Raw genomic sequence first — 113,100 nt, 5'->3', positions numbered from 1 at the left:
CCGCCGATGATGATCAGCTTTTTCTTCTTGGACCCACCGGCTTCGCCTTCGCCGGCCTCGTCCTCGGACCCTTCGGTCTGTGGCTTCTTGGCCATTACTGCCGCGCTTCTTTCCTCGATCGGCTGCCCAAACCGACTCAAATCTCACTGTGAGCAGAGTCCGCGATCGACTTTGCCGGGGCAACGATTCTTTCCCGCTGTCCCAAGCTTGATGCTGAGTTCATATTAGTTAACGAAAGGTTGACGATTGGTTAACGCGTCGGCAGATTTTGCCGGCCAATCCTGCCTAGCGGCAAATTCGGCAGTCCGGATCACCCCGCCATTAATCATCTATCTATATGTTTTAATTGTCTTTTCCATGTTGGCACGCCCCGTGCAGTTAATGTTCCAGATTGCGCCGCTGGGGAGCGTAGCGCGATCGAACAGGACTTGGGGAATACCGCCATGGAGAATTCGACTCTTGTGGCGTTGTCGGGACAGATTGCGCTCCGTCGCAAGCTGGACGTCATCGCCAACAACGTGGCCAACATCAACACCGACGGCTTCAAGAAAGTCTCCGTCGATTTTGAAGAAACCACGATGCCCAAGGCGTCGGGAACGATGTTCCCGGCGAACTACAGGGCTAACTCCTACGTGCGCGAACTGGGCACGGTGAACGACTTCTCGGCTGGCAACATCGAGATGACCGGCCGCGAGCTGGACGTCGCTCTCAATGATGACCAGGCTTTCTTCACGGTCCAGACGCCCAACGGCGAACGCTATACCCGCGCCGGCAACTTCCAGCTCGACGTCAACGGCCGCCTGATCACGCCGGACGGCAACCCCGTGCTCGGACAGGGTGGCGAGATCATCTTCGCCGGCAGCGAGACCAACATCACCATCTCCGCTGATGGCGCCGTCTCCTCGAGCGCTGGCTCCAAGGGCAAGCTCAAGCTCGCCGAATTCAACGATCCCTCCGTCCTCTCCAAGGTCGGCATCAATCTCTACGACAGCTCCCTGCCCCCGACCGTTCCCACCTTCCCTGGCATCGCCCAGGGCGCGATCGAGCGGTCGAACGTCTCCGGCGTGCGCGAGATGACCAACATGATCGAGGTGCAACGCGCCTACGAGCAGATCGCCTCGCTGATGAAGCAGCAGAACGAACTCAAATCCAAGGCCGTCGACCGCCTTGGCACCGTAACCGCCTGACCGGCTGAGGATCTTCGACCATGAAAGCGCTCAACATTGCCGCCACCGGCATGATGGCCCAGGAGACCAACGTCGCGGTCATCTCCCACAACATCGCCAACATGCGCACCACCGGCTACAAGGAGATGCGCGCCGACTTCCAGGATCTGCTCTACCAGACTCTGCGCCGGCAGGGCTCGTCCACGTCGGAAAGCGGCACCCAGGTGCCGGCCGGCGTGCAGATCGGCTCGGGTGTGCGCATCGTTTCCACGCCGCGCATGATGAGCCAGGGCGACCCGACGGCCACCGGCAAGGACACCGACGTCGCCATCCGCGGCGAGGGCTTCTTCCAGGTGCTGATGCCCGACGGCCGCACCGCCTATACCCGTGACGGCTCCTTCGAGATCGACAGCACCGGCACGCTGGTCACCGAGGATGGCTACACGGTGCAGCCCGCCATCACCATCCCGCAGAACGCGTCCGACATCACCATCTCGAACACCGGCACGGTGCAGGCCAAGGTCGGCAACGCCACCACCACCACCACGCTCGGACAGATCAACCTCGCCCGCTTCATGAACAAGACCGGCCTCGAAGCCATCGGCGACAACCTGTTCCTTGAAACCTCGTCGAGCGGCCCGGCCCAGACCGGCAACCCCGGCGACGAAGGCTACGGCACGGTGCTGCAGAACTACCTTGAAGCCTCCAACGTCGAAGCCGTTTCCGAGCTGTCATCCCTCATCGAAGCTCAGCGCGCCTATGAGATGAACTCCCGCATCATCAAGGCCGCCGACGAGATGAGTCAGACCACCGCCAACCTGAGTTGAGGAGGCCCATGATGACCCGTCTCTTCCTCATCCGCTTCGCAATCGCCGTCGTGCTGGCGCTCGCCGCCGCCGGGCTGATCGCGCAGTCTTCGGCCAATGCCGCCACCTTGCGCCAGTCGGTGCTGGTGAACGCAGACATCGTGACGCTGGGCGACCTGTTCTTCGACGCCGGCGACCTGGCCGCCCAGCCCGTCTTCCGCGCCCCGCCGGTCGGCGTCAACGGCGCCCTGCCTGCTGCCCAGGCGCTCGCAGCGGCGCGCAATGCCGGCCTGGCGATCGACGCAGAGCCCAACTTCGCCAGCGTCTCGGTCGTTCGCCAGTCCGTCATCGTCGACATGGACCGCATGACCAACCTCCTGCGCGACGCCCTCGGCAGTCGCATGGGTGTTGCGACCGACAACGTGTCGCTGACCTTCGACGGCGACATCAAGCCGATCAATGCCGACGCCTCGTCCTCCGCGCCCGTGGTCGTCTCCGAGCTTATCTACCAGAACGGCAGCGGCCGCTTCGACGCTGAGCTCGACATCGACATCGGTGCCGGCGACACTCGCATCCGCGTCCAGGGCCGCGCGATCGAGACCATCGAGATCCCCACGCTGGCCCGCCCGGTCGACCGCCGCGACGTCATCCACGCGTCCGACATCCGCATGTCCCGCATCGAGCGCCGTCGCCTGTCGCCCATGGCCATCCTGGACCCGCATGAACTCTACGAGATGGCCGCCAAGCGCGCCCTGCGCGCCGGTGAGCAGATCGCCACCTCCGACGTGGAACCGCCCCGTCTGATCGAACGCGGACAGCTCGTCACCATCATCTTCCGCAAGCCCGGCCTCACTCTGAGTGCCCGTGGGCGAGCCCTCGGCGACGGCGGCAAGGGCGACCTCGTGTCGATCCTCAACGAACAGTCCCGCCGGACCATCCAGGGCGTCGTCACCGAGAACGGCACGGTCGAAGTGAGCGGTTCCGGCCCGGTAAGTGAAGTGGCTTCGGCCATCAATTGAAGAGACCCGACATGATGCGCATCTCCCCCTCCCTCCTCCTGGCGCTGGCCGTGACGGCCACGGGTCTTGCCGGCTGCGGATCGACCATCGATCGCCTTTCGGCAGTGGGCAAGACGCCCGCCCTCTCGGCCATCGAGAACCCCACTACCCAACCCGGCTACCGCCCCGTCCAGATGCCCATGCCGACGGTTCAGCCCGTCGCCTACAGCTCCAACTCCCTGTGGCAGTCCGGCTCGCGCACCTTCTTCAAGGACCAGCGTGCCCGCAACGTCGGTGACATCCTCACCGTCCAGGTCGACATCGCCGACAAGGCCGCCATCGACAACTCCACCGAACGCACCCGCGCCGGCAGCGACAGCCAGGGCATTGGCGGCGCGCTCGGCACCGCCATCGATACCATCGCCCTGCCCGCCGGCATGGCCGCCAGCAATCTGGCCAGCGACACCAGCGCCTCCAGCTACAAGGGCACCGGCGCCATCGACCGCAGCGAGGCGGTGAAGACCAACGTCGCCGCCGTCGTCACCCAGGCGCTGCCCAACGGCAACCTGGTGATCGAGGGCCGCCAGGAAGTGCGCGTCAACATGGAAGTGCGCGAGCTGATCATCGCCGGCGTCGTCCGCCCCGAGGATATCGCCGCCGACAACACCATCGACAGCGCCAAGATCGCCGAAGCCCGCATTTCCTACGGCGGACGTGGCCAGATCAGCGACGTGCAGCAGCCGCGCACTGGCCAGCAGGTGCTCGACATCCTGCTCCCCTTCTGATCCTGAGCCGCCCCGGCATCCAGCCCGGGGCGCCCCCCCAATCCAATTCGGTCCGCCGCTCCCCAAGCATCCCGCGGACCGGACACTGCCTTGAGGCCGCTCCCCAATTGGCCGCAGGCAGTTCAAGCGACCCGGTCCCTTCCCCAAGTCCGGACACGGGTCCATCCCCAAAGGCGCGGTCTCCCCTTCCCCAAGTCATCAGGGAGACCGCGCCGGAGGTGGAATCATCTTCAGATATCAGCGCAACAAAAAAGGCGCCCGCTGGCCGCGTGGCGCCTTCAAATTCATCCGTCGAGATCCAGGCGATCACTCGTCGCGATAGACCTTCTCGCGGCGCTCGTGCCGTTCCTGCGCTTCGATCGACAGCGTGGCGATCGGGCGGGCGTCGAGGCGCTTCAGCGAGATCGGCTCGCCGGTTTCCTCGCAATAGCCGTAGGACCCGTCGTCCAGCCGCTTGATCGCCGCTTCGATCTTGGAGATCAGCTTGCGCTGCCGGTCGCGCGCGCGCAACTCGATGGCCCGATCGGTCTCCGACGAGGCCCGGTCAGCAATGTCCGGCAGGTTGATGTTCTCATTCTGAAGATTCTGGAGCGTTTCCTTGCTCTCGCGAAGGATGTCATCCTTCCACTGCAGGAGCTTTCTGCGGAAATACTCACGCTGGCGATCGTTCATAAACGGCTCGTCGTCTGACGGCCGGTAATCTTCCGCAAGTTCGATCGACATCGACTGTCCTCTCACACCACGAACGCGGGCGGAATATAGCTATCAAGGGCGCGCGGGACAACGGCCAAGTCGATAAAATGTTCAATCGTCTACAACGACGATAAACCATAAAAGAATCAGAGCGTTACCAGTGATTTTCGTCAGTTGCGGTAGCGGCCGAGCTTGGCAAGCTCCACTTCGGCCCTGAGCATGATGTCCGCAATCAGCCCGTCGAGGCGTTCGTCGCCCGTCGTCTCCACATCGTCGAGAAGTCCAAGAACCCGCTCGATGGCGTCCCCTGAAAGCGTGCCCGAGAGCAATCCGACCTTGATCTCGTCCAGCTTGTCAAGAATGTCATGCCCCTTGCGAACCGCCTTGCGGCGCTTGCGCGGCGCGTCCGCATCGATGGCCTGCAGGGCGATCAGCGCATCGAGACTGGTGAGGCTGTGGGCTGCGGCCGGCGCGGACGCCTTGGGCGTCTCTTCCGAAACACCCAGCGAAAACGTGGCTCCGGACGCGTCGCTGCGACGGGTCGGACCACTGGTCGTCACCCCACCTGTGCGCGTCGGCCCCTGAATACGCATCGCGTCCCTTCCCTCAAGTCCATGCCCGGCAATATCGACCGACCAAGGTTAACGCTTCGTTAACAGCCCGGCAACTCTTGCCGCCCACCGGGCTTCTCCACAAGTGGCTTCCAGACGCGACTTTGAAAAACCGTCGCGAATTCAAGAACTTTCCCGCGAGGCAGCTCCCGCTGACACTCTGGCACGCCCCTTGCGATATCCCTCAACGGGAAGCCGTGTCGGGAAACACGGGGATGATGACAATGAAGAAATGCATTCTGGGCGTCCTCGGCGCCCTCGTCATGATGCTATGGACCGACGCGGCCTTCGCGGCTTCGCGCATAAAGGATATCGTCGACGTCGAAGGCGTCCGCGAGAACCAGTTGATCGGCTATGGCCTTGTCGTCGGCCTGCAAGGCACCGGTGACAGTCTCAACAACTCGCCCTTCACCAAGCAGAGCCTGCAGGCCATGCTGGAACGGCTGGGCGTGAACGTGCGCAATGCCAACATGCGCACCGCCAACACCGCCGCGGTCATGGTCACCGCCAGGCTGCCGGCCTTTGCCGCCCAGGGCTCGGCGATCGACGTGTCGGTCAGCGCGCTCGGCGACGCCAAGAACCTCCAGGGCGGCCAACTGCTGGTCACCCCGCTGATGGGCGCCGACGGCGAGGTCTACGCCATCGCGCAGGGCGCCATTGCGGTCGGCGGCTTCGACATCCAGGGCGACGCGGCAAAAATTTCCCGTGGCGTGCCCACCCAGGGCCGCATCTCCAACGGCGCCACCATCGAACGCGAAGTCGCCTTCAAGCTCGCCGAACTCACCACGGTCCGCCTGTCGCTGCGCAACCCCGACTTCACCACCTCGCGTCGCATCGCGCTGGCCATCAACGATCTCTACGGCGAGCCCATCGCCGAGCCGACTGATCCGGCCACCGTCAAGCTGTCGCTGCCCAAGCGCTTCAACGGCAACATCGTCGACCTGTTGACCGACGTCGAACAGCTGATCGTCGAGCCCGACCTGCCGGCCAAGGTGGTCGTCGACGAAGCCACCGGCATCATCGTCATGGGCCAGGAAGTGCGCGTCTCCACCGTGGCCGTCGCCCAGGGCAACCTGACGGTGATGATCACCGAGGACCCGCTGGTCTCACAGCCCGCCCCTCTCAGCAACGGCCAGACCACCGTCGTGCCGCGCACCAAGCTGGCCATCACCGACGGCGGCGAGCGCCAGCTGGCCGTGGTCAAGTCGGGCGTCACGCTGCAGGAACTGGTCGACGGCCTCAACGCTCTGGGTCTCGGTCCGCGCGACCTCATCTCGATCCTTCAGGCGATCAAGGCCGCCGGTGCGCTGCAAGCCGATGTGGAGGTGATCTGATCATGGCCGACGCTTCGCTCTCCGGCCTCACGGCCGCCTTCGCCTCCAAGGCTTATTCCAACCTCAGCGCTTCGGACTTGCACAAGCGCGCCATGGGCGCCGCGCAGGACTTCGAGGCCGTCTATGTCGCCGATGCCTTCAAGGACATGTTCAAGAACGTCTCGGTCGATCCCCTGTCGGATACCTCCAACAGCTCCAACGAGACCTGGCGCGACATGATGATCGACGGTTACGCCAAGGACCTGGTCAAGCGCGGCGGCATCGGCATCGCCGACAGCATCGCCCGAGAACTCATTGCGATCCAGGAAGGACGGCAGCACTCATGAACACCGCGCGCAAGCCCCTCCACCGTCCTCCGGTGGTCACCTCTCGCGAGATCGCCGTCAAGCTGGTCGCCAAGCTCGACGAGGCCATGGGCGAGCTTCTCGCCGTGTTGCAGGAAGAGACCGCGCTGGTGCGCAAGGGCTACCTCAAGGCAGCCTCCGATCTGGCCGAAACCAAGGACGACAAGGCAACCCTCTATACGCGCCTCATGCTGGCCGCCCGCGACGAGATCGATGCCCTGAAGCAGTTCGCGCCGACCGAGACCGTCGCCCTGATCGCGCGTCACGAATTCTTCCGCTCCGAGGTGCAGGTCAACCTCGCCGTTCTCGGCACCGCCAAGGATGTGGCCGAGGATCTGTTCCGCACGGTGGCACAGGAAGTCGGGCGCACTGAAATGGCCTCCACCTACGCCCGCCCCGGCGCTGCCCCCCGTCCGGCCGAGACCAGTGCCCGCGGCATCGCCGTCAACCTGAACATCTGACGGTCGGCGCCCACACCGACCGATTTCTACCGTTCCGCTTTCCCGATAGGTTTCAGGAAAGCCGGCTCACACAAAACAGATACAAAATTGCCTGAAAAGACGATGCCGGCATTCGGTCTTCGTTAACACTCGACGGGCTAAAAGATTTCCGCTGCACCGGCACACCCAGACGCCCTGCAAGCGGGTCGGAAATCGCTCGAAAATCCGGCCTAACCAATCGAAACCAATGGAAAAATGGATTTCGATAAAATTTTAATGAAATTCTGAACTGGGTCTTTATCTCCTGCTGCTAGCGTCCTTGCCAAGCCATGCCCATGCATGGTGATCAACCGAGGACAACAACAATGGATATCGGCAATGTAAGACCGGTGATGACCGGCATTACGACGCCGGTGCCACGAGCGCCGGCGCAAAGCGTCCAGACGGTACAAACCGATCTGCCCGCGCGTTCGGCTGTGACCGAGACCGGCAAGTCCGACAGCAACAACGTCGGGACCTCCACCAGCGACGAATCGGCTCAGGCCACCATCAGCCATCAGCGGCACATGAAGCGTGCCCGCGACAGCGAACGCACGCTCGATGACCGTGTGGAGATGGATAGCCAGACCAACAGGCTCGTCTTCCAGAAGGTCGACGTTCAGTCGGGCGATGTCGTACGCCAGGTTCCCGAGGAATCCGCACTTCGCATGCATGCCATGATCGTGGCATGGGAGGGCGGCACGGCCAAGGGGCACACCCAGGCCTACGACCAATCGGTCTGACAGTCACACTGCAGTCCCCGGCCTTGTCGGGGACATGGCAGAGGCACCGTCATCACGTTGCGGCCAGCCCGAACAGCTGGGCATTTTCCTTTGCCTGAGCGAGATCTTCCGCCGTGTCGATCTCGAAGGAGACGACTTCGCCCGACGTCATGGGCAAGTAGCGCCTCAAGTGCTCATAGACAGCGGTCATGCCGATGTCGGTGAAATATTTGACCGGGAGCCACGAGATGTTCGACCACTCGAAGGCTGTCGGGTTTTCGCGTCTGAACCCCGTCACCGCTTCCCCGTCCAGCTCGGCGTAAACCGCGTCCTTGGTCTTTGACGCCGTCAGCGCCAGCCGCGCCTCGCCCGGTCGGCAACCCTCCAGAAACGTGTGAAACGTCTCCGGCACGATCAGCAGATCGGCGTCCATGAACAGACAGTCGCCGGTGAGGTGCTGCGCGCCGAGGGCGTAACTGTGCAGCGTCGTCGTCGTCCGGAACGACGGATTGCGCACCACGATCGCGTCGGGGCGCACCCGCTGCAACTCGGCGATGACCGCCGCTTCCATGAAGCCCACGACCACGCGCACGTCCGGCACGTCCTTCAGCAGCGACATGATATGCGCAAGCACACTCACGCCGCCGAATTCGACGAGGCATTTGGGCTTGCCATGGCCCAGTCGGGAGCCGAGGCCGGCGGCCGCGACTACAGCGTGCTCAACAATCGACATAGCCCTTTTCCGTTCATCGTCACATAATCGGCCACCGAGATCAGCGCGTCGGGACTGGCGTGCACGCCGTTATAGGCGACACCCACGTCGGCAACGTCGAACAGCGGCAGGTCATTGTAGCCATCGCCCACCGCCACCACGCGATCGAAGCGTTCCTTGAGCTCCAGCCCCGGCACATTCTTGCGCATGATATGCTTGAGCTGCACGTCGCCATTGGCGCTCATCTGGCTCGTCGAGGTGTAGAACGTGCAGCCGAGCTTCTGCATCAGCGGCTCCACCCACACATCCAGATTGCCCGTGACGATGAAGCAGCGATCCCTGTTGTCCGCGATGAAGGCGGCAATGTCGGGATCCAGTTCCACTTCCGCCACCACGGAGCGGATGCGCTCGAGCCCGGCGGACCGCAGGATGGCAAAGCGCAGGCGGAAGCTGTCCTCGAAGGGAATGAGCCCATCCATGGTCAGCCGCGTCAGCAGCGACATTTCCTGCTCGAGATTGATCTCCGAGGCGATCATCGGCAACAGCTCGGCCCGCGTGACCGTCCCGTCGAGATCGAAGCAGAAGCAGGTGCCGGCCATCACATCGCCTCCCCGCGGCGGCGGACGATGCAGAACTGCTGCTGCGTCTCGACGCGGTTGTTGAGCGCCGCATTGTCATAGAGCGGCTGAAACGACCCGATCTCGAAGTCGGGACCGGGAAAGGCCGAAGCCATCACGCTCTCCAGTTCCTTGGGCTCCCGATAGATGGCGTTGTAGCTGGCCTTGAGCTCGTCCGACCAGTGATCGAGCAGCGACAGGCGCCCCATCACGCCCATCGGCTCGCGCAGGTACAGAAGGCCGCCCGGCGCCAGATGCCGGCCGAGAAGGTGCAGCAGGCGCGACACCTGGGTATCGTTGAGATAGATGAGGATGCCCGAGAGGATGACGCGATCGAACGGCCCCTTGGCCGTCAGAAGCGCGTCGTCGAGATCGTCGACGCCATAGGCGTCAAAGGCCAGATTGGCCTGCGGGCACAACTTGCGGGCCAGCTCGATCAGCGATGGGCTCGCATCGACGCCATAGGCAAAGGCAAGCTGGTCGCTGAGCGCCTGCGCCCAGCGGCCGATGCCGCAGCCCACGTCAAGCAAACGCTCCTTGCCGGTCAGCTTGAGCAGCGGCGTGATCTTGTCGCGCTCGATCCTGTCGCGCTCGCGGGCGATCTCCGGGTGATCGTCCTGATAGAGCACCGCCGACAGGGGCTTGGCCGGATCGAAGGCTTGCGCCCGCTTCTCGAAGAAGTCCGAGACGGCTTCCGCAGACAACTCAACCTGTTCGCCCTTGATGCGTCCCATCAGCCTGCTCCGATGCCATTGGCAATTTCGTCGAGCACCAGTTCCGTCGCCGGCCGTTCCGCCGGGAAGAGCACCTTGCGCAAGCGCGCCCGCGCCTCTTCGTAGCCCCAGGGAGCGCCCGCGGCATAGGCTTCCACCGCCGCCCGCATCGCCTCGAAATCATGGGCCACATGCGCCGCTTCCACCGCCAGATTTCCCAGCGCGTTGAAGGGCACGTGATGGCGCGAATCCTGGAAGATCAGCGGCTTGTCGAAGATCTGATATTCGGTCAGGAAGGACAAGCCGTCCGTGATCATCAGGTCCGACGCCGCGAACAGCCCGCCATAGCGCCCCGTCTCGACGCAGCAATTGGGCAGACCGTTCCACCGGTTCAGGAACCGGTCGAGCTCGTCGGCGCGCAGGATGTTCTTGCTCACCAGCTGCGAGAACAGGCTCGGATGCGGCTTCAGCACGAACTCGATGTCCGGCCGCTCCACCGCCCAGTTGAGAAACTGCAGGTAGACCTTGTGGAACACCGCAAAGCCCAGCCATTCCTTCAGCACCGAATGATGCGGCGCCCAGATCACCCGATAGCCGCGCTTGCCCTCGCGCCGGATCGGCCAGGCGTCCGTCTCCTCGCGCCCCTTGAGCAAGCGAAAGAGTTTCGGATAGCCGGTCACCACGAACTTGTCCGGTGCGCCATGCTGGAACGACGCCAGGAAGTCTCGCGTCTGCTCGGTCTCGCAGAAGATGCGCCAGGCCAGACGATGATAGGGCAGATCGAAGGACTGCTCCGACACGCCATTGACCGGCTGCTCGTTGGGCGAAAAGCGCTCGACGATCGACGTGCCATAGGGCACCGAACAGATCCGCGCGAAATTGAGCCGCGACGCATGGAAGGCCGGCGGCAGGTCGTTGCACCATTGCGACTGGCGGAAGATCACGTCCGGCGCCAGCGCCCGCAGAATATCCAGCGCCTGGAAGGAGTTGGCCATGCCAAGCCGGATATGCGGCACACCGGCGCGCTCCAGCTCTTCGTGGATGCGATCCTCACCGGCAAAGCCGGCATCGCCTGGGAAATGCCGGTTGATGCTGGCGACGATCGGATCGAAGCGTGCGTCGTCGCGCATCGCCTCGTAGAGATCGACCTGCGCGTCCCAGCTTTCGATGGCATGCACCAGGAAGACGCAGCGGATGCGCTGCCCTGCCGGAACGGGGCGGGTGCGCGCCAGAAGGTTCGCCGTCTGCCGCAGATCGGCGGCTTCGTTGCGCACGTCCTGCTGGATGCGCGGCACCACCTCCTGCAGCACCGACGACACCGTCTCGATTACGCCGCCCATCTGCCCGACCAGCGAGCGCACCATCTCGTCGGATCGGTCGAGCCGCTGCGCCAGGAAGGCGATGGTCTTCAGCACATCCGACTTGAACGCCTCGAAGCGCTGCGCATCGGCAGCCTCCGCAGCTTTGGACGGCGGTTGCAACTTTGTCGAAAGGTCGAGCAGGTCGAGCCGCGTCCGCGCCAGCTCATCGGACTGCGCATCGAACATGGGCTTCAGGGCAGAAGAAAGCGCGGTGACCGCAGCCTCCAGGGCAGCAGGTTCAGTCATCGAAGACGAAGACTCACCGGTGGTCATGACGCAGGATCTCCCCTGACCCTGCATCCTGCTGCAGAATCGCTGAGACGCTAGCGGGTGTGGATAGTCTTTTCAAGTTGGGGCACACCGCAAAAACTCTGAAGTGAACAGTATTTACGAAGCTTCTTCAAACCGTTATCGTTTTCTACGATACGCGCGAATCAGTCTTCTGCTGACATTCGCCCCTCTTGCTTTGCGAATTTCAGGCGTATCACCAAATTGAGTTCGCTCCGCCTGATGTCGGGAGACGGCTCGCAAGGGGCTTTCATGACCAGCCAACCGCTTCTCTCCATTTGCGTGCCGACCTACAACCGCCGCGACCTGCTCCAGCGCAACATCGACTTTCACCTCGAGCGTTTCGGCGCCCTCGGCATCTCCTTCGAGATCGTCGTCGCCAACGATTGCTCCACCGACGGCACCGCCGACTATCTCGCCTCCATCGCCGACCCGCGTGTGCGCGCCTTCACCCGCGCCCGCAACTCCGGCTTTCTCGACAACTACGCCTTCGTGATGCGCCGCGCCCAGGGCAAATATGCTGTCTTCCTCGGCGACGACGACCTGCTCATCCCCGAAAAGGTGCTCGCCTATATCGCCCGCATGGAAGACGAGCCGCTGATCGGCATGGTCCAGGCGCCCTGGCTGCTGATCGACGAGCGCCCCGGCGGCGGCGAGATCGGCCCCTTCTATCGCATTCCCGGCGAGTTCCGCTTTGCGCGCGGCGACCTGCCGCGCCTGATGGGCTTCGTGCTCGGCTATCACATCTTCCCCGAATTCATGATCGTCCGGCATGACGTGCTGGCTCGCGCCATTTCCAGCCCCTGCCCCTTCATCTTCTGGGCTTTCCTCTACACCGGCCGCGCGCTCGCCCAGGCCGACATCCTCTTCCTGCCCGAGCCCTTTGCCCGCGTCACCGGCGTCTCCGCCGATCCGCGCCTGCAGCAGGGCAACAACGAGACCATGTTCCAGTGGGATCGCTACCGTGGCGGCGTCGAGTATCTCGTCTCGCTCGCCCGCATCGTCGCCGGCGACTCCCTGCCGGAACAGTCCGTGCTCAACGAGCATATCGACCAGTTCATGACCACGCGCATGCAGGTGGCGCTGAAGCTCAACGTCGGCGCCAAGAACTGGGCCGAGGCCTATATCATGCACCACCGCATGGCCGCCTATGGTCGGTCGCCCCTTCAGCCGGCCGCCGTGACCAACATGTGCCGCGCGGCCGGCATTGCCACGGCCGTGCAGGAAGCCATTTCCTACGGCCCCGGCCCCGCCATCCTCGATCCGTCCTTCGACGAGAGCATCTTCGACGTCCTCAAGCCCGAGGCCGTCGCCCGCACCACCCGGACGCTGCCCGCCGTCGACCCGGACGTGCCGCGCGCCTATGTGCGCATCAACCCATCCTTCCCCAAGACGATCGGGCCGAAGGACGCCGTCTTCGACGTCTCCGAATATATCGCCCAGTTCGTCTGATCCGGACCGCGATCGCAAGAAAGCCGACCCCTTCGATTCGCCCCGTCCGCCCCGCCCATTGCTGCGAGGTCGACGGGGAGAACCCCGCCGTGGCGACATCGGCTCCTCTGCTCGAACCTGTTCAAAACAGGCCCGGAAGCGCCGGCAAACGGCAAAATCGTTACCGATCGATACGCCTCCTTAACCTCCCGTTAACCCTGTCGCTTCATTGATTGTTAAACAGTTTCTGGAGCGCGAAACATGAAGATTCTGGTAGGTATCCCGGCCTATCGCCAAGCCGTGAGCACGATTTGCCTGCAGTCGCTGGTCAATCTCTTCACCACTTTCGGCAAGACCTACGACCATATCTCGCTCGATCTGAAGATTGCCCAGGCCACCGTCGTGCACCGGGCTCGCAACGCTTTCGCCTCGCTGGTCTATCGCGATCCCAGCTACACCCACCTGCTGCTGGTCGACCCCGACATCGGCTTCCGCCCGAGCCTGATCGAGCGCATGCTCGACTTCAACGAGCCCGTGGTCGGCGCCACCTACCCTGTCAGCGCGCTCGATCGCAACAGCTTCATGGCCTTCGCCAAGGAAATGGAAACCGGCGCCGACGCCGAAGTCTGCGCTCTTGAGTACGCCGGCGGCGGCGCCTCGGTCGTCACCGTCGACAGCGACGCCGGGGATGGCTCCAAGGACCTGGTCCTGCGCGACGCCTTCCTGCGCGTCAACGAAGTCGGCAACGACCTCCTGCTGATCCGCCGCGACGCCTTCGAGCGCATGGCCGAGGATCTGCCCACCATCGTCCTGCCCGACAGCGCCGATCCCTATCGCCAGTTCGGCCTCACCGGCCCGGTGATCCAGTGCTTCGATCCGCTGCCGCTCTCCGGCGAAGGCCTGTTCTCCGACCAGAACGGCTTCTCCCGTCGCTGGGCCGATTCCTGCGGCGGCGAACTCTGGGCCTGCTTCGTCGAGCCCATGCAGCGCCGCGTCGAAGACACCGTCGCCGGCCATTTCCTGACCAAGCTTCAGCACGGCCAGATCTGAGCCGGAGGAACGCCCATGCGCATTCTGATCGGCTCCCCCTGTGCCGACGGCGACGTCGAAGGCGGCTTTGCCCAGAGCATTCTGGGCCTGGTCGGCCATATGCTGGCCAACCACCCGGACTGGCACTTCGACATCGAGCTGCCGATCGGTCGCGACGTCGGCTTTGCCCGCGACATTCTCGCCAACCGCGTCCTGCAGAACCAGGAGTACACACACCTCCTGTTCATCGACACCGACATGGGCTTCCGCCCCGATGTCATCGAACAACTGTTCGCGGTAGGTCTGCCGGTTGTCGGCACCATTGCCCCGCAGCGCGTGCGCAATCTCGACCTCTGGCGCGAGGAGATCCTGCGCCTGCCCATTCCCGGCGTCGCCGAACTCACCGCTTCGAGCTACACGCCCGGCATCGCCGACATCGACCTGGAAGCCATGGACACCGACGACCCCAAGGTCGCCAACGGCTTCCTGAAGGCACACCAGACAGGCGCCGGCATCCTGCTGATCCGCCGCGACGTCTTCGAGACCATGCAGCTCTACTGCTCCGAGCTCGCGGAGACCGAAGTGCGGCCCAAGCTGGCCGCCATCGGCCTGACCGCTCCGCTCGTCCGCTTCTTCGCCCATCGGCGCGGTTCGGAAGGCGTCCTGCTCGGCGAGGACCTGTCCTTCACCTCGCGCTGGACCCAGCGTTGCGGCGGTGAAATCTGGGTCTATGGCGAGGGCCTGATTACCCACATGGGCAGCCGCATCGTTACCGGCAACTTCAAGCGCAAGCTTGAGCTGACCGGCCAGCCCTGAACCTGATCCACGTCAGCCAACCGGCACCAAGGCAAGCGCAATGTCCATCCTCGTCGGCACGCCCAACAACCGGGGCCTCATCTCCACCATCCATTTCCAGATGGTCCTGAACCTCCTGGATCACTTCCGCGCCAAGCGCCCCAAGATGGAGATCCTGCACCGCGTTTCGTCCTGCGCCATCATCGGCTTCGGCCGCAACGCGCTGGCAAGCCAGGTGCTGGACGAGCCGTCCATCTCTCACCTGCTCCTGATCGATCCGGACATTTCGATCCCCGCGCATTTCGTCACCGAAATGCTGGACTTCGACAAGCCCGTCGTCGCCTGCCCCTATCCCACCCGCGACTGGGACCGCCAGGCCTTCGTCGACGCGGCGCGCAAATACAACGACGCGGCCGTTGCCGAAGCCTGCGCCGCCACCTATGTCGGCGGCGACGATGCCCTGATCATGCGCCACGGCCCCAATGGCCCGATGCCCATCAGCGACGGTTCCTTTGCCCGCGTCAGCACCTGTGGCGCCGGCCTCGTCCTGATCAAGCGCCAGGTGTTCGAGAAGATCGCGGCCACCTGCCCGCATCTGCTCATCGACAACACCTCCGGCGACTATTCCAAGCTCGGCTTCAAGGGCGATCGCGTCCTCGAATGTTTCGAGCATGCCACCGATCTGCCCTCGCACATGGTCGCCGAGGGCGCCTTCTTCGGCAAGACCTGGGTGGACCAGTGTGGCGGCGAGATCTGGACGCACATGGAAGCCACCATCATGCGCCAGACCGAGTATCGCTTCGTCGGCCATTTCGCCAGCAAGCTGAAGCTCGGCATGATCTGACGCGCCGGCGCGCCACGCTCCGAGCGATCCGCCTGCATCAAGGGGACTATTCGATGAAACCGGCCAAGGTCCTGATCGCCACGCCGACCGCCTATGGCGACCTCTGCGCCGAATATTGCGAGGCGATCTTCGATCTCAAGGCGTCTTTCGCCAAGCGTTATCCGCAAGTGACCTTCGAGGTGAGGTTCTTCGAAACCTTCGACCTGCGCCTCGTCCGCAACGCCTATGCCTCGATCGTCCTCAACGATCCGAGCTTCACCCATCTGTTCTTCTTCGATTCCGACATGGGCTTCTTCCCCTCCCTCATGGAGAAGATGCTGCTGGCCGACAAGCCTGTCGTCGGCGTCGTCTCGCCCAAGCGCGCGCTCGACACTGGCGAAGTCTACAACATGGCGCGCCAGTTCAACGACATCCGCATCGCCGAGATCGCCGCCAACGGCTACATCCCGGAAAAGACGGCCTACACCGTTGCCTACGCCGAAGACGGGGTCACACCGATCCGCATCAAGTATGACGGCTCGCTGCTCCCCGTGAACCGCTGCGGCACCGGCATCATGCTGATCCACCGCAGCGTCTTCGAGACCTTCCGCGACAAGATTCCGGAAGACTATTACGAGGAAGCGCCGGAAGCGGTTCACCCCTATGGCGTGACGCGCGGCTATCTCGGCTGCTTCGACGCCGTGGCCCTCAGTACCGGTGCCACGCTGGGGGAAGACTTCGCGTTCTCCCGCCGCTGGTCGATCCGCCTCGGCAATCCGATCCACCTGGTGTTCGACGAGGTCATCTTCCACGTCGGCGATCGCAACACCATCGGCAACGCCGCGATCCGCTACGGCAACAGCCGCCGCCGCTGACGCCGCCGCCCCCTCTTCCATCCTGCACTTGCCTCCCTCACATCGAGCGGAGGCTTTTTGCATTTTGCAAATATCCAATTGCAAAAATCATAGTTTATTCCAAGTAAATTATCAGGGTTAACATTAACTATACAAGATTTTTGTGCACCATCTATTAATCGTAACACCCGTTAACCGTCTTACTTTACGTTTGATTTGCAGTTGTCCGATGGAATGATAGCGCCTACTCAGAAAGAGAGGCGTCAAAATTGATCCAGAAAGGACAATAAAATGGCTGGAATTACTATCAGCTCTGGCGTTCGCAACAACCTGCTCGCCCTGCAGCAGACCGCGTCCCTCATGTCGCAGACCCAGAACCGTCTGGCCACCGGCAAGAAGGTGAACTCCGCGCTGGATAATGCGAATTCCTTCTTCACCGCTTCGTCGCTGAACTCTCGCGCCGACGACCTGTCGACCCTGCTCGACGATCAGAGCCAGGCCGTGCAGACCCTCAAGGCTGCCGACCAGGGCATCTCCGGCATCAAGAAGCTCGTCGAAGCCGCCAAGGCCAAGGCCAACCAGGCTCTGTCCAGCTCCAGCACCACCGACCGCGGCGCGTTTGCGTCCGAATACAACAACCTGCTGGGCCAGATCGAAGACCTCGCCAAGGACTCCGGCTACAACGGCAAGAACCTGCTCAGTGGCGATGACGTCAAGGTGGTGTTCAACGAAAAGACCGGCAGCGAGCAGGCGTCCCTGTCGATCACCGGCGTTGACTACAGCAACACGTCCAGCGCCCTGTCGCTTTCCGACCTGACCGCCGGCGACTGGGCTTCCGGCACCACCGGCGACAACAACATCAATGGCGCTATCGACAAGCTGAACAACGCGCTGACCACGCTTCGCAACCAGGCCTCGACCTTCGGCACCAACCTCACCGTTGTGCAGAATCGTCAGGACTTCACGAAGAACATGATCAATACGTTGCAGGAAGGCGCCGACAACCTGACCAACGCCGACACCAACGAGGAAGGCGCCAAGCTGCTGGCGCTGCAGACCCGACAGTCTCTGTCGTCCACTGCCCTCTCGATGGCATCCAGTGCAGATCAGGCCGTGCTGCGTCTCTTCTGATACGTAGTCACACTGCAAATCCTTCAAGGCGGCGGGGTTTCCCGCCGCCTTTTTATTTTTTTTACCATGCTTTTCGGACGTTTACCCGTCGTTAAGGTTAAGAAGACATCATGACCTCAACCCGCCGCAGAAGAGGCGGACTGATTTGCCTAGAACGGGATGTCCAAGATGTCTGAAGTAACTCTCGCAGCCGGCGTACGTACTAACCTCCTTGCTCTGCAGCGGACCTCGTCCATGCAAGAAGTCGTGCAGGGTCGCCTTGCTACCGGCAAGAAGGTGAACTCGGCACTCGACAATCCGAACTCCTACTTCACCGCCGCGGCGCTGAGCGACCGCGCCAGCGACCTGTCGACCCTTCTGGACGACATGGGCCAGGGCGTGCAGCAGCTCAAGGCCGCCGACGAAGGCATCAAGGCCATCGTCAAGCTGGTCGACGCCGCCAAGGCCAAGGCAACTCAGGCGCTGTCCTCTGCGTCCAGCACGGACCGCGGCACCTTCGCCTCCGAGTACAACAAGCTGCTCGGCCAGATCTCGGATATCGCTCAGGACTCCACCTACAAGGGCAAGAACCTGCTCGGTGGCGACGATCTGCGCGTCATCTTCAACGAACGTACCCAGGGCGACGCCACCTGGGGTCAGAACTTCATGACGATCTCCGGTGTGAACTACACCAACGTCCAGAGCTCTCTGTCCCTCAGCACCATCGGCGGCGGCGACTGGGCGATCGGCACCACCGGTAACAACAACATCGGTACCGCTCTCGACAAGCTGAACCACGCTCTGACCTCGCTGCGTACTCAGGCCTCCACCTTCGGTACCAACCTGTCGTCGGTTCAGATCCGTCAGGACTACACCACGTCCTTCATCAACACGCTGACCACCGGTTCCGACAAGCTGACGCTGGCCGATCAGAACGAGGAAGGTGCGAAGTTGCTGGCCCTCAACACCCGCCAGCAGCTGTCGTCCACCGCCCTCTCCTTCGCTTCGCAGGCCGACCAGAACGTCCTCCGCCTGCTCGGCTGATCCGGCGGCAGACCTGGAAATCACGATCGTCGAAGGCGGAGCGCGGCAACGCGCTCCGCTTTCTGTTTTCATTTCCAGCGCCCCACGGTATCCTGTGGAAAGAAGGCTGCAGGCAGGACGATTCTTGCCGACTTGTCGCAACTTGCCGATGGGCTGGCGGAGGCGACAAGGGGCTTTGAGGTATCGGCTGCGATAAGACCGGCGCGCGTCGCGATGCAGGATCGAAGATCCCGGCATTGCTGAACGCAGGCCAGCCAAGCGCACCCAAGAGGACGGCGGCATAGAAGATGACCACCACCATACCCTTGACCCGCGCAACCCGCGACACGGTAACCACCCTTCGCAATGCCGTGCAGGAGGCCGCCGTCAGCAGTGAGCGGCTCAGCACCGGCAAGGCCGTGAACTCGGCTCTGGACGATCCCAACAACTATTTCACGTCCAAATCGCTGTCCGACAATGCGGCCCAGCTCGGACGCATCGTTGAACAGCTGGGTCAGGGCATTCAGGTCATCAAGGCGGCCGACAACGGCATCGCCTCCATCGTCAAGCTGGTGGACTCGGCCAACTCTGTCGCCCGCAAGGCCTCCGACAGCGACAATGCCTTCGAGCGCGCCCAGTTCGCGAAGGACTACAACGAAGTCCTCAAGCAGGTGGTCGGCGTCGCCAACGACAGCAGCTATCGCGGCAAGAACCTGCTCCTGGGCAATGGCCACGACCTGAAGCTCTATTTCGGCGACAGCATGAACGAGGCCGTCACCGTCTCGGCCATCGACTTCACCAACACCGAGCAGTCGCTCGGCCTGTCCAAACTGAACGAAGGCCAGTTCGGCCAGGCTGAAATCCAGCTGACCGATGGCACCAACCCGTTGAAGCCGGAGAGCAAGCTCACCGACAGCAGCAGTTTCTCGGTGGGCGACACCATCACCGTCACCAATGGCAGCGGCAAGACCGTGTCCACGCTGAACGTGACGGACAAGACCACCGTTTCGGATCTGGTCCGGACCTTCGATCAGCAGGGCCAGGGCATCCGCGCCAACCTCGATGGATCCGGCACGCTGAAGATCGAGACCGCCACCGACATGACGATCGCGGGCGGAACGGCTGGCGGGGCCTTCGAGAACCTTGTCCTGGACGCGACCGAATCCACCTGGTTCAAGCCCTCCGGCGCCGATGCCTCCATCGAAGATCTGAAGGGTGCGCGCGACACCGTGCGCCTGCAGGAAACCACGATCGGCACCAATCTGACCATGCTGCAGAACCGGTCCGACTTCATGAAGTCTTTCTCGGGCTCGCTGCTGACGAGTTCGGAAAAGCTTGTGGCCGCCGACCCCAACGAGGAAGGCGCCAAGCTCCTGGCCCTCAACACGCGCCAGCAACTGGCAGCCACCAGCCTCAGTTTCTCAAGCGAAGCCGATCAGGGCATTTTGCGCTTGCTTGGCGGCTGATGATATCGGCAGCCGCACCCAGACAAATTGACGTCCGCCTCAGCCGCTAGGCAGGATCGGGCACAGGGGAGATGGACCATCATGGCACTGAAAGTCGAGCTCAAGCCCGGCGAACGCATCGTCATCGGCGAGTCCGTCATTACCAACGACAATCAGCGCACACGCCTGTTCATCGAGGGTAGCGCACCGATCCTGCGCGAGAAGGATATCCTCACCGTCAAGACCGCAAACAGCCCTGCAAAACGCATCTATCTCGCGGTCCAGATGATGTACCTGTCAAAGCAAGTTAACAAGTTTCAGGACGATTTCTTTAAACTTGTCAACGACATAATCGACGCCGCGCCCAGCTCGATCGGCTACGTAACCAAGATCAGTAACCATATTTTAAACAATTCCCTTTACAAAGCTCTCAAGGAAGCCCGGAACCTAATTGAGTACGAACAGAAGCTGATAAGCCATGTACAATCAGGGAGCGCAAGCCTACCTCCGGACCCAGCAGAAGACGGCGAGCCCTCGTGAGCTTGAAGCGTCTCTCCTGATCAAGGCCGCTGCCAAGTTGCAGAGTGTCCGTGACGATTGGGAAATGGGCAGTCGGGAACTGGACGAGGCTATCACCTACAATCGCAAGCTCTGGACCATTCTCTCCACCTCGGCGACCCGCCCGGAGAATCCCTTGCCGCAGAGCGTCAAGGACAATGTGGCCCAGCTGGCAATCTTCATCTTCAGCCATTCCATGCGCGTCCTTGCCGATCCCAAACCGGAAAAGCTCAGCACGCTGATTTCGATCAACGCTGACATCGCCGCCGGTCTGCGCGGATCGCCAGGCTGACCACCAGAACAAGCGAATACGAAAAAGGCGCGGAACCCATCCGCGCCTTTCGCTTTTCTGGCAGCTCTTGTGCCAGCACGCCCCGCAGGGCGCACCGCGCTGCCCTTGATCTCACATGAAGTTCAGCAGCGACAGCGAGTTCAGGATCGACGTCGTCTGATAGCTCGCCTGCATGCGGTTCTGCAGCGTCAGGATCTGCGCCGCCACCTCTTCCTTGTCGATCCCCTCGACCCCGTCAAGAAGCTCTTGCATCGCGCTCTTGTTGGCCTCGAGCCGCTTGGCGGAATCCTCGGCCACCTTGCCGGCCACGGCCACTTCCGCATGAATGTCGGATGGGCTCTGGTTGCCGTTGTCAAAGGCCAGTGCATCGCGGGCGCGTTCCGTCAGCGCCGCATAGCGATCCTCGTCCGTGGGCACCGTGCTGTCGAATTTCGCCGTCGCCATCACCGACAAGGACTGCACCATCAGCCGCAGGCCCTGTTCGTTGGCCCGCACGCCGTAATTGACCGTCACGCCACTGTCGACCGTGGCGCCGATGTCATTGCGGGGCAAGGTCGAGTAGTCGGCCGTCGTCGGGTCATTGTCGGCGTCACCGACCGTGCCATTGTCAATCTTGCCGTTGTAGCCGAGATACCATTGCACGGTGTCGGCCGAAGTGGCGTCCCTGAGATCGGTCGCGGTGGCGAGATCGCCGCCGGTTGAACTGGTATCCACCCTCTGGGGCATCTTGCCGCCGAAAGTGTCGAAGAAATTCTCGCCGGCCCGCGTCGCAGAGGCCGCCGTGAACTCGGACGCCACCTTCTTGCCCAGCGACTTCTGCAGCGCCGTCTCGAAATTCGTCGCCGTGGCCGTGGTATCGGCCCCAACCGTGAAATAGCCATCTTCAGGCGGGTTGGAGAGCGTTGCCGTCAGCGTCAGCGAGCTGGCAGACCCGTCCGGATTGGTCAGCTCGAACTTCACCGTGTCGCCCGCCGCCGGCAGGCCCGTGAAGCTCACGCTGGCGCTTTCCACCGGCGAGGTCCCCGTCGTCCCCACGGTCACGTTTGAACTCGTCGTCTCCACATCGGCGATCTTGTAGCCGAACTCGCTCGACAGCGGCGTCTGACGGTTCAGCGATACCGTATCGCCCGCTGTGGCAATCTCGAGCCGACCCAGCTTGCCGGTGCCCAGATCGGCCTTGAGCCGATCGGCCGTCACCTGCTTGAGCCCGTCCTTGGCACCGGTGCCGTTCAGCATTTCGTCCACGGTCACCACCGGCTTGGTGTCGGTCGATTTGCCCGAGAACAGATACCGACCGTCCGCCGTCGAGTTCAGCAGACCAACCACTTCGTCGAGCGCGATCAGCGACGACTTTTGCGCGTCCGTCTTGCCGTCGAGCCGGACCTGGTAGTTGTTGGGATCGAGGGCGGCGCGCACATCGGTGGGAATGGTGCCAAGGCGCGTCAGCGAGGTATCCAGAAGCTGGATGCGCAGGTTCACCTGCTTGGTGGCGCCCATGTAAGCGTCGATCTTGGTGATCTTGGAGCGGAAGGTAATGGACTGCGAGCGCTCCGTGCCGAGCTGGCCATAGGTCTCCGCCTTCTGGCCCGTGCCCAGCTGGCGCTGAAGGTCTTCCAGCGAGGTCCGCATGTCCGACAGACGCATCATCATCGGATTGCGCATGATTGAGTTGATGGCCATCGCGGCGCCCTCGACCTTCCTTGAATTACGCTGTGCGCTTTATGGTTAACGCTCAGTTAAACGTGTTCATCAGCGTATCGAGCATATCCTTGGCCACCGTCATCACGCGCGCATTTGCCGAATAGGCCGTCTGCAGCTTGATGAGGGAAGCCAGTTCCGTGTCCATGTCCACCTTGCGGCTGTCGTCATAGCGCTTCTGCAGGTTGGAAGTGACCACCTCCTGCCCGTCATGAAGCTGCTTGGCCATTTCCTGCTGGGCACCCTGCGTGCTCACCACCTGGGACAGGAAGTCCTCCACCGAGCCGCTGAAGGGCGCTGAAGGCGATCCGATGCCAGTCTCGGCAGAGAAATGGTAGGTGATGTTCGACAGTGAATCCAGAATGCCCTGGGGACGCGAGTTATCGCCCTTCTGGGTGTTGGACGAGTAGTTCACCAGGTGCGCCGGATCGGCGACCACCTTGGTATTGACGGAGATGCGCTGGGCAAAGCCGCGCACATTGACGACGTTGCCCGAGAGCCCCGTGTAGGGCGTTTCCGAGGCACCGTCGAGGAACAGGGGCAAGGCCGTGAAGCCCGACTGCAGGCCGTTCGCCGTGATGGCGCCATTGACGCTTGTGACCGACGTGACGCCGCTGCCGTCGTCCAGAATGCGCACCACGTTGCTGCCCTGGTCGGACACCTGGAACGACGGTCCCAGCGCCGCACCGATCTGTGCCATCACGTCGCCGGTGAGGTCGATGCCCACCACGGTGTCTTCAGGATCTGCCGTGAAGCTGTCGTTCAGGGTCGCCGTGCCGTCATGCGCCACCAGGCTTACGGTGTGATCGCCGGAACTGTCGGCGTATTTCACCGTGATCGTGTTGCCTTGCGTCAGGTTGGTCAGGTCGAGATCGTAACCCGACGCCGTGCCGTCCTGCACATAGGTGCCGGGATCATTGCGGTTGGAGACCGTCATGGCCATCTGCGCGGCCAGATGATCGAGCTGGGTCTGCGCCTCGACGAGGGTGTTGTCGCGGAGATCCTTGTAGGCCGCAATCTTGCCCGAACGGAAGCCGCCGGCGGCGAAGAGATCGTTGCCCGTCCCGTTGCCCGATGCGATCTTGATCGTCCCGACCCCACGGTCGTGCTCGTTGCTCGAATAGACGTCGGTGGCCGTCAGCGTTGCATGCTGGTCGAAGCTGAGCTTGACCGGACTGTCGTCGTAGAGCAGCACGCCCGATGTGGTATAGAGAGCAACAGCCCCATAGTCCTGCGGCTGGACCGTGATGTCCATCAGCTGCGACAGCGAATCGATCGCCTCGTCGCGCTGGTCTTCCAGCCCTGCCGTACTGGCCCCGCTGGCGCCGATCGACACGATCTGCCGATCCAGCTTGGAGATCTTGTCGAGCAGCGTGTTGGTGGTGTCGACCGCGCTGGAAATGTTGGATTCGGCTTCCTGTCTCAGGTTCTGGATGTTCTGTGACAGGGTCTTGAAGCGAGAGGTCAATGTCTCGGCCGCCGCCACCGCCGAAATGCGGTTCGAGCTGCTGTCCGGCGTCGTCGCCAGCGTCTGCATGGCGTCGGTGAACTTGCCGTAGATCGCCGATAGCGAACTGGAATCGCTCGGTCCGCCGAAATAGGAGTCCAGCGCCGAGAGGGTGTCGAGACGCACCTTGGCATAGGACGAGTCGGCCGCCGCCGTCCGCCACTGCTTCTGCACGAGGACGTTGATGTCGCGGGTGACCGTCTGCGCGTAGACGCCGAAGGTGTTCGACCCCGTCGTCAGCGCAGTCGTGGTCATGGTGCGACGGCTGTAGCCCGTCGCATCCGCGTTGGCGATGTTGCTCGACGTGATGTCGAGCTGCTTCTGTGTCGTCCGGATGCCGCTGAGCGACACCGCGAGCGATGTGCCGATACCCATGCGCGCGTCCTTGTCCTGTCCGCGAGGACAAACCTGCGGATTTCAAGGCGAGCGAAGACTACGGACGCCTTGCCGGTGCCCGCACCACCACCCTTGTTGGTTCAGAACCCGACCAGACCTTCGCCAGTCCCTGGAAATGGCTAAGGCCTCCATTCCCGGCGCCTTGCAAGCCTCAAGGGCGTGCACACTGGAAACGCGGAAGTCGAAGCCAGATGCCCGGACCGTTGAAACGACTGGTCAGGCTAGTAATCAGCCGCCGTCAGCGGATGATGTTCAGGATGTCCGACATCATCTGATCGGCCGTCGTGATCACCTTGGAGTTGGCCGAGAAGGCCTGCTGGGTCACGATCAGCTTGGTGAACTCTTCGGAGATGTCCACGTTGGACGATTCCAGAGCCGAACCGACGATCTTTCCGTCATCAAACACCGATGGCGAACCCGATTCCATGGTCTCCGAATAGGCGCCACCGTCCATGGGCTTCAACGCCGACTGCCCCCGGAAGGTGACGAGCGGAATGTCCCACTTCTCTTCGGTCTTGCCGTTGGTATAGGCGTAGACGATCTTGCCGGCATCATTGATCGACATGCTGTCGAAATAACCGACCGGCGAACCGTCCTGCGTGAAAGTCTTCTGCGTAATCTTGCCATTGCTGTCGGCGAACTGCGTCGCCGTGATGGCCATATCGATCGTGCCGAGCGAGACGCCATTCACGGTCACACCGGTCACGGCAAGCGCCGAGGCATCCTCAACCATGGTGCCATTCGGATTGAAATGGAAAGAGTCAGGGAAAGTGGAGGAAGCAGAAGTTCCCGACGGAATCTGCGTCCAGATCGGATCAGTCGTGCTGGTGGACGGGGCGCTCTGATAGTAGAGCGCCCACTCGTTGGTGCCGGTCTTGGCCCAGCGAAGCGACAGATTGACCGCGGTACCCTGCGAGTCATAGCTGGTGATACTGCCGCCGCTGACCGAGTTGGCAATGAACTCATCGAGTTCGGTATTCGTGACTGCAGCAACAGGGCCGGTACGCGTATCACCGGTGATGCCTGACGAACCGCCGGCCTGCCAGATGTCCGACACCGTGGAACCCTTGCCCAGCGTCGAGGTCGAGAAGGCCGTCTGCGGTGTGGTCGGCAAGTTCAGGGCGTAGACGACATTCTTGGTCGCCTCGGCGTTGATCGAATCCTTGTTGATCCGGATGCGCTGGAGCGCATTCACCGAGCCATCGGCCACCGGCAGGCTGTAACCCAGCAGCGAGTAGCCGGAGCCGTTCACGAGGTAACCGTCGGCATCAAGCGCAAAGTCGCCGCGGCGCGTGTAGAGGTTCGGCTCGCTGCCGACATCGCCCGTATTCACCTGGAAAAAGCCGGTGCCACGGATCGCCATATGCGTATCCACGTCATCCGTCTGCGTGTCGCCATCAAGACCGATGGTTGAACGCGAGCTGGCCATCACGTTGCCGGCGGTCATGCGCTGAACGTTGCTGGTGCTTGACTGAACCAGATCGGAGAAGCTCGTGTCCGTCCGCTTGTAGGCAGTCGTCTGCGAGTTGGCGATGTTGCCGGAGATATTCTCGAGCGCAAAGGATTGCGCAGCGATACCGCCGACGGAATTGTTCATTGCGGAAAGGATGCCCATGCCAGTCCCCTCGATAATCCAACGCTTTCGGCCACATCGGCCGCTAATGCGTTAAGGGCAAGGGACATGCCAAGCGGGAGAAATGAATTATCCGTTCTATTTCAATTCACTACCAAAGACCCATTGATTGACGAATCATTAACACGAAGGCAAGCCCTGTTAACAGCCGGCAATTAATGCCGGGACAGCCCGGCAGGAATGGCCCTGAGGCACCACGCCTCGGACCACTCCGCCGCCGCCGTCAACCACCCTTGCCCATCACGCCCTGCATCACCTCCGACACGCCCGGCCGGTCCCGCTCGATGAACGGCAGCGGACGACAGACCTCGATGGCGGCAATGCCGACACGGGCGGTCAGCAAACCATTGATCACGCCCTCGCCGAGGCGGGCCGACAACTTGGCGGCCAGGCCATGACCGATCAGCTGCTGCACCAGACTGTCCCCAACCGCGATCGAACCGGTCACTGCCAGATGCGAAATCACATGCCGGGTCAGCCGAAGGAAACCGAGGAGACCCGGTCGTCCGCCATAGAGATTGGCGATGCGCCGGATCAGCGCCAGCGTCGCAATGGCCACGAACAGCACGTCCACGGCCGCCCTCGGCGAGATGGCGGTCACCACCGACACCCGCCTGGCCGCGTCCGCCACCAGCCGCGTGGCCGTAACGTCCAATCCGGCAAGCACGTCTGCTTCCAGCAGCACCAGCCGGTCACGCCCGTCGATGATCTCATCGCGATGCGCCGCATTGGCCGTGCGCGCGTGCGCAAGATCCGGCCGGTCGGCATAGAGCCGCATCACCTCGTCCACCACCCCGTCAGCGGCGCGGCGATCATCGAGCCGGATCGCCGTGTCGGCCTTGAGGCGCAAGCGGTCGATCCGCTTCAGCCAGATAAGTCCCGCAATCTCTTTCAGAACGATGGCCAGCGCCGCAACGCCGGTCAGCGCCAGCAGCCCCAGCGCCGTCCAGCCCAGCCAGTCGTCGCGGGCAAACAGGTCCCGCACCAATCCGTCGAGATAGATGCCGACACCCAGCGAGATCAGCCCCGCCAGGCCCGACCAGAACATCCGCCCCCAGCGAACGCCGCGCCGCGTCGGCACGACGACCAGCGGCGCCTCTTCAACCGCGTCGCCGGTTTCCTCCACGACGACACGCGCCGCAGCCGGCACATGCTCGCCGGCCCTGACGACGGCGACTTCCTCGTCGGCCAGATCGAAGGCGGTGGGTTTGCGATGTCCGGTCATGCGAGGCGGTCTCCGATCAGGAAGTCCAGGGCGCGGTCGAGGCGGATATGCGGCAGCGACAGCTGCAGGCCCTCCGCCGTCACCTCAAGCGGCGGCGGCCGGAAACGCAGGAAGCGCATCTCGGAAATCAGCGATGTTTCGGGCGCGAGCCCCGCAGCCGGATCGGCGAACAGCCCTTGCGGGCTTTCCGGCAGGTCGCCGGGAAACAGGGCGATCTCCTCGTTGCCGGCGAAGATGCGCCCGTCCAGCTGCTCACCCGCCTGCGGCACGCCCATGATGCAGGGCAGCGTATCGCCGTTGCGCTTCACATTGGCCTCGCGCGTCGCCCGCACGGCGGCGATGGCGCGCACCTCCACCTCGGCACCCGAGAAGGAGGCCTTGGCGATCGCCCCATCGAGAAGCCGCCGCAGGATGCGTTCCAGCCGATCATGACTGACGTGGTTGAGCTGGTCGGCCTTGGTCGCCGCAAACAGGATGCGATCGACCCGCCGCGTCAGCACCTGCGACAGCCAGGACGATTTGCCCGGCCGAAAGCAGGTCAGGATCTCCTGCAACGCCGCTTCCAGATCCAGGAGCGCCGCCCGGCCGCCGTTCAGTGCGTTGAGCACGTCCACCAGCACCACCTGCCGGTCGAGACGGGCAAAATGATTGCGGAAGAACGGCCTGACCACCACGTCCTTGTAGGCCTCGTAGCGGCTTTCCATCATCTGCCACAGGCTGCCCTCGCCGGGGCGCCCGCCGTCTGGCAGGTCTAGCGGCGCGAAGGTCAGCGCCGGCGAGCCCGCCAGATCTCCCGGCATCAGGAAGCGTCCCGGCGGCAGCATCGACAGCGCGTGCTCGTCCGCCCGCGCAGCAGAGAGATAGCCGCTGAACAGCTCATGCGCCCGCCCGGCCGCTTCCTCGTCGGCGAGACCGTCCGCCGCCAGCCCGTTGGTATAGCCGAGCCAGTCGCTGGCAATGGCCGCACGGCGCGGATCGCGCGCCCGTTCGAGCGCCTCGCGTGAAAAGGCGCGGAAGTCCTTGGAGAGCAACGGCAGATCCAGCAGCCACTCGCCTGGATAGTCGACGATGTCGAGATCGAGCCGCCCACGCCCCACGTTGCGCCCCCAGAAGGTGGAGCTCTCATAGGCGATGGAGAGCCGCATCTCAGAAATCGCCCGCGTCGACTCCGGCCAGGCCCGCGCGTCGATCAACCGCCGCACATGGCCGCGGTAATCGAAGGTCGGCACGTCCTGATGCAGCTGCGGCCTGAGATCGGCCCCCATCAGCCGCCCCTCGCGCCAGGGCGCCAACACCGGCAACCGCCCGCCGTGGATCAGGTTGTGCACCAGCGCGGTGATGAACACCGTCTTGCCCGCCCGCGCCAGCCCGGTCACGCCGAGCCGCACCGGCGGCGCGCCCAGGCTCAGCGCATAATCGGAGAGATTGTCAAAGGCGATCCGCGCCCCATCGGTGATATCTGTGAGCTTCAAGTCGAAGGATCCGGCAAGGCACCACGCCTCAAGACCCCTCATGTAGGCACGCCCCCGATCTTTGACGAGACCCTGCACCAACATGTGCAGCAAATCCTCGCCATCACGGGTGCCTGGTCAGCGCGCAAGCTCCCCGATGTCATTGAGGAAAGCGGCCATTTCATCGGCCACCCAAGCCTTGAAAGCCAACGCCTGAGGCCGGAGCTTGCGTCCGGGGGGAGTAAGAAAATAATAGCCGATACGGGGCCTCACCCGAATGGGCAGCGGCACCACAAGCTGACCATTGGCGATGGCATGGCCTGCAATGGTCGGCCAAGCCAGCATCACGCCTTGCCCGGCAACGGCGGCGCCCAGACAGATCGACGTTTCATTGAAGACATGGTGGGGAACCACCTCCCCTTCCAGCCCCGCGGCGTCAAGCCAAAGGCGCCACGGATAGCTGCTGCTGCTGTCACACAGCACTGGAACATTGAATATGTCGGCCGGACTATTCAGTCTGCGAGCAATGTCTGGCACGCAAACGACAAACAGCTCCTTCTGCTTCAGGAGTTCAGCCTTGGCGGTCGCAAAGGGCGGCGTTCCCACGTGGATGCCCAGATCTATGTCGCCGCTGTCCCCCGCCAAAGGAGCCATCGTGGCTTCGATCCGCAGGCGGATATCCGGATATCGCTCCGTGAAGAACTTGAGGCGCGGCACCAGCCAATAGGTTGCCAGCACCGGAGCAACCGAGACCGTCAACACACACTCGTCGCGCATTTGTGCGTTTGCGACGGCGCGCGACAGGAGCTCGAACCCTTCCGTCAGCTGCGCGAGAACGGCTCGCCCCAACTCGGTTGGCACAAGCCCTTTCGGTTCGCGATCGAACAACCTGCGACCAAGCTGCGCCTCGACCTTGATGATCTGCTGACTGACAGCGCCGGATGTGACGCCGAGTTCATCCGCCGCCAGCGCAAGCGACCCCAGCCGCCCCACAGATTCCAGCGCCTTGAGACCGTTCAAATGGACCAGGTTCAGATTTTTCATATAGTTTTTCTATATCATCATCCTGATCATATCAATTGGATTCATGGCCTTGCACTGCTAGCCCATTCCGGAGGTTGACGCCATATTCCGCGTGAAAGTCAATCGACAGCACAAGCTCCTCCCCGTTCGAATCTCCGACACCGAGGGCAGACCGATGAAGAAACTCTATACCATCTTGAGATGGCTCAACACCTTGGACGCTCCAGAAGGCTGCAAGCAGGACCCCTTGCTCCATCCGGATCTGAAAGGCATGACGCAGCGCCATCTCGCAGATCTGCCTCTGGATGCGAGCGCGCAGCCTTCGCCCCAAGCCGTCGCATGCAGGCGCACACCCCTTGATTCCCAGGCAAGGCCGATCTGCGCTCAACGCCCCTGAGCCTGCGCCTCCGGCTCGCGCAGTTGAAAGACGCCCTCAATGCAAAATGGGAGGCAAGTTGCCCCCCATCGCGTTCTTCATCTAACCAGGACCGCTCACCCGCGATCACAGGTTCGGATCAGTACCGTCACCGGTGCCATCGCCCGTACCGTCACCGGTACCGTCGCCCGTGCCATCGCCCGTACCGTCGCCCGTGCCATCACCCGTGCCATTGTCGGCGGCGAACTCAGACAGCGTGATCCAGCCGGACGAGTGGAAGCTGAAGGGCGACAGGCCCTCAGCTGTATAGACCTGCGCACACGGGCCAACCGCCCAGTCGCCTGAGGGGATTTCGCCGCCCGGGAAGATCGACAGGTTGACGGCCTTGTCCTTGCTGACCGTATCGGCAAACGAAGCCGATGCGCTGCCGCCGATGAACTCCGGAGCCGCTGTATCATCCGCCATGTCACGGGCGCACAGGCCAATCTTGCCGCCGAAGGACATCGGGTCCGTGGCCTCGCTGCTGTCATCGAAGATCAGGCTGAACGAACCGCCGCCGAACACCGTCCCGCCGACATCGGTCTGCACTTCAACCGTGTCGCCGACAAAGGTCAGCTGGGTGTCGCTGAGCGTCAGCCCGGTGCCTTCGCTGTTCCAGAACAACGGCGTGATCGACGCACCGGCGCCACCGGTGCCGGCATCGCCCGGGTCACCCTGCGGCCCCTGCTCGCCCGGATCGCCCTGCGGCCCCTGTTCGCCCTGCGGGCCTTCAGGACCTTCCGGACCCTCGGGACCTTCAGGACCCTCCGGCCCCTGCGGACCGGCCGCGCCCTTGGCGACATACTTGTCCCAGAAGGCCGTGCCATTGGTCGGATTCTTGTTCTGGTTCTTGCCGTCGGTGTCCTTGGCCACGTAGGCGGCGCCCTGGAAGGTCACCATGTCGCCCGCGTCGTAGATCACGGCACTGGACCAGGCGCCCATGGGGTTGAGACCACGCGGGCCGCAATTGGCAACGACGGCCTGTGCGACCGACTTGCCATTGTCCGTCGCCAGATTGACGACGCAAGACGACGGCAGATAGATCAGCGAGAAGCTGAAGTTCTTGCCCGAAATCGGGGTCTGGAACTTGCCGTCCAGCGACATCGTCTTGCCGCTGCTGCTGGTACCGGTCACCACCAGCTTGCCCTGCGAAATCTCGCTCTTGGTAACGGTGATGCTGCCGGCCTGCGCCGCACCGACAACCAATGTCAGAGCCGCGGTCGTTGCCAGATACTTGGCCGAATTGATCAGAATGTTTCCCATCTATGCCCCCGCATTTAGAAACCTGGGAGCACGATATCGAGCGATTATTGAATGTTGATTATGAAACTATATTAAGAGCACGAAAGGTTAATGCAAGACAACTTTCCGATTCACCATGTGATTTAATCAGATGCGCGCAGAACCCTAAAATGCACCCGAAATCATATTCCGAAAATTAACTTAGTCTGGCGGCATCAGTCGCCAGACAGTCCCAAATCTCTGGGGCAGACATAATCAACCAGCGTCCCGATCCGCCGCCTGATATCGGCAAAATCCGAGATCGGCAGGTCGAGCACCGCCAGGGCGGCGGTCGGATACTTCAGCGTCACGCTCGCCACCATCTCCGCCTCCCCATCGCCGGCGAGATCCAGGGCCGTCATCTGCATGGTCGGATTGTGCCCGATCAGCAGCAGGTTCTTGGCCGATCCGCCAAGGCGTCGCAGCGCCGGAATGTAGCTGTCGTCAGTCGGTTCATAGAGCGCCTCGAGAAAGCGCACCTCGAAATCATGCGACAGGAACGGCAGCAATCCGGCAAACGTCTCGCGCGTCCGCTGTGCCGAAGAGCACAACACCAGATCCGGCTGGAAATCATGTTCCGCCATGTAGCGCGCGATCAGCGGCACCGAGGCGACACCTCGCCCGTTGAGCGGCCGATCGAAATCCTCCATCCCCGGATTGGCCCAGGACGACTTGGCGTGGCGCAGCAGAAACAGACGAGGCATCGGGGATGGAAACTCCAGCCAAAGGGTATAGCCTCGCGAATATACAGGTTGATTCCAGCGCTTCCATCCAGATGTCGCCGTATTGAGCCTTTTACATTTGCCGCAGACCCACTTTCCGGAGCCTCCATGCCCACCGCCGCCGATATTGCCCCCCGCTTCGACACCCAGGCCGACGCCATTCACTGGCTGCGCGACCGTCGGATCAGCGAGGTCGAATGCCTCATCCCTGACATGAACGGAATCATGCGCGGCAAGATCGTCCCGCGCGAGGATTTCATCCGCGTGCTGGACGCCGGCATCCGGCTGCCCGAGTTCATCTTCTTCCAGGCGGTCACCGGCGACAGCGCCGAGGACAGCAAGATCGTCAACCCGCTCGACCGCGACGTGATGTGCGTGCCCGACATCACCACGCTGCGCCTCGTTCCCTGGTATGACGAGCCCACCGCCCAGGTGATCTGCGACTGCTATTTCGCCGACGGTCGCCTCGTGGATTTCGCGCCCCGCTCGGTGCTCCGCCGCATCCTCGGCCTCTATGCCGAAAAGGGTCTGAAGCCGGTTGTCGCGCCGGAAGTCGAGTTCTATCTCACGGGCAAGAACGACGACCCCGACCTGCCGCTCGAAGTCCCCATCGGTCTCTCCGGCCGCAAGGAAAGCGGTCGTCAGGCCTATGGCATCGAGCATGCCAACGACTATGACCACGTCGTCAACCTGATGTACGACTATTGCGAGGCCTCGCGCATCGAGATCGCCACCATGGCCCACGAGGCAGGCCCGGCGCAGCTCGAGATGAACTTCCGCCACGGCGACCCCATCGAGCTCGCCGATCAGACCTTCCTGTTCAAGCGCACTGCCCGCCTCGCCGCCCGCAAATACGGCATGGTCGCCACCTTCATGGCCATGCCGCATCAGGAAATGCCGGGCTCGGCCACCCATATCCACCAGTCGATCGTGCGCACCTCCGACAAGGCGAACATCTTCGCCAATGCCGACGGCACCGACGCCGCCGCCCTCATGCACTATATCGCCGGCCTGCAGCACTATGTGCCCAAGGCCATGAGCCTGTTCTGCCCCAATGTGAACAGCTACCGCCGCATCCGTCTCGAAAGCGACGCGCCGATCAACGTCCACTGGGGCCGCGACAACCGCACCTGCGGCCTGCGCGTCCCCGATTCCGGACCGGAGTCGCGCCGTGTCGAAAACCGCGTCATCGGCGCCGACAGCAACCCCTATGTTGCCATGGCCACCACGCTCGCCTGCGGTCTGATCGGTCTTGAAGAGCAGCGCATGCCCGCCCCCGTGGTCGAGGTCGACGCCAAGACCCTCGGCGTCGAGTTGCCCGAACACCTGTCCGACGCGCTCTATGAACTGGGCGAATGCGAGCCGCTGGCCCGCGTGCTCGGCCCCCGCTTCGTCGAGGCCTATATCGACGTCAAGAAGCTGGAGCTGCGCCTCTACAATCGCGTCATCTCCAGCTGGGAACGCGAGTATCTGCTGCTGAACGTCTGATGCAAGAAGCCCTCTGTCGCGTCGCGGCAGAGGGCTTCATAACTCAGCAGGTTTGGGCGCAGTCCTCGATATCAAGACCCAGCTTGCGCAAGCCAAAGCCTTGGCTCTCCAGCCTGTTCCCGGCAGGATCTCAGGCCTGGCGCTCGGGGATATGCACCACGATGCCGTCCAGCTCGGCCGACATCTTGATCTGGCAGGAGAGGCGCGAGGTCGGGCGCACATCCGCCGCAAAGTCGAGCATGTCCTCTTCCATCGCCTCCGGCTCGCCCGCCTTGGCAGCCCAGGCCTCGTCCACATAGACATGGCAGGTGGCACAGGAGCAGGCGCCGCCGCATTCGGCTTCGATCCCTGACACGAGATTCTTGATGGCGGCTTCCATCACGGTGGTGCCGGCGGCGGTTTCCACGTCACGGGAGGAACCGTCGTGAGAAATGAATGTGATCTTGGGCATGAAGCGACGCAAACCGTAACAAGGGGCCGACTGGGAGGGCCCGCCCGAGCGAAATCGGCCGGAAAGCACGCGGGCAGGACGTCCTCGAAATATACGCTTGCCGGCCCGCGTCAAGCCTTTGCTTTAGCCAGTCAGGCCGAAACCCGTTCAGTTCAGACGAAGTCGAACTGACCCGAACAGCTATAAGGCAAGAAAATCAGGCGGCGAACACCAGCGAGCGGATGAAACGGTTGGCCGTCTCGATCTCGACGCGCAGGGCCTCGATCTCGGCATTGCCCGCCGTCGGGTCGGCCAGCGCGGCGCGCTCCAGCGCTTCGGCGGCCCTGGCAACCTTGTGGGCGCCGATTCCACGGGCCGAACCCAGGAGCGTATGGGCGGCTTCCGCCCGGCGTGCATAGGTCGAATCGCCAAGGCGGCTCATGCACTTCTCCGACTGAGTCAGGAAGAGATGCAGCACCTCGCGTTCAAGGTCGTGGTTGCCCATGGTCTGGCGCGCCAGATGCACCAGATCGACCGGACGCTCATCGGCAGCGGTGGATTTGCGCGGCGTCGGCTGATGATGATGGAGTGAGGTCATGACGGCAATCCCTGCGGTCCGGGGCTTCTGCGCGGCCAATTCCACGTGGCCCCGGTAAGCCTTGAGGGTGCCACTGCCCCATTTATGACGATTTAAATCGGACCGCCGATCGGCCCCCACATGGTAAAATTCTAAAAACATGGTTAATGGGCGAAAACCGCTTTGCCTGCAATTTTACCGGTCGGCCGGTCCACCCTTGCTTGCGGGCAGACCACCCGCGCAGATCGTCGCATCGTCCCGATCCGCTTTGGGAGACTCGTTTGACGAGCAGATCCGGATCGACATGAAAATCAATTGTTTATCAACAAATTGTTGCGAATAGTCCTTCCCCGGCACGAGCCTTCCAAGGCTGGAATTGACCTGGCACATACGGGACCAGCAACCTTTGATTGCGACACAAGCGCGATCTCCAATGCCCTTTTGGGGCCTTTCAAAGCCGCAGACGGTTTTTAACCGGCTGTTAACAATCTCGCTGCGCCGCCCTGCCTTCCTTGTCCCGGGGGGACCATTGTGCCATTAGATTTTGATAGGCGCATGCTGACCTGAGTAGCCCTAGGGATTGGAAGATCCCGAAGGCGGTGCTGCGCTGGGATCCGTGATCGACCGCCGGGCCGGGTGGAAGACGCGGGACTCGGTTCAAGGCCGGAGAACTTCTTCGGTTCACGAACCTCCAAAGTATGCGGACGTGAGGCGACCATGGCAAAGAACACCAAGGCATCGGATGCGGCGGCAGAAGCCGCATTGTCGGCCGTCGAGGAGGCCCTGAAGATCGAGTTCGGTGCTGGCGCCGACGATCCGGCTGCGGAATCCGGCTTGTTCGCCGAACCTGCTTCAGCCGAGGCCAAGCCTGTCGCCGAGCCGAGCAAGGCTTCGGTGCGTCCCCGCACGCCTGCCGCCAACGACGACCGTCGCACGGTCGCCACCATGCTTTACCAGATGCAGCGCCGGCCTTCGGCCACGCCTTTCTGGATCGCCCTGATTCTCTCTCTGGCCTGGGTGGCCGCTGGCCTCTACGTCGCCCGCCTCGCCCTTGGGGATCTCAGCCTCTTCGCCGATCCCTCGGCCCTGCTGCGCCGGCCTGACGGCTTCGCGCTGGTCGGCGGCATCGTTGCTCCGGTCATGCTGATCTGGGCCATGGCCCTGATGATCTGGCGCGCCCAGGACATGCGCCTTGCCGCCCGCTCGCTGACGGAAGTCGCCGTCCGCCTTGCCGAGCCGGAAGCCTCCGCCAAGGAAAACATCGTCTCCGTCGGACAGGCCATCCGCCGCGAAGTCGCCGCCATGGGCGACGGCATCGAGCGCGCCCTCGCCCGCGCGTCTGAGCTTGAAGTGCTCGTTCACAACGAAGTCGCCTCGCTCGAACGCTCCTACAGCGACAACGAAATCCGCATCCGCGGCATGATCGAGGAGCTGGTCAACCAGCGCGAATCCGTCCTCGCCAATGCCGAAAAGGCGCGCTCCGCCATTTCCGGCGCCCACGAGAGCCTGTCGGAAGAGCTGCGCACCGCCGGCGACCTGCTCGCCAACCGCATCGACGAAACCGGTCGCACCGTCACGCGCACCTTCGGCTCCAAGGCCGAGGAACTGGCGCTCGCCTTCGAGGCCGCCGGTCGCTCGCTCAGCGAAACCGTGTCGGCGCGCGGCGTCGAATATGTGGCGCGCCTTGAGTCCACCGCCAAGGACGTCTCCGAGCGCCTGTCAACCGAGACCGTCGGCTTCCATGAGAAGTTCGCTTCTGCCAGCACCAATCTGACCGACACGCTGTCGCTGCGCGGTGCCGAGCTGGTCTCCAGCCTCGACGCCCAGAGCAACACCATTGCCGAGCGTCTGGCCGAAACCGGCACCAGCGTCACCGCTGCCCTGTCGAGCCGTGCCGACGAACTCAACAAGGTCCTCGCCGATCAGGGCGATCGCCTCGTCGTCGCGCTGGCCACCCACACCTCCACCTTCGGCGAGGAAATCGCCCGCCGGTCGGACGAACTGGCCACCACGCTCAAGAGCCGTACCGAGGATCTGTCCTCCGCCCTCTCCGGCGGCACCGGCGATCTCGCCTTCACGCTGGCCTCGCGCACCGAGGAACTGGTTTCGACCCTGTCGGCCCGCTCCGACGAGCTGTCGACCGCCATCGCCGACCGCACCGGCGACCTCGCCTTCACGCTCTCGGCCCGTACCGAAGAGCTGGTGTCCACCGTCGCCGCGCGCTCCGACGAGCTGTCGTCCACCCTGTCGATCCGTACCTTCGAGCTCGGTCGCACCCTTGGTGAACGCGCCCAGGAGATCGCCACCACGCTCGGCAGCCGCACCGAGGAACTGTCCTCGGTCCTCTCCGAACGCTCCGACGCGCTGGAAGCCACCCTTGCCTTGCGCTCGGGCCAGCTCGGCAGCCTGATCGAAACCCGCACCAGCGCCCTCAGCGACACGCTCCTGAGCCGCACCGACCTGCTCAGCGACACCCTGGCCAGCAAGACCGAACTGCTCACCGATGCGCTGGCCAACAAGACCGACCAGCTCAGCGACGCCCTGTCGAGCAAGACCGATCTGCTCAGCGAGACCCTCGCTGTTCGCACCAACGAGCTGGGTGCCGCCATCGCCGGCCGTGCCGACGAACTGGCCATCACCATCGCCGAGCAGAAGGCCGCCTTCGAGCAGGCCATCGGCCACCGCACCCAGGAAATGGAAGCGACCATCGCCACCAGCGCCTCCGTGCTGGAAACCGCTCTGCTCACCCGCACCGACTCCCTTGAGAAGGTGCTGACCGAGCGCGTCCAGGACTTGTCCGAAACCCTCGAGTCGCGCACTGCCAGCCTCGACAGCACGCTCGCCGAGCGCGCCGAGGCCCTGTCGACCGCCCTCTCGGGCAAGTCCGGCCAGCTGGAGCGCCTGCTGCGCGACCAGACCGACGCCATCATCTTCACCCTCGACACCCGTTCGGCCGCCCTCGACGAGAACCTCGCCATCCGCACCCGCGAGATCGACGAAACCTTCGCCCGCACCGGCAAGGACTTCGCCGACGAGCTGGCCCTGCGCACCCGCGAAGTCACCGAGAGCGTCTCCCGTTCGTCCGAGGAGATGAGCTCCGCCATCGCCGAGCGCATTGGCACCATCAACGACACCTTGCGCTCCACCTCCGAGACCGTGCTGCTCGACCTGTCGATCCGCGGCAGCGAGATCACCGACCGCCTCGACGAGACCGGCACCCGCATCACCTCGGAGATCGCCGAGCGCGGCACCGAGCTGGTCAACCGCCTCGCCGTCACCGGCGAGACCGTGCACACCGCCATCACCGTCAACGGCGCCGATCTGGCCGACCGTCTTGCCGAAACCGGCAACGACATCGCTCGTCTCATGGACGACCGCACCACGTCGATCCGCGGACTCATCGACGGCGCCTCCGCCTCCGTCGAGAGCATTCTGGCCGCCTCCGGCAGCGCCTTCTCCGAGCGCCTGTCCACCATCGGCGCCGAGATTGCCCGCGCCATCAACGCCCGTGGCGAGCGCGCCGCCGAGACCATCCTGGTCGCCGGCAACCAGATCGCCAGCCTGCTGGACGACCGTCAGGACATCATGTCCTCGAGCTTCGGCGAGCGCCTCAAGGCCCTCGACGAGATCATCAACGGCCGCGCCGCCGAGCTGGTCGACAGCCTCGTCTCGCGCACCTCGGCCCTCGACGGCTCGCTCGAAGAGCAGATCGCCCGCATCGAAACGGCACTCACCGCCCGCACGGCCACCATCCAGACCGCGCTGGCCCAGGGCACCGACGCCCTCGAAGCAGCCCTCATCGGCCGCGCCGACAGCCTCACCGGCCTGCTGGACGAGCGTCTCGCCCGTCTCGGCAGCGAGTTCGACACCCGTTCGGGCTCCATCATGGAGACGCTGGACAGCCGCACCTCGGGCATCCTCGAAGCCCTCGACAGCCGCTCCAACAGCTTCTCCGGCGTGCTCGGCACCCAGCTGGCCGCTTTCGACACCACCGTCGGCCAGAAGCTCGACGACGCCACCGCCGTCATCGCCACCAAGGCCGACTCGCTCACCGATACGCTCGACACCCGCATCGCCACCATCGACCAGGCGCTGGACGGCCGCGCCCGCCAGATCACCGAAACTCTCATGGCCCGCACCCGCGATCTGGCCCAGGCCTTCTCGTCCGGTCAGTCCGAGATGGTCGACGCCATCGAAGGCCGCCTCGAGGCCGTGGGTCGCTCGCTGCAGCGCAAGACCGAAGAGTTCACCGAGACCCTCGCCGACAAGGTCGCCGAGATCAACGTCTCGCTCGGCTCCAAGGTGTTCGAGGTCGCCGAAACACTCGACAGCCGCGCCAACTCGCTCGAAATCTCGCTTACCCAGCGCCTTTCGGCGATCGTCGACACGCTCGGCAGCCAGACCGAGACCGCCCGCGAGGAACTGGCCCGCGCGCTCATCAACGCCGCTTCCGTGCTCCAGCGCGAAAGCGCCCGGGCTCGCGAAGAACTGCTCGGCTCGGTCACCACGGCCGCCGAGAAGCTGCATGAGCAGGCCGCTCTGGCTCGCGACATCGTCACCGAGACCATGCAGGGCGCCACCGTCGAGCTCGAAGGCAGCTCGAGCCGGGCTCGCGACATCCTCTCGGGCCTCTTGGACGGCGTCTCCGAACGCCTGGCCAACGAGAGCGAAAGCGTGCGCTCGGTGGTGATCTCCGCCATCGACGGCGCGGCCGAGCGCCTGTCGTCGGAAGGCCTGCGCACCAGTGAGGCCGTCTCCGGCTCGCTGTCCGGCGCCGAAGACCGCATCGCCCGTCTGCGCGACGAAGCGCGCGGCGCCCTCGAAGAACTGTCGTCCACCATCACCGAGGTGCTCAGCACCGAGAGCCAGAAGGCCCGCGAGAACGTCTACGAGGCGATCACCGCCGTCGAAGGCCGCCTGATCGACGAAAGCCAGCGCGTCCGCGACGCCGTCATCGGCTCGGTCGACGAAGTGGCCGGTCGCATGTCCATGGAGAGCGAGAAGGCGCGCGTCAATCTGGTCGGCGCCGTCGACGAAGTTACCGATCGCCTGGCCGGCGAGACCGCCCGCCTGCGCTCGAACCTCATCGGCTCGGTCGAGGACATCACCACGCGCCTCTCCGGCGAGACCGACAAGGCCGCCGAACTGCTCGCCGCCGCCATCACCAGCGCCACCGAGCGTCTGGCCGATGCCACGCGCGAACTGGAAGCCGTCCTGTCCGAGCGGACCACTGCCGCCACCGACGGCCTCAACGGCCGCGCCGAGCAGGTCGTCGACCTCGTGTCGAGCCGCATGGCCGAACTGGCCGAGCTGCTGGACGGCCGCGGCGCCGAACTCGCCACCGCCTTCCTCGAAGGCACCGCCGCCCTCAACAACACCGTTGGCGGCCGGGGCGAGGAAATCGCCGCCCAGGTCCGCGGCGCTGCCACCGACGTGCTGGCCGCCCTCGCCGAGAATGGCGACAACGTCAGCCGTGCCATCGCCGAACGTGGCCAGGAAGCTGCCCGCAGCCTCACCACGGTCACCCGGTCGCTGGTCGCCACGCTGGAGCAGCAGAGCGGCGACGTCATGCAGTCGCTCGACGCCACCGCCGCGCGCGTCCAGTCCGACGTGACCGGCACGCTCGAACAGATCGACGTGGCCAACCGCTCCCTGCAGGGCATCCTCGATCAGGCCAGCGTCAACCTCTCGCGTCTGGAACGCAACCTCAGCGCCCAGACCGGCGACCTGCGCACCGTCGTTGACCGCGTGGTCGAAGACACCGCCGCGTCCAGCCGCTCGATCGCCGACAATGCCGCCGCGCTGCAGGGCGTCTCGGACAGCGTGCTGACGGAGATCAGCCGCATTGCCGACACCTTCGCCCGCCAGACGCAGGATCTGCAGAGCGCTACCCGCGCCCTGTCCAACGTCGGCGCGTCCATGGACGGCGTCATCGGCGAGCGTCAGGCGGCCCTCGAACAGATCGCCGCCGTGCTGCAGGAGAAGTCCGGCGAACTCGCCGAGAACCTCCAGGGCATCTCGGGCATGATCCACGAGACGCTCAGCAACGCCGAGCGCCGCGCCCGCGACGTCGGCTACCAGATCACGCGCAACATGGAATCCACCACCGGCGCACTCACCGATCAGCTGCAGTCGCTGAGCGGCACCGCCGAACAGGAAGGTCGCAAGACCCAGGAAACCATCGAGACCGTGCGCGACCAGCTCGTCGCCGAGATCAACAGCTCCATCGGTTCGGCGGTCAATCGCTTCGCCGAAACGGCTGAGGAAATGCGCAAGGCCACCCGTGCGGTCAACCGCGAACTCGAGGAAATCCGCGCCGACATCAGCCGCGGCATCCTCGATCTGCCGGAAGAAACCACCCAGCACGCCGCCGCCATGCGCCGCGTCGTCAGCGAGCAGATCCGCGCGCTCAACGAACTGAGCGAGATCGTGTCGCGCCAGGCTCCGGTCAGCAAGCCGGTCGCCGCCGCTGCGGTCAGTGCGCCGGCCCCTGCCCCGCGCTCGATCGCCGCGTCGCTGCCGGCTGCGCCGGAACCGGTTCGTACCGCTCCGCGGGCAACGATCCAGCCGAGCCGCACCACCGGCTTCGACTTCCCCGACGACCGTCGTGCGGAAGCCAAGGCCGCCCCGTCGGGCGAACGCACCGGCTGGATTTCCGACCTCCTGCGCCGCGTGTCTGACGACGCCGATCGTCCGGCACCCAGCTCGCGGGCTTCGGAACCTGCCCGCAAGGCATCGAGCACCATCGAGAGCCTGAACTCGCTCTCGGTCGACATCGCGCGCGCCATCGACAATGACGCCTTCGTCGACCTCTGGAACCGCTATCGCAAGGGCGAGACGCACGTCTTCACCCGCCGGCTCTACACCCTGCAGGGCCAGCAGACCTTCGACGAAATCCGTCGCAAGTATCAGCGCGACAGCGAGTTCCGCGTGGCCGTCGATCGCTACATCGACCACTTCAGCGCCCTCTACGAGGACGCCGCCGCCAAGGATCCGGACGGCGGGCTGGCAGCCAGCTACCTCAACTCGGACACCGGCAAGGTCTACACCATGCTGGCCCACGCCAGCGGCAAGCTCGGCTGATCCGCCAGCACGCATCAATCACTCGCCGGGGCCGAATGGCTCGGGCGAGTGAGATCACCGGAAGCCACAACGAAAAACGCAGCCCGCTCAAACTGAACGGGCTGCGTTTTTTATTGTCTGTCACGCGGGAAAGCGCTCCAGACGGTAGCCGGCAAAAGGCTTGAGGCAGCTATCTCACAAGCGGCCCGTCACTTGGCAATCACGTGCCATTTGCCCTCAACGCCATCCCCCTTGGCGTCGCCGGCCGCCTTGTCAGCCATGTAGGTGTAGGTCGGCTTGCCGTCATAGGCCCACTGTTGAGCGCCGTCCGTCCGGGGAACGAGCGTCCAGCCCTTGGCAGCCTTTTCGTCGGCCTTCCCGACATAAGGCGGCCAGTTGGTGGCGCAAGTATCATAGCAGGTGGACTGGCCGTCCTTGTCCGCATCAAACGTGTAGAGGGTCATGCCGCCCTTGTCCTTGACCATCTCCGCGGCCAGGACCGGTGACGAGAAAGCGGCAAGTCCAAGAGCCGCGGCACAGAGAGAGCGACCGAAATAGGAAAAGTTCATTTTTACCTCCCAAATACAAGGTATGGATACACCTTGTATTAGAGAGATTATCCGCAAATACGGCTGCAATTTTGTTCCAAAGGGAACAGTCTCGCGCACTGTTGTATCACAACCCGTCACAAAGGCGGCAACAGTCTAATTTGGAAATTGCTTCACGGACCAAGTATAACAGAGAGGACGCATCGCCGATCGAGGCCATCCCGGCGACGGAGACGGCAGCAAAGCCATGCCAGTCAAGCTTAACCGGCCTTGGCCAACCGTCGTCCCTCAGAGCACCTCGACCGTCCAGGCCACCACTTGCCGCACCGCCTCTTCCGAGGCCTTGTTGAGTGCCGCAATCGCGGGCTTGGCCGCATCCGTCGTTGCAGGAACCGACACGTCGAATACCTTGGTTGCCCGCACCTTGCCGTTCCGGTCGTCGAGCAGCTTGACCCCCAGCACCACATGGCCCACCGGCGCCTGGCTCACATCCAGCTCAAAGGCGCGGACATCAACGATCACCTGGTCGTCGATCGCCAGACTCTCGCCCGGCCGCCCCACCGCCTTCACCGCGCCGGAATTCTCGAAAGCGCGCGTCAGCGTCGTCTGGATCAGCGAGGGCACCTCGTCGCTCCAGGTCACCCCGGGGAAATAGGCGATCTCCGCCCCACCCTGCCGCACCGCCACGCGCGATGACGCCAATGCGTCGCTGACGCTCGGCTTGGGGACGAGCAGTTGCACCGCCGCCTTGCCCTTCAGCCCGCCGAAATCCGTGGGGGCATCCAGATCGAAGATCGACGGGGCAGCGCCGCCGCCGCTCAGGGTCGAACAGCCGCTCAAGCCCGCCAGCGCGAGACCCGCAAGACCCAGAACTCCCAGTCGAATCCACCTGAACGTCACGCCTGCCCCCTGCTATTTGCGCCGGCCGCCATATTCGGGAACGCTGTCCCCGCCAAAGATGAACTGCTGCGGATTCTGCTCGACACTGGCGAGCACCCGTTCGAGCCGCGCCAGCGCCTGCCGTCCTTCTTCCGACAGTTGCGTCACGCTGTCGAGCCCGCGGCCGGAGAAGCGCGCCACATTGTCGGTGATCGGCCCGATCTTGGCGTTCAGCGTATCGGCGATCTCGCGGATCGACTTGGCCGCCTCGGTCGCCTCCTTGACGAGGCCCTGCCCGTCGCCGTCCACATACTTGTCGACCTTCGCAACAACCCCATCGGTCCGCTCGGCAATGCCGTTGAGCTGTTCCACCAGATGCTTGGCATTGGTGATCGTCACGTCCACATCACCCTGATGCGCCTTGATGGTATTGCCCAGATCGGCAAGGCTCGCCGACGCCGTCTTCACATCGGCCAGGATCGCGTCGATGCGCGGCGTATAATCCTTGAGCGATCCGGCGAAGGCCGACACGTCGTCCACCGTCGACCGCACCTTGGTCGGATCAACCGCGCCGACCACCTCGCCGATCGAGGCCACCGCCTCGCGCGTCCGGTCCACCACGCCGCCCAGCGTCGACGACACGTCGGCGATGTTCTTGGTCGCAGTGTCAACCGATCCCATGATCGACTGCACCTTGCTCTGGTCCACCGCCGCCATGAGGTCCGATGCCCGCTTGGCTGTGTCCTTGATCGATTGCGCCGTCTCGGTCAGGCTGGCAACCAGCCCATCGACGTCCTTGGGATCGAGCGCCGCCAGCACGTCATGCGCCTTTGCCACCGTCGTGTCCAACGTCTTGGCGGCATCGGAAATGTTGGCCATCACGTCGTTGACCGCCTTGGGGTCGATGCCCCCCGCGACCGTGTTGGCCCGGTCCAGCACCGCGTTCAGCTTCTCCGACGATTGCTTCAGCTGGTCGACGATCTCCGCCACCTTGGCCGGATCAACCGCGTTCAGCAGTTCTTCCGCCCGCTGGGTGCTGCCCTTCAGGTTGACGGCAATGTCGTGGATCGAGGTCGCCGCCTCCGACACGCTGGCCAGCGCCTGCCCGATGCCGTCCGAATTGTCCGCCAGCGCCGCCGTGAACTTCTCGGCGTTGTTGACCATGTGATTGAAGGCCGGCCCGTTCTCGGAGATGAAGTCGTCGATCGCCCCCATGGCATTGTCGGCGCGGTTCAGCACATTGCGCGCGCTCTCCAGAATGTCCTGGAAGGGCGAGATCTCCGCCTGGATGGTCGGAATGCGCCCCTCAACCGAATCGAACAGCAGCGGCGCATTGCGCGATCCGCCTTCGAGCTGCAGGTTGGCCGCGCCCGTCAGCCCCTGATAGGACAGGATGGCGCGCGTGTCGGTCTTGAGCGGGATGGCCCGGTCGACGCGAATGACGCCCACCACCGTGCGCGGGTCCTTCGGGTCGAGGCTGAGATCCTGCACCTCGCCGATCTTGATGCCGTTGAACAGCACCGAAGAGCCGACGCTGAGGCCCGTCACCGATCCGGCGAAGACAACGCGAACCGGCGCCTGGTCGGAACTCTTGCCCGCATTGGCCAGCCAGGCGAGCATGCCGATGCCGACAGCCAGCATGGCCAGCACAAAGGCGCCGATTGCCGCGTAATTCGCCCGGGACTCCATGGATCTCCCCTATTTCAGGATCAGATGTTCGGCGCGCGGGCCGTTGAAATACGCGTCCACCCAAGGATGGTCGACCGACTTGAGTTCCTTGAACGTACCATCCACCAGCACTTTCTTGTTGCCCAATACGGCGATCCGGTCCGTTATCTCCACAAGACTGTCGAGGTCGTGTGTCACCATGAACACGGTCAGGCCGAGGGTCTCGCGCAGCTTCAGGATCAACTGGTCGAACTCCGCCGCGCCGATCGGGTCCAGCCCCGCCGTCGGCTCGTCGAGAAACACCACGTCCGGGTCGAGCGCCAGCGCCCGCGCCAGCGACGCGCGCTTGATCATGCCGCCCGAAAGCTCCGACGGATATTTGCCGCAAGCATCGGACGGCAGGCCCGCCAGCTCGATCTTCAGCCGCGCCAGCTCGTCCACCAGCTCACTCGGCAGATGCAGATGTTCGCGCATCGGCACCGCCACATTTTCCAGCACCGTCAGCGAGGAGAACAGCGCGCCCTGCTGGAACAACACGCCGAGACGGCGGCCGATCTGCACCCGCTCCTGCTGGCTCGCCGCGTCGATGTCCTGCCCAAACAGCGCCACTGTCCCGCCCTGCCGGTGATTGAGCCCGATGATGGTCCGCAGCAGCACCGATTTGCCCGTGCCGGAACCACCGACAACGCCGAGGATCTCGCCACGCCAGACGTCGATATCAAGGCCATCGAGGATGAACTTGCCGCCGAACCCCACCTGCAGTCCGCGCGCCGAGATCACCGCATCCCGTCCGTTCCCCGCCTGCTGCGCTGCCGGATCGCTCATGCTCATATCCCCAGCGTCGCAAAGGCGATGGCGAACACGCCGTCGGTGACCACCACCATGAAGATCGCCTTCACCACCGAGGCCGTGGTGTGTTCGCCCAGCGATTCCGCCGAGCCCTTCACCTTCATGCCCTCCGAACAGGCCACCAGACCGATGATCGCCGCCATGAACGGCGCCTTGGTGAAACCGATCATCACCTGCGTCACCGTCAGCGACACATGCAGCCGTTCGATGAACACGTCGGTGGGGATGCCGATATAGAACAGCGCCACCACCCAGGCGCCGGCCATGGCGCTCAGGTCAGCCACCAGCGTCAGGATCGGCAGCGCAATCGCCAGCGCCGTCAGGCGCGGCAGCACCAGCACATCCACCGGCGACAGGCCGAGCACGCTCATGGCGTCGATCTCTTCGCGCATCTTCATCGAGCCGATTTCAGCCGTGAAGGCCGAGCCGGACCGGCCCGCCACCATGATCGCCGTCAGCAGCACGCCGATCTCGCGGCAGGTCAGCACGCCCACCAGATCCACCACCAGCACATCGGCGCCATAGGTATGCAGATAGAAGCCGCCCTGCTGGGAAATGATCATGCCGATCAGGAAGCTCATCAGCCCGATGATCGGCACCGCCTGCATCGAGGTCCGCCCCACATGGCTGAACAGCGCCGGCCAGCGCATCCGCCGCCGGAAGGTCAGCATGCCCGCGAAGGAGACGATCACCTCGCCAAGCATGGCGAGAATGGCCACGGCATCGACCACCAGTTCCGCGGTTTCCTGGCCAACCCGGCTCAGCAGCCACTTGAGCGGCAGCTCCTTGGCCGGCACCGGCAAGGGCTTCTCGGCCAGCGGCTCCACCGCCGCCAGCAGCGTGCGCGCCGATGGCGGAAAGCCTTCGAAACGCACCGTCACACCCGATGCCACGAACTGCCGCCGGGCCTTCTCGACCACCCAGGCGCCGGCCGTATCCAGGCGGCCGATCGACGCCCCGTCAATCACCAGCACACCGCCTTGCGGCAGATAGGCCTTGGCCAGCATGTCCGCCGCCGAACCCACGGTATCCAGCGTCCAGTCGCCCGTCAGGGAAATGGCATGCCCATCGGCATCGGCGCGTTCTCCGATGCCGGCATGCTCGCCACTGACAGACGCCGCCCCCATGTCCACTCCTTGGAATCTCTCACAGCCATTGAAGGGCGTTGCAGCATGAAATCAAGGCTAGAAATTGTCCCCGTGCCCAGTGGATCCGCCTTGACGCGCCACGCGTCGCAAGCCGGTAGCGTCGCAGCGCCCGGCAAGCTATGTCTTGCGCAGATCAAGTTGAGGAGCCGCCCTTGCGCCGCCTGTCCTGCACCGTCGAACGCTTTCCCATCGCCGGCTCTTTCACCATCTCTCGCGGGTCGAAAACCGAGGCGGTCGTCGTGGTCGCCACCATCGCGTCCGGTGGCCATTCCGGCCGCGGCGAATGCGTGCCCTATGCCCGCTATGGCGAGACGGTCGAGGGGGTCGTCGCTGCCATCGAGGCCATGACCACCTTCGTCGAGAGCGGCGGGGATCGTCACGCCCTGCGCGCGGCCATGCCCGCCGGCGCGGCCCGCAATGCCCTCGATTGCGCGCTGATCGATCTCGAAGCCAAGAGCCTCGGCCTCAGCGCCGCCGCCCTTCTCAACCTGCCACCGCCCAAGCCGGTCACCACCGCCTTCACCCTGTCGCTCGGCACACCCGAGAGCATGCGGCAGGCCGCGCGCGCCGCCGCGGAACGCCCGCTCCTCAAGATCAAGCTCGGGGGCGAAGGCGATCGCGATCGCCTGTTCGCCGTCCGCGAAGGCGCGCCCGCGAGCCGCATCATCGTCGATGCCAACGAAGGCTGGACGCTGGAAACCTTCGCCCCGATGATGGCTGCCTGCCTCGAAGCCGGTGTCGCGCTGATCGAGCAGCCCCTGCCCGCCGGAGCCGACGACGGCCTCGCCGGCCTGCCCCGCCCGGTTCCCATCTGTGCCGACGAAAGCGCCCATACCAGCGCCGAGATCCCGCGCCTCGCCGCGCGCTATGACGCCGTCAATGTCAAGCTGGACAAGACCGGCGGCCTCACCGAGGCGCTCGCCATGGTCGACGCCGCGCACGCGGCCGGTCTGCAAGTGATGGTGGGCTGCATGGTGGCCACGTCGCTGGCCATGGCGCCCGCCCTGCTCGCCGCCCAAGGCGCCGCCTTCACCGATCTCGACGGTCCGCTGCTGTTGGCGCGCGACCGCACGCCGGGCCTCGTCTATGTCGGCTCGCTCGCCCACCCGCCCGAGCCGGATCTGTGGGGCTGACCCTACCCGTCAGGCAGCACAATCCCGTCAGGCGAGAACGGCGTTCGGCGTCACCACCGGCAGCCGGCTGATGCCCGAACGGCTGATCATCAGGATCACCAGACCGGCCAGGCAGAAGGCCGACATGGCATAGAAGCAGTCCTCGCCGATCACCGGCCACAGCCGCCCGGCGATCGCCGTCGCCAGCGCCATGCCGAGACCGTTGAAGATCATGTATGTGCCCTGCGCCGACGACGCCCGCTGCTCCGGCACCACCTCGCGGATGAAGCGCATCAGGCCGATATGGGCCAGCGCAAAGGAGCCCGCGTGCAGGATCTGCAGCGCGCCCGTCACCGTGGTGCCCGTATCCAGCGTGAACAGCACCCAGCGCCCGAAACCGATGACCCCGCCAAGCGCCATAAGCGTCAACGGCGGCACCGAACTCAGCATCCGCCCCGCAACCGAAAACAGCATGATCTCCGCGATCACGCCGATGGCCCAGAACACGCCGATCGACATGTCGTCATAGCCGCGCTGCTGCCAGACCAGCGTCGCAAAGCCGTAGAGCGCCGCATGTCCCGACTGGATCAGTCCATGGCCGAGCAGCACGCCCAGAAACGCCGGCCGCCGCAGGATGGTGAGCGCGGCCACCGAAGCTTCCGCCTTCTGCGCCTGCGCCGGCGGAATGAGGAAGGACGTGGAAGCCGACAGCACAAAGCCGAAGATGATCAGTAGATAGACCGACGGCACGCCGGAATGCTCCATCACCACGCCGCCCACCAGGTTGCCCATGATGAAGGACGCCGAGCCCCACAGGCGCATCTTGCCGTAGTCGCCAAGCCCGTTGCGCTCCATCAGGATGGCGATGGTGTCGGCCAGCGGCCCGACGCAATAGGACAGGATCAGCAGCAGCGAGCCCATCGCCATCACGGCCCAGCGCTGTGTCACGTAGCCCATCAGCAGCGTCGCCGCCAGCGTGATGGCGACCAGCCAGAACATCACCAGCCTCCGGTCGGATGACCGGTCAGCCAGCCCCGACAGGATCGGCATCGAGAAAAGCCGCATGACATGCGGTGTTGCAATAATGAAGGCAATCTCCTGTCCCGTCAGGCCCTTGGCCGAAAGAACCACCGGAAAGAAGGGCAGGATGACGCCATTCACGAAGAAAGCTGTGCCAAAGAAGACACTCATCAGCTGCGCCGGGGATAGGCGCCCGAATTTTCTTGTCACGGGAGGAGCTCGTAATAAACTCGATGTGAAGGATTCGCTATGAAGATAAGGGCGAATCGTGCGTCGGTATTGTACACCGGTGGGTGGAACTTAGCCTTCGCACATTAATAAAATAGCTATCACGGGGTCTGCGGCAAAAATATGGACAATCCGCAAGCACTCACTCCTCTGCGTGAATCCGATTACGAAGCGATCGAATCCGCCGTCATGGAAACGGAAAAGGGCCGTTGGTTCCTTGCCGAATATGCGCGGCGCAATCGCTCGGCCAACACCGATCAGGTGCTTGGTGCCATCGGTCGCCTGGAGACGTTGCTGAAGCGCGAGCGCCGCCCTGACGCCGATCGCATTCGCCTGGACATCGGCGAGATGAAGGACGCCATCGAGCGCACCAAGCTCGAGATCGCCCAGATCAAGTCCGACGGCAACTCGCACCTCAGCCGCTTCGAGCGCGCCTCCAGCGAGCTGGACGCCATCGTCGAGCAGACCGAGGCGGCCACCTCCGAAATTCTCGGTGCCGCCGAAAAGATCCAGGAATATGCCTGGACCATGCGCGAAGCCGGCGTCGACGAAGCGCTCTGCGACGACGTGGAGAACCTCACCACCACCATCTACATGGCCTGTTCCTTCCAGGATCTCACCGGCCAGCGGACGCAGAAGGTGGTGCACGTGCTGCGCTATCTCGAAAATCGCATCAATGCGATGATCGAGATCTGGGGCATGGAAGACGAGGAAGTGTCCAAGTCGCCGGCCCCCGTGGCGACCGGGTCCAACCCGCACGACACACGGCCCGACGCGCATCTGCTCAATGGCCCGGCGCTTGCCGGCGAAGGCATCGAGCAGAACCGCATCGACGACCTTCTCGGCGAAGACGAAGCCGCCGACGCTGCCGCGCTGCAGGCCGTTGCCAACGACGCCATCGATGCCATGGATTTCGACCGCATCGATGCCATGGCCGACATCGACAATCCCGTCACCGCCGACATGCTCTTCCCGACGCATGCTCCCGTCGAACTGGTCGAACCCGTCCACGACGTCGAGTTTGCCGAGGTCGATCCCGATGACGCCGCCGTTGCCGTCTCCGGCGATGTCGCGCTCGACCAGTCCGCCATCGACGAAATCCACTTCGACGCCATCGACGAGGAAACTGCGGTCGAAGACGTCACCGATCTCGAAGCGCCCGCAGACGCGGCCACCGAACCGGCCATCTCCGACGCCGACCTCGCCGCCGCCGTCACCGCCATGGATGACGCCATCGAAACCCTGAAGGGCGTCACCGAGGCCACGCGCAGCAAGAAGGACGCCATCGTCGACGACCCCTTCGAGAAGATGACCAAGACCGAGCGTCAGGCCCTCTTCTCCTGACCACGTGCCGGGCACACGCCCATGGCCATAGGCCGCCTCCGATCACAGGTGGCGGCCGACCTGCAGGCAGTCCATCGTCTCCCCCAAAAGGAGCGCGCCCGCTCTCGGCCGCAACACCCGAAACTGGTCATGCGCCTGCCCAGCGCGCGATAACCGCTGCGCACAAGCGATCCTGTCGCCGCCCGCCCTTGTCAGGCAAGCCGCGCGATCGCTTTGTTCGATCTTTCAATGAGTTGGGCCGGGAACCAAGGCGAAAGGCCCCGTCAGTTCTGCCGGCCGGCGTCCCGCCGTTCGGTTCCGCGCCGAACCGCCTGCTTCCGTCCCGTCCGGACGACAGCAACGCCCTCAGACATCCTCGCCGTTGGCACGACGCACATTGGTCAGGAACTGCTCGGCCGCGCGCCGCCAGGAGAACCGCAGCGCCAGCGCCCGGGCATCTTCCGCCTTGAGTTCCGCGGCCCGAAGGCAAGCCGATCGCAGATCCTCGTCCAGCACGCCGGCGTTGGTCCCGCCGATGATGTCGAGCGGCCCCATCACCGGATAGGCCGCCACGGGCAGTCCGCAAGCCAGCGCCTCGAGGATCACATTGCCGAAGGTATCGGTACGCGAGGGAAACACGAACACATCCGCCGACGCATAGGCGCGCGCCAGATCCTCACCGAACTTCGCACCGGTGAACAGCACGTTGGGATAGCGCTTCTCAAGGCTCTCCCGCTGCGGCCCGTCGCCGACGATCACCTTCGATCCCGGCAGGTCCAGCGACAGGAAGGCATCGAGGTTCTTCTCCACCGCCACCCGGCCCACATTGATGAAGATCGGTCGCGGCAGATCGAACAGGCTCTCCGAGCGATCGCGCAGGCGGAACAGATCCGCGTCGATGCCGCGCGACCAGCGCATCAGGTTGTGGAAGCCGCGTGCGGTCAGATCGCTGGCCAGCGTGTCCGTTGCCACCATACAGCCCGAGCCGCCATTGTGGAACCGGCGAACCCAGGCATAGAGCCAGGACTCCGGCACCGGCAGGCGCGCCGACACATATTCGGGAAAGCGCGTGTGGTAGCTGGTGGTATAGGGCATGCCGTTGCGCCGGCACCATTTGCGCGCCTTGAAGCCCAGAGGCCCTTCGGTCGCAATGTGCACATAGGACGGCTGTCCCTTTTCGATCTCGCGCGCCACCGTCCGATAGGTCGCAATGGCGACGCGGATCTCCGGATAGCTCGGCAGCGGCACCGTGCGGAACCGGTCCGGCGTCACCATGGTGACCTCGGCCCCAAGCCCGACGAGCTCTTCATTCGTGCGTTCGATCGAGCGAACCACGCCATTGACCTGCGGATGCCAGGCGTCCGTCACCACCGTGATGCGCGTCATTCCGCGGCCTCGGCGCGCGGCAGCAGGGCCACCTTGCCGGTCTGCTCGTGTTCAAGCATGGTCCAGCGGATGATTTCCAGGCGCCCGTCGTGATGCTCGGCAATCGCCGTGCAGCTCTCCACCCAGTCGCCGGTGTTGATGTATTCGATGCCATTCATGTCGCGCATCACCGCGTGATGGATATGGCCGCAGACGACGCCGTCCGCCCCGACGCGCCGCGCTTCATGGCTCAGCGCTTCCTCGAAGGCCCCGATGAAGTTCACCGCATTCTTGACCTTCAGCTTCGCCCAGGCCGACAGGGACCAGTAGGGCAAGCCGACGGCGCGGCGCAGCTTGTTCAGCCGCGTGTTCAGCCAGAGCGCCGTCTCATAGGCCCAGTCGCCGAAATAGGCGAGCCAGCGGGCATGCCGCACCACCACATCGAACTGATCGCCATGGATCACCAGCAGTCGGCGTCCGTCAGCCGTCTCGTGGATCGCGCGATCCATCACCTCGACACCGCCGAAATGCGTGCCCAGATAATCACGCAGGAACTCGTCGTGATTGCCGGGAATGTAGACGATGCGCGCGCCCTTGCGGCCCTTGCGCAGGAGCTTCTGCACCACGTCGTTATGCGCCTGCGTCCAGAACCAGGCACGGCGCATGCGCCAGCCGTCCACGATGTCGCCGACAAGATAAATCGTCTCGGCTTCGTGCACGCGCATGAAATCAAGCAGAAGCTCCGCCTGGCAGTCGCGGGTGCCCAGATGAACATCGGACAGGAACAGAGAACGCAGATGACGGGACGCGGTTTGCTCGGACATTCCGGATACCGAAGGCCTCCGCCTCCGCTCCAATTCTTGACTGTCGTCAACTTCGACTTGGCCTGCCAACCCGTATCTTTTGGATTCGTTCTGGAGCCTTCAGGAGGTATGTGCCTGAATCCGATCTCAGTTTTATGACAGGCCCTGGTTTTCCGCCCCCGGCGCAACCTCCTCCCCCTGGCGCACAAGGCGGCAACACCGATCAACACGGTTTATTTCGTATTAATCGCGTCCGCATTTCAGGCAAATGATGTAATTATCTGAAAATGACAAGTTGAATGCGAAATATACCAATCAATTGGCCGGACATATATTTACATTTTATTCTTTGCTGAAGAGGATACTGCACAGGTTGCAAGCAGGTATCGAGGTTGAAAATGTCCGGGTCTACCGAGGCCGATCACAAGGCATCCCAGTCAGCCCAATCGGCAGTCGTCCCTGTCCTCACCATGGGCGAGATCTGGCGCACGGCCCGGCATCTGTCCACAGCGCTGGCGCTGATTCTCTTCGCCTTCCTCTGGGGCGGCACCTATCTTTACCTCAACCTTGACCGGGAAAAGTCGCTGCAGGGTGCCGCCATCAACACCGGCAACATGGCCCGCGTCTTCGAGGAACACGTCGCCCGCTCCATCAAGGACATCGATCAGACTCTGCTGTTCCTGCGCCAGTCCTACGAAACCGGCCCCGAGAACTTCGACCTGCCCTCCTGGACCGCCAGCGGATACCTCCTGCATGATCTCGTTCTGCAGATCTCCCTGATCGGCCCGGACGGCATGCTGCTCACCACCAACATGGTCCGCAACCCCGACCATGTGGACCTCTCGGACCGCGAGCATTTCAAGGTCCACGCCCTCACCACTGCCGACAACCTGTTCATCTCCAAGCCCGTGCTCGGTCGCGCTTCCGGCAAGTGGTCGGTGCAGCTCACGCGCCGCGTCTCCAAACCCGACGGCAGCTTTGGCGGCGTACTCGTGGCTTCGCTGGATCCCTTCTATCTGTCCCGCTTCTTCCAGCAGATCGATCTGGGCAATGGCGGCGCCATCACGCTCGTCGGGGACGACGGACTGATCCGCGCCCGTGGCGGCCTCGACACCGATCTGCTCGGCAAGTCCATCAAGGACACCCCCTTGTTCGCAGCCGCCACCAAGGCGGGCGTGGGCACCTTCACCGACCGGACCCAGGGCTCCGATGGCAGCCAGCTCGTCAGCTTCCGCCACATGCCCGACTTCCCGCTGATCGTCATGGTCTCCATGGCCGAGAGTGAGATCCTTGCCGGCTATGACCGCACGCGCACCATGTTCCTGTCCATCGCCGGCGCCCTATCGGCCTTGCTGGCGCTGGTCATGGTGATCGGCATCGTCCACCAAATCCGCCTCGCCCGCGCCCAGTCGGCCCAGCAGCAGAGCGAAGCGCGCGTCGCCTCCAAGTCGCAGGAACTCGAAGCCACCCTCGCGCACATGAGCCAGGGCATCGTCATGCTGGACGCCGACCGTCGCATCCGCATCCTCAACCGCAGCGCCGGCGCCTTGCTCGGCCTGTCCGCCAACACCCCCGCCGGAACCCGGCTTCCGACCGACATCTGCGCCTTCCTCAAGTGCCAGGACACGGCCGACAACGCCGTACGCGAGGAAACCCTCGCCGACGGGACGGAACTCGAGATCCTCTCAACCCCGATGCCCGACGGCGGCGTGCTTCACACGCTCACCGACATCACGGCCCGCAAGCGCAACGAAAAGCATCTCGCCGAGGCCCGCGACCGCGCCGAAGCCGCCTCGCGCGCCAAGACCGCTTTCCTCGCCACCATGAGCCACGAGATCCGCACGCCCCTCAATGGCGTGATCGGCATGACCGAACTGCTGAAGGACGCCACCGACCCGGCCGAGCGCGCCGACTATGCCCGCATGATGTGCCAGTCCGCCGCCCATCTGCAGCAGATCATCGAGGACGTGCTGGACGTCTCGCGTCTGGAAGCCGACCGGATCACCTTCGAATCCATCGACTTCGACTTGCGCGCCACCGTGCAATCCGCCGCCGACATCGTTGCCCCGCGAGCACGCGAAAAGCAGCTGGTTCTCGGGGTCGAGATCGCCGCCGACGTGCCGCACATGGTCAAGGGCGACCCGCGCCGCCTGCGCCAGATCGTGCTCAATCTGGTCGGCAACGCCGTCAAGTTCACCGAGTTCGGCATGGTCCGCATCCGCGTCGACCGCGACCAGCGGCGTCCCGGCGACACCGGCGACCGCCTGCGCATCCGCGTGCAGGACACCGGCATCGGCATTGCGACGGAGAGCCTGGGCGACCTCTTCAAGGAGTTCTCCCAGCTCGACGGCTCCATCACCCGCCGCTTCGGTGGCACCGGCCTCGGCCTTGCCATCACCGCCAAGCTGCTCGAACACATGGGCGGCGACATCTTCGTCGACAGCTGCCTGGGCGAAGGCAGCACCTTCACCATCTCCCTGCCGATCACCGCTGCCTCGGCCGCAATCGCCGACGTAGCCGAAGCTGTCGACCAGATCCTCCCGCCCGCGCCCGCTGACGGCACCGGCCCGCGCCTTCTGCTGGTCGAGGACGACAAGACCAACACCTTGGTTGCCAGCCGCCTGCTGACCCGTCTCGGCTACGTCGTCACCTGCGCCGGCGACGGCATCGAGGCCCTCGAGGCGCTCGACCACCAGCGCTTCGACATCGTGTTGATGGATCTGATGATGCCGCGCATGGACGGCCTGTCGGCCATCCGCGAGATCCGCACCGGCGGCCGCGACTACGCGAAGGTGCCCATCGTCGTCCTCACCGCCGACGCCCTCAGCGACGACCGGGAACGGGCCATAGCCCTCGGCGTCGATGGCTTCGCCACCAAGCCCGTCGATACACACTCCCTGCGCGATATCCTCGCCGAAGCCCTGCGGCGCGACGCCGAGCCGATCCAGCCCACCCCCATGACCATGCCGGAGGACGCCGCCGGCAACCCGGTCCTCGACCGCACCATTCTCGACCGCCTCTGTCAGGACATCGGTGCCGAAGACACCCGCGTCGTCGCCCGCATCTTCCTCACCGAAACCGACAACCGCATCAACCTGCTGAAGACGCGCTTCCTCGACGCCGAGGACGCCACGCGCGAGTTCCACAGCATCAAATCCTCCTCCGCCTCCTTCGGTCTCCTGCAGCTCTCCTCCCTGGCCGCCACCTTGCAAAAGCAGGGCAAGGCCATGGACCGCCAGCAACTCGCCGAAGCCATCGAAACCCTCTCCCTCGCCTTCACCGCCGCCCGCGAACAGCTGGAGGCCAGCGAAACGCTGGCAGCGTGAGAAGAGAGTGACGGCTTTCAAGGGACATTGGAGTTGGCTGCCCCAAACGGGTGGTCAGCCACTCAAATGAGGCGACCTCCTCACCCGAACACGCTCGCGCCGTCTTCCGCTGCGCCCACCACCTTGCGGAAGCTGGCGAAGAGTTCGCGGCCCATGCCCCATTCGTTGTCGGAGAGGTCTTCCGTCACAGCGGTGCGGGCCGCCCATTCCACGTCCGAGACCAGCACTTCCAGCGTGCCGGCGTTGGCGTCGAGGCGGATGATGTCGCCCTCGCGCACCTTGGCGATCGGCCCGCCGTCCTTGGCTTCCGGCGTTACGTGGATGGCGGCCGGCACCTTGCCCGAGGCGCCGGACATGCGGCCGTCGGTCACCAGCGCCACCTTGAAGCCGCGATCCTGCAGCACGCCCAGCGGCGGCGTCAGCTTGTGCAGCTCCGGCATGCCGTTGGCCTGCGGCCCCTGGAAGCGGATCACCGCCACGAAGTCCTGATCCAGCTCGCCGGCCTTGAAGGCCTTCTGCAGCGCCTCCTGGCTGTGGAAGATCTTGGCCGGCGCCTCGATCACATGGCGATCGGCCTTCACGGCGGAGATCTTGATCACCGAACGGCCGAGATTGCCCTTCAGCACCTTCAGCCCGCCCGTCGGCTGGAACGGATCGGAGGCCGGCCGCAGCACCTTGTCGTCATGCGAGGTCCTGGTCGCCTCCACCCAGCGCAGCGAGCCGTCGTCGTTGAGCTTGGGCTCGACGCGATAGCCGTTGAGGCCGGTGCCCCACACGGTCGACACGTCCTCATGCAGCAGCCCCGCATCCAGAAGCGCGCCGATCAGGAAGCCCATGCCGCCGGCGGCGTGGAAGTGGTTCACGTCGGCAAGGCCGTTGGGATAGACGCGCGCGATCAGTGGCACCACGTCCGACAGATCGGAGAAATCGTCCCAGGTCAGCTTGATGCCCGCCGCCTTGGCCATGGCGATCAGGTGCATGGTGTGGTTGGTCGAACCGCCCGTGGCGTTGAGGCCGACGACGCCGTTGACGATCGCCTTCTCGTCCAGCACCCGCCCGATCGGCGTGAAGGCGTTGCCCTCGGCCGAAATCGCCAGCGCCCGCTTGGCCGCTTCCCGCGTCAACGCGTCGCGCAGCGGCGTGTTGGGGTTGACGAAGGTCGAGCCCGGCAGATGCAGGCCCATGATCTCCATCAGCATCTGGTTGGAGTTGGCCGTGCCGTAGAAGGTGCAGGTGCCCGGCCCGTGATAGGCGGCGCTCTCCGAAGCGAGTAACTCGGCCCGGCCCACCTTGCCCTCGGCATAGAGCTGGCGAACCTTGCTCTTCTCGTCATTGCCGATGCCCGTGGTCATCGGCCCGCCCGGAATGAACACCGCCGGGATATGCCCGAAAGTGGCGGCCGCAATGGCCAGGCCGGGAATGATCTTGTCGCAGACACCCAGATAGACGGCCGCGTCGAACATGTCATGGCTGAGGCCCACCGCCGCCGCCATGGCGATCACGTCGCGCGAGAACAGGCTCATTTCCATGCCGAGCGCGCCTTGCGTGACGCCGTCGCACATGGCCGGCACGCCACCGGCCACCTGCGCCACCGCGCCCACCTCGCGCGCCGCGGCGCGGATGAGATCGGGGAAGCGCTCATAGGGCTGATGGGCCGAGAGCATGTCGTTATAGGCGGTGATGATGCCCAGATTCGGCACCACGTCATCGGCCAGCTGCGCCTTGTCGGAGGGACCGCAGGCGGCAAAGCCGTGCGCGAGATTGGCGCAGCCCATCTTGGCCCGGCGTGGCCCCTTCTCGATCTGCTTTTCCATGCGCTCGATATAGCGGGCGCGGCTGTCGGCGGAACGACGGACGATGCGTTCGGTGACTTCACCGATGCGGGCGTGAACGGTCATGGCAAGGTCTCCGACAGCGGAACGTCTTGATCAACGCTCCGGGCAACACAATGGCTTCGTGTTTATCACTACAGTTGCAGATTTGTCAGGCCGTGGCGAAGGCGTGATTTTCGAGCATCGGAGCGAAACGTACATTTGGGTACGTGAGCACCGAAGCGCAGAATTTGCCTCTTGCAGACCGGCATCACCTCTATTGCAGCTGTCGTGTCATCCTAACACCTTCAAGGGAAGGTCGACTTCACAATCACGGGCACCAGACGACGTCGACGGCGCGGCCCGAATGCAGCACCGATCGCACGGGCATCTCGCCGACATCCCGTCCGGCCAGGGCCGCGTCGAACACGCCCTTCTTGCCCTGCCCTTCCATATGCAGGAACAGCCGGTCAGCGGCCAGCAGCACCGGCAGCGTCAGCGTGATGCGCGGCTCGCCGGCCGCCGGGGCCCGCATGCTGTCCACCAGCCGCGCGCCCGCCGGGTCGGTCGCAGCCGCCAGACGATCGCCGCCGGGGAAGAACGAGGCCGTATGCCCGTCGTCGCCCATGCCCAGCACCACCGCCGAGAACGGCAGCGGCAGGTCGGCGACGGCCGCCTCCACCGCGTCGAGCCCGTCTTCAGGCGTCGGCAGCGGCCGCCACAGCGGCAGGAACTCCGCCGCCGAAGCGGCGCCTTTCAGTAGATGCTGCCGCAGCAGCGCCGCGTTGGAGCGCTCGCTCGTCTCCGGCACCCAGCGCTCATCCACCAAGGTCACGATCACGTCGGCCCAGGGCAGACGCCTGGCGCTCAGCTTGTCGAAGAACAAGGCCGGCGTGCGCCCGCCCGACAGCGCGATCGCCGCCTTGCCGTGCTTGAGAAGCGACGCATCGATGGCATCCACCACCGCCTGCGCCAGACCTTCGGCCAGCGCCTCACGCGTCTCGAAAGACTTGAAGTCGATTGTGCTCACGGCAAGCCCTCAGATCAGCGTGTCTTCGTGCCAGTTGCGGCCGTCGCGCTCGATCAGGGCGATGGCGGCCGACGGTCCCCAGGTGCCCGCCGTATAGCCCTTGGGCGCTTCGCTCATCTCGCCCCAAGCCTCGAGGATCGGGTCGATCCACGCCCAGGCCGCTTCCACCTCGTCGCGCCGCATGAACAGCGTGGCATTGCCTCGCACCACGTCCAGCAGCAGCCGCTCATAGGCGTCCGGATTGCGCATGCCGAAGGCGTCGGCAAAGCTCATGTCCAGTGGCACCGGACGCAGGCGCATGCCGCCCGGCCCCGGATCCTTGATCATCAGCTGCAGCTTGACGCCCTCGTCGGGCTGCAGGCGGATCACCAGTTCGTTGGCGGCCAGCGCCCCCACGCTGTCGTCGAAGATCGAATGCGGCACCGGCTTGAAGCGCACCACGATTTCAGACACGCGCTTGGCCAGCCGCTTGCCGGTCCTGAGGTAGAAGGGCACGCCGGCCCAGCGCCAGTTCTGCACTTCCGCCTTGATGGCGACGAAGGTCTCCGTCCGGCTCGCCTTGTCGGTCACCTCGTCGAGATAGCCCGGCACGGCACCCGTCGTCGAGGCCCCGGCGCGATACTGGCCGCGCACCGTCACATGGGTGGCGGACGGGCCGCTGATCGCCTTCAACCCCTTCAGGACCTTCAGCTTTTCACCGCGCACCGAATCGGCATCCATGGTCGCCGGCGGCTCCATGGCCACAAGGCAGAGCAACTGCAGGATATGGTTCTGCACCATGTCGCGGATGGCGCCGGAATGATCGTAATAATCGCCGCGGCCTTCCACGCCCACCGTCTCGGCCACGGTGATCTGCACATGGTCGATATGCGCCGCGTTCCACAGCGGCTCGAACAGCGCATTGGCAAAGCGCAGCGCCATCAGGTTCTGCACCGTCTCTTTGCCCAGATAGTGGTCGATGCGGTAGATCTGGTCTTCGTGGAAGATGCGGCCGATCTCGTCGTTGATCGCCTTGGCCGAAGCCCCGTCCTTGCCGAGCGGCTTTTCCACGACGACGCGCGTCTTGTCGGTGATCAGGCCATGTGCCGCGATCCGCTCGGAGATCGGGCCGAACAGGTCCGGACCGGTTGCCAGATAGAAGCAGCGCACCTTGTCTTCGCCCGGCTTCAGCGTCGCCGCCAGCTGGTCCCAGCCGCTGTCCGACGTGGCGTCGGTCGCCACATAGAACAGGCGCTTCAGAAACACCTCGACCACGTCGGCCTTGAGCTCGCTCGCCTTCACATGCTCGGTCAGCGCCGCCCGGATGCTCTCGCGATAGTCGGCGTCGCTGCTCGCCTTGCGCGATACGCCGATAATGCGGGCGTCCTCGGGCAGCTGCCCGTCGGCCTCGCGTTGATAGAGCGCCGGCAGCAGCTTGCGCCGCGCCAGATCGCCCGTCCCCCCGAAGACGACATAATCAAACGGGTCAACGACGATGATGCGGCTGGTCATGCGGCCTGTCCTTTCGGCGAGCAAGCGGGATCGAGCCCGGATGGTCCGATCCCTACGACTTTAGTCTATGCGCTTTTACTGATCCGACATCAATTAAGCAAGGCAAAGACATCCGCCAGGCCATCCACCTGACGCAGGCCTCGCAACAAATTCAGCTTCCGATATGCATCAGATGCACAAGAAGTCCCAACTTGGGGCGGCACTGTCCGTTGCGATCTTCAGACGCCTTGCAACGGCAGGCAGGCCGCCGGACTGGCTGGCGCACGGCAGGATCAAGCCAAATGCCGCCGCCAGCGCAATCCGAAATCGTCCCTCAGCCCTGCAGCGCCTTGATGGCGCCCACCAGACCCTTGGTCGAGGCGTCCTGCGTGGCGGAGGCTTCCGCCTCGCCCTTCAGGATCGGCAGCAGACGGTTGGCCAGCTCCTTGCCGAGCTCGACGCCCCACTGGTCGTAGGAGTTGACGCCCCAGATCGTGCCCTGCACGAACACCTTGTGCTCATAGAGCGCGATCAGGCGGCCGAGCGTGCGCGGGTCCAGCGTCTTGTAGAGGATGGTGTTGGTCGGCCGGTTGCCCGGGAACACCTTGTGCGGCGCAAGCGCGGCAATGTCGGCGTCCGACTTGCCGGCCTTCTTGAGCTCGGCCGTCGCCTCGTCCAGCGTCTTGCCCAGCATCAGCGCTTCGGTCTGCGCCAGCGCGTTGGACAGCAGCTTGGCGTGATGATCGGCGATCTCTTCATGCGGCACCGCCGCCACCAGGAAGTCGGCCGGAATCACGTCCGTGCCCTGATGGATCAGCTGGTAGAAGGCATGCTGGCCGTTGGTGCCCGGCTCGCCCCAGACGATCGGACCGGACGCGCGCGCCACGGACGAGCCGTCCACCGTCACGCCCTTGCCGTTCGATTCCATGTCCAGCTGCTGCAGATAGGCGGCAAAGCGGCTCAAGCGCTGGTCATAGGGCAGCACCGCATGGGTCGAGAAGCCCCAGATGTTGCGATACCAGACGCCGAGCAGCGCCAGGATCACCGGCATGTTCTTGTCGAGCGGCGCAGTGCGGAAATGCACGTCCATCTCGTGGGCGCCCGCCAGGAACGCCTCGAAATTCTTGAAGCCGACGGCGATCGCCACCGGCAGGCCGATGGCCGACCACACCGAATAGCGGCCGCCGACCCAGTCCCAGAAACCGAAGGCCCGCTTCACGTCGATGCCGAAGGCCGCCACCTTGTCGAGCGCCGTCGACACCGCGCAGAAATGCGCGCCGACCGCCGCCTCGCCCAGCGCTTCCTTGATCCAGGCGCGGGCCGTGGCCGCGTTGGTCATGGTCTCGGAGGTGGTGAAGGTCTTGGAGGCGATGATGAACAGCGTCGTCTTGGGATCGAGCACCTTCAGCGTGTCGGCGATATGCGCGCCGTCGACGTTGGAGACATAGTGCAGGCGCGGCCCGCCGTCCGAATAGGGGGTCAGCGCCAGCGTTGCCATGGCCGGGCCGAGATCGGACCCGCCGATGCCGATGTTCACCACGTCGGTGAACTTGGCCCCGGTCGACGAGGCGATCGCGCCCGAGCGCACGCCTTCGGCAAAATCCTTCACCGCCGCCAGCACGGCGTTGACGTCGCCCATCACATCCTTGCCGTCGACGATGACCGGCGTGTTGGCGCGGTTGCGCAGCGCCGTATGCAGCACGGCGCGCTTTTCGGTCGAGTTGATGATGGCGCCGCCGAACATGGCATCGCGCCGCGCTGCCACACCGGCCGCCTTGGCCAGATCGATCAACGCGTCAAAGGCCGCGGCATCGATGCGATTCTTGGAATAGTCGAGCAGCATGTCGCCGAGCTGCACCTGGAAGCGATCGAAGCGCCCCTTGTCCTCGGCAAACAGCACGCGCATCGGCCGTTCCGCCAAACCGGCCTTCAGGCCTTCCAACCGTTCGAACACTGCATCGACTGCGCTTGTCATCCGAAGCTCTCCCGCCAGTGGGCCGGTCCTCCCGCCGGGAAGCCGCCACGCCCGATTATCCCAGGTGAATCTGTCTTGGTTTGCGGGCGGATATTAGGGAAGAGCCACGTGGGGCGCTAGTCCTTTCGTCTTATGCAACATCCCGTCAAATACGAGGGCAAGGCGCAAGCACCTGATCGGCTTTGTGAAAAATGCAGCGGCCGCAAGAGGTCCCCCTCCCTGCGGCCACCTGTGTGTCATGCAGTTTCGCTCACCGTGAAAGCCGCGCGCCGCCGATCCTGCCACAATTGCATGGATGGTCCGGCGCCGCCCTTTCACGCAGCATCATGCAGCGCGCGCTTCATCGCCATGAAAGGCATCTGCAGGCGCGGCAGCTCCCGGCGGATCAGGCGCGCGCGATGCGCCGCAGCCGCCATCACGCGCATATGCTCGAAGAACCAGGCATCAAAGGCGGCATGCAGCTTGTCGGTCAGCTGCACCTGCCGCCAGCCCGGCGCTTGCGACACCAGAAGCCCCATGGCCGCCGCCTCTTCCAGCACCGACCACAGCTGGCTACGCGACACGCCGAATCGCTTGGCCGTCTCCATGAGATCGAAGGCCACGCGATCGCTGCCGGTCTGCTCCCGGCTCATGAACAGCGTCAGCAAGGCCGACATGGCGCCGTCGCGGCAGGTCATCGCCAGCATTTCCGGATGCGAATACATCATGCTGCGCATTTCGTCCGGCCGTTCGGCCAGCGCGATCCGGAAGGCCAGCGAGAAGGCCAGGTCGTCACGCTCGGCCTCGGAAAAGTCGAACAATCCGAGCGGCGCCGCCGGTTCCAGCATGGTCGCCGTCCACTCCTGCTCGTGGGCCAGCATGGCATCGGTCGGCCGCAGCATGCGCTCGCGCCGATCCGTCGCCGACCGGGTGACGGCGATATAGTTGATCTTCTGCAGAAAGCTCAGATGGGCAGCCACCCGCCCGGCGCTGACGTCGGCAAAATCCTCCACCACGCGCCGCACCCGCGAGATGGTCACCGGCTTCTGGTCGATGCCGTAGACGTTGAAGGCATGCAGCAACATCACGCAGCCGAGGATCACATGCCGCTGCATGGTATTGCCCGCCTTGGCGGCATAGCCATCGAATGCATAGAGCTCCGTCACGTTCCGAGCGTAGACACTCTTGGCGCCGTGCATATCCATTGTTGCAAATCTCCAGACATCTCGCCTTACTTGCAAGATACCCTAGAGAAACCACGCACATACCGCATCACCCGACCACGGTATACGCAGTCAAAAATTGTCGGAAATCACGCCGACTTTTTCTGCTCACAGACGCCAGAACCCCATAACCATTAGGAAAATATACATTTTCTCAGAAGTCGCTTTTCCGCGAATTTTCCGGCAGTACATATTTATACGTATGATGTTTGTCCTTATCCCGGTCCCAGCACCTTCAGCGCGCCTGCATGAATGCGCAGCGACACGCTTTCGGGCAGCGGCATCAGCTCGCCGTCGATCACGCAGCGCGCCGACCGGCGATGCTTGGGAAAGTGCAATTCCACTGCCTGCGCCGTCGTCTCGCGCACCGCCGGATTGGCCTTGAAGCGCCAGAGCATCAGGTCGATGGCGAGCCGCGCCGCCCTGAGCGGCGTCAGCGGGTCGGTCAAATAGACCCCGAGATGGCCGGCATCCATCCGGTCCGGCAGCAGATAGGGGCTGGAGCCGAAGGAGTTGTTCGACACCGAGATCGCCGACACCTCCGCCGTCTCGCGCCGGCCGTTGATCTCGTGCGTCACCTCGAACACCGGCGGATCGAGCATCACGCCGAGCGAGGCCCGAAGGCTCGCCGCCATCTTGCCCAGCCGCGAGCCATAGGTCATGGCGTTTCTGAGCCGCACCATGCGCGCATGCAGTCCCGCCGAGAACTGGTGCACGAAGGGATGCCCGTCGGCGCTGCCGATGTCCACCGCCAGGGTGTTGCCCGCCGCCAGCACCATCGGCACCGCCCAGATGTCGAGCGGCAGGCCGAGCGCCCGGGCAAACAGGTTCATCGTCCCCGCCGGGATCACGCCCAGCGGCACGCCGGCCTTCCACGCTCGCCCGGCCGCCAGCGAGACGGTCCCGTCGCCCCCGCCGGCCAGCAGTGCGTCGAGCCCGTCGTCGGCCAGCGCCCGATCGATCGCGGCCGCCACATCCCTGCCGCCCACCACATGGCACGTCACCTGATGCCCGTGATCGGCAAAGGCTCCCTGAACATGGCGTGCATAGGCTGCAAGATCGGTGGTGCGGAACGTGCCGCCGTCGCGATTGAGAATGGCCTGGACTCGCATGGCGTCCTCCTCTCATCCGAAGTGTGTTGAAGATGGCGTCGACCGCTCCACTTTCCAATGGGCAGCCAACGACCCCGGCTTCACGCCCCAAAGCCCAGCAGAGATCCGGCCACCAGCAGCAGGCCGTAGCTCGCTGCCCCCGCCACCGCCGTCATCGCCAGGGCCGACAGCACCACCAGGCCGTCGCGGTTGGCGAGCGCCAGCGCGATCAGGATCACCGCCAGCGCCGGCAGCGTGTTGCCGAAGGGGATCGGCAGCGCGATCAGGAAGGCCATGGCCAGCACCAGCCAGGAGAGGCCGAAGCGCGCCAGACCGCCCGTCAGGCACTTGAGGCGCCCGGCCCGCATCCGCGTCTCGAAGCGGGCGATCCACGGCTGGCTTGTGGCCATGATCGCCTCCACCACCGGCAGCGGCAGGCGGCGACGGCCGATGAAACCCGGCAGCGCCAGCCGCTGCCGCCCCACCAGCATCTGCACGGCCACCATCATCAGACAGGAGCCGAACACCAGACCGAAGGGGCCCGGCAGCGGCACCATGGCCGCCGCCGAAAGAGCCAGCAATGTCAGGGAAAGGCCGGAACGGCCCCGATTGCCGAGCAGGTCGGCAATCGCAAGGCCGTTGTCGCGGCGCGCCTGGTCGGTCAGGCGCGCCATCAACTCCGCACTCGCGCGTGGCGCCACCGGCTCAGGCCTCCGCCCGGTCAGGCAGCGGCTCCGCCTTGCGCCGCGTGGCGATCAGGCTGACGATCACACCCGTGCCCAGGATGGCGAAGGTGATGCCGAGCGACAGCACCGGCGGAAACTTGACCAGCCCCAGGAAGTCGGCCACGAACACCTTGGAGCCGATGAAGATCAGCACGAAGGCCAGCGCCGGCTTCAGATACTTGAAACGGTCCACCATCGCCGCCAGCGCAAAATAGAGGGCGCGCAGGCCAAGGATGGCGAAGATGTTCGAGGTGTAGACGATATAGGGGTCCGAGGTGATGGCGAAGATCGCCGGCACCGAGTCCACCGCGAAGATGATGTCGGCGATCTCCACGAGGATCAGCGCCAGGAACAGCCGCGTCGCATGAAGGCGCAGGCGACCGGTCGCCGGATCAGGCTCGCGCACCAGGAACCGGTTGTCGCGCAGGCCGTCCGTCACATTGAGGCGGCGGCGCAGGAAGCGCGTCAGCGGATTGTTCTCCACATCCGGCGGCGCGTCGCCCGAGAACAGCATCTTGATGCCGGTCAGGATCAGGAAGGCGGCGAAGACGTCGAGCACCCAGGAGAACTCCGACACCAGCGTCGCGCCGAGCGCGATCATCAGCCCACGCAGCACGATGGCGCCGAGAATGCCCCAGAACAGCACCCGGTGCTGGTATTTGGCCGGAATGGCGAAATAGGAGAAGATCAGCGCGATCAGGAACACGTTGTCGAGCGCCAGCGTCTTCTCGACGATGAAGCCCGTCACATAGCTCATGCCCGCATCGGCGCCGAGCTGCCACCAGATGGCCGCGCCGAAGGCCAGGCCCATGGCGATATAGCCGGCTGACAGGATCAGGCTCTTGGAAAAGCCGACCTCGGAGTCCTTGCGGTTGAGCACACCGAGATCGAGAACGAGCAGCGTGGCAACCACGCTCATGAAGGCCGCCCACATCCAAACGGGCTTGCCCAGCCATTCAAGGCTCAGGAAAGTCAGGTCCATGCGCACATCACCTGTGCCGGCGTCTCAGCAATGAGGTCCGACATCGCAAGCTGCGCCGGCGGCAGACTGCCAGAGGGGCCCGGACCAGGGGTTCCGAACCGATATCTGGTAGGTGCTGCTCAGATTTCAAGAAGGTGAGTACAAGTCAGTGGTCGCTCGGCGCAAAGCGGAACCCGAACCGACCTCAGTCCGGCATTGCTGCGTTTTACGACGCAGCTGGTAGCGCAACCTCCGAGTATCGCATCTGGTCCAGATCGCCATAACCCAGCAGCCGACCAGCCTGCACCAGCAACTTCACACGTCGCGCCACATACAGATCATCAATGAGTTGACCAGTTGATTGCGGGATATCATTGAGCGACAGGCCAACAACAAGAGCAACCTTCCGTGGCGAGGGTACGCAGTAGTTCAAGATGATGGCATCGATCTCTTCATCAGTCATCATTCGCTCACCTCAAACTGTACAACCAGACCCTCTCCACATATCAGCGGCCACAACTCCTGCAAAGCACATCCACCGGTATACCAGCAGGATGTCCCCTCACCCCGCCACCTCGTCCACCGTCGCCAGCACCGCATGCATGTCGGCGAGGCCTGCGAGTTCGGCGTCGTGCAGGGCCTTGGCGGAGATCACGCCGCCGCCGGGCAGCGGCAGGTCGCGCGTCGTGCAGGCGGCAGGCACTACTGTCGGGAACAGGCCGAGATCCAGCGCCGCCCGCGCGGTCGAGGCCACGCAGTTATGCGTCATGAAGCCGGCGATGATGACTTCCTTGGCGTCTTTCAGGTGCTCGATCAGATCGGTATGGGCGAAGGCATTGGGGTTGGGCTTTTCCACCACCGCCTCGCCCGGCAGCGGGCCGAGCCCCTCGATGAAATCGCCGCGCCAGGCCGCGCGATCGAAGGAGCCGCCCGCGTCGCCCTTGTGCGCCACGTGGATGATCTTCGCCCCCGCCGCGCGCGCCGCTGCCAGCAGCCGCCGCCCCTCGGCAGCCGCCGCTTCCACGTCGACCAGCTTCAAGGGGCCATCGACATATTCGTTCTGATAGTCGATCAGCACCAGCGGCGTCGTCGCGAGCTTCGCCGGCAACACGGTCTCGCCGGACATCTGGATCAGGGTCTGGGCAGTCATCAAAGCCTCCTTGCGTCTTGACAATGATACGAAAACCGGCGGATCAAGCCGGTGTTTCGTATGCCGTCTTCGGGGAAACGCCGTATGACACAGGCGTTTCCCCGAAGGCCGCTTCCGGCATTGCGAAGCAATCAGCCGGAAGCCGTATGAAGACAGCATATCCCCTGCATATCCGCAGATACATCGGCAAAAATCGGACATAACCCTGCATGAATGCAGACCTGAACTGGGATGATCTCCAGCTGCTCGGCGCCATGGCCAGAGCCGGAACCCTGTCGGCCGCCGCCCGTACCCTCGGCGTCGACCAGACCACCGCCGCCCGCCGCCTCGCCCGCATCGAGGCGCGCATGGGCGAGCCGCTGTTCGATCGCATCAACGGCCGCCACGTGCCGACGCCCCTGCTCAACGAGGCGCTCGCCCCGCTTGCCGCCATGGCCGATGCCGCCCGCCTGTCCGAGGCCGCCCTGCACCGCTCGCGCGCGGAAATGCGAGGCACCGTGCGCATCTCCTCGGTCGGCCTGATCATCTCGGACATGCTGGCCCCGGCCATCGGCAGCTTCACCGCCGAGCATCCCGCCGTCGTGCTGGAGCTGATGGTCGAGGACCAGAGCGTCAGCTTCGCCCGCCGCGAGGCCGACATCTCGCTGCGCCTCGGCCGCGGGCCGGACGATCTTGCCTCCATCCGCAAGCTCGGCACCCTGCCCTTCCACCTCTACCGGCCGAGCGCCGGTGCCACCGCCGGTCGCATCGTCACCTATGACGACAGCCTGTCCGCCACCCCGGAAATGCAGCTTCTCGCAAGGCTCCGCCCCGACGCCGCCGTCGTCGCCCGCTCGAACCGTCTGGATGTGCTGATCGCCGCCGCGCTCGCCACCGGCGCCGAGGTCATGCTGCCGGACTTCATCGGCCAGGCCGATCCGCGCTTCACCGCCACCGCGGCCGACACGTCGAGCCGCGAAGTCTTCCGCCTGTCCCACCCCGACCGCGCCCGCCTCGCCGCTGTCGAAGCCGCCATCGCCTGGGTCGACGCCACCATCACCGCGGCGCTTCGTCCACCCAGTTCTCCACCATGAGCCCGGAAACTCGGTCGAACTCCCGCCGGTTATTGGTCACCAGCGTCAGCCCGAGGCTGCGCGCATGGGCGGCGATCAGCATGTCCAGCGTTCCGACCGGTGTACCCGCCCGCTCAAGATCCGCGCGGATCTGCCCGAAATGTTGCGCTGCCGGGGCATCGAAGGGCAACACGTGCAGACCCGACACAAACAACTCAAGCCCCTTGAGATTTTGCTCCGGGCGGGCGGATTTTCGCATGCCGAACTCAAGTTCGGCGAGCACGATCGTCGAAATCGCCATCTGCCCGGCATGCAGGTCGAAACGCTCAACGACGCGCCGATCTGCGGTTCGCATCACGTAAATGCAGATGTTTGTGTCGAGCATCACCCGCATCGTCAGAACCAGTCGCGCTCTTGCGGCGGCAAGTCCTCGCCCCGGGTAAAGTCGTCGGAGACCAGCGGCCCATTCTCGAAGAACTCCGTCCAGCTCTTCCCCTTCGGCACGATCATCCGGTTCGCCCCCACCTTGATGATCTCCACCTCGGTCACATCATCGGGAAAGGCCACGGCCTTGGGCAACCGCACGGCTTGCGACTTGTTCGACTTGAACAGCTTGGTCACGACCATGGCAAACCTCACGACGACAGAAGGGATATACCCAAGGGATATACCACATTTCCGCCGTCACCACCACCGGTGAAAGTGATGCACCGGGCCATGCCCCTCGCCCACCTTCAGCCGGTCGGCCGCCACGATCGCCGCGGTCACATAGGCCTTGGCCTCTTCCACGGCACGGTCGAGGTCCAGCCCCTTGGCGAGACCGGCCGCGATCGCCGATGACAGCGTGCAGCCGGTGCCATGGGTATTCTGCGTCTCATGCCGCGGCGCCGACAGCCAGCGCGGACCGCGCGCGTCGAAGAACAGGTCTTCGCTGGTGGCACCCGTGCCGTGACCGCCCTTGATCAGCACCGCCTTGGGGCCGAGCGACAACAGCTCGCGTGCCGCCACCAGCATGGACTCGCGGCTTGCCTCCACCGTCCGCTCCAGCAGCTTGGAGGCTTCCGGCAGGTTGGGCGTGATCAGCGCCGCCAGCGGGAACAGCCGTTCGCGCAGCGTCGTCACCGCCTCGCCCTTGAGCAGGCTGTCGCCTGAGGTCGCCACCATCACCGGGTCGAGCACCACCGCAGTCTGCTCATAGGCGATCAGCCCGTCGGCCACGGTGGCGATCAGCGCCGGGCTCGCCAGCATGCCGATCTTCACCGCCCCCACTTCGAGATCGGAGAACACGGCGTCGATCTCGGCCCGCACGAAATCGGCAGGCGCCTCGTGGATCGCCGTCACGCCCAGCGTGTTCTGCGCCGTCAGCGCCGTGATGACGCTGGCGCCATAGACTCCCAGCGCCGAAAAGGTCTTGAGATCAGCCTGGATGCCCGCGCCGCCGCCCGAGTCCGAACCGGCAATGGTGACCGCAATCGCCGTCATGCCCCGATCTCCCAGCCCGCGCGCGCCTTCAGCCAGGCTGCCAGCCGCGCTTCCGGATCGGCGTTGGACAGCACATCCGAGATCACCGCGATGGAATCAGCCCCCGCCTTGGCCACCGCCGGCGCCATGTCCAGCGTGATGCCGCCGATCGCCACCACCGGCCGCTTGGCGATCGCCTTCCACTCCCTGAGCTTGGGCAGACTGTCGGCCACCGCCGCCTTGTCCTTGGACACCGTCGGGAACATCGGCCCCAGCGCCACGTGATGCGGATCGACGGCCAGCGCCGTCTCGAGCTCCTCGCGATTGGTGGTGGACACGCCGAGCTTGATCCCGGCCTTGGCGATCGCCTTGAGATCCGCCCCCGGCAGGTCCTCCTGGCCGAGATGCAGCCACCCGGCCCCGAACTCCAGCGCCAGCTCCCAATAGTCGTTGACCACGCAGACCGCCCCGGCGGCCCGGCACTTGTCCAGCGACGCCTTCACTTCGTGCCGGCGCAGGTCCAGATCTTCGGTCTTGGTGCGGATCTGCACCAGCTTGAGTCCCACCGGCAGCAGCCGGTCGAGCCAGGCAGCCTTGTCGATGACGAGATAGAAGCGGTCGAGCATGTCACTTATCCTGCAAAGGGAGAAAACGGGGTGCCGAACACCGGTGTCGAGGGCACCGCCAGATCGGTCTCGGTCATCAGGCCGGAAAGAAAGGCCGTCCGCCCGGCGCGGATCGCCAGCGCGAAGGCCTCCGCCATGGCCGGCGGATCGCCTGCCGTCGCCACCGCCGTGTTGAGCAGGATGGCGTCATAGCCCCATTCCATCGCCTGCGCCGCCTGGCTCGGCGCACCGATCCCCGCGTCCACCACCAGCGGAATCTCCGGGAACGTCTGGCGCAGCAGCTTGAGCGCAAAGGGATTGTTGAGCCCCTTGCCCGTGCCGATCGGCGCACCCCAGGGCATCAGCACCCGGCAGCCCGCCTCGATCAGCCGCCCCGCCACCACCTGATCGTCAGTGGTATAGGGGAACACTTCAAAGCCCTGCGCGGAGAGTTCGCGCGCCGCCTCCAGCAGACCGAACACGTCCGGCTGCAGCGTCTCGTTGTCGCCGATCACTTCCAGCTTGATCCAGGGCGTGCCGAACACTTCGCGCGCCATTTCCGCCGTCTTGATCGCCTCGCGCGCCGTGTGGCAGCCGGCCGTATTCGGCAGCACGGTAACCTCCAGCGCCTTGATCAGCTCCCAGAAGGCGTGCCCGGCCTTGTCGCCGCCCACCGACTCGCGCCTCAGCGACACCGTCACGATCTCGGCACCCGATTTCAGCACGGCATTGCGCACATGCTCGGGCGAGGGATAGCGGGCCGTGCCCAGCATCAGCCGGCTTTCGAAGCTCTTGCCATAGAATGTCAGCATTGCCTCATCCTCCCTGCCGCGGGCTGACGATCTCGATGCGATCGCCGGGCCTGATCACCGTTTCACCACGCTGGCCGCGCGGCACGAAGTCATTGTTGAGCGCCGTCGCCACCACGGTCGGGTCGAACGCGCGCTCCGTCACGAAAGCGGCAAGATCGGCCGCCTCGGTCTCGATCTCTTCACCGTTGAGAAGGACGCGCATGGATCACCTTGGTCGCTTGCATGTAGATGACGCGGACGAGATCCTCCGCAATGCCCGGCGCCAGCAGCCAACCGTGCCGGTAAAGCCCGTTGACCGCGACGATGCGTTCGCCCACCGAGATCACCGGATTGTTGTCCGGCAGCGCCGGCCTCAGGCCCGCGTTGAACTCCAGCACTTCCGCTTCCGCAAAGCCCGGATGCAGCGCATAGGCCTGCGTCAGCAGCTCGCCCGCCGAGCGCAGCGTGACCACATCGCCGCGATCGGACTCCACCGTCGTCGCCCCGATCATGAACACGCCATTGGCGCGCGGCACCACATAGAGCGGATGGCGGTGGTGCAGGAGCCGCACCGGGCGATTAAGGGAAACGTCATGGCTGCGGATCAGCGCCATCTCGCCCTTCACGCCACGCAGTTCCTTGAAGCGATCGCGCGCGCCCATGCCGCGCGAATCGACCACGCGCCCGGCCGGCAGGCTGTCCAGCACGCCCACCCAGCCGAAATGGAACTTCACCTTCAGATGGTCGAGCGCCTTCTTGAGCCGCGTGAACGTCACGCGCGGATCGAGATGCCCCTCGTTCTTGTAATAGAGCCCGCGCGCATAGTGGCCCGACAGCGCCGGCTCCAGCTCGGCCAGCTGATCGCTGTCCACCCGCTCGAAGCCCTCGGTCTGGTCGGCGAATTTGTCCAGCATGCCTGGGTCGCGCCGGCCGGCGATCACCAGCGTGCCGTCCACCTTCACGCCCTCGACCAGCGTCGGCCACAGCTCGATGGAGCGGCGGCCCAGTTCCACCACCGTCCCATCCGAGGTCTCGCCCTCGCATTCAGGCGCCAGCATGCCGCCAGCCTTCCAGCCCGCTGAGGCCGAAAAGTCGTCGGCCCGCTCGTAGATCGCCACCTTGAGACCGGCCCGCGCCGCCATCAGCGCCGTCACCAGCCCCATCGGGCCGGCACCCACCACGGCCAGATCCACCATGTCGCGGTTTCGTGGAATTGCATCCAGCATCCAGCACCATCGATCGTCAGGATCCGGGCAGGATGGAGGAGTTTCGCGCGCGACCAGGCCGCGCTGACGTCCCTCCGCCGGCATGACCCGGATCAGGTTCTAAGGGTTCGTCTCAGCCCTCAAGGGCGCCCCTCGTCGGATCGATGTTATGCGGGTGATTTCAGGCGCATGTCAACGGCATTGGAGCGCGCGCTAACACTCACCCCGGCGTTCCCGCCTCATTGGCCCGCGCCTTGGCGGCCAGCAGCCCCAGTTGCCGCTCGCGCCAGATCACGAAGCCGCCCGAGGCGATCACGATCAGCGATCCGATCACCACCGTCAGCGTCGGCAGATCGCCGAAAACCAGATAGCTGAACAGCACGATCCAGATCATGTTGGCATAGTCGAAGGGCGCCACCACCGACGCTTCGGCCAGCCGATAGGCCTGCGTCATCAGCACTTGCCCGACGCCCCCCGCCAGCCCCGCCAGCACCATGATCGCCGCATCCATCGGGCGCGGCACCAGCCAGCCGAAGGGTATGGTGGTCAGCGCGAACACCGCCGCCGAGGAGGAGAAGTAAAATACGATCGCCCCGGTCGTCTCCGACGCCGTCAGCTCCCGCACCGTCACCATGGCGAGCGCCGCAAACACCGCGGACGTCAGCACCAGCGCGGCCCCGATGGCGCGGGCACCGCTCAGCCCCGCCTCCAGCGCGGTGATCTGTTCGGACAGCACGATCATCACGCCGACAAAGCCCACCAGCACCGCCGTCCAGCGATAGATGCGCACCTTCTCGCGCAGGATCAGTGCGGCGAACACCACGCCGAACAGCGGCCCCGAATAGCTGATCGCTGTCGCATCCGGCAGCGGCAGATAGGAAATGCCCATGAACCAGGTGAACATCGACACCGTGCCCACCACCGCCCGCCGCACATGGCCGAGCGGATTGTCCGTATGCAGCGAGCCGGGAAACTCCCCGCGCCACATCAGATAGACCAGCACCGGGATGATGCCGAAGAAGGCGCGGGCAAACAGCACCTCGCCCGCCGGCACACGCGCCGATACGAGCTTGATCAGCACCACCATGACCGAGAAGGAGAGCGTGGAGGCGACCTTGAGGCTGACGCCGGCAGCGGAGGGGGACATGAACGAGGCGGGCTCCGAAAAGAGCTTCGCTTATAAGCTCGATTCGCCGTCAGCCAACGCCGCCCCGATCACTTTTTCGACAGCGGCACCGTCACTCCAGGCTGATCAGGCGCTTGCGCGCTTCCCAGATGCTCTTGGCCCGCGCCGCATGCCAGCCGAGGCAGAAGCCGATCGCCCGTTCCGTCCGGCCATTGTCCTCAGTCTCAGGATGCATGCCGTCCAGCATCACATGCGCCATGTGAATGTCGTTGAGCGTGCCGAGCACATCCTGCGCCGCCTTCACCGCCGGCAACAGGTCCTTGCGCACCGCTTTGCCCAGCACCGGCAGGAAGAAGTCGACGGTATAGCGCAGCGCCTTGAACTTCTTGCGCAGCTCATGCCGCTCGTCCGGCGACAGTCCGTCGGGATCGGCACCCATGCGCGCCACCTTGGCCTTGAGCCGCCGCACGGCGTCACCGGCAAAGGTCTCGATCGGTTCCACCATGCGCAGGCTCTGGCCGATGTCCACCGACGACAGCCAGCCGCGCCCTTCGGTAAAGGCCACCAGGTCGATCAGGAAGGCGCCCGTCCGTCCGTCGGTCACCGCCGCGTCAAGCCGCGCATGCGCCTCCGTCCGCTTGGCGTCCAGCATGTCCAGGATGCCGCCCATGTCGGCTTCGGCCGACAGCGGCGCCACCAGCTCTTCCATCATCACGTCGAGGTCGCGCACCGCGCCCACCTCCGTCGCCAGCCAGCGCGCATCCTCCTTGATCCGCGTCACCTGTTCGCGCGCGATCACCTTGGAGAACACCGACAGCACGCTTCTCAAGCGGCGCAGCCCCACGCGCAGCTGATGCGGCCCCTCCGGGTCGCGCCCGGTCCGCACCGCCACCAGATTCGCCGAAATCTGCGCCACGCAGGAGCGCAGCATGGTCTGCAGCGCGCTCTCTACCGAATCGTCCGGATTGAGGTCGATGGCCGACGCAAACACCGGCTGCCCCAAAGGCTCCAGCGTTCCGTCCACCAGCGCAAAGCCGAGATCGGATTTGGTGCGGGTCGAGAAGGTGAAAGGCAGGCCCTTCAGCACGCCCTTGGCAATGTCGAACAGGGCGCGCCGGTCTCCCGACACCAGCTCGAACTCGGCTTCGATCACCGGCGCGTGCTGCTCACCGGCACTCACTTCGCCATTGTCGATCGAGAAATCCACCACATCGCCGTTGCCATTGGTGATCCGCCACAGCCGCCGCGCCATCTTGATGGTGAAGGTCGGCAGCAGTTCGGAGGCCCCCAGCACGTCCACAAGGCGCGCGCGCATCATCTCGTCGGTGAAGCGGCTGATGTCGGGCACCTGCCCGCCGTAGACCACCGTGTGTTCGGGCCGATCGGCCATGCCCAGCGAAAACGAACCGCCGGCCTTCACCGTCTGCTCGCCACCGCGACCGGCACGGCGTATGCGCAGGGAGATATTGTTGGCTTTCAGCAGGCGATCAGCCGTGTCGAAATAGGTCGTCGTCAGGCGCTTCTCGCCGATGCGGACGACGTCATGGCCTTCCAGCGCCTTGAACCGCGAGAGCTTCTTCATGCCATCCGCATCGATGACGAATTTGAGCTCCGCTTCCACCGCGTTCGACATAGCCTGATCACCCTTGCCCTTACGGCCATCCGCGGCCGGTCAGCGCCCACCAGTCACCAGATCGTCTTGTCACAAACAAGCAGCCTGCAGCCAAAACTCATAGTATCACACTATTTTTGCGACAGAAATTTTACAGTTCCAGCGAATTGCTTCTCGATGAACAAAGCTCCCGCAAGGACGCGGCCCTACACCTCATTCGCCCGCCGAACCCATTGGACAGATAAGCATACCTCCGTATTTTGCACAGTATCTGACCATCCGGAAAAAAAACGGACTTGCCAATTTTCAAAATGTCGGTTCCGATACGGCCACGCCCGGCGGGAGGCATTGGCAGAACAATCAAATCCACCGCCGCACGTATTTGACGTGAACGCCGTATATCGGCATCAGGGGAGTGCTCATTCATGAAACTCGTATCCCGTCTTCTGGCGGCGACCATGCTCGTCGCCGGGCTCGCTGGAGCCGCCAACGCCAAGACGCTCGTCTATTGCTCCGAAGGCAGCCCGGAGGGTTTCGACCCCGCGCCTTACGCCGCTGGCACCACCTTCGACGCCTCGTCCAAGCCGGTCTACAACCGCCTCACCGAATTCGATCGCGGCACCACGTCGGTCGTCCCCGGCCTCGCCGAGAGCTGGGATGTGTCGGCTGACGGCACGGTCTACACCTTCCACCTGCGCAAGGGCGTGAAGTTCCAGACCACCGACTATTTCACCCCGACGCGCGACTTCAACGCCGACGACGTGATCTTCTCCTTCGACCGTCAGAACAACAAGGATAATCCTTGGTACTCCTACGCTGGCGGCACCTGGGAATACTGGGTCGGCATGGACATGCCGACGCTGGTCAAGTCCATCGAGAAGGTCGACGACTACACCGTCAAGATGACGCTGACCAAGCCGAACGCCCCGATGCTGGCCAACCTTGCAATGGACTTCGCCTCCATCGTCTCCAAGGAATATGCCGACAAGCTCGCCGCCGCCGGCAAGCAGGCCGACCTCAATCAGCTGCCCGTCGGCACCGGCCCGTTCACCTTCGTCGCCTATGAAAAGGACGCCGTCCTCCGCTTCAAGGCCAACCCGGACTATTGGGGTGGCAAGCAGGCCATCGACGACCTCGTCTTCGCCATCACGCCCGACGCCTCGGTTCGCATCGAGAAGCTGAAGGCCGGCGAGTGCCAGGTTGCGCCCTATCCGAACCCGGCTGACATCGAGGGCCTCAAGGCCAACGACCAGATCCAGCTGATGAGCGCCGCCGGCCTCAACATCGGCTACCTCGCCTACAACACCATGATGAAGCCCTTCGACGACGTGCGCGTCCGCAAGGCCCTCAACATGGCCATCAACAAGAAGGCCATCCTCGACGCCGTCTATCAGGGCACCGGCCAGATCGCCAAGAACCCGATCCCGCCGACCATGTGGTCCTACAACGACAACGTCCAGGACGATCCGTATGATCCGGAAGCGGCCAAGAAGCTGCTCGCCGAAGCTGGCGTCAAGGACCTCTCGATGAAGGTCTGGGCGATGCCGGTGGCTCGCCCCTACAACCCGAACGCCCGCCGCATGGCTGAGATGATCCAGTCCGACTTCGCCGCCGTCGGCGTCAAGGTCGAGATCGTCTCCTACGAATGGGCCGAGTATCTGAAGCGCGGCCAGGACAAGGCCCGCGACGGCGCTCTGCTCCAGGGCTGGACCGGTGACAACGGCGATCCGGACAACTTCCTCGCCGTCCTGCTCGGCTGCTCCGGCGTCGGCGGTTCCAACCGCGCCAACTGGTGCAACGACGCGTTCAACGCCCTCGTGACCAAGGCCGCTGAGACGACCGACGTTGCCGAGCGCACCAAGCTCTATGAGCAGGCTCAGGACGTGTTCAAGAAGGAAGCCCCGTGGGCGACCATCGCGCACTCCACCACCTACCTGCCCATGTCCAAGGCCGTGCTGAACTACAAGCTCGACCCGCTCGGCTCGCACCGCTTCGACGGCGTCGACATCGCTGAGTGATGACGTGAAGCCGTAACGACAAGAAGGCCCCGGAAACGCACGTTTCCGGGGCTTTTTCAATGAAGTGTTCGGGAGGGACGTCTTGCGTCCCTTTAGGCGCCCACAATCCAGTGATGAGAGCGCAGGACATCAAAGGCGATCTCGATCTGTCGCTGAGAGAATCGCTGCTTGCGCTTGTTCCAAGCATGGACCTTTTTCACGGCATCATCCGCCGATCGGGCATTCTCTCGGGTTACCACCCAATGAACCGTTGCCAGTAACTCAAGACCGAACGGTGTTTCGAAACCCTCCACAAGTCGTCCAACGCGGTTAAAACGACGCCGCGTTTCACTATCTTCTGCCAAAAAGGCTTCTGCATCACTCACAGCACCTGGCACGAGTTCAAGCTGCTTTTCGGGAGCGTCACCGCCGTCGTGATAGCCGGAAACGAAGTGACCTTCGATCTTGGTCAAGACATGCCGAAGATTGTCGGCGTACGGGCCATAATGGTGTTTCATGTAATTCAGACGAAGAGGCTCGCCCGCCTCCTGCATGAAGTACATCAGCTTCTGTACTTCTATCAGCGTGACGAACGGATCCATTAATCCGCCGAGATACCGGTTCATCAACACCACAAGTGCGGCGCGGCCCGCCGTCATATTTGGAACTTCGCGTGATTTGGTGGCTGCGGGCGCGCTGTTCGGTTCGAACACGATCACTTGAAGGTCATTGAGACCGCGCAGGGCTTCGACGATGCGCGGGCGCACGTCGACCCAGTTGAGGCCGCCGAGACCGCTGCCCAACGGCGGAATCGCGATGGATCGAATGCCGCGGATGCAGATCTCTTCGACCAGCGCCTTCAGCCCTGAGTCAATGTCCTCCATCCGGCTCTTGCCCCGCCAGTGACGTTTGGTCGGGAAGTTGATGATGAACTTCGGGTTGGTCAGCGTCCGCGTCTCGAACACGAACATCTTGCCCGGCTGCACCTCTTCGCGCGCGCAGGCGGCCTCGTAAGCCTTGAAATTCTCCGGGAAGTCGTTCTTGAACTGAAGGGCGATGCCACGGCCCATGACGCCGACGCAGTTCACCGTGTTGACGAGCGCTTCCACGTCCGCCTGCAGGATGTCGCCTGTTGTGAATTCAATCATCGCCATCCTCCCTCAATAGTACCATTCTCTTCGTATTTCGATCCTCGGCCGATGCGCTGCGCCTTGCATCGCATCCGAGACCCGCGCCACGATCCCCTGCGAATGCACGCCGATGCGATCCACGAGGTGCCAGGGGAACGCCTGTTCGATCAGGAACTCCGCCTGCTTGCCTTCCTTGATATCTGCCGGGCGGAAATCCTGCGCCGCCACCGCGGCCCAATTGATCTCGCCAAGCTTGTCGATCCCAGTCCGGAACTGGGTATAGACCGCACCGGCATTCGACAATGACACTGCCCACCGCCGACCATTCGCGGCAGCCCATTGCGTCACCGCGTGCAGATCGGCCTCAAGATGGACGATCGGCTGCTGCCCACCCCGATAGGCAAGTTCGGGATGGTTGGCGCAATGGATCACATACAACATAATCGAACGCGAACAAAAATAGAACGGGACAAATTGACCAACTGTTAATCCGGCATGGCAAGTCACTTGTAACTTTAATCGGCGCTGCTTGATGCTGCTCATGCCGATCACTGTGCCGCCCCGACGTTGCACCATCACCGCGTCTGACCACAGACAACCGTCCGCGACGATCGACGCAAGATTGTCGACATGGACGATGTGGTAGATTTTCGGGTTGTCGGGAACGAGCATCGTCTGCAGGCGACCTCCTTGTGTAGAGTGCCCTATAACATGCCTTGCAAGCATGCAGTGATTCTGTTCCACACGCTATGAAGCATCCGCCCTAAGTAGCTTGCGCAAACTAACGAGCCCCCATGCCCATCCGCCCCTTCGTCCCCTCTGATACCGCCGCCGTCGCCGCGCTCTGGCACGCCACCTGGCACGAGGCGCATGGCGCGCTCTTCTCGCCCGAGATCGTGGCCATGCGCACGCCTGAGACCTTCCTCAAACGGCTTGCCCCGCTCGCCGCTGGCATTCTCGTCGCCGAGATCGACAATACTGTCGTCGGCTTTGCCGCGCTCGAACACAACGAAGTCGACCAGTTCTACGTCGCCCCGTCCGTCCGCGGCACCGGCCTCGCCGCCACCCTGCTCGCCGCCGCCGAGGCGGAACTGGCCCGTCGGGGCGTCGCCGACGCCGTCATCCAGTGTACGACCGGCAACACCCGCGCGTATCGTTTCTATTCCAAGAGTGGATGGAGCGATTCCGGCATTGCCAATCTTCCTATCTGGATGCCAGATAGCCGAATGATTAAGCATCCGACCCACGTGCTTAAAAAGCGACTGATACGATAGCTGCAGTTCCGTCAGGCCGCGGCGGAAGGGGTGAGTTCGTGCGATGGTGTTGAGCGTCCTTTTGGGCACGCCAACACTGAAGCGCAGACATTCGCGCCTCGAAGCCCGGCATCACGAAAGTGCAGCAATAGTAGTAACCATACCGGACACAGTTCCCTCATGATCGGTTTTCTCCTGCGCCGCCTCGGGCTGCTCATTCCCACTTTCATCGGGGTCAGTCTGGTCGCCTTCTTCTTCATCCGCATGCTGCCGGGCGACCCCGTGTTGCTGTTGGCCGGCGAGCGCGGCCTGTCGCCGGAGCGCTATGCGGAGCTGATGTCCGCCTTCGGCTTCGACCAGCCGCTGTGGAAGCAATACGGCCTCTATATCTGGGACTTGCTGCACGGCGACTTCGGCACGTCCATCTCCACCAAGAAGCCGGTCTTCACCGAGTTCTTCACGCTGTTCCCGGCCACGCTGGAACTGTCGATCTGCGCGGTGATCTTCGCCACCGCCCTCGGCATCCCCGCCGGCGTGATCGCCGCCGTCAAGCGCGGCTCGGGCTTTGACCACACGCTGATGTCCACCGCGCTGATCGGCTATTCCATGCCGATCTTCTGGTGGGCGCTGCTGCTCATCATCGTCTTCTCTTCCGGCCTCGGCTGGACCCCGGTGTCGGGCCGCATCTCCCTGATGTTCTTCTTCCCCAAGGTCACCGGCTTCATGCTGATCGACAGCCTGCTGTCCAGCCAGAAGGGCGCCTTCCTGTCCGCCCTCAGCCACCTGATCCTGCCCACCATCGTGCTCGGCACCATCCCGCTGGCGGTCATCGCCCGCCAGACCCGCTCGGCCATGCTGGAGGTGCTCGGCGAGGACTACATCCGCACCGCCCGTGCCAAGGGCCTGTCGCCCGTCCGCGTCGTCGCCATCCACGCCCTGCGCAACGCCCTGATCCCGGTCATCACCACCATCGGCCTGCAGGTCGGCACGCTGATGGCCGGCGCCATCCTCACCGAGACTATCTTCTCCTGGCCCGGCATCGGCAAGTGGATGGTCGACAGCATCTTCCGCCGCGACTACCCCTCCGTCCAGGGTGGCCTCGTGATGATCGCGCTGATCGTCATGATCGTGAACCTCGTCGTTGACGCGCTCTACGGCCTCGTCAATCCCAAGATCCGGCACCAGAGGTGAGCCCCATGACCGCCGTTTCCGCGCCCACCCGTCCGAGCCAGCTCAAGGAGTTCTGGCGCTATTTCTCCGAAAACCGCGGTGCCGTCGCCGGCCTCGTGCTGTTCGTCGCGCTCGTGCTCATGGCCGTCGCCGCGCCGATCGTCGCCCCCTTCGACCCGGACCAGCAGTTCCGCGACAATCTGCTGGCCCCGCCGATGACCCACGGCGCCGCCGGGCTCTTCGTCCTCGGCACCGACGCGCTCGGCCGCGACATCCTCTCGCGCCTCATCTTCGGCGCCCGCTTCTCGCTGTTCATCGGCGTCGTCGTCGTGTCCATCTCGCTGATCGGCGGCATCGTCATCGGCCTCGTCGCCGGCTTCTTCCGCGGCATCGTCGATATCGTCATCATGCGCGTGATGGACGTGATCCTCGCCTTCCCCTCGCTGCTCCTGGCGCTGACGCTGGTGGCTGTGCTGGGTCCGGGCCTCGTCAACGCCATGATCGCCATCGCCATCGTCGCCCAGCCCCATTACGTGCGCCTCACGCGCGCCGCCGTCATGGCCGAGCGCGGCCGCGACTATGTCACCTCTGCCCGCGTCGCCGGCGCGGGCGCCCTGTGGCTGATGTTCGTCACCATCCTGCCCAACTGCATGGCGCCCCTGATCGTGCAGGCCGCGCTGTCCTTCTCCGGCGCGATTCTGGACGCCGCCGCCCTCGGCTTCCTCGGCATGGGCGCCCAGCCGCCGACCCCGGAATGGGGCACCATGCTGGCCGAAGCGCGCGAGTTCATCACCCGCGCCTGGTGGGTGGTCACCTTCCCCGGCCTTGCCATCCTCATCACCGTGCTCGCCATCAACCTCATGGGCGACGGCCTGCGCGACGCGCTCGATCCCAAGTTGAAGCGGAGCTGACATGGCGCGTCTGCTGTCGCTTTTTCTGAGCTTGAGCCTGATGTTGGTCGGCACCGCCCTCGCCGACGACAAGGTGCCGACCTTCGACGCCCAGAGCCCGAAGTCGGTGGCCCTTGCCATGCAGGACCTCGGCTACAAGGCAGAGCTTGACCAGAACGACAATGGCGAGCCCATCATCCAGGGCCGCATTGCCCGCGCCAACTACACGATGATCTTCCAGGGCTGCACCCACAAGAAAGACTGCCTGCACATCCTCTTTCTCGCCTGGTGGGACGTCGACACCAAGACCGACCACCTGCCCGCCGTCAACGACTGGAACCGCGACCACGTGATGGGCCGCGCCTTCCTCAACAAGGACGAGGACAGCATCGGCTTCGATTTCGCCCTCGCCACCGTTGGCGGCATGACGCGCGATACCTTCGCCGACAATCTGCAATGGTGGGGCGACATCCTCGGAGACTTCTACCAGTTCCTCGACGAAAACGTCTACGGCGGCCCCCCGCCCGACACGGCCGACGACAACTCGAGGGACATTTGAGCCATGGTGAGGCAGCGCGTCACATCGGGGGGCCGTGAATGCAGAACCTGACGGCATGGCTCGGGCCGGCTGTCATCGCGGCCCTCATCTCAGGACTTGTTCAGATCATCAGCTGGAGCGCTGGCGAGCGGCGAGATCGGCGCGCAGAGAGCCGCCGTCGTGCCGAACGCATGGAGGATCTTCAGGTTGCTCTGGCGGCAGAGATTCGCGCGCACCTCAACTACATCGGCACGGCGCCCGAACAGCTGGCCGAACTCAAGGCCGACACGCTCCGACGCATGGCTGACGACGGTGCCTTCACGCCTTTCGTGCCGCGCATGTCGGATCAGGTCGTGTTCCAGAACATCGTGAAGGACATTCACGTCCTGCCTGTACAAGCGATCGACCCGGTCATACTCTACTACAAGCAGATTGGCGCCATATCCGCATTTGTCGAAGACTTGCGCGACGACACCTTCAAGACCCTTGATGTTGCTCGCAAATCGGCAATGTACGCTGACTACATCCGCCTGGTCGAACAGGCGAACACTTTCGCCCGGGATGCCCTGGTGGCTCTCGAACGCAATCCCAATCCTAGTAGCTCGGACGCGGACCTGTTGGCCCGGCAATGGGCTTAGGTGGCACCGGTGGTGTGTTCGGAACAGGTGTGCCCGGTCGTGGAGACGAGACCTTGATCATGTGGAAGTCCTTGCTGACCGATAGCGGAAGGCATCAAATGACGCGTGGCAATTTTATACCGGAGCTTCAGCCCGATGCCAATTCTTGAAATCTCCAACCTCTCGGTCGACTTCCGCACTGCGGGCGGCCAGTTCCGCGCGGTGGACCGGGTGTCGCTCTCCATCGACGCCGGCGAGATCGTTTCCATCGTCGGCGAATCCGGCTCGGGCAAGTCGGTGTCCATGTTGGCGCTCATGGGCCTGTTGCCCTGGACGGCCACCGTCACCGCCGACAAGATGATGTTCGACGGCAAGGATCTCCTGAAGCTGCCCGCCCGTGACCGTCGCCGCATCGTCGGCAAGGACATGGCGATGATCTTCCAGGAGCCCATGTCCTCGCTCAATCCCTGCTACACCGTCGGCTGGCAGATCGAGGAGATGCTCAAAACCCATCTCGACCTGCCCAAGGTCGCGCGCAAGGACCGCGTGGTCGAGCTGCTGCATCTGGTCGGCATTCCCAGCCCCAAGGAGCGAGTCAACGCCTATCCGCACCAGATGTCCGGCGGCATGAACCAGCGCGTCATGATCGCCATGGCCATCGCCTGCAATCCCAAGCTCCTGATCGCCGACGAGCCCACCACCGCGCTCGACGTGACCATCCAGGCGCAGATCCTCGACCTGCTGGCCCGCCTGCAGCGCGAAACCGGCATGGCGCTGGTGCTGATCACCCACGACATGGGCGTGGTCGCCGAAACCGCCCACCGCGTCTCGGTGCAATATGCCGGCCAGAAGGTGGAGGAGCAGCCGGTCGCCACCCTGTTCTCCGATCCCCATCATCCCTATACGGCCGCGCTCTTGTCGGCCCTGCCCGAGCGCGCCACCTCCGAGCACCTGCCGTCCATCCCCGGCGTCGTGCCCGGCCAGTATGACCGCCCCGCCGGCTGCCTGTTCGGCCCGCGCTGCGATTTCGCCACCGCCCGCTGCGTCGAGAAGGCGCCGCTGGCCCAGGGCGCGCTCGCCGGTCACGCCCTCTGTCACTATCCGCTGTCGCAAGGCAAGCCGGTCGGCCACCCCGGCCCCGCTGCCATTCTCGAGCCGAGGCTCTCCGCATGAACGCGCCCGTCTCCCCTGAAATCGTCCTTGAGGGGCGCAACCTCGCCCGCCACTATGTGCTCAAGCGCGGCACCTTCGCCGAGCCCGCCACCGTGCGTGCGCTCGCCGACGCCACCTTCAGCCTAGAAGCCGGCAAGACGCTCGCCGTCGTCGGCGAAAGCGGCTGCGGCAAGTCCACGCTGGCCCGCCTCGTCACCATGATCGAGGCGCCCACCGCCGGCGAACTGCGGATCGACGGCAAGCTCGTGCCCTTCACCACCCATGTGGACAAGGAACTGCGCCGCAAGGTGCAGATCATCTTCCAGGATCCCTATGGCTCGCTCAATCCGCGCCAGAAGGTCGGCACCATCCTGGAGGAACCGCTGCGCCTCAACACCTCCGACAGCGCCGCCCAGCGCCAGGAGAAGGCCCGCGCCATGATGACCAAGGTGGGTCTGCGCCCCGAGCATTACGACCGCTACCCGCACATGTTCTCCGGCGGTCAGCGCCAGCGCATCGCCATCGCCCGCGCGCTGATGCTCAATCCGAAGATCCTGGTGCTGGACGAGCCCGTCTCCGCGCTCGACGTGTCGATCCAGGCGCAGGTGCTCAACCTGCTGTCCGATCTGCAGAAGGAGTTCGGCCTCGCCTATCTGTTCATCTCCCATGATCTTTCCGTCGTGCGCCACATCGCCGACGACGTCATGGTGATGTATCTCGGCCGTCCCGTGGAATTCGGCCCCGCCGCCGATCTGTTCGCCAACCCGCGCCATCCCTATACGCGCGCGCTCCTGTCGGCGACGCCCACCACCGATCCCGACAAGCGTTCCGAGCGCATCCGCCTCACCGGCGAACTGCCCTCGCCGCTGCGCCCGCCGTCCGGCTGCGCCTTCCATCCGCGCTGCCCCTTCGTCTTCAACCGCTGCGACGTGGAAATGCCACAGCTGAAGACGCGCGCCGGCAACGTCACGCTCGCCTGCCATGGCGTCGAGGAAGAGCGGATCTGATTGTCCTGGAAGAGCACCGCTGCAGCGGCTCAAACTATTGAATCTGGAGCGATTTCCTGCCGATCAGGTGAGTCCACCTGATCGGAAAGCGCTCTGGTCAATGCTGCTACGGTGCGTGAGCTGCCAGCGCTTTCACCACATGCGCTTCGATCGCCACCGGCCGTGTGCCCGGCGCGAACCGCCGGATCGGCACGCCGTCCCGCCCGATCAGGAACTTGGTGAAGTTCCATTTCACCTTGCGCCCGAACCAGCCGGGCAGGCGTGAGGTCAGCCAGGTGAACAGCGGATGGGCCAGCGGGCCGTTGACCTCCACCTTGGCGAACATCGGAAAGCTCACGTCAAACATCGTCTTGCAGAAGGTGGCGATGTCCTCGGCGCTGCCCGGCTCCTGGCCGCCGAACTGGTTGCAGGGGAAGCCCAGGATCACAAATCCCTGGTCCTTGTATTTTGAATAGAGCGCTTCCAGCCCGGCAAATTGCGGCGTGAAACCGCAGCCGCTCGCCGTATTGACCACCAGCACCACCTGCCCCCGGAAAGTCCCGAGGTCTACAGGCGTTCCATTGAGGCTCTCCGCTTCGAAATCGTCGATCCGCACCATTGAGGGCATCCTCTCGGTCATCGGGCTCGCCTATTGGTAGCCCAGCCCTCCCCTCCGGCCAACGCACGATTTGGTGTCTGAAACGTTCTGTCCCCAGCGATACTGCGACATCCGTAGTGTCGCTAAGATCCATCAAACGTTATATAGTGCAGTATATAGCGAAGATGGAGTGCCCGATGAACCGGTCAGTCGCCACCCTGTTTACCCTTGGATTGATGGTCTCTCTTGTCTCCCCGCTGCCGCTGGCAGCCGAGGAGGCTGCCCCGCAACCGGCCTGTCCGTCGACCCCGGTCGCCCTGCCGCCGGATCTTGCCTCCTGGCAGACGCCCGTCTCGATCGGCGCCGCTGGCGCCCCCGCCGCACTCGCGGTCGCGGAACTCAAGCTTGGCACTGCGGTCACCGCCACCATGGCGCCGACGCCGTCGGTCACCTATGTGCACCAGCCCGCCAAACCCGGCGGCTCGGTCAGCTTCGGCGGCATGCTCTCGATCACCATCCCTGCCGACGGCACCTATCGCATCGCCCTGTCCAACCGCTCCTGGATCGATCTGCTGGAAGGCGATGCCGTCATCGATTCCATCGGCCACAAGCCCGGCCCCGACTGTTCGGGCATGCGCAAGACCGTCGATTTCCCGCTGAAGGCCGGCCCGCACGTGATCCAGCTCGGGGCTGGCGACACCCCCACCGTCACCGTGCTGGTGACCAAAGTTCCCTGAGGCGTCCGCCATGGCTCGCCGATCCGCCCTCCTCGCAGCAGGTTTCCTGTCCCTGTTTGCGTCCCTCCCCGGACAAGCCGCCGACGCGCCCGCCGCGCCGGCGGTTGACGCCGCAGAGGCGCGGATCGAGCTCGGTCGCCGCCTGTTCTATGACGCCGACCTGTCCATCAACGGCACCATGGCCTGCGCCACCTGCCACGAACAGAAGCGCGGCTTCACCGACGGCAACGTCAACCACCTCGGCGCGCTCGACGATCCCGCCAAGCGCAACGTCCCCGGCCTTGCCAATGTCGGCGCGCTTCACAATCTCACCTGGGCCAACAACCGCCTGTCCGGCCTTGCCGAGCAGGCGCTGACGCCGATCTTCGGCGATGCCCCGGTCGAGATGGGCATGAAGGGCCACGAGGCCGACCTCCTCGCCCGCCTGTCCCGCAATCCCTGCTACCCCGCCCTGTTCAAGGCCGCCTTCCCGGACACCCGGGGCACCATCGATCTCACTTCCGCGCTCGCCGCCCTCGAAGCCTTCGAGCGCACCTTCGTCTCCGACAGCAGCGACTACGACAAGGCCGCGCGCGGCGAGCTTGCCCTGTCTCCCGCCGCTGAAGCCGGCAAGGCGCTCTTCCTCGGCGCCGCCCATTGCGCCACCTGCCACACCCCGCCGCTCTACACCGATGACGCCTTCCACGCGATCGAGCCGCCCGGCACCGATCACGGTGACCGCGGCCTTGCCGACGTCACCGGCAAACCCGAAGACCGCGACGTCTTCCGCACACCCTCGCTCCGCAACGTCGCTCTTTCCGACCCCTATTGGCACGACGGCCGCGCCACCACGATCCCTGCCGCCCTCGCCCTGCACATGCTGCCGCCCGAGACCGCCGCAAGCCTCACCCCCGACGACATCACCGCCCTCACCGCCTTCCTCGGCACGCTGACCGACGTCAGCTTCACCACCAACCCCGCCCTCAGCCTGCCGCCTGCGGCCTGCCCGGCGCTCCGGTAAAATCGCTCTTGAGCTTTTGCGCCCGCGCGCCCTTCTCCCCTTGCGACTCCTCAAGGGGCGAGGGTTCCGGAACGTAAAATCAAATGCCATAGCGGCCTGACCGACCTCCTGACAGCCGATGACAGACCGGCGACATCCGGCTATATCCGCCGCATGCACGCCCTCGCCGCCCTGCCAGCCCCGCTTCTCGCCCCGCGCCTCCTCGGCGCCACGCTGCTGCTCGACGGTGTCGGCGGCGTCATCGTCGAGACGGAGGCCTATGAGGCCGACGATCCCGCTTCGCACAGCTTCACCGGCCGCACGCCGCGCAACGGCGCCATGTTCGGCCCACCGCTTCACGCCTATGTCTACCGCTCCTACGGCATCCACTGGTGCTTCAACGTGGTCAGTGGCGAGGACGGCCACGGCGCCGCCGTACTGATCCGCGCCCTCGAACCCACCCACAGCCTCGAGGCCATGTCCGCCCGCCGCCGCACCAACGATCCCCGCCAGCTCTGCTCCGGCCCCGGCAAGCTCACCGAAGCCCTCGGCCTCACCCGCGCCCACGACACCCTGCCGCTGACCGCCCCACCCTTCACCCTGACGCTTCCCGCGGACTCACCCACCGATATCCTCACCGGCCCGCGCATCGGCATCACCAAAGCCATCGCCACCCCCTGGCGCTTCGGCCTCGCCGGCTCGAAATTCCTGAGCAAACCGTTCCGGTGACGGCAAGGGCCCGCGCAACGAAGGCCGGTGACTGGATAGAGCCGGCAAAGCCGGCGTTTCCTGTCACCTTTTGCATCCAAGTCCTCAAGCCGCAGCCCTAAGGTCGATTCGACCGTTCGACTTCTCAAATATCTCCCCAATCAAATATTCGTCAAAGATGCGGTCATCTTCAGATAAATCTATTTCATTTGCCGCTTCAATAGCCTCTTGAGAGGAGGGACCACCTCTGTCCAGAATAATCAAGATCAATTTCAGCTCAGCAGAAATGTGACCTTCTTGCTTTGCTTTTAGAAAAGATGCTTCGGCTTTATCAATCATTCCCATTTGTTGATACGTGACGCCTAAATTATAGGAAGCAATCGTGTCCCCGAGATCAGAGGCAACTCGATAATATTCTGCCACCTCTGCCAATCGATCAGCCCCAAAGACAACCTCTGTCAAAAGTCCCATCCACAGGAGCAAATCGGGCTTCCGCCGATCCATGTGCTCCGTCAAAAGTTCCAATGCCGCCGTAGGCTGGCCCGCCTCGTAAAGGGTGGATACTTCATTGATAAGGTCGGCTTCATCTTTATCCATGTGCCCAATCTCTTTGCCTCGGCCAGCTGCCTTCCTTGCCTACTACCCGCGCAACGGGGCTGCGATCGCCATAATACAACTACAGGACACTTTTCGTCATCGCGTATCCTCACTTGGCAAGGTAACAGACGAAACAGCGCCCGCTAGTTGCCGACGACTGGATAGAGCCGGCACCGCCGGCGCTTCCTGTCACCTTTTGCACCACGCCCCGTCCGAGACCCTGCTTCTCCACCAGTACAAAGGGTGACAGGAACGCCCTTCGGTTGATCCAGTCACCGGCCCTCCGCCCGCCTCCGCCTCTCCCCTCCCCCTCCTCCAGTTCGCACCCTGAAATTCGTCGGGGTGAGTCAAATGCTGGTGGCGGCGAGAACCGGAGCGCAGCGGGCTTGCAGGCCCGTGAGCACCATGCATCAATCCAAACAAGCCTCCGGCTTTGTTTGGAAAAATTGATGCAAGACAACAAGCTGGCGCAGCCGACGCCAGCAGTTGGCCGCCCCGGCGGATTTCAGTCCAGTGTGACGCGGAAGCGCTTCACCGCCACCGTCATCGCCGCCAGCATCAGCGCGGTCAGGGCCAGACCCTCGCGGGCTAGATCGGTGAGGTCGGCGCCTTTCAGCATGATGGCGCGGACGATGCGCACATAATGGGTCAGCGGCAGGATCTCGCCCACCCACTGCGCCCAATAGGGCATGCCGGAAAAGGGAAACATGAAGCCCGACAGCAGGATCGACGGCAGGAAGAACATCATCGCCATCTGCACCGCCTGCAGCTGGTTGCGCGCCAGCGTCGAAAAGGTATAGCCGATCGAAAGATTGGTGACGATGAACAGCGTGGTCAGGAAGGTCAGCAAGCCGAAGCTGCCCACCACCGGCACGCGGAACACCACCAGCCCGGCGATCAGGATCAGCGCCGCCTGGAAGAAGCCGGCCACCACGTAAGGCGCGATCTTGCCTAGCATGATCTCGGTCGGCCGGATCGGCATGGCCAGCAGGTTCTCCATGGTGCCGCGCTCGATCTCGCGCGTCACCGACAACGCGGTGAAGATCAGCAGCGTCATGGTCAGGATGGTGCCGAGCAGCCCCGGCACGATGTTGAGCTGGCTTGATCCCGCCGGATTGTAGCGGCGATGCTGGCGGATCTCGAAGGCGGGCGCCGTTGCCGTCTCCGCCCCGGTGAACCGGTCCCGCACGAGCGCCAGCTTCACCACGTTGTCGAGCGCCCCGAGCGCCGTGCCGGTCGCCACGGGATCGGTGGCATCCGCCGCCACCAGCAGCGCCGGCCGCTCGCCGCGCCTCAGCGCCCGCTCGAAGCCGGCGGGAATCTCCACCCCGAACAGGATGTCGCCCGCCCGCATCGCCGCATCGAACTCGGCTTCCGATCGGGTCACCAGCTTGAAATCATAGAAATCGGTATTCTGCAGCCCGGCCAGGATCGACCGCCCCACATCGCTCTCTTCCTGCATCAGCACGCCGACGGGCATGTGATGCGGCGTGGTGTTGATGGCAAAGCCGAACAGGATCAGCTGCATCACCGGAATGGAGATCATGGTCGCCAGCGTCACCCGATCCCGCGTCAGCTGGATGGTCTCCTTGATCATCATCGCCCAGATGCGGCCGAGACTGTCGGCAAAGCGGGAGAAAGCGCTCATGGCCCCGCCCTCCGCTCACCCACGATACGGCAGCGCTGCGCGCCAACTTCTTTCCTCCGACTGCATGGATGGTCCGCCTTCGCGGACCATGACGGCGAGACAGCCGGGAGGCCAACAAGCAGCCCCCTCAGACGCGCAGCTGGCAGCAAGCAACCCACTGATTTACTTATCAAACCGGACCTTAACCTCGTCATGGTCCGCGGAGGCGGACCATCCACGCAGTCACCAGCCCAACGCTGTCGCGCAGCGACACCTTTCCACCCCCCTGCGTCACTCCACCCAACGCCGAACCAGCCCGCCGAGGAACCAAGCCCCACCCTCTCTCCCCTTGCGGGAGAGAGCGGGAGAGAGGGGTATCCCCCGAAAAGGCACGCGCATCGCCCGCCGGTGACCGCTCTCCCACTGGCGCGCCCCATTTCCCGCCAAACAAACCGGCAGCGCTGCGCGCTCTCATCTTTCTTCTGACTGCATGGATGGTCCGCCTTCGCGGACCATGACGGCGAGACAGCCGGGAGGCCAACAAGCAGCACCCTCAGACGCGCAGCTGGCAGCAAGCAACCCGCTGATTTACTTATCAAACCGGACCTCAACCTCGTCATGGTCCGCGAAGGCGGACCATCCACGCAGTCATCAGCCCGAAGCTGTCGCGCAGCGACACCGCCTTGCCCTGCCGAGCTCCCTCGCCCCAATTTCATCCACCTCGCACCAGAACCAATCGGCACGCTCTCCCCCCTTATGGGGGAGAGTTGGAGAGAGGGGTATCCCCCTCCAGCCGATCCAGTACCCGCGCTGGGAACAAGCAAAAGCCTCTTCATTTGAAATTGTCCCTCGACCGGCTCATGAGATCGATGAACACGTCTTCCAGCGTCGCCGCCCCCTCGCTCCACGTCAGATCCGCCCGCCCACGGAACGGCGCCACCGCCGCTTCCAACGCCGCCCGGTCCCGGCCGCAGACATGCAGGTTGAGGCCGAAGGGCGCCACCATGTCGACACCGGGCAAACCCTTGAGATCGCGGGGCAATCCCACCACGCCCGGCCCGGTCACGGTCAGCGTCGTCAGCCCCGCGCCCGCCACCACCTCGTCCACCGTGCCCTTCACCAGGAGCTCGCCATAGGCGATATAGGCGATCTCGTGGCAGCGCTCCGCCTCGTCCATGTAATGGGTCGAGACCAGAACCGTCAGCCCCTCGGCGGCCAGCGCATGGATCTCCGTCCAGAAGTCGCGCCGCGCCTGCGGGTCGACGCCTGCCGTCGGCTCGTCGAGCAGCAGCAGGTCCGGCTCGGGCAGGATGCAGGCGCCCAGCGCCAGCCGCTGCTTCCAGCCGCCCGAGAGCTGCCCGGCCAGTTGCCCGTCGCGCCCGTTGAGCCCCAGCCGCTCGATCGCCGCCGACGCCCGGTCGCGCGGATGGTCGAGCCGATAGAGCCGGCCGACGAACTCCAGGTTCTCGCGAATGGTCAGGTCCTGGTAGAGCGAGAATTTCTGCGTCATGTAGCCGACGCGCCGGCGGATCTGACGCGCCTCGGTCAGGATGTCATGGCCGAGGCAGGTGCCCCGCCCGGCGTCCGGCACCAGCAGGCCGCAGAGCATGCGGATGGTCGTGGTCTTGCCCGAACCATTCGGCCCGAGAAAGCCGTAGATTTGCCCCTTGCGCACCTGCATGGACAGGTTGTTGACCACCCGCCGCCCGTCAAAGGTCTTCACCAGCCCCTCGACGTCGATGACGACCTCAGCCGCCTCCACCATGGCCGCCTCCCGTGAGATCGACGGTCACGCTCACCGGTTGGCCCACCTTGAAGGCCGAAGGATCATCCGGCACCGCCTCCACCCGCACCACGAATTTCTGCCGTTCTTCCAGCGAATAGATCACGGGCGGAGTGAATTCGGCGCTCGTGCCCACAGAACTCACCTTGGCCGTCAGCCCGTCGCGGCAGCCGTCGCAGGCCACCGGCAGCGTCGCGCCCACAGCAATCTTCGGCAGTTCATATTCGGCCACGAAGAAACGCAGCTTCAGATTTTCGGGGGGCAGCAGGGCCACCACCGGCTTGCCCGCGCCCACCACCTCGCCGGCCCGGAAATACACCTCCGTCACCCGCCCCGCTGCCGGCGCCGCCACGGCGAGCTTGTCCACCCGCCGCGCTGCCGCCGTCACCGCCGCCTCGGCTTGCGCCACGGCCGCCCGGGCCGCGTCGATATCCTCGGCCCGACCGGACAGATGTGCGACCGCGATCTGGCTCTCGATCTGCTGCAAGGTCGCCGCATCGCGGTCATAGACGGACTTGGCCTGATCGTAGCGCGCCTGGCTGGCGTTGCCCTTGTCGAGCAACTCGCGAGCCCGATCGAGATCGGCTGACGACCAGCCCAGCGCCGCCTTGGCCGCCGCGCGCGAGGCTTCCAGCACCGCGATCTCTTCAGGCCGCTCCGCCGCCGCTTCGAGCCGCTTGAGCTTGGCCGCCGCCGCATCGCGGGCCGCCTTCGCCCCGTCGAGATCGGCCTCAGGCAGTGCCCCGTCGATCGCAAACAGCGGCGCCCCCGCCACCACATCCTGCCCCTCTTGCACGGCCACCGACACCAGCCGCCCGCCCTCTTCGGGCCCGACGAACAGCGTATCGGCCTCCACCCAGCCCTGATGCACTGCCTCGGTCTGCGTCACCACATGCGGCCACACCGCAACCCCTGCCCCGGCCGCCACCACGACAAAGATCCCCACCAGCCTCAGCTTCATCCCGGCCTCCGCCACGCAGCGAACCGCGCTCGTCTTGCCGGCAAGAATAGTCCGAAAGCGAAGTGTTGTCGTTAAGGCGGATCAAAGTTGGGAGGCTGCCGATAGATTCAATCTTCAAATGAGACGCGAGCCGCCTTGCTCATACAGGATCATAATGTTGAAATACCGGAGCACGAACCACGCTCATCTCTTCCAAAGCCAGTTCAGCTCCCGTTCAGCCACAGCGGTCAGGGTGTTATCCTGCCCACCTGGCGATTGCCCCCGGAGAGTCGCATGCCCAACAAAGCCACCCGCCGCCCCGCCCACGTGAAGCGCCTCACCCAGGGCCTCGTCGCCCTGATGCTCGCACTGGTGGCCATGCTCTCCCCCGCCCCGGCCTTCGCCGCCGGCTTTTCCCGCGTCGTGGTCGTCGTGCTGGAGAACACCGACTATGCCACCGCTATCGCTCAGCCCTTCATGAAGTCGCTGTCGTCAAAGGGCGCGCTGCTCACCAATTTTTCCGCCGAGACCCATCCGTCCCAGCCCAATTACATCACCATGATCGCCGGCTCGGCGCTCGGCGTCGACGAGGTCGCGCTGCCGGACGGTAACGTCACGCGCGATGCAAGGCACCTCGGCAATCTCCTGGAATCCAAGGGCCGCAACTGGCGCGTCTATGCCGAAGGCTACCCCGGTGCCAAAGGCAACTGCTATCTCGGCGCCCGCTCCGGCGGCTATGTGCGCAAGCACGTGCCCTTCCTGAGCTTCAAGGACGTGCAGACCACCAGCCGCTGCAACAAGGTCGTCAGCGCCACCATCTTCGCCGCCGACGCCAAGGCGGGCAGGCTGCCGGCCTATACGCTCTACGTCCCGACGCTCGACAATGACGGCCACGATACCGGCGCCGCCTTCGCCGACGCCTGGCTGAAGACCACCATCGGCCCGCTTCTCGCCGACAGCTCCGTCATGAAGAACACCCTCGTGGTCGTCACCTTCGACGAAGGCGTGGGCAAGGGCGCGCATGTGAAGAGCCACATCGCCACCTGGCTGATCGGCCCCATGGTAAAGCCCGGTGCCACCTCGGCCAGGGCCTATACCCACAACTCGCTGCTGCGCACCATCGAGGACACTTTCGCGCTCGGCACCCTCGGCCGCGGCGACGCCACCGCCCGCCCGATCACCGGCGTCTGGAAGTGAGAGTGCAACCTGCGGCGTGAGGTCTTGCCGTCTCGCGCCGCCCTGTACCGAAATGCGTCCTCATCGCTGCATTTCCGCCGTCCCCAACGGAGGCTTGGGCGACATATGCGTGACATGTGCGCCGACCGTTCACAACCGGCCGCAACCCCGCGCAACGCCTGCTCCGAAATTCGATGCCCCCGCCAGTAGAATTTCCGGTCAGGCGCTCAAAAGAGCGACTTGCCACCGATGGTCAGCAGGCTGCGAATATCGTCGTCATCGGCCACCCAGCGGCGCAGCGCCGACACGGTCACCATGGTCTCGCCATCGCCGGCGCCGGAAAAATGTTCATAGGGATCAAAGGCATCGCCCAGGCTGGACAGCACCGCAAAGGCGCCCGAGAAGTCGCCGCCGCGCGAATAGGTGCTGGGGGTGACAATGGTCCTCAGCCCAGCCGCCATCGCCGCCTTCAGCCCGTTCTCGCTATCCTCGAATACAAGGCAATTGCGGGCCGGGATCTTCAGGCGCTTGAGCACCATCTCATAGATTTCCGGCGACGGCTTCTTGGTCTTGACCTCATCCCCACCGGCAATGAATGAAATCTTCTCAAGTCCAGACAACTCTAGATTGGAGATTATCAGCGCCTCGGCGTTATCGATACTGGACGTCGTCGCCAGAACAACCTGAATACCGCGCGAGTGTGCTTCATCGATCAATCGCTCGACACCCGGCCGCAGCCGGGCCAGCCGCTGATCGATCATCTTGGCATAGACATGCGACTTGATCCGGTGCACCTCCGGCAACCGCGCCTTCAGCCCACCGACATCCGCCGGATCGAAAGTATCGAGATAATATTCGAGGCGCGACTGCCCGCCCGGCACCACCAGAAGCTTCGAATACAGCTCCTGGTCCCAGTCCCAATCGAGACCGGACATCTCAAAGGCGCGATTGAACGCGAGACGATGCACTTCCTCTGTTTCGGAAAGCGTACCGTCCACGTCGAAAATCAGCGCCTTTACGCCGGATTTCATGATCTGCTCTGCCAGATTTCAAGTAGACGCGGGATTTCCCGGAAGTCGTCGACCACAGCGTCGGCGCCCAGTTCATCCGCAGGAATCACAGTATACCCGTATCTGACCGCAATCGAGCGAATACCGGCAGCCTGCGCCGATTTCACATCGGCGGGGCTATCCCCGATCATCACCGCCTCAGACAGCGGCACACCCAGCCGCTCCGCCGTCAGCATGATCATGTCGCCTTCCGGCTTGCGCGGCACCCCGCTGTCACCGCCGACCACCGCCCCGAACACACCGGAAAACCCAAGATCTTCAAGGATTTGTCGCGCCGGCCCCGTCGGCTTGTTGGTGCAGACACCGAGGGCATATTGCCCCCGCAGCGCCTGGACGATCCCCTCCACATGCGGGAAGAAGCGGGTCAATCGCGCCGACCGCGGCTCGTAGAGATCGAGATAGCGCGCCACCTGCCGCTCCAGCGCCTCGCCGTCCATGGCGATGCCATGCGCCGAAAAAGCACGTTGCACCAACAGGGTAACCCCATTGCCCACCATGGCGCCCACCGCCGCCTGGGCATGCGCCGCAAGGCCGTTCTCGGCCATCAGCTCGTTCATGGCCTCGGCCAGATCCGGCAGGCTGTCCACCAGCGTGCCATCCAGATCGAAGATCAGGGCGGAAATCGTCTGTCCGGTCACAGGCTCGCCCTCAACGCCTTGATGTTGCGCTCATAATCGGCCTGCGTGCCGCCCTTGAACACCGACGTCCCCGCCACCAGCACATCCGCACCGGCGCGCGTGAGCAGCCCGGCATTGTCGACGGAAACGCCGCCGTCGATCTCGATGTGAATGGGGCGATCGCCGATCAAAGCCTTGACCTTCTTCACCTTTTCCACCACCGACCCGATGAAGGCCTGCCCGCCGAAGCCCGGGTTCACCGTCATCAGCAGCACCATGTCGATCTCGTCGAGCATATATTCAAGCCCCGAGATCTCCGTGCCCGGATTGAGCACCACGCCCGACTTCTTGCCCAGCCCCCGGATCACCTGCAGCGAGCGGTGAACATGCGGCCCCGCCTCCACATGCACGGTGATCAGGTCGGCGCCGGCATCGGCAAAGGCGGGAATGTAGGGATCGGCCGGCGCGATCATCAGATGCACGTCGAAGGGCAATTTCGTGTGCTTTCTCATGGCCTTGATCACCGGCGGCCCGAAGGTGATGTTGGGCACGAAATGCCCGTCCATCACGTCGAGATGGATCCAGTCCGCCCCGGCTGCCTCAATGGCGCGCAGCTCCTCGCCGAGGCGGGAGAAATCGGACGACAGCATGGACGGGGCAATGATCACGGACATGTTTCACTCACGCTTTCAATCGGATGGCACCGCAAGACAAGCGGTGTTCTAATCGCCTTTGCGCCGTCCCGGCAATGCGCCAGATGGATTTCACCGCGCCAGCCGCGCCTTTTCCACCAGCCGCAGGATCTTCGGCGTCAGGATCAGCTGCATGGCCAGTTCCATCTTCGGTCCCGGCACCACGATCGAATTTGCTCTCGACATGAAACTGTCTGGTATCATGGACAACAGATAGGGAAAGTCGATCCCGCGCGGATCGCGAAAGCGGATCACGACGATGGATTCGTCCGGCGTCGGAATCCAGCGGGCAATGAACGGATTGGAGGTGTCGACGGTCGGAACACGCTGGAAATTGACGTCGGTCTGGGTGAACTGCGGGCAGATGTAATGCACATAGTCGGGCATGCGCCGCAGGATCGTGTCGGTCACCGCCTCGGTGGAATAGCCGCGGGTTTCCTTGTCGCGATGGATCTTCTGGATCCATTCGAGATTGATCACCGGCACCACGCCGATCCGGAGGTCCACATGGCGGGCGATGTTGATGTCCTCGGTCACCACGGCACCATGCAGGCCCTCGTAGAACAGAAGATCGGTGCCGCCGGGAAACTCCATCCAGTCGGAGAACGTGCCGACGGGGATATCGAACTGTTCGGCCTCCGCCTCGCTATGGGCATAGAGCCGCGTCCGTCCGCTGCCGTCCCGCCCATAGCTTTCGAATGATTCTTCAAGTTCTTTCAATAGGTTGGCTTCAAGCCCGAAATGACTGAACGTCTGATCGCCGCGTTCGTCGTGCTCCACCGTCGCCCGCCGCATGCCCTCGCGGTCATAGCGGTGGAACGCGTCCCCCTCGATATACGCCGCCATGATCCCCTCCCGCCGGAAGATCCGCTCGAAGGTGGCGCGTACGGATGTGGTGCCGGCACCGGATGACCCGGTAACGGCGATGATCGGATGCCTTGCTGACACGGTCCCCCCTACTCGTCCCGGAACAGTCCCCGCTTGTTGAACAGCGGGTTGCGATCCGCCGGTGACGGATTTGAACGATAATACTCGAACCGGCTGACTTCCTCCGTCGAGCCCAGAACGAGCGGAGTCTTCTCGTGCAGATCGGTCGGTTCGAGGTCGAGAATGCGCGCCTGCCCGTTGGACGCCTTGCCGCCCGCCTGTTCCACCAGGAAGGCGATCGGGTTGGCTTCATAGACCAGTCTCAGGCGCCCCGAGCGATACCCCGGACGGCTGTCCTCGGGATAGAGGAAGACGCCGCCACGCGCCAGGATCCGGCTGACTTCCGCCACCAGCGAGGCGACCCAACGCATGTTGAAGTCCCGCTGCCGCGGCCCCGTCTTTCCGGCCAGGCAGTCGTCGATGTAATGCCGCACCTCCGGCGCCCAATGCCGGTAGTTGGACATGTTGATGGCAAATTCCTTGGCCGCCTCGGCAATCTGTGCCCGCCGTTCGGTCAGCAGGAAGCGCCCCGACCAGCGGTCCAGCGTGAAGATGGCCGTCCCCTCGCCCACCGTCAGCACCAGGTCGGTGTGCGGCCCGTAGACGATGTAGCCGGCGGCCAGCTGACGGCTGCCCTTCTGCAGAAACGGATTTTCCGTCTCCCCCCGCGGCAGCACCGAGAAGATCGTGCCGATGGAAATGTTGATGTCGATGTTGGACGATCCATCCAGCGGATCGATGGCCACCGCCACGAGACCATTGGGATCGAGCTGGTCCGGATGGTCCGCTTCCTCCGAGCCCAGCATGGCAACGCCGGCGAGCCGCATGGCATCCAGCACCACCTCATGCGCCTTGAGGTCGAGTTCCTTCTGCGCGTCGCCGCCAAAATTCTCGCCGATCACCGAGCCATGCTCGGCCGCGATCGCCCCGTCGGCCACCATGGCCGCCAGCACGCGCCCGGCACCGGCCATGCCGATCACCGCCCGCGCCACCGACAGTTTCATCGGATCGACCCCGGCAAAGGCGCTCAGATAGGTCTCGAGTGTTTCGCTTGCAGCCTTGCTCAATGGACCATTCCTTGTTCTGGACCGTGCCAGAGGCGACACGCTATCGCCGGCCCCGCGGGCTCGGCGTCGTCGGGAAGCCCGGCTTCCCATTTTTCCATTGCAGCCGGCAGACCTAAGTCTTCCTGTCGATCTTGCCAGCCCCCGCGACGATCATCACAATGGACAACCACCCCGTCATGGCACATCTAGACTAAGGCCGTGACTACATAAGGTCATGTCCTAATGTCGAACGCGATTCCGTCAAGACCACAGATTCGCACTGCGACCAATGGAAACAACAGTCCCGCAGGGACCGGGGAAGGCAACAACACGATCATGCGCCATACCACGTTGAAGCAATTGCGCTTCCTGTCGGCCGTCATCAAGACCGGCACGGTGACCGCGGCCTCCTCGGCCATGAACGTGACCCCGCCTGCCATCACCGCCCAGGTCAAGGCGCTGGAAGACCTCGTGGGCATGCCGCTGGTGGAGCGAGTCGGGGACCGCTTCATCCCCACCTCCGCCGGAGCCGAAATCGCCAGCACGCTCGCCCGCATCGAGGCCTTGCTCAACGAATGCGGCAGCGCGCTCGCCGAACTCAAGGAAGCCGGCTCCGGTCGCGTCTCCATCGGCGTCGTCTCCACCGCCAAGTATTTCGCGCCCATGGCGCTCGCCGCCTTCCGTCAGGAGCGGCCCAAGGTCGACATCAACTTCTTCGTCGGCAACCGCGACGAGACCATCCTCGCGCTCAAGAACTACGAGGTGGATCTGGCCATCATGGGCCGTCCGCCGGCGGAGTTCGACGTGGAATCCAAGGCCATCGGCGGCCACCCCCAGGTGATGATCGCCTCCCCTAGCCACCCGCTCGCGGGCAAGCGCGACATCGACCCGCGCGACCTGCTCGACGAGATCTTCCTCGTCCGCGAGGCGGGCTCGGGCACGCGCAACAGCTTCAACGCGCTGATGAGCGAGTACACCGGCGGTCGGGAGTTGCGCGAGTTCGAGATGGGCTCCAACGAAACCATCAAGCAGGCGGTGATGGCCGGCCTCGGCATCTCCTTCATTTCCTCGCATACCATCGCCCCGGAAGTGGAGGCCGGTCGCATGGTCATCCTCGACGTGGTCGGGCTGCCGATCATGAAGACCTGGTTCGTGGTCCGCCGCACCGACAAGCGCCTGCTGCCGGCCGCCGAAGCGCTGCATGCCTTCTGGCTGAAGCGCGGTGCGGAGTTTCTGCCCAAGATCAGCGGCAAGGTCGCCTAGCACGACAGTTGCTGATTTGTCAGGCCGTGGCGAAAGGGGTGATTTTCGAGCATCGGAGCGGAGCGTACATTTGAGTACGTGAGCACCGAAGCGCAGAAAATTGCCTCTTGCAGACCGGCATCACAAATGTTGCAACTGTAGTAATAGGGTGAAATTCCCTATCCCCGGACGATGAGCGCGACCTTTCACCCGGTGAAGGCGCGCAAAATGGCGACCTATCTTGTCAGCTTTTTCCTATGATTTCCGAACGGAAATCGCGCTCGGCCTGAACCGTCCGGGCTCGGTCTTCGTATGAGAGGGATGACGGCTTTTGCCGTCCCCTTGAGGAGACGAGCCATGGACCCGGTCAACCTGATGATCACCGCCTGCCTGCTGTCCGATCCTGCCATCTGCGAGGAAAAGGCCGTGCCCGTGGCCGAGGCGGTCAGCATCCGCCAGTGCTACGCCTGGGCGCAGCCCTTCCTGGCCCAATGGGCCGGCAACCACCCCAAATACCATATCGTCAAATGGCGCTGCGGTGAGCCGGGCAAGGACGGCAAGGACATCTGATTGCGCGAACGGGCTTGGCAAAGGGACACACCATCGACATGATTGGCGGACTAGTGTTGCGCCAAGGCCTTGGCATCGCTTGCCGATCCGGGGCTTTGACCCACCTGTCTCCAGCCGAAGCGATCCCCATGTCCCACTCTGCCGCCTTCACCGTCGTCGAATCCCTGTGTGCCAGCGGCAAAGGCTCGGAGGACAAGAAGGAGGACCGGCTCGTCGTCACCGATGACTTCGTCGCCGTCGTCGACGGTGCCACTTCCTCGGGCCCGATCAACGGCAAGGCCGGCGGCATCGTCGCCGCCGAATGCGTGGTGGAAGCGCTGCTCGCCCTGCCGGCCGACGCCACCGCCCGCGCCTTCGTCGATGCCGCCACCGCCCGTCTGGCAGCCCGCATGCATCCCTGGCCGGACGAGACGATCATGCGCCCCTCCGCCGCGGTCGTCGTCTGGAACCGCGCCCGCCAGGAAGTCTGGCGCATTGGCGACTGCCACTATCGCATCGATCAGCGCGACTATGCCGGCGAGAAGGAGATCGACAAGGTCTCCTATGCCTTCCGCTGCGCCGTAGTGAAGGCGCGCATCGCCCTCGGCGTGTCGACGGTCGAAGCCGAGCGCAGGATTCCGACCCTCCAGCAGCCCTTCATGCCGCTGGTCAGCCTGCAGCACGCCTTCCTCAACAAGGATATCGCCGATCCCCTCGCCTATGGCGCCATCTGCGGCACGCCCGTGCCCGATCGCTTCATCGAGGTGACCTCCACCGCCGGCGCCGGCGAATTCGTCCTCTGCTCCGACGGCTTTCTGAGCCCCGCCGCCACGCTCGCCGACGGCCTCGCCGACCTCGCCCGCATCCGCGACGCCGACCCGCTGATGGTCACCCTCACCCAGGGCTCCCGCCCCTTCGCCGACGGCGCCGACTATTTCGACGACACCACCTATGTGCGGGTGAAGGTGGGCTGAAGGCGGGCGGGATCACTCCCAGATCCGCGGCAGCATCCGTCCGGAACCGGTCAGTTCGTCGAATACGGCATCCGCTGAAACGAGCGGGACGCCCATCGCGATCGATGTTGCAGCCAAAACGCGATCGAACGGATCGCGATGCGACCAGTCGAGCCGGGCTGCGAGCATTGCCACATCCCACGAAAGAGGCGCGCTCATCGCCCCCTGCTCCTCGGCCATGGCCCGCAAGCCGTCCACATGCGGCGCCATGTCCGGCCACTTTCCGAGGCGAACCTTCTGGCCGATCTCATAAAAGGAAATGGGACTGAGCAGGATCCTGTCAGCCGCCTCGATTTGCCGCCGTACGCCGGCTGGTAGAGCGGGAGTGTCAAGCAGCGTCCAGACCCAGGCATGCGTGTCGAGCAGCAAGGTCGTCACGGTTTGCCGTCCCAGGCATCGAGTTCGTCCGCGTCAAGCGGTTCGAGAAAATCCGGCGGCGGACTGGCAATCTGGTCCTTGAGCAGCCCGAACTTGAACTTCGCGGCCTTGATGGCCACCAGCCTGGCAACCGGTTCCTTGCCGCGAGCAATGATCACTTCCTCGCCAGCCTGTACGGCCTCGATCAAGCGTGACAGATTGGTCTTCGCCGTATGGACTGTGACCTGCATGGCGATCTCCGCTTAGCTAATAGAGCTAAGATACCGCACATTGCCTGGGCAATCCACCCTCACATCCGGTACACATACTCGGGCGGCGCCGCATCCAGGCTCTCCACCTCCACCGTCTTCAGCAGCTCACCGTGCAGCGGCGACTTCGAGCACATGGGATCCATGGCCGCGGCATCACCGGCATAAGCCATCGCCTGGCAGCGGCAGCCGCCGAAATCCACGCCCTTGCGTTCGCAGGATCGGCAGGTGTCCGGCATCCAGGCGTCGCCGCGATAGGCGTTGAAGGCCATGGACTCCGCCCAGATCCAGCCGAGCGGCATGTCCTTCACATTGTCGAAGGTCAGGTGCGGAATGGTCGCCGCCGCGTGGCAGGGCAGCACCTTGCCGTCCGGCTCGATGTTGATGCCGACCTTGCCCCAGCCGCCCATGCAGGCCTTGGGATAGACCGAGTGGTGGTCGGGCGGCACATAGTCGATCACCAGCACGCCCTTCAGCCGCTCGCGCGCCGCCAAGACAGATGCCGTGCAGGCGTCGACCATGGCACGCGTCGGCAGCAGTGCCGCCCGGTTCTTCACCGCCCAGCCATGCACCTGCGCGTTGGCCACTTCCAGCCGCCGCGCTCCGAGCCGCACGGCGAGTTCGATGGTCTCATCGATCTTGTGCAGGTTGGCGCGATGCATCACCGCATTGAGCGTCAGCGGCAGACCGACGTCCTTCAGCCAGCCGGCCACCTTCATCTTGTGGTCAAAGCCGCCGCGATAGCCGCCCACCTTGTCGGCAATCTCCGCGTCCGTCCCCTGCACCGACAGCTGCACGTGATCGAGCCCGCGATCCGACAGGTCGCGAATGCGCGCCTCCGTCAGTCCCACGCCCGAGGTGATCAGGTTGGTGTAAAGCTCCATCTCCCTGGCAGCGCTGACCAGTTCCTCCAGATCCCGTCGTGCCGCTGGCTCGCCACCGGAGAAGTGCACATGCAGCACCCCCATGGCCGCCGCCTGCCGGAACACGTCGATCCACTGCTCGGTGGAAAGCTCATCGGCCCGCTTCACCAGCTCCAACGGATTGGAACAATAGGGACATTTCAGCGGGCACCGATGCGTCAACTCCGCCAGCATCGCCATTGGCGGCGGCGCAACAACCTTGGTGACCGGAGTGGCGGGAGATGCGGCGATGTTCATGTGGTTGTTTCCTGAATGAATGGGGCCAACTTGGTTTCCGTTGGTCTACCCCTCTCTCCAACTCTCTCCCGCAAGGGGAGAGAGGGAATGTTGGTGTGTCCGGCCAGAGCCTTCAAAGTCTATGACGTGAACCAAGCCGAACCCTCTCTCCCCTTGCGGGAGAGAGTTGGAGAGAGGGGTACAGGCTCAACGCTTCTGCCCCCACAAACCTTTGGTCGAACAAAGTCCCAGTGCGTCCCGAGCGTCCTGTCACTTCGCACCTTGTGCAAATAGCCCCCCGGACCTACCCCCCTCTCCAACTCTCCCCCTCAAGGGAGGAGAGGGATTGTCGGCACTTCCAGCCAGAACCTTCAAGGCCAACAAGCTCTGATCTGAACCAATCGGCACTCTCTCCCCCCTTGAGGGGGAGAGTTGGAGAGGGGGGCACCGGCTCGACGCCCCTACAAGGTTGACATCCTGATCGACTTACCCAAAGCCCTCACCCGGCCTCCACCATCCGCTTGTCCATCAACCCGATGAGAAACCCGCGCACGTCCCCGAGCACCTGCCCGACCGGCGCGCCATAGCGGCCCGCCAGCACTTCGGCAATCTCGGAGACCGAACGCACCCCGTCCGTCTCGCCAAGGATTGCCGCGGCGATCGCATCTAGCCGCACCGCCCGTTCGGGCGCCAGCAGCATGTGCGTGCCGCGCACGGCATCGAAGCGAACCCGCACCCCGCGCGGCAGGCGCGGGATGGAGGTGTCCGCAAGGCGCTCTGGCCCGGCCATCAGGCAGCCGCCTCGATCGCACGCAGTCCCTCGCCGGGCGCCCAGGCCCCCGGGGCCGGCATGCCCACCACATAGGCCATCCACAGCGCATCGAGCTGCGCCCACAGCACTTCCGTCTTGAAGGTCAGCGCCCGCAAGGCCTGCCGCTGCTGCTCCACCGTCACCGCATTGCGCTTGACATAGTCGAGCGCGAAGGCCGCATCGCGCGGCGCCTGATCGAGCCGGCGGCGGAAATAGGCAACGACCCTGTCGTTGATGAAATCATAGTGCTCCAGCATGCCGACGATCCGCTCCTCGTGGATCTTGGGCGCGAACAGCTCGGTCAGCGACGAGGCCACCGCCTCCAAGAGGCTCTTCTCGGCCACGAAGTGGCGATAGGCCTCCACGGCAAATTTGGTCGCCGGCAGCGCGCCCTCGCGGCTGATGACATAGTCGCGATCGAAGCCGAGGCCGTCGGTCAGCACCAGCCAGCGCTCGATGCCGCCTTCCTCGCCCTCAAGGCCGTCGTGATCGGTGATGCGATGCAGCCATTCGCGGCGCAAATCGCGGTCCTCGCAGCGCGCCATCAGTGCCGCATCCTTCTGCGGAATGATCGCCTGATAGCAATAGCGGTTCAGCGCCCAGGCGCGCACCTGGTCGAGGCTGCAGTCCCCGCCGTGCAGCTTTTTGTGGAAGGGATGCAGGTTGTGATAGCGCGTGGCGCCGATCTGCCGGAGGGCGGCTTCGAGTTCATCAGGGGTAAGGGCACGTTGGGTCATAGCTGAAGTTCCATTCCGTCGTAGCCGACTTCCCAGCCCGCCGCCTCGACTGTGCGTCGTTCGGGCGATCCCTCTCTCAAGGCCGGATTGGTGTTGTTGATATGCACGAAGACACGGCGCTTCACCGCCACGTCCTTGAAGGCCTGAACCGTCCCGTCCGAACCGCCCATGGCCATGTGTCCCATGCGGGCACCGGTCTTCACCCCGACGCCCTGCCGGATCATTTCGTCATCGTCATAGAGCGTGCCGTCGAACATCACGGCGTCCGCCCCGGCGATCCGCGCCTTCAGCGCCGGCGTCAGCCGCGCGCAGCCCGGAATGTAGTAAAGGCGCTCGCCTTGCGATCCTTCGATCTCCACGCCCACCGTTTGCTCGCCGACGAGATCGGTGACTACCGTCTCGCCCTCGAGATAGAGCGGCACCTTGCCCGGTACGGCAAACACCGTCGCCCTGACGCCGGGCACCAGCTCGAAGGGTTCTTCCAGGCGGATGGCCTCAAAACTCACCACCGAGCGATTGAGAACGCCGAAGATCGGGTTCTGCTCGATCAGTGACAGGATTTCCGCCGTCGCCAGCACCCGGACGGCCTGCATTTCGCGCAAGCCGATCAGGCCGGACATGTGATCCACGTCGCCGTTGGTGATCAACACCGTATGCACGGGGCTATGCCGCCCACCGACCAGAGCCGGATCATGTGGATGCAGGGCGCGATTGCGCTGAAGCTGCAAGGTGATTTCGGGAGACGCATTCAGCAGCGCCCAAGCCCGCCCATCCGGGCTGATCGCTGCCGAGGATTGGGTCCGAGGTGTCAGCCCCGGCACACCGCGCCGCACATCCACGCAATTGGCGCAATTGCAGTTCCATTGTGGAAAGCCCCCGCCAGCCGCAGCCCCGAGGACCAGAGCGCGAAGCCGCGAGGGAGCGGCCTCTTGCCCTTCACGATCGTTCGTCACCGAAGATCCATGAAACGTCGGAGATCAGACTTCCGGCGGGAAGTACATGTTGATTTCCATGCCGACGCAGAGTTCTTCGCATTTCGGAGCAGTCCAGGCCATTGCATCCTCCTGTGTTTGGCTGACAGGGAAATCTTCCCTGAGTGTGCAGCGCACCCACAAGTTAAATCCCCGTAATGTCACTTAAGGGAAAGTGGGCATACGAGAGGGATAACGGCCAAGGCAGACGGAAATTCCTATGCCCGTTCACTTTTTCCAGCGGGCGAGATAGGCGGCCAACGTGTCCCATGTGGCATTGTGATGCGGCAGATAACGATCGATGCCGGTCACGGCGCGGCCGATGGTGACGCCGAACCCGCCCAGTTCCCGCGCTGCAGCAAAGGCCACTTCGTCGGGAACGTCATCGCCGAAATGCACGGGGACGCGGCCGGCGAAAGGTGCCGTCGCCATGAAGGCTTTCAGCGCCGTGCCCTTGCTGGCATCCGGCGGCACGATGTCGATGGCGACACGCCCCAGGATCACATTGAAATGCGGCGCCACCAGCTTGCGGGCGATCTCGGCCGCCTCCGGCGCATCCGTCTCGCCTTCCACATAGACAAGCGCCATGGCGCCCGGCTTCCACTCCACCTCGATATGCGGATAGCGCGGCCCGATCGCCTCGGCCACCGCCTCCATGGCCCGACGCTGGGCATCGGTGGTCACCGGCAGCACGCGCCGTCCGTCGGCAAAGCGGCGGTCGCAGCCCTGCAGGCCGGCCATGGGCAGCACATGCGGCACGAACAACGGGTCGGCGGTCTCGATGGATCGTCCGGTGAGAACGGCCACGGCATTTGCGAGCAGCGCGCGCAGCTCCTGCAGCAGGCCGATCTGCTCGGCCTTGATGCCGCGATCCCGGTCGCCGTGGCTCGGGCCGATCAGCGTACCGTCAATGTCGAGAAAGAGCGCGAGGCGGTCGGGGGACGGCAGGCGGGCTGCCAGATCAATGGGATCACTCAATGAGAATTGCCCTGAAATCGTTGACATTGGTGCGGGTCGGCCCGGTCACCAGCAGATCGTCGATCGACTTGAAGGCTGTATAGGCATCGTTGGCGGCGAGCAATCCCTTGGGCGAGAGCCCTGCATCAAAAAGCCGTGCGCTGGTCGCGCCGTCGCAATAGGCGCCGGCATTGTCCTCGGTGCCGTCGATGCCATCGGTATCGGCCGCCAGCGCCGAAACGCCCTTGAGGCCGGCGATCCCGATGGCATAGGCCAGCAGGAACTCGGCGTTGCGCCCGCCGCGTCCGCCCTTGCCGCGCACGGTCACCGTCGTCTCGCCGCCCGACAGCACCACGCAAGGTTTCTGGAACGGCTGTCCCTTGGCAATGATCTGATGGGTGATCGCCGCATGCACGGCGCCCACATCCCGCGCCTCCCCTTCGATGGAATCGGAGAGGATATGCACCGCATAGCCCACGGAGCGGGCAACGGCAGCAGCCGCTTCCAGCGACATCTGCGCCGCGGCGATGGTCGACACGGTGTCGCCCGCAAACTCCGGATCCTCAGGTCTAGGCGAACTGGCTCCCGCCGTCTTCAGCCAGGCCAGTGCTGCCTCCGGCAGATCCATGCGATAGCGCTCGACGATGGCCATCGCATCCTGAGCGGTCGCCGGATCAGGAATGGTCGGCCCGGACGCCACCAGCGCCGGATTGTCACCGGGAATGTCGGAGATGACCAGCGAATGCACCGGCGCCGGATGCGCCGCCTGGGCAAGCCGTCCGCCCTTGATCGATGACAGCGCCTTGCGCACGCAATTCATCTCGTGAATGGTCGCCCCGGAGTTCAGCAGGATCTTGTTGACCGCCCGCTTGACCTCCGTCCCCACTGCCTCTGGCGGCAGCGACAGCAGCGACGAACCGCCGCCCGAGATCAGCGCCACCACCTGGTCGTCAGGCCCAAGACCGGACACCAGTTCGAAGATGCGACCGGCGGCAGCGGCCCCCTTCTCGTCCGGCACCGGATGGGCCGCCTCGACGATCTCGATATGCTTGCACGGATGGGCATAGCCATAGCGCGTCACCACCAGCCCTTCGAGCGGACCATAGCCCTTGGCCTCCCAGGCTGCCTCGAAGCTCGCCGCCATTGCCGCCGACGCCTTGCCAGCGCCCACCACCACCGTCCGCCCCTTGACCGGTCTGGGCAGATAGGTGCCGATCACCTTGTCCGGATCGGCCGCAGCCACGGCGGCATCATAGAGGCTCTTGAGAAAGGCACGGGCGCGAGGCGACGTCACGGGCAACTCCATCAGGTCGGAAGATCGGCCAACTCAAGATCATAAACGAATACCCCGTCGAGCCCGCCTTCCGTCGCTGCGACAATCTTGTCACCAACCACAACGTGCTGGGGATGGACGAGATAGGCGTCACGCGACATGCGTTCCTTAAACGTGACAATGAAGCCGTCCTCAAAGCCCCTGGCGAGACCTTCCGGCGACATGTTGGCCCCACTTCTGACGCCAATCATCCCCGGCACAACCGCCTGCAACCGCGCCACCTCATCATAAAGCGCCTGCTTGGAAGCCTCCGGAAAGCCCGCGGGAAATCGGAGAAACACGCAATGCAGGATCATGACAGGGGCTCCGGGAGTTCGGATTGGAAGGGGATTGGCTCCACACGCCAAAACACAAGCTTTCCCAAGAAGTGCATGCTAGCCAGTTGAAATCAAAGGAATTATCGCCATTTGCCACACAATCGGAGCAAAAGGCGATAATCCCTTTGGTGTCAAGCACTTGGCAACAGATCAGGCGATCGAGGCCTTGCCGCGCACGAAATCCGCCGCCCGCTCGCCGATCATGTAGGTCGGCGCCTGCGTGTTGGAGGAGTTCACCGCCGGCATGATCGAGCTATCACACACTCTAAGCCCTTGAATTCCGCGAACTTTCAGTTCCAGATCCACCACCGAGTCCGCATCCGATCCCATGCGGCAGGTGCCCGCCGGATGGTGGTCGGTCTTGGCCATCTTGCAGCCATACTCGAACAGATCCTGGTCCGAAACCGCCCCCGGTCCCGGCACCCGTTCGGCCTGAATGAAGGGTTCCAGAGCCTTCTGCCGGAAAATTTCGCGAGCAATCTTAAGGCCTTGGATCGAAAGCTCCCGGTCTCTCGGCTCCGCCCAATAGTTGGGATCGATGAGCGGCATATCCTTGGGATCCGCGCTCCGGAGCTTGACGCTGCCGCGCGATTTCGGGCGCAAATAGGCCGTGTTGAGTGTCACCCCATTGTTCTTGAGCTTGGCAATCCCCGCCTCGATGCCCGAACCCATGCCCAGATGGAACTGGATATCCGGCGACCGCGCATCCTTGTCGGCATACCAGAATCCGCCCGTATCGAACAAAGCCGACGCCGCCGGCCCCCGCCGGGTCAGCAGATATTGCAGCCCCGCCATCGCCGCCATATGCGGCTTGCCATAGCTGTCATAGGTATGCTCCCCCGTGCACTCGGCGATGGCACAGAGATCGAGATGATCATGCAGGTTCGCGCCCACGCCCGGCAGGTCGTGCACCACAGGAATACCGATCGATTTCAACTGGTTGGCCGGCCCGATGCCCGACAGAAGCAACAGTCGTGGCGACCCGATCGCCCCTGACGTCACCAGCACCTCGCGCTCGGCGCGGATCACCTCGGAGCGCCCGCCGGCGGCCGCACATTCAACGCCGATCGCCCGCCCCTTCTCGACCACGACCCGCAGCACCTGCACACCGGTCTTCACCGTGAGATTGGGCCGCTTCAGCGCCGGCTTCAGAAAGGCCGTGGACCCCGAGGACCGTCGTCCATTCCGCTGGCTGAGCTGGTAGGGGCCCATGCCGTCCTGCGTCGCACCGTTGAAGTCGGCATTGAAGGGAATGCCGGCCTGCTCCGCCGCCCGGAAGAAAGCCTCGTTGATCGGCTTCAACGCCCGCGGCGCGGAAACGCCCAACGGCCCGCCCTTGGAATGCCATTCATTTTCAAGGCTTTCGTGGCCTTCGGACTTCTTGAAATAAGGTAGGCAATCCTTGTAGGCCCACCCCGTGCAGCCGTGCAGGCTTTCCCATTCGTCATAGTCGAGCCGGTTGCCGCGCGTGTAGAGCTGGGCATTGATCGACGAACCGCCGCCCGTCACCTTGGCCTGCGTGTACCAGAGCACCCGCCCCTGCATGTGCCGCTGCGGCACCGTCGACCAGCCCCAGCTGGCGATGCCCTTGGTCATCTTGGCGAAACCGGCGGGAATGTGGAAGAAGGGGTGCCAATCCCAGCCGCCTGCTTCCAGCAGCAGCACGCTGACGTCGCGATCCTCGCTCAGGCGATTAGCCAGAACACAGCCGGCAGGCCCGCCGCCGACGATGATATAGTCGACCATTTCCTCAACTCCCTCAAAGTCTTGCGATCGTCAGCCCGCCGTCAACGTTGACGATTTGTCCCTGGGCAAAGCCGAAGGCGCCGGAGGCAAGCGCAGCCACCGCACGGGCCACGTCCTCGCCTTCCCCCCAACGCCCCTGCGGCACCAGACCGCCGGCGATCAGCCCGTCGTATTTCTCCCGCACGCCCGCCGTCATGTCGGTGGCGATGATGCCAGGCCGCACCTCGAACACGCCGATCCCAACGCCTGCCAGACGCAGCGCGAGATTGGCGACAAACATCGAAAGCGCCGCCTTGGAAACGCAATAGTCCATGCGCTCCGGGCTGGCCGCCGCCGCCGAAACGCTGGTGACCGTGATTACCGACCGCCGATGCCGGGGCCGTGCCGTCAACATCTGCCGCACCACGGTCTGTGTCAGGAACACGGTGCCGCGCAGGTTTACATCCATAACGACATCGAAATTTTCCGGCGTCAGATCAAGGAGATCGCCCCGCTGCACCGCACCGCGCCCAGCATTGTTGACCAGCACGTCCACCGGCCCCAACGCTTCCGTCACCGCGTCGAGCAATCCGGCATGCGTCGAGAGATCCCCAAGGTCGAAGCGCGCGAACATCCCTCGCCCGCCCGCTTGCGCGATCGCCTCCAGCACCTCCGCGGCCCCGTCATCGGCCATGTCGGCGATGGCCACATCGTGGCCGTTGCGCGCAAGTTCGAGCGCGATGGCCCGGCCGATACCACGCCGTCCACCGGTTACCAGAGCAACGGGCCTGGTCATGACGCCCCTCCAAGTTCATGCCGCAGCACGTGATCGGCCGCCCGCAGCGCCAGCGCCGCCACCGTCAGCGCCGGATTGACGGCCGCCGAAGTCGGCAGCACCGAAGCGTCGACCACATAGAGATTGGGATGGTCCCACGCCCTGCCATGGGTGTTCACCGGCGACGACGCGCCATCGTCTCCCATGCGCACCGTCCCGCATTGATGGCTCGGCGTCTTCCGGTCGAAAGTCTTTGTCAGGACAAGGGGAAAGCCGGCAGCGCGGCAGCGTTCGGCCATCACCTTGGCAAGCCGCACATGCGGCCCCCAGTTGGTCCGCTGCCAGTCGAGTACGATCCGGCTGCCGTTGACACGCACGCGGCTGTCCGGATGCGGCAGGTCTTCGCTCATCAGGTACCAGTCGACGGCATGATCGGCGACGATCTTCAGGCCCCATTCGGGCGCAAAAGGCACATTTGCCTTGAGGATCGGCGCCGTGACCCGGCCGAGCAGTTGCACATTGCCCAACGGCGGCCCGCCGTTGCCGTCGTTGAAGTAAAAGTCGTTCAGTCCCAGGGTCTTCTGGTAGACGGAGCGATTGCGGAAACGCGGGTCGATGGCGATCAGCGCCGTCGCATTGTGGTTCATGAAGTTGCGGCCGACCTGATCGGATCGGTTGGCCAAGCCATTGGCAAGCAGCATCGCCGCCGACTGCACCGCGCCCGCCGCCAGCACCACGAGGCGGGGCGCCAGCCGAATGGTCTCGCCGTCCTTCTCATAGTCGACCGCCTCGATCCGCCCGCCAGGACCGGTGACCAGCCGCGTCGCACGGGCACCGGTCAGCAGAGTGATACCCGGATCGCTCAGCGCCACCTTCAGGCCGCAGGTTTCCGCGTCCGACTTGCCGTCGTCCACATTTGGGAAGGCGTCCCAGGGCACCGCCGCGTGCTTCAGCCAGCGCTCGATGTCCATGCCCAGCGGCAAGGTGAACGGCTTGAGCCCGGCCCCCGCCATCCGCTCCCGCACCTCGGCGATCGACGGTTCGTCCGGCACGGGACCATGGGCATAATCCGACGAGCGCGGCGGCTCCGTCGGATCGAGCTCAGCCTCGCCGCGTACCTCGTAGAGACGCTCGGCCGCCCCATACCAAGGCTCAAGATCGGCATAGGAAATCGGCCAGGCAGGCGACAGGCCCTCCGCATGTTCCAGAGCGGAAAAATCCGCCTCGCGATAGCGGATCAGCACCGCGCCATAGAACTTGGTATTGCCGCCCACATAGGCGTAATTGCCGGGGTTGAAGGGGCGACCGGCCCCGTCGTCCCAGGTCTCACGGGGACGGAAGTACCCGCGCTGGAAGATCGCCCGGGCATCGGCATTTTCAGGCGCGGCCTTCAGATGCTCGCCCCGCTCCAGGATGACGACGCGCAAGCCGCGCCCGGCCAGGCCGGCGGCGAAGGTCGCCCCGCCCATGCCGGATCCGATCACCACGATGTCGGGCGAGCGATCCATCATCAGCCTCGCGGAGCCCACCAGCCGGTGCGCGGCCCGCGATGCATCTGCACCGTCTTGGTCTCGGTGTAATCCTCAACCGCGCCTTTGCCGAGTTCGCGACCGAGGCCGCTTTGCTTGTAGCCACCGAAGGGAAGCTCGGGATAGCCATCCATGAAAGTGTTGATCCAGACGGTGCCGGCACGGGCCGCACGGGTCACGCCAATGGCCCGATCCAAATTACTTGTCCACACCCCCGCCGACAGGCCGTAGTCTGTGGCGTTGAGAAGCGAGACCGCCTCGGCTTCGCTCGAGAAGGAAAGGACAGAGAGCACCGGACCGAAAACCTCCTCGCGCGCGATCGCCATCTCCGGCTTCACGTTGCGAACGACGGTCGGGTTGAGATACTGACTGGAATTGGCAGCAGGAATGCGGCCATCGAGAGCAAGCGCAGCACCCTCATCGGCAGCTGCGCCGATGGCACCGGTGATCTTGGCGTGATGATCGGCAGAGATGATGGCGCCCACCTTGGTATCGGGATCGAGCGGATCGCCCACCTTCACGCGGGCAGCGAGCTCCCGATAGGCAGCCAGGAAGTCGGCCTCGATGTCCTTGTGGATGATCAGCCGGCTGCCGGCGTTGCAGCATTCGCCCGCGTTGAACAGGGAACCGAACACGGCAGCGTCGACGGCCGCTTCGAGATCGGCATCGGGGAACACCACCTGGGCATTCTTGCCGCCCAGTTCCATCGCCAC

The 113,100-nt window shown here is 64.2% G+C and carries 107 protein-coding genes, 1 pseudogene and 1 riboswitch (2 of these 109 cut by a window edge); of the genes and pseudogenes, 39 read left to right on the top strand and 69 right to left on the bottom strand.

Features of this window, described 5'->3' with window-relative positions; translation table 11 throughout:
* Positions 1-95, bottom strand: the start of a protein-coding gene (locus L2I41_RS05800; protein WP_237152563.1) for a flagellar basal body-associated FliL family protein. 415 nt of this gene lie to the left of the window's left edge; only the first 95 of its 510 coding nucleotides appear in the window; it begins with the start codon at positions 93-95; its stop codon lies off the left edge, out of view.
* A 348-nt stretch (positions 96-443) separates the two neighbouring features.
* On the opposite strand from L2I41_RS05800, the gene flgF reads away from it, so the two are divergent.
* The 4 genes from flgF to flgH are packed head-to-tail and all read left to right on the top strand — an operon-like array spanning position 444 to position 3,755.
* Complete coding sequence (gene flgF, locus L2I41_RS05795; protein WP_237152562.1) at positions 444-1,187, top strand: flagellar basal-body rod protein FlgF; 744 nt, start codon at positions 444-446, stop codon at positions 1,185-1,187.
* A gap of 20 nt (positions 1,188-1,207) precedes the next feature.
* Positions 1,208-1,993 carry a flagellar basal-body rod protein FlgG gene (gene flgG, locus L2I41_RS05790; protein WP_237152561.1) on the top strand — a complete coding sequence of 262 codons (786 nt, stop codon included), beginning with the start codon at positions 1,208-1,210 and terminating at the stop codon, positions 1,991-1,993.
* Between the two features lie 11 nt (positions 1,994-2,004).
* Positions 2,005-2,991 (top strand): flagellar basal body P-ring formation chaperone FlgA, encoded by a 987-nt coding sequence (flgA, locus tag L2I41_RS05785; RefSeq protein ID WP_237152560.1) that lies wholly within the window; start codon positions 2,005-2,007, stop codon positions 2,989-2,991.
* Positions 2,992-3,002: 11 nt separating this feature from the next.
* Complete coding sequence (gene flgH / locus L2I41_RS05780) at positions 3,003-3,755, top strand: flagellar basal body L-ring protein FlgH (RefSeq protein ID WP_390633866.1); 753 nt, start codon at positions 3,003-3,005, stop codon at positions 3,753-3,755.
* A gap of 306 nt (positions 3,756-4,061) precedes the next feature.
* On the opposite strand, the gene dksA is transcribed toward flgH, so the two are convergent.
* Entirely contained in the window at positions 4,062-4,478 is a 417-nt protein-coding gene (gene dksA, locus L2I41_RS05775) for an RNA polymerase-binding protein DksA (RefSeq protein WP_237152559.1), read from the bottom strand.
* A gap of 140 nt (positions 4,479-4,618) precedes the next feature.
* Positions 4,619-5,041, bottom strand: a complete 423-nt coding sequence (locus L2I41_RS05770; protein ID WP_237152558.1) for a flagellar assembly protein FliX — start codon at positions 5,039-5,041, stop codon at positions 4,619-4,621.
* A 242-nt stretch (positions 5,042-5,283) separates the two neighbouring features.
* On the opposite strand from L2I41_RS05770, the gene L2I41_RS05765 reads away from it, so the two are divergent.
* From L2I41_RS05765 to L2I41_RS05750, 4 genes are all read left to right on the top strand, one after another.
* Positions 5,284-6,393 (top strand): flagellar basal body P-ring protein FlgI, encoded by a 1,110-nt coding sequence (locus L2I41_RS05765; protein ID WP_390633865.1) that lies wholly within the window; start codon positions 5,284-5,286, stop codon positions 6,391-6,393.
* Positions 6,394-6,395: 2 nt separating this feature from the next.
* On the top strand, positions 6,396-6,719 hold the full coding sequence (locus L2I41_RS05760) for a rod-binding protein (RefSeq protein ID WP_237152557.1): 324 nt from the start codon (positions 6,396-6,398) through the stop codon (positions 6,717-6,719).
* Positions 6,716-7,198: a flagellar protein FlgN gene (locus L2I41_RS05755; RefSeq protein ID WP_237152556.1), complete on the top strand. Its 483-nt coding sequence runs from the start codon at positions 6,716-6,718 to the stop codon at positions 7,196-7,198. Before L2I41_RS05760 ends, L2I41_RS05755 begins: the two co-directional genes overlap by 4 nt.
* 344 nt (positions 7,199-7,542) lie before the next feature.
* Positions 7,543-7,959 carry a flagellar protein FlaG gene (locus tag L2I41_RS05750; RefSeq protein WP_237152555.1) on the top strand — a complete coding sequence of 139 codons (417 nt, stop codon included), beginning with the start codon at positions 7,543-7,545 and terminating at the stop codon, positions 7,957-7,959.
* Between the two features lie 52 nt (positions 7,960-8,011).
* On the opposite strand, the gene L2I41_RS05745 is transcribed toward L2I41_RS05750, so the two are convergent.
* From L2I41_RS05745 to L2I41_RS05730, 4 genes are read right to left on the bottom strand one after another with little or no spacing between them, the layout of a single operon-like run.
* Complete coding sequence (locus L2I41_RS05745; protein ID WP_237152554.1) at positions 8,012-8,671, bottom strand: NTP transferase domain-containing protein; 660 nt, start codon at positions 8,669-8,671, stop codon at positions 8,012-8,014.
* A complete protein-coding gene (locus L2I41_RS05740; RefSeq protein WP_237152553.1) occupies positions 8,647-9,249 on the bottom strand; it encodes an HAD-IB family phosphatase in 603 nt (200 codons plus the stop codon). Before L2I41_RS05740 ends, L2I41_RS05745 begins: the two co-directional genes overlap by 25 nt.
* A complete protein-coding gene (locus tag L2I41_RS05735; RefSeq protein WP_237152552.1) occupies positions 9,249-10,001 on the bottom strand; it encodes a class I SAM-dependent methyltransferase in 753 nt (250 codons plus the stop codon). The genes L2I41_RS05740 and L2I41_RS05735 overlap by 1 nt, the downstream gene beginning before the upstream one ends.
* Entirely contained in the window at positions 10,001-11,587 is a 1,587-nt protein-coding gene (locus L2I41_RS05730; RefSeq protein WP_237152551.1) for a CDP-glycerol glycerophosphotransferase family protein, read from the bottom strand. Before L2I41_RS05730 ends, L2I41_RS05735 begins: the two co-directional genes overlap by 1 nt.
* A gap of 294 nt (positions 11,588-11,881) precedes the next feature.
* On the opposite strand from L2I41_RS05730, the gene L2I41_RS05725 reads away from it, so the two are divergent.
* From L2I41_RS05725 to flaF, 10 genes are all read left to right on the top strand, one after another.
* Positions 11,882-13,081: a glycosyltransferase family 2 protein gene (locus L2I41_RS05725; protein ID WP_237152550.1), complete on the top strand. Its 1,200-nt coding sequence runs from the start codon at positions 11,882-11,884 to the stop codon at positions 13,079-13,081.
* 240 nt (positions 13,082-13,321) lie between these two features.
* Complete coding sequence (locus L2I41_RS05720; protein ID WP_237152549.1) at positions 13,322-14,110, top strand: hypothetical protein; 789 nt, start codon at positions 13,322-13,324, stop codon at positions 14,108-14,110.
* Positions 14,111-14,125: 15 nt separating this feature from the next.
* Positions 14,126-14,905, top strand: coding sequence for a hypothetical protein (locus L2I41_RS05715; protein WP_237152548.1), 780 nt, complete (start codon positions 14,126-14,128; stop codon positions 14,903-14,905).
* Between the two features lie 40 nt (positions 14,906-14,945).
* Complete coding sequence (locus L2I41_RS05710; RefSeq protein ID WP_237152547.1) at positions 14,946-15,728, top strand: hypothetical protein; 783 nt, start codon at positions 14,946-14,948, stop codon at positions 15,726-15,728.
* Positions 15,729-15,781: 53 nt separating this feature from the next.
* Complete coding sequence (locus L2I41_RS05705) at positions 15,782-16,582, top strand: hypothetical protein (protein ID WP_237152546.1); 801 nt, start codon at positions 15,782-15,784, stop codon at positions 16,580-16,582.
* Positions 16,583-16,852: 270 nt separating this feature from the next.
* Entirely contained in the window at positions 16,853-17,692 is an 840-nt protein-coding gene (locus L2I41_RS05700; protein WP_237152545.1) for a flagellin N-terminal helical domain-containing protein, read from the top strand.
* 159 nt (positions 17,693-17,851) lie between these two features.
* Positions 17,852-18,715: a flagellin N-terminal helical domain-containing protein gene (locus tag L2I41_RS05695; protein ID WP_444875204.1), complete on the top strand. Its 864-nt coding sequence runs from the start codon at positions 17,852-17,854 to the stop codon at positions 18,713-18,715.
* A 287-nt stretch (positions 18,716-19,002) separates the two neighbouring features.
* Complete coding sequence (locus tag L2I41_RS05690; protein ID WP_237152543.1) at positions 19,003-20,160, top strand: flagellin N-terminal helical domain-containing protein; 1,158 nt, start codon at positions 19,003-19,005, stop codon at positions 20,158-20,160.
* An 81-nt stretch (positions 20,161-20,241) separates the two neighbouring features.
* Positions 20,242-20,679, top strand: coding sequence for a flagellar biosynthesis repressor FlbT (gene flbT / locus L2I41_RS05685; protein ID WP_237152542.1), 438 nt, complete (start codon positions 20,242-20,244; stop codon positions 20,677-20,679).
* Positions 20,618-20,989, top strand: a complete 372-nt coding sequence (flaF, locus tag L2I41_RS05680) for a flagellar biosynthesis regulator FlaF (RefSeq protein ID WP_237152541.1) — start codon at positions 20,618-20,620, stop codon at positions 20,987-20,989. Before flbT ends, flaF begins: the two co-directional genes overlap by 62 nt.
* 111 nt (positions 20,990-21,100) lie before the next feature.
* Here the strand turns inward: flaF and L2I41_RS05675 are convergent, their stop codons facing one another.
* From L2I41_RS05675 to L2I41_RS05640, 8 genes are all read right to left on the bottom strand, one after another.
* Complete coding sequence (locus L2I41_RS05675) at positions 21,101-22,669, bottom strand: hypothetical protein (protein WP_237152540.1); 1,569 nt, start codon at positions 22,667-22,669, stop codon at positions 21,101-21,103.
* A 52-nt stretch (positions 22,670-22,721) separates the two neighbouring features.
* A complete protein-coding gene (gene flgK / locus L2I41_RS05670) occupies positions 22,722-24,569 on the bottom strand; it encodes a flagellar hook-associated protein FlgK (RefSeq protein WP_237152539.1) in 1,848 nt (615 codons plus the stop codon).
* 259 nt (positions 24,570-24,828) lie between these two features.
* Entirely contained in the window at positions 24,829-26,205 is a 1,377-nt protein-coding gene (locus L2I41_RS05665; protein ID WP_237152538.1) for a flagellar hook protein FlgE, read from the bottom strand.
* A 241-nt stretch (positions 26,206-26,446) separates the two neighbouring features.
* Positions 26,447-27,448, bottom strand: a complete 1,002-nt coding sequence (locus L2I41_RS05660) for a YcjF family protein (RefSeq protein WP_237152537.1) — start codon at positions 27,446-27,448, stop codon at positions 26,447-26,449.
* A complete protein-coding gene (locus tag L2I41_RS05655) occupies positions 27,445-28,962 on the bottom strand; it encodes a YcjX family GTP-binding protein (RefSeq protein ID WP_237152536.1) in 1,518 nt (505 codons plus the stop codon). The genes L2I41_RS05660 and L2I41_RS05655 overlap by 4 nt, the downstream gene beginning before the upstream one ends.
* A gap of 75 nt (positions 28,963-29,037) precedes the next feature.
* On the bottom strand, positions 29,038-29,943 hold the full coding sequence (locus L2I41_RS05650) for a LysR substrate-binding domain-containing protein (protein WP_237152535.1): 906 nt from the start codon (positions 29,941-29,943) through the stop codon (positions 29,038-29,040).
* Positions 29,944-30,424: 481 nt separating this feature from the next.
* Positions 30,425-31,600 carry a hypothetical protein gene (locus tag L2I41_RS05645; RefSeq protein ID WP_237152534.1) on the bottom strand — a complete coding sequence of 392 codons (1,176 nt, stop codon included), beginning with the start codon at positions 31,598-31,600 and terminating at the stop codon, positions 30,425-30,427.
* Between the two features lie 194 nt (positions 31,601-31,794).
* Positions 31,795-32,322 carry a SixA phosphatase family protein gene (locus L2I41_RS05640; RefSeq protein ID WP_237152533.1) on the bottom strand — a complete coding sequence of 176 codons (528 nt, stop codon included), beginning with the start codon at positions 32,320-32,322 and terminating at the stop codon, positions 31,795-31,797.
* Between the two features lie 126 nt (positions 32,323-32,448).
* Between L2I41_RS05640 and L2I41_RS05635 the strand changes: the two genes are divergently transcribed.
* Positions 32,449-33,828, top strand: a complete 1,380-nt coding sequence (locus L2I41_RS05635) for a glutamine synthetase family protein (RefSeq protein WP_237152532.1) — start codon at positions 32,449-32,451, stop codon at positions 33,826-33,828.
* Between the two features lie 130 nt (positions 33,829-33,958).
* Here the strand turns inward: L2I41_RS05635 and L2I41_RS05630 are convergent, their stop codons facing one another.
* Both L2I41_RS05630 and L2I41_RS05625 read right to left on the bottom strand, forming a co-directional pair.
* A complete protein-coding gene (locus L2I41_RS05630) occupies positions 33,959-34,279 on the bottom strand; it encodes a 2Fe-2S iron-sulfur cluster-binding protein (protein WP_237152531.1) in 321 nt (106 codons plus the stop codon).
* Between the two features lie 196 nt (positions 34,280-34,475).
* A complete protein-coding gene (locus L2I41_RS05625; protein ID WP_237152530.1) occupies positions 34,476-34,856 on the bottom strand; it encodes an Hpt domain-containing protein in 381 nt (126 codons plus the stop codon).
* 696 nt (positions 34,857-35,552) lie between these two features.
* Here L2I41_RS05625 and L2I41_RS05620 point away from each other — a divergent pair.
* On the top strand, positions 35,553-41,918 hold the full coding sequence (locus L2I41_RS05620; protein WP_237152529.1) for an apolipoprotein A-IV repeat region-like domain-containing protein: 6,366 nt from the start codon (positions 35,553-35,555) through the stop codon (positions 41,916-41,918).
* 188 nt (positions 41,919-42,106) lie between these two features.
* On the opposite strand, the gene L2I41_RS05615 is transcribed toward L2I41_RS05620, so the two are convergent.
* From L2I41_RS05615 to L2I41_RS05595, 5 genes are all read right to left on the bottom strand, one after another.
* Complete coding sequence (locus L2I41_RS05615) at positions 42,107-42,466, bottom strand: COG4315 family predicted lipoprotein (RefSeq protein ID WP_237152528.1); 360 nt, start codon at positions 42,464-42,466, stop codon at positions 42,107-42,109.
* A 267-nt stretch (positions 42,467-42,733) separates the two neighbouring features.
* Positions 42,734-43,345, bottom strand: a complete 612-nt coding sequence (locus L2I41_RS05610) for an ABC-type transport auxiliary lipoprotein family protein (RefSeq protein ID WP_237152527.1) — start codon at positions 43,343-43,345, stop codon at positions 42,734-42,736.
* Positions 43,346-43,357: 12 nt separating this feature from the next.
* A complete protein-coding gene (locus L2I41_RS05605; RefSeq protein WP_237152526.1) occupies positions 43,358-45,013 on the bottom strand; it encodes an MlaD family protein in 1,656 nt (551 codons plus the stop codon).
* A 9-nt stretch (positions 45,014-45,022) separates the two neighbouring features.
* Complete coding sequence (locus L2I41_RS05600; RefSeq protein ID WP_237152525.1) at positions 45,023-45,823, bottom strand: ABC transporter ATP-binding protein; 801 nt, start codon at positions 45,821-45,823, stop codon at positions 45,023-45,025.
* Entirely contained in the window at positions 45,820-46,968 is a 1,149-nt protein-coding gene (locus L2I41_RS05595) for an ABC transporter permease (RefSeq protein WP_237152524.1), read from the bottom strand. Before L2I41_RS05595 ends, L2I41_RS05600 begins: the two co-directional genes overlap by 4 nt.
* A gap of 173 nt (positions 46,969-47,141) precedes the next feature.
* Here L2I41_RS05595 and dgcA point away from each other — a divergent pair, with 173 nt between their 5' ends.
* Positions 47,142-48,122 carry an N-acetyl-D-Glu racemase DgcA gene (gene dgcA, locus L2I41_RS05590; protein ID WP_237152523.1) on the top strand — a complete coding sequence of 327 codons (981 nt, stop codon included), beginning with the start codon at positions 47,142-47,144 and terminating at the stop codon, positions 48,120-48,122.
* Between the two features lie 27 nt (positions 48,123-48,149).
* Here dgcA and L2I41_RS05585 read toward each other — a convergent pair whose 3' ends face one another.
* Positions 48,150-49,292, bottom strand: coding sequence for an MFS transporter (locus L2I41_RS05585; RefSeq protein WP_237152522.1), 1,143 nt, complete (start codon positions 49,290-49,292; stop codon positions 48,150-48,152).
* 246 nt (positions 49,293-49,538) lie between these two features.
* Here L2I41_RS05585 and L2I41_RS05580 point away from each other — a divergent pair, with 246 nt between their 5' ends.
* Entirely contained in the window at positions 49,539-50,693 is a 1,155-nt protein-coding gene (locus L2I41_RS05580) for a protein phosphatase CheZ (protein WP_237152521.1), read from the top strand.
* 345 nt (positions 50,694-51,038) lie between these two features.
* On the opposite strand, the gene L2I41_RS05575 is transcribed toward L2I41_RS05580, so the two are convergent.
* Both L2I41_RS05575 and L2I41_RS05570 read right to left on the bottom strand, forming a co-directional pair.
* Positions 51,039-52,058: a glycosyltransferase family 4 protein gene (locus L2I41_RS05575; protein WP_237152520.1), complete on the bottom strand. Its 1,020-nt coding sequence runs from the start codon at positions 52,056-52,058 to the stop codon at positions 51,039-51,041.
* Positions 52,055-52,861 (bottom strand): UDP-2,3-diacylglucosamine diphosphatase, encoded by an 807-nt coding sequence (locus tag L2I41_RS05570; protein ID WP_237152519.1) that lies wholly within the window; start codon positions 52,859-52,861, stop codon positions 52,055-52,057. Before L2I41_RS05570 ends, L2I41_RS05575 begins: the two co-directional genes overlap by 4 nt.
* Positions 52,862-53,238: 377 nt before the next feature.
* Here L2I41_RS05570 and L2I41_RS05565 point away from each other — a divergent pair, with 377 nt between their 5' ends.
* Positions 53,239-56,166 (top strand): ATP-binding protein, encoded by a 2,928-nt coding sequence (locus tag L2I41_RS05565; protein WP_237152518.1) that lies wholly within the window; start codon positions 53,239-53,241, stop codon positions 56,164-56,166.
* Positions 56,167-56,246: 80 nt separating this feature from the next.
* Here L2I41_RS05565 and edd read toward each other — a convergent pair whose 3' ends face one another.
* The 10 genes from edd to L2I41_RS05515 form a co-directional block, all read right to left on the bottom strand.
* Positions 56,247-58,064 carry a phosphogluconate dehydratase gene (gene edd, locus L2I41_RS05560; protein WP_237152517.1) on the bottom strand — a complete coding sequence of 606 codons (1,818 nt, stop codon included), beginning with the start codon at positions 58,062-58,064 and terminating at the stop codon, positions 56,247-56,249.
* A 244-nt stretch (positions 58,065-58,308) separates the two neighbouring features.
* Positions 58,309-59,007, bottom strand: a complete 699-nt coding sequence (gene pgl, locus L2I41_RS05555) for a 6-phosphogluconolactonase (RefSeq protein WP_237152516.1) — start codon at positions 59,005-59,007, stop codon at positions 58,309-58,311.
* A 9-nt stretch (positions 59,008-59,016) separates the two neighbouring features.
* Positions 59,017-60,498: a glucose-6-phosphate dehydrogenase gene (gene zwf, locus L2I41_RS05550; protein WP_237152515.1), complete on the bottom strand. Its 1,482-nt coding sequence runs from the start codon at positions 60,496-60,498 to the stop codon at positions 59,017-59,019.
* 313 nt (positions 60,499-60,811) lie between these two features.
* Positions 60,812-62,452, bottom strand: a complete 1,641-nt coding sequence (gene pgi / locus L2I41_RS05545) for a glucose-6-phosphate isomerase (RefSeq protein ID WP_255720120.1) — start codon at positions 62,450-62,452, stop codon at positions 60,812-60,814.
* 314 nt (positions 62,453-62,766) lie between these two features.
* Positions 62,767-63,636: a hypothetical protein gene (locus L2I41_RS05540; RefSeq protein ID WP_237152514.1), complete on the bottom strand. Its 870-nt coding sequence runs from the start codon at positions 63,634-63,636 to the stop codon at positions 62,767-62,769.
* A gap of 233 nt (positions 63,637-63,869) precedes the next feature.
* A complete protein-coding gene (locus L2I41_RS05535; protein ID WP_237152513.1) occupies positions 63,870-64,766 on the bottom strand; it encodes a diacylglycerol/lipid kinase family protein in 897 nt (298 codons plus the stop codon).
* Positions 64,767-64,846: 80 nt separating this feature from the next.
* Positions 64,847-65,446: an exopolysaccharide biosynthesis protein gene (locus L2I41_RS05530; protein ID WP_237152512.1), complete on the bottom strand. Its 600-nt coding sequence runs from the start codon at positions 65,444-65,446 to the stop codon at positions 64,847-64,849.
* A 4-nt stretch (positions 65,447-65,450) separates the two neighbouring features.
* Complete coding sequence (locus L2I41_RS05525) at positions 65,451-66,452, bottom strand: TerC family protein (protein WP_237152511.1); 1,002 nt, start codon at positions 66,450-66,452, stop codon at positions 65,451-65,453.
* Positions 66,453-66,657: 205 nt separating this feature from the next.
* Positions 66,658-66,894: a DUF3658 domain-containing protein gene (locus L2I41_RS05520; protein WP_237152510.1), complete on the bottom strand. Its 237-nt coding sequence runs from the start codon at positions 66,892-66,894 to the stop codon at positions 66,658-66,660.
* 99 nt (positions 66,895-66,993) lie between these two features.
* Positions 66,994-67,581, bottom strand: coding sequence for an isochorismatase family protein (locus L2I41_RS05515; RefSeq protein ID WP_237152509.1), 588 nt, complete (start codon positions 67,579-67,581; stop codon positions 66,994-66,996).
* Positions 67,582-67,790: 209 nt separating this feature from the next.
* Between L2I41_RS05515 and L2I41_RS05510 the strand changes: the two genes are divergently transcribed.
* A complete protein-coding gene (locus L2I41_RS05510) occupies positions 67,791-68,654 on the top strand; it encodes a LysR family transcriptional regulator (protein ID WP_237152508.1) in 864 nt (287 codons plus the stop codon).
* Here L2I41_RS05510 and vapC read toward each other — a convergent pair.
* The 9 genes from vapC to L2I41_RS05465 all read right to left on the bottom strand — a co-directional run bounded on the left by vapC (position 68,617) and on the right by L2I41_RS05465 (position 75,454).
* Positions 68,617-69,027, bottom strand: a complete 411-nt coding sequence (gene vapC / locus L2I41_RS05505) for a type II toxin-antitoxin system tRNA(fMet)-specific endonuclease VapC (RefSeq protein ID WP_237152507.1) — start codon at positions 69,025-69,027, stop codon at positions 68,617-68,619. The two genes, L2I41_RS05510 and vapC, sit on opposite strands and share 38 nt — an antisense overlap.
* A gap of 2 nt (positions 69,028-69,029) precedes the next feature.
* Entirely contained in the window at positions 69,030-69,260 is a 231-nt protein-coding gene (gene vapB / locus L2I41_RS05500; RefSeq protein WP_237152506.1) for a type II toxin-antitoxin system VapB family antitoxin, read from the bottom strand.
* A 57-nt stretch (positions 69,261-69,317) separates the two neighbouring features.
* Positions 69,318-70,115: a bifunctional hydroxymethylpyrimidine kinase/phosphomethylpyrimidine kinase gene (thiD, locus tag L2I41_RS05495; protein ID WP_237152505.1), complete on the bottom strand. Its 798-nt coding sequence runs from the start codon at positions 70,113-70,115 to the stop codon at positions 69,318-69,320.
* Complete coding sequence (locus L2I41_RS05490; protein ID WP_237152504.1) at positions 70,112-70,720, bottom strand: thiamine phosphate synthase; 609 nt, start codon at positions 70,718-70,720, stop codon at positions 70,112-70,114. The genes thiD and L2I41_RS05490 overlap by 4 nt, the downstream gene beginning before the upstream one ends.
* A 5-nt stretch (positions 70,721-70,725) precedes the next feature.
* Positions 70,726-71,511 carry a thiazole synthase gene (locus L2I41_RS05485; protein ID WP_237152503.1) on the bottom strand — a complete coding sequence of 262 codons (786 nt, stop codon included), beginning with the start codon at positions 71,509-71,511 and terminating at the stop codon, positions 70,726-70,728.
* A 4-nt stretch (positions 71,512-71,515) separates the two neighbouring features.
* Positions 71,516-71,713, bottom strand: coding sequence for a sulfur carrier protein ThiS (gene thiS / locus L2I41_RS05480; RefSeq protein ID WP_237152502.1), 198 nt, complete (start codon positions 71,711-71,713; stop codon positions 71,516-71,518).
* The gene (locus tag L2I41_RS05475) at positions 71,691-72,686 is read right to left on the bottom strand and encodes an FAD-dependent oxidoreductase (RefSeq protein ID WP_237152501.1); all 996 of its coding nucleotides are present in this window, start codon (positions 72,684-72,686) and stop codon (positions 71,691-71,693) included. The genes thiS and L2I41_RS05475 overlap by 23 nt, the downstream gene beginning before the upstream one ends.
* Positions 72,687-72,768: 82 nt before the next feature.
* Positions 72,769-72,859, bottom strand: a riboswitch (TPP riboswitch).
* A 56-nt stretch (positions 72,860-72,915) separates the two neighbouring features.
* Positions 72,916-73,842: a DMT family transporter gene (locus L2I41_RS05470; protein ID WP_237152500.1), complete on the bottom strand. Its 927-nt coding sequence runs from the start codon at positions 73,840-73,842 to the stop codon at positions 72,916-72,918.
* Positions 73,843-73,933: 91 nt separating this feature from the next.
* Positions 73,934-75,454 (bottom strand): CYTH and CHAD domain-containing protein, encoded by a 1,521-nt coding sequence (locus tag L2I41_RS05465; protein WP_237152499.1) that lies wholly within the window; start codon positions 75,452-75,454, stop codon positions 73,934-73,936.
* A 404-nt stretch (positions 75,455-75,858) separates the two neighbouring features.
* On the opposite strand from L2I41_RS05465, the gene L2I41_RS05460 reads away from it, so the two are divergent.
* Entirely contained in the window at positions 75,859-77,451 is a 1,593-nt protein-coding gene (locus tag L2I41_RS05460; protein ID WP_237152498.1) for an ABC transporter substrate-binding protein, read from the top strand.
* A 92-nt stretch (positions 77,452-77,543) separates the two neighbouring features.
* Here the strand turns inward: L2I41_RS05460 and darG are convergent, their stop codons facing one another.
* Both darG and darT read right to left on the bottom strand, forming a co-directional pair.
* Complete coding sequence (gene darG / locus L2I41_RS05455) at positions 77,544-78,578, bottom strand: type II toxin-antitoxin system antitoxin DNA ADP-ribosyl glycohydrolase DarG (RefSeq protein WP_237152497.1); 1,035 nt, start codon at positions 78,576-78,578, stop codon at positions 77,544-77,546.
* A gap of 12 nt (positions 78,579-78,590) precedes the next feature.
* Positions 78,591-79,232 carry a type II toxin-antitoxin system toxin DNA ADP-ribosyl transferase DarT gene (darT, locus tag L2I41_RS05450; protein WP_237152496.1) on the bottom strand — a complete coding sequence of 214 codons (642 nt, stop codon included), beginning with the start codon at positions 79,230-79,232 and terminating at the stop codon, positions 78,591-78,593.
* Between the two features lie 122 nt (positions 79,233-79,354).
* On the opposite strand from darT, the gene L2I41_RS05445 reads away from it, so the two are divergent.
* The 7 genes from L2I41_RS05445 (at position 79,355) to L2I41_RS05415 (ending at position 85,187) form a co-directional block, all read left to right on the top strand.
* Entirely contained in the window at positions 79,355-79,834 is a 480-nt protein-coding gene (locus tag L2I41_RS05445) for a GNAT family N-acetyltransferase (RefSeq protein ID WP_237152495.1), read from the top strand.
* 159 nt (positions 79,835-79,993) lie between these two features.
* Entirely contained in the window at positions 79,994-81,004 is a 1,011-nt protein-coding gene (locus L2I41_RS05440; RefSeq protein ID WP_237152494.1) for an ABC transporter permease subunit, read from the top strand.
* A gap of 5 nt (positions 81,005-81,009) precedes the next feature.
* On the top strand, positions 81,010-81,894 hold the full coding sequence (locus L2I41_RS05435) for an ABC transporter permease subunit (RefSeq protein WP_237152493.1): 885 nt from the start codon (positions 81,010-81,012) through the stop codon (positions 81,892-81,894).
* 1 nt (position 81,895) lies between these two features.
* Positions 81,896-82,432: a YbjN domain-containing protein gene (locus L2I41_RS05430; protein WP_237152492.1), complete on the top strand. Its 537-nt coding sequence runs from the start codon at positions 81,896-81,898 to the stop codon at positions 82,430-82,432.
* 38 nt (positions 82,433-82,470) lie between these two features.
* Positions 82,471-83,049: a hypothetical protein gene (locus L2I41_RS05425; RefSeq protein WP_237152491.1), complete on the top strand. Its 579-nt coding sequence runs from the start codon at positions 82,471-82,473 to the stop codon at positions 83,047-83,049.
* Positions 83,050-83,184: 135 nt separating this feature from the next.
* Positions 83,185-84,201, top strand: coding sequence for an ABC transporter ATP-binding protein (locus L2I41_RS05420; RefSeq protein WP_237152490.1), 1,017 nt, complete (start codon positions 83,185-83,187; stop codon positions 84,199-84,201).
* Positions 84,198-85,187: a peptide ABC transporter ATP-binding protein gene (locus L2I41_RS05415; RefSeq protein ID WP_237152489.1), complete on the top strand. Its 990-nt coding sequence runs from the start codon at positions 84,198-84,200 to the stop codon at positions 85,185-85,187. The genes L2I41_RS05420 and L2I41_RS05415 overlap by 4 nt, the downstream gene beginning before the upstream one ends.
* A 106-nt stretch (positions 85,188-85,293) precedes the next feature.
* On the opposite strand, the gene L2I41_RS05410 is transcribed toward L2I41_RS05415, so the two are convergent.
* Complete coding sequence (locus L2I41_RS05410) at positions 85,294-85,785, bottom strand: glutathione peroxidase (protein WP_304610546.1); 492 nt, start codon at positions 85,783-85,785, stop codon at positions 85,294-85,296.
* 176 nt (positions 85,786-85,961) lie between these two features.
* Between L2I41_RS05410 and L2I41_RS05405 the strand changes: the two genes are divergently transcribed.
* The 3 genes from L2I41_RS05405 to L2I41_RS05395 all read left to right on the top strand — a co-directional run bounded on the left by L2I41_RS05405 (position 85,962) and on the right by L2I41_RS05395 (position 88,209).
* A complete protein-coding gene (locus tag L2I41_RS05405) occupies positions 85,962-86,501 on the top strand; it encodes a hypothetical protein (protein ID WP_237152488.1) in 540 nt (179 codons plus the stop codon).
* A gap of 10 nt (positions 86,502-86,511) precedes the next feature.
* Positions 86,512-87,501, top strand: coding sequence for a cytochrome-c peroxidase (locus tag L2I41_RS05400; protein WP_237152487.1), 990 nt, complete (start codon positions 86,512-86,514; stop codon positions 87,499-87,501).
* A gap of 153 nt (positions 87,502-87,654) precedes the next feature.
* The gene (locus L2I41_RS05395; RefSeq protein WP_237152486.1) at positions 87,655-88,209 is read left to right on the top strand and encodes a DNA-3-methyladenine glycosylase; all 555 of its coding nucleotides are present in this window, start codon (positions 87,655-87,657) and stop codon (positions 88,207-88,209) included.
* A gap of 84 nt (positions 88,210-88,293) precedes the next feature.
* Here L2I41_RS05395 and L2I41_RS05390 read toward each other — a convergent pair whose 3' ends face one another.
* The 4 genes from L2I41_RS05390 to L2I41_RS21465 form a co-directional block, all read right to left on the bottom strand.
* The gene (locus tag L2I41_RS05390) at positions 88,294-88,785 is read right to left on the bottom strand and encodes a hypothetical protein (protein WP_237152485.1); all 492 of its coding nucleotides are present in this window, start codon (positions 88,783-88,785) and stop codon (positions 88,294-88,296) included.
* A gap of 505 nt (positions 88,786-89,290) precedes the next feature.
* Entirely contained in the window at positions 89,291-90,433 is a 1,143-nt protein-coding gene (locus L2I41_RS05385; protein WP_237152484.1) for an ABC transporter permease, read from the bottom strand.
* An 811-nt stretch (positions 90,434-91,244) separates the two neighbouring features.
* On the bottom strand, positions 91,245-92,177 hold the full coding sequence (locus L2I41_RS05380) for an ABC transporter ATP-binding protein (RefSeq protein WP_237152483.1): 933 nt from the start codon (positions 92,175-92,177) through the stop codon (positions 91,245-91,247).
* The gene (locus L2I41_RS21465) at positions 92,161-93,156 is read right to left on the bottom strand and encodes an HlyD family secretion protein (RefSeq protein ID WP_255720119.1); all 996 of its coding nucleotides are present in this window, start codon (positions 93,154-93,156) and stop codon (positions 92,161-92,163) included. The genes L2I41_RS05380 and L2I41_RS21465 overlap by 17 nt, the downstream gene beginning before the upstream one ends.
* A gap of 273 nt (positions 93,157-93,429) precedes the next feature.
* On the opposite strand from L2I41_RS21465, the gene L2I41_RS05370 reads away from it, so the two are divergent.
* Positions 93,430-94,332: an alkaline phosphatase family protein gene (locus tag L2I41_RS05370; RefSeq protein WP_237152482.1), complete on the top strand. Its 903-nt coding sequence runs from the start codon at positions 93,430-93,432 to the stop codon at positions 94,330-94,332.
* A 206-nt stretch (positions 94,333-94,538) separates the two neighbouring features.
* Here L2I41_RS05370 and L2I41_RS05365 read toward each other — a convergent pair whose 3' ends face one another.
* From L2I41_RS05365 to L2I41_RS05345, 5 genes are all read right to left on the bottom strand, one after another.
* Complete coding sequence (locus L2I41_RS05365) at positions 94,539-95,342, bottom strand: HAD-IA family hydrolase (RefSeq protein ID WP_237152481.1); 804 nt, start codon at positions 95,340-95,342, stop codon at positions 94,539-94,541.
* Positions 95,339-96,019, bottom strand: a complete 681-nt coding sequence (gph, locus tag L2I41_RS05360; RefSeq protein ID WP_237152480.1) for a phosphoglycolate phosphatase — start codon at positions 96,017-96,019, stop codon at positions 95,339-95,341. Before gph ends, L2I41_RS05365 begins: the two co-directional genes overlap by 4 nt.
* Positions 96,016-96,672, bottom strand: coding sequence for a ribulose-phosphate 3-epimerase (rpe, locus tag L2I41_RS05355; RefSeq protein WP_237152479.1), 657 nt, complete (start codon positions 96,670-96,672; stop codon positions 96,016-96,018). Before rpe ends, gph begins: the two co-directional genes overlap by 4 nt.
* A 90-nt stretch (positions 96,673-96,762) precedes the next feature.
* Complete coding sequence (locus L2I41_RS05350) at positions 96,763-97,638, bottom strand: phosphoribulokinase (RefSeq protein ID WP_237152478.1); 876 nt, start codon at positions 97,636-97,638, stop codon at positions 96,763-96,765.
* Between the two features lie 8 nt (positions 97,639-97,646).
* On the bottom strand, positions 97,647-98,684 hold the full coding sequence (locus tag L2I41_RS05345; protein WP_237152477.1) for a class 1 fructose-bisphosphatase: 1,038 nt from the start codon (positions 98,682-98,684) through the stop codon (positions 97,647-97,649).
* A gap of 315 nt (positions 98,685-98,999) precedes the next feature.
* Between L2I41_RS05345 and L2I41_RS05340 the strand changes: the two genes are divergently transcribed.
* The 3 genes from L2I41_RS05340 to L2I41_RS05330 all read left to right on the top strand — a co-directional run bounded on the left by L2I41_RS05340 (position 99,000) and on the right by L2I41_RS05330 (position 101,428).
* Complete coding sequence (locus L2I41_RS05340) at positions 99,000-99,926, top strand: LysR family transcriptional regulator (RefSeq protein WP_237152476.1); 927 nt, start codon at positions 99,000-99,002, stop codon at positions 99,924-99,926.
* Between the two features lie 336 nt (positions 99,927-100,262).
* Entirely contained in the window at positions 100,263-100,475 is a 213-nt protein-coding gene (locus tag L2I41_RS05335; protein WP_237152475.1) for a hypothetical protein, read from the top strand.
* 128 nt (positions 100,476-100,603) lie between these two features.
* Positions 100,604-101,428 (top strand): hypothetical protein, encoded by an 825-nt coding sequence (locus L2I41_RS05330; protein ID WP_237152474.1) that lies wholly within the window; start codon positions 100,604-100,606, stop codon positions 101,426-101,428.
* Between the two features lie 12 nt (positions 101,429-101,440).
* On the opposite strand, the gene L2I41_RS05325 is transcribed toward L2I41_RS05330, so the two are convergent.
* The 13 genes and pseudogenes from L2I41_RS05325 to L2I41_RS05260 all read right to left on the bottom strand — a co-directional run.
* The gene (locus L2I41_RS05325; protein ID WP_237152473.1) at positions 101,441-101,845 is read right to left on the bottom strand and encodes a type II toxin-antitoxin system VapC family toxin; all 405 of its coding nucleotides are present in this window, start codon (positions 101,843-101,845) and stop codon (positions 101,441-101,443) included.
* On the bottom strand, positions 101,842-102,075 hold the full coding sequence (locus L2I41_RS05320) for a type II toxin-antitoxin system Phd/YefM family antitoxin (RefSeq protein WP_237152472.1): 234 nt from the start codon (positions 102,073-102,075) through the stop codon (positions 101,842-101,844). Before L2I41_RS05320 ends, L2I41_RS05325 begins: the two co-directional genes overlap by 4 nt.
* Before the next feature lie 59 nt (positions 102,076-102,134).
* Entirely contained in the window at positions 102,135-103,253 is a 1,119-nt protein-coding gene (gene pqqE, locus L2I41_RS05315; RefSeq protein ID WP_237152471.1) for a pyrroloquinoline quinone biosynthesis protein PqqE, read from the bottom strand.
* A 478-nt stretch (positions 103,254-103,731) separates the two neighbouring features.
* Positions 103,732-104,780, bottom strand: a pseudogene (gene pqqC, locus L2I41_RS05305) (pyrroloquinoline-quinone synthase PqqC).
* A complete protein-coding gene (pqqB, locus tag L2I41_RS05300) occupies positions 104,777-105,733 on the bottom strand; it encodes a pyrroloquinoline quinone biosynthesis protein PqqB (protein ID WP_237152468.1) in 957 nt (318 codons plus the stop codon). The pseudogene pqqC and the gene pqqB overlap by 4 nt, the downstream one beginning before the upstream one ends.
* Positions 105,734-105,757: 24 nt before the next feature.
* A complete protein-coding gene (gene pqqA, locus L2I41_RS05295) occupies positions 105,758-105,835 on the bottom strand; it encodes a pyrroloquinoline quinone precursor peptide PqqA (RefSeq protein WP_237152586.1) in 78 nt (25 codons plus the stop codon).
* 144 nt (positions 105,836-105,979) lie between these two features.
* Positions 105,980-106,729, bottom strand: a complete 750-nt coding sequence (otsB, locus tag L2I41_RS05290; RefSeq protein ID WP_237152467.1) for a trehalose-phosphatase — start codon at positions 106,727-106,729, stop codon at positions 105,980-105,982.
* Positions 106,722-108,014, bottom strand: coding sequence for a glycerate kinase type-2 family protein (locus L2I41_RS05285; protein ID WP_237152466.1), 1,293 nt, complete (start codon positions 108,012-108,014; stop codon positions 106,722-106,724). Before L2I41_RS05285 ends, otsB begins: the two co-directional genes overlap by 8 nt.
* Positions 108,014-108,337 carry a Dabb family protein gene (locus L2I41_RS05280; RefSeq protein ID WP_237152465.1) on the bottom strand — a complete coding sequence of 108 codons (324 nt, stop codon included), beginning with the start codon at positions 108,335-108,337 and terminating at the stop codon, positions 108,014-108,016. The genes L2I41_RS05285 and L2I41_RS05280 overlap by 1 nt, the downstream gene beginning before the upstream one ends.
* Positions 108,338-108,508: 171 nt before the next feature.
* Positions 108,509-110,104, bottom strand: a complete 1,596-nt coding sequence (locus tag L2I41_RS05275) for a GMC family oxidoreductase (protein ID WP_237152464.1) — start codon at positions 110,102-110,104, stop codon at positions 108,509-108,511.
* Positions 110,105-110,117: 13 nt separating this feature from the next.
* The gene (locus tag L2I41_RS05270) at positions 110,118-110,879 is read right to left on the bottom strand and encodes a 3-ketoacyl-ACP reductase (protein ID WP_237152463.1); all 762 of its coding nucleotides are present in this window, start codon (positions 110,877-110,879) and stop codon (positions 110,118-110,120) included.
* Positions 110,876-112,366, bottom strand: a complete 1,491-nt coding sequence (locus L2I41_RS05265) for a GMC oxidoreductase (RefSeq protein WP_237152462.1) — start codon at positions 112,364-112,366, stop codon at positions 110,876-110,878. Before L2I41_RS05265 ends, L2I41_RS05270 begins: the two co-directional genes overlap by 4 nt.
* 2 nt (positions 112,367-112,368) lie before the next feature.
* On the bottom strand, positions 112,369-113,100 hold the final stretch of the coding sequence (locus L2I41_RS05260) for an aldehyde dehydrogenase family protein (RefSeq protein ID WP_237152461.1). It continues 786 nt past the right edge of the window; the window shows 732 of its 1,518 coding nt (coding positions 787-1,518); its start codon lies beyond the right edge, outside the window; its stop codon occupies positions 112,369-112,371.

The sequence above is a fragment of the Oryzibacter oryziterrae genome (assembly GCF_021864535.1).
Taxonomy (GTDB): Bacteria; Pseudomonadota; Alphaproteobacteria; order Rhizobiales; family Pleomorphomonadaceae; genus Pleomorphomonas; species Pleomorphomonas oryziterrae.
The sequence above is the reverse complement of the archived record's forward strand: the minus strand, read 5'-3'. Positions and strand labels throughout refer to the sequence as shown.

Excerpts from the sequence above, each read along its gene's own strand:
- flgF (WP_237152562.1), top strand. The coding sequence starts at position 444 with ATGGAGAATTCGACTCTTGTGGCGTTGTCGGGACAGATTGCGCTCCGT.
- flgG (WP_237152561.1), top strand. The coding sequence starts at position 1,208 with ATGAAAGCGCTCAACATTGCCGCCACCGGCATGATGGCCCAGGAGACC.
- flgA (WP_237152560.1), top strand. The coding sequence starts at position 2,005 with ATGACCCGTCTCTTCCTCATCCGCTTCGCAATCGCCGTCGTGCTGGCG.
- flgH (WP_390633866.1), top strand. The coding sequence starts at position 3,003 with ATGATGCGCATCTCCCCCTCCCTCCTCCTGGCGCTGGCCGTGACGGCC.
- dksA (WP_237152559.1), bottom strand. The coding sequence starts at position 4,478 with ATGTCGATCGAACTTGCGGAAGATTACCGGCCGTCAGACGACGAGCCG.
- L2I41_RS05770 (WP_237152558.1), bottom strand. The coding sequence starts at position 5,041 with ATGCGTATTCAGGGGCCGACGCGCACAGGTGGGGTGACGACCAGTGGT.
- L2I41_RS05765 (WP_390633865.1), top strand. The coding sequence starts at position 5,284 with ATGAAGAAATGCATTCTGGGCGTCCTCGGCGCCCTCGTCATGATGCTA.
- L2I41_RS05760 (WP_237152557.1), top strand. The coding sequence starts at position 6,396 with ATGGCCGACGCTTCGCTCTCCGGCCTCACGGCCGCCTTCGCCTCCAAG.
- L2I41_RS05755 (WP_237152556.1), top strand. The coding sequence starts at position 6,716 with ATGAACACCGCGCGCAAGCCCCTCCACCGTCCTCCGGTGGTCACCTCT.
- L2I41_RS05750 (WP_237152555.1), top strand. The coding sequence starts at position 7,543 with ATGGATATCGGCAATGTAAGACCGGTGATGACCGGCATTACGACGCCG.
- L2I41_RS05745 (WP_237152554.1), bottom strand. The coding sequence starts at position 8,671 with ATGTCGATTGTTGAGCACGCTGTAGTCGCGGCCGCCGGCCTCGGCTCC.
- L2I41_RS05740 (WP_237152553.1), bottom strand. The coding sequence starts at position 9,249 with ATGGCCGGCACCTGCTTCTGCTTCGATCTCGACGGGACGGTCACGCGG.
- L2I41_RS05735 (WP_237152552.1), bottom strand. The coding sequence starts at position 10,001 with ATGGGACGCATCAAGGGCGAACAGGTTGAGTTGTCTGCGGAAGCCGTC.
- L2I41_RS05730 (WP_237152551.1), bottom strand. The coding sequence starts at position 11,587 with ATGACTGAACCTGCTGCCCTGGAGGCTGCGGTCACCGCGCTTTCTTCT.
- L2I41_RS05725 (WP_237152550.1), top strand. The coding sequence starts at position 11,882 with ATGACCAGCCAACCGCTTCTCTCCATTTGCGTGCCGACCTACAACCGC.
- L2I41_RS05720 (WP_237152549.1), top strand. The coding sequence starts at position 13,322 with ATGAAGATTCTGGTAGGTATCCCGGCCTATCGCCAAGCCGTGAGCACG.
- L2I41_RS05715 (WP_237152548.1), top strand. The coding sequence starts at position 14,126 with ATGCGCATTCTGATCGGCTCCCCCTGTGCCGACGGCGACGTCGAAGGC.
- L2I41_RS05710 (WP_237152547.1), top strand. The coding sequence starts at position 14,946 with ATGTCCATCCTCGTCGGCACGCCCAACAACCGGGGCCTCATCTCCACC.
- L2I41_RS05705 (WP_237152546.1), top strand. The coding sequence starts at position 15,782 with ATGAAACCGGCCAAGGTCCTGATCGCCACGCCGACCGCCTATGGCGAC.
- L2I41_RS05700 (WP_237152545.1), top strand. The coding sequence starts at position 16,853 with ATGGCTGGAATTACTATCAGCTCTGGCGTTCGCAACAACCTGCTCGCC.
- L2I41_RS05695 (WP_444875204.1), top strand. The coding sequence starts at position 17,852 with ATGTCCAAGATGTCTGAAGTAACTCTCGCAGCCGGCGTACGTACTAAC.
- L2I41_RS05690 (WP_237152543.1), top strand. The coding sequence starts at position 19,003 with ATGACCACCACCATACCCTTGACCCGCGCAACCCGCGACACGGTAACC.
- flbT (WP_237152542.1), top strand. The coding sequence starts at position 20,242 with ATGGCACTGAAAGTCGAGCTCAAGCCCGGCGAACGCATCGTCATCGGC.
- flaF (WP_237152541.1), top strand. The coding sequence starts at position 20,618 with ATGTACAATCAGGGAGCGCAAGCCTACCTCCGGACCCAGCAGAAGACG.
- L2I41_RS05675 (WP_237152540.1), bottom strand. The coding sequence starts at position 22,669 with ATGGCCATCAACTCAATCATGCGCAATCCGATGATGATGCGTCTGTCG.
- flgK (WP_237152539.1), bottom strand. The coding sequence starts at position 24,569 with ATGGGTATCGGCACATCGCTCGCGGTGTCGCTCAGCGGCATCCGGACG.
- L2I41_RS05665 (WP_237152538.1), bottom strand. The coding sequence starts at position 26,205 with ATGGGCATCCTTTCCGCAATGAACAATTCCGTCGGCGGTATCGCTGCG.
- L2I41_RS05660 (WP_237152537.1), bottom strand. The coding sequence starts at position 27,448 with ATGACCGGACATCGCAAACCCACCGCCTTCGATCTGGCCGACGAGGAA.
- L2I41_RS05655 (WP_237152536.1), bottom strand. The coding sequence starts at position 28,962 with ATGAGGGGTCTTGAGGCGTGGTGCCTTGCCGGATCCTTCGACTTGAAG.
- L2I41_RS05650 (WP_237152535.1), bottom strand. The coding sequence starts at position 29,943 with ATGAAAAATCTGAACCTGGTCCATTTGAACGGTCTCAAGGCGCTGGAA.
- L2I41_RS05645 (WP_237152534.1), bottom strand. The coding sequence starts at position 31,600 with ATGGGAAACATTCTGATCAATTCGGCCAAGTATCTGGCAACGACCGCG.
- L2I41_RS05640 (WP_237152533.1), bottom strand. The coding sequence starts at position 32,322 with ATGCCTCGTCTGTTTCTGCTGCGCCACGCCAAGTCGTCCTGGGCCAAT.
- L2I41_RS05635 (WP_237152532.1), top strand. The coding sequence starts at position 32,449 with ATGCCCACCGCCGCCGATATTGCCCCCCGCTTCGACACCCAGGCCGAC.
- L2I41_RS05630 (WP_237152531.1), bottom strand. The coding sequence starts at position 34,279 with ATGCCCAAGATCACATTCATTTCTCACGACGGTTCCTCCCGTGACGTG.
- L2I41_RS05625 (WP_237152530.1), bottom strand. The coding sequence starts at position 34,856 with ATGACCTCACTCCATCATCATCAGCCGACGCCGCGCAAATCCACCGCT.
- L2I41_RS05620 (WP_237152529.1), top strand. The coding sequence starts at position 35,553 with ATGGCAAAGAACACCAAGGCATCGGATGCGGCGGCAGAAGCCGCATTG.
- L2I41_RS05615 (WP_237152528.1), bottom strand. The coding sequence starts at position 42,466 with ATGAACTTTTCCTATTTCGGTCGCTCTCTCTGTGCCGCGGCTCTTGGA.
- L2I41_RS05605 (WP_237152526.1), bottom strand. The coding sequence starts at position 45,013 with ATGGAGTCCCGGGCGAATTACGCGGCAATCGGCGCCTTTGTGCTGGCC.
- L2I41_RS05600 (WP_237152525.1), bottom strand. The coding sequence starts at position 45,823 with ATGAGCATGAGCGATCCGGCAGCGCAGCAGGCGGGGAACGGACGGGAT.
- L2I41_RS05595 (WP_237152524.1), bottom strand. The coding sequence starts at position 46,968 with ATGGGGGCGGCGTCTGTCAGTGGCGAGCATGCCGGCATCGGAGAACGC.
- L2I41_RS05585 (WP_237152522.1), bottom strand. The coding sequence starts at position 49,292 with ATGAGTGTCTTCTTTGGCACAGCTTTCTTCGTGAATGGCGTCATCCTG.
- L2I41_RS05580 (WP_237152521.1), top strand. The coding sequence starts at position 49,539 with ATGGAAACGGAAAAGGGCCGTTGGTTCCTTGCCGAATATGCGCGGCGC.
- L2I41_RS05575 (WP_237152520.1), bottom strand. The coding sequence starts at position 52,058 with ATGACGCGCATCACGGTGGTGACGGACGCCTGGCATCCGCAGGTCAAT.
- L2I41_RS05570 (WP_237152519.1), bottom strand. The coding sequence starts at position 52,861 with ATGTCCGAGCAAACCGCGTCCCGTCATCTGCGTTCTCTGTTCCTGTCC.
- L2I41_RS05565 (WP_237152518.1), top strand. The coding sequence starts at position 53,239 with ATGTCCGGGTCTACCGAGGCCGATCACAAGGCATCCCAGTCAGCCCAA.
- edd (WP_237152517.1), bottom strand. The coding sequence starts at position 58,064 with ATGACCGTTCACGCCCGCATCGGTGAAGTCACCGAACGCATCGTCCGT.
- zwf (WP_237152515.1), bottom strand. The coding sequence starts at position 60,498 with ATGACCAGCCGCATCATCGTCGTTGACCCGTTTGATTATGTCGTCTTC.
- pgi (WP_255720120.1), bottom strand. The coding sequence starts at position 62,452 with ATGACAAGCGCAGTCGATGCAGTGTTCGAACGGTTGGAAGGCCTGAAG.
- L2I41_RS05540 (WP_237152514.1), bottom strand. The coding sequence starts at position 63,636 with ATGGATATGCACGGCGCCAAGAGTGTCTACGCTCGGAACGTGACGGAG.
- L2I41_RS05535 (WP_237152513.1), bottom strand. The coding sequence starts at position 64,766 with ATGCGAGTCCAGGCCATTCTCAATCGCGACGGCGGCACGTTCCGCACC.
- L2I41_RS05525 (WP_237152511.1), bottom strand. The coding sequence starts at position 66,452 with ATGGACCTGACTTTCCTGAGCCTTGAATGGCTGGGCAAGCCCGTTTGG.
- L2I41_RS05520 (WP_237152510.1), bottom strand. The coding sequence starts at position 66,894 with ATGACTGATGAAGAGATCGATGCCATCATCTTGAACTACTGCGTACCC.
- L2I41_RS05515 (WP_237152509.1), bottom strand. The coding sequence starts at position 67,581 with ATGACTGCCCAGACCCTGATCCAGATGTCCGGCGAGACCGTGTTGCCG.
- L2I41_RS05510 (WP_237152508.1), top strand. The coding sequence starts at position 67,791 with ATGAATGCAGACCTGAACTGGGATGATCTCCAGCTGCTCGGCGCCATG.
- vapC (WP_237152507.1), bottom strand. The coding sequence starts at position 69,027 with ATGCGGGTGATGCTCGACACAAACATCTGCATTTACGTGATGCGAACC.
- vapB (WP_237152506.1), bottom strand. The coding sequence starts at position 69,260 with ATGGTCGTGACCAAGCTGTTCAAGTCGAACAAGTCGCAAGCCGTGCGG.
- thiD (WP_237152505.1), bottom strand. The coding sequence starts at position 70,115 with ATGACGGCGATTGCGGTCACCATTGCCGGTTCGGACTCGGGCGGCGGC.
- L2I41_RS05490 (WP_237152504.1), bottom strand. The coding sequence starts at position 70,720 with ATGCTCGACCGCTTCTATCTCGTCATCGACAAGGCTGCCTGGCTCGAC.
- L2I41_RS05485 (WP_237152503.1), bottom strand. The coding sequence starts at position 71,511 with ATGCTGACATTCTATGGCAAGAGCTTCGAAAGCCGGCTGATGCTGGGC.
- thiS (WP_237152502.1), bottom strand. The coding sequence starts at position 71,713 with ATGCGCGTCCTTCTCAACGGTGAAGAGATCGAGACCGAGGCGGCCGAT.
- L2I41_RS05475 (WP_237152501.1), bottom strand. The coding sequence starts at position 72,686 with ATGGTGGATCTGGCCGTGGTGGGTGCCGGCCCGATGGGGCTGGTGACG.
- L2I41_RS05470 (WP_237152500.1), bottom strand. The coding sequence starts at position 73,842 with ATGTCCCCCTCCGCTGCCGGCGTCAGCCTCAAGGTCGCCTCCACGCTC.
- L2I41_RS05465 (WP_237152499.1), bottom strand. The coding sequence starts at position 75,454 with ATGTCGAACGCGGTGGAAGCGGAGCTCAAATTCGTCATCGATGCGGAT.
- L2I41_RS05460 (WP_237152498.1), top strand. The coding sequence starts at position 75,859 with ATGAAACTCGTATCCCGTCTTCTGGCGGCGACCATGCTCGTCGCCGGG.
- darG (WP_237152497.1), bottom strand. The coding sequence starts at position 78,578 with ATGATTGAATTCACAACAGGCGACATCCTGCAGGCGGACGTGGAAGCG.
- darT (WP_237152496.1), bottom strand. The coding sequence starts at position 79,232 with ATGCTCGTTCCCGACAACCCGAAAATCTACCACATCGTCCATGTCGAC.
- L2I41_RS05445 (WP_237152495.1), top strand. The coding sequence starts at position 79,355 with ATGCCCATCCGCCCCTTCGTCCCCTCTGATACCGCCGCCGTCGCCGCG.
- L2I41_RS05440 (WP_237152494.1), top strand. The coding sequence starts at position 79,994 with ATGATCGGTTTTCTCCTGCGCCGCCTCGGGCTGCTCATTCCCACTTTC.
- L2I41_RS05435 (WP_237152493.1), top strand. The coding sequence starts at position 81,010 with ATGACCGCCGTTTCCGCGCCCACCCGTCCGAGCCAGCTCAAGGAGTTC.
- L2I41_RS05430 (WP_237152492.1), top strand. The coding sequence starts at position 81,896 with ATGGCGCGTCTGCTGTCGCTTTTTCTGAGCTTGAGCCTGATGTTGGTC.
- L2I41_RS05425 (WP_237152491.1), top strand. The coding sequence starts at position 82,471 with ATGCAGAACCTGACGGCATGGCTCGGGCCGGCTGTCATCGCGGCCCTC.
- L2I41_RS05420 (WP_237152490.1), top strand. The coding sequence starts at position 83,185 with ATGCCAATTCTTGAAATCTCCAACCTCTCGGTCGACTTCCGCACTGCG.
- L2I41_RS05415 (WP_237152489.1), top strand. The coding sequence starts at position 84,198 with ATGAACGCGCCCGTCTCCCCTGAAATCGTCCTTGAGGGGCGCAACCTC.
- L2I41_RS05410 (WP_304610546.1), bottom strand. The coding sequence starts at position 85,785 with ATGGTGCGGATCGACGATTTCGAAGCGGAGAGCCTCAATGGAACGCCT.
- L2I41_RS05405 (WP_237152488.1), top strand. The coding sequence starts at position 85,962 with ATGAACCGGTCAGTCGCCACCCTGTTTACCCTTGGATTGATGGTCTCT.
- L2I41_RS05400 (WP_237152487.1), top strand. The coding sequence starts at position 86,512 with ATGGCTCGCCGATCCGCCCTCCTCGCAGCAGGTTTCCTGTCCCTGTTT.
- L2I41_RS05395 (WP_237152486.1), top strand. The coding sequence starts at position 87,655 with ATGCACGCCCTCGCCGCCCTGCCAGCCCCGCTTCTCGCCCCGCGCCTC.
- L2I41_RS05390 (WP_237152485.1), bottom strand. The coding sequence starts at position 88,785 with ATGGATAAAGATGAAGCCGACCTTATCAATGAAGTATCCACCCTTTAC.
- L2I41_RS05385 (WP_237152484.1), bottom strand. The coding sequence starts at position 90,433 with ATGAGCGCTTTCTCCCGCTTTGCCGACAGTCTCGGCCGCATCTGGGCG.
- L2I41_RS05380 (WP_237152483.1), bottom strand. The coding sequence starts at position 92,177 with ATGGTGGAGGCGGCTGAGGTCGTCATCGACGTCGAGGGGCTGGTGAAG.
- L2I41_RS21465 (WP_255720119.1), bottom strand. The coding sequence starts at position 93,156 with ATGAAGCTGAGGCTGGTGGGGATCTTTGTCGTGGTGGCGGCCGGGGCA.
- L2I41_RS05370 (WP_237152482.1), top strand. The coding sequence starts at position 93,430 with ATGCCCAACAAAGCCACCCGCCGCCCCGCCCACGTGAAGCGCCTCACC.
- L2I41_RS05365 (WP_237152481.1), bottom strand. The coding sequence starts at position 95,342 with ATGAAATCCGGCGTAAAGGCGCTGATTTTCGACGTGGACGGTACGCTT.
- rpe (WP_237152479.1), bottom strand. The coding sequence starts at position 96,672 with ATGTCCGTGATCATTGCCCCGTCCATGCTGTCGTCCGATTTCTCCCGC.
- L2I41_RS05340 (WP_237152476.1), top strand. The coding sequence starts at position 99,000 with ATGCGCCATACCACGTTGAAGCAATTGCGCTTCCTGTCGGCCGTCATC.
- L2I41_RS05335 (WP_237152475.1), top strand. The coding sequence starts at position 100,263 with ATGGACCCGGTCAACCTGATGATCACCGCCTGCCTGCTGTCCGATCCT.
- L2I41_RS05330 (WP_237152474.1), top strand. The coding sequence starts at position 100,604 with ATGTCCCACTCTGCCGCCTTCACCGTCGTCGAATCCCTGTGTGCCAGC.
- L2I41_RS05320 (WP_237152472.1), bottom strand. The coding sequence starts at position 102,075 with ATGCAGGTCACAGTCCATACGGCGAAGACCAATCTGTCACGCTTGATC.
- pqqE (WP_237152471.1), bottom strand. The coding sequence starts at position 103,253 with ATGAACATCGCCGCATCTCCCGCCACTCCGGTCACCAAGGTTGTTGCG.
- pqqA (WP_237152586.1), bottom strand. The coding sequence starts at position 105,835 with ATGGCCTGGACTGCTCCGAAATGCGAAGAACTCTGCGTCGGCATGGAA.
- L2I41_RS05285 (WP_237152466.1), bottom strand. The coding sequence starts at position 108,014 with ATGGAGTTGCCCGTGACGTCGCCTCGCGCCCGTGCCTTTCTCAAGAGC.
- L2I41_RS05280 (WP_237152465.1), bottom strand. The coding sequence starts at position 108,337 with ATGATCCTGCATTGCGTGTTTCTCCGATTTCCCGCGGGCTTTCCGGAG.
- L2I41_RS05275 (WP_237152464.1), bottom strand. The coding sequence starts at position 110,104 with ATGGTCGACTATATCATCGTCGGCGGCGGGCCTGCCGGCTGTGTTCTG.
- L2I41_RS05270 (WP_237152463.1), bottom strand. The coding sequence starts at position 110,879 with ATGACCAGGCCCGTTGCTCTGGTAACCGGTGGACGGCGTGGTATCGGC.
- L2I41_RS05265 (WP_237152462.1), bottom strand. The coding sequence starts at position 112,366 with ATGGATCGCTCGCCCGACATCGTGGTGATCGGATCCGGCATGGGCGGG.